Below are 115,343 nucleotides of genomic sequence, written 5' to 3' on the forward strand. Positions count from 1 at the left end.
TGAGCCAGGATCAAACTCTCCAAAGAATTTGATATAGCTCTTAAATTGACGAAGCTTGCGCTTCATTCAAAAATTGTAAAACTTTTTTTGCCTCATCGTTCAGTTTTCAAAGTTCGTCTGTCGCTCTTGGCGACTTCATTAATCTATCACGTTTCAACCATTTCCGTCAACAACTTTTTTCACAAATTGCTTTTCTGAAATAATCTTTTGCTGTGACAACGTTTATAACTATAAGCTCTATTTACCACTTCGTCAATACAAAAAACGATAAAATTTAAAAAAAGATCTACTTTCCGTTTATATGACGAAAAGTAGACCTCTATCACCTAATTTATTTGAGACGGACGTAACCGGTCTTTTCGACCAAAGTCTGCCCATCCTCGCTTCCTAGCCATTCTAGAAATTCAGCAAATTGTTCTGCTTTTTCTTTAGTCGTGACCGCGTAGAATTCAGAGGTCAATGGATATGATCCATCTTGAATCGTTTCAACGGTCGGTTCGATTCCTTCTATACGAAGTAACTTGATCTTATAATCATTGACCATTTCTGTCGCATAGTATCGGAATGAGAATCCAATTGCATTTTTATGGTTTCGATACGATGAAGTTTGTTTAATGATTCCGCCCATTCCTTCAGGGACATCTTCGACTGGCGCCTCCATCAGTTTTCGTTCACCCATCATCTTTTGCAATGCCGTTTGACTACCGCTATCTTCTGGTCGTTGAAAAGCACGAATGGTTTCAGAGTGACCACCGACCTCTTGCCAATTGCGAATGTCCCCCGCATAAATTCCACGGACTTGTTCCATCGTCAAAGACTCGATCGGATTATCTTCATGAACGAAGAAAACAAATGCTTCTCTACCAATCGGTGTCATATGTAGAGATACGTCCTTTTGCTTTGCGACTTGCAATTGACGATCGGACGGACCCGCTACAAAAATCAAGTCAGTTTGATCATTCATCAATCGACTGTACGCTTCTGGCGTTGTCGTCGAGACGACTTTACTCGCCTGATCATTATATGGGTCATATGTTCCGGAGTTCGGATATACCGCTTCTACAAATGAAGCATACATTGGATAGAGGGCTGTCGCGCCGTCCAATCGCGGCACACCATTTACGAACGAAACCGATGTTTGATGATTCAATTTTGCCAATCGCTCCGAATTTGTAAATGGCTGATAATCGATCAACTCTACACCACGCTCTTCAATTTTTAAGTAATCCTGATACATGTAGTACCCTTTGACAGAAGCGAATACCATCACGCCTGACAAAGCTCCCAAACCAAGTATCCGTTTCACTTTCCGATTTGAGAGAGGCGAAAAATCATAAAGCCCCATACATACAATCAACAAAGCCGCTATATACCAAATCGTCCAAAGAATGGGGCGTCCTTGCGTGATTGGTTCTCCCATCGTAAAGAGAGCGACAACGACGGAAATCACAAACGTGACAAATAAAATGAAAATCGTTCCGATGCTAAACTTCAAAAATTTCATGCGACGTATCGTCTCCTCATCATGCTTACATACGGGCAATTAGGCAATCTCATAAAGTACTGCTTCTACTCCAACTCCCTTTGTCGGTCTCGTAACCGTACGAACATATCCTTTTTTCACTAAAAATCCGATGATACTTCCGAGGTCGACGCGAAGTTCATTTAAGTTTGGATGATCCATCAACTCCGAGAATGTCCAAGCCCCATCTTTCTCCTGCATCGTCTGAAGTAACAAAAGTGTTCCCGGCAATACTTTTGATTGAATCAAGTGTTCCATTCCAATCACAACAAGGTGGATCCGTTGTTCGAGCGTCTCCTGTCCTCCAACCAGTTCTTCATGCAACTTATAAATCTCAAGGTCGATTGCCCGAACTTGTTCCCACATCACGATTTCAGGATGAATCCCCGCTTCAAGAATCGATAGCCGCGCCAAGTGTGTAAGCGCATGGTGAATCTGGGTAAAGGCGTCTTGGAATTCCCCTTCTAAAAATAAATACCGACCATCTTCAAAACGGCGCAATAGTTTCGCAAATGAAAGTGATAATTGCAGGCGTTGCTCTCTATTCGTCAAATTACGATTCCGTTGTCGTAATTCTAAGATGTATTCATTCCGCTCAAATAGAACAATCCCATCCTCAATCCAATGAATGGCGCGTCGGTTCTCATTTAAAACAATCCATCTGTCCATCATCGAATCACTCACGACGTGCAAGACGATTCTTTCTTGACCAACCTGATAATGCTTCACCGTCCAAAACGGTTCCTGTCTCGCTTCAATTACAATGAGCAGACGGTCTGATTGATCCGTCAACGGATCACGTGCTCGTTTCTTCTTCACTTCAATAATACCGAGTGTCGTTTTTAGTGCAGCATATTCTGAATAAATAGTGCGAGTCGCATATTCCATCGTCATCTGGACCCCTTCTCTCCCAATCGTAAGTTGACTATATATGACGATTGTCATTTTCGATACGAACAAGATTCGCCCTCTTTTCAAAAAACTCCTGCCGAAAAAGTGCAGGAACTTCTCACTCGTTTGAAGATGAGCTATGATAGAGACAGACTATTGGAGGGATTCACTCATGAAAAAACGGGGGAACAAAATCAACCGCGCACGTAATATAGCATTACTCTTAATCTTCGGCGGGATCGGCGTCATGTATCTCGGACTTCTCGCAAAATCCATCACGTGGCTGATGATCATCTTCATGCTTCTAGGATTTGTTATGGTACTCGCAAGCTCTGCCCTTTACTTCATTGTAGGTATGGCATCTACGAAAGCGATTATCGTGACCTGCCCGAACTGCGAAAAAGAAACGAAGATGCTCGGGCGCGTCGACTTATGTATGCATTGTGACGAACCACTAACGATTGACCGCTCACTCGAAGGTAAAGAGTTCGATGAAAAATACAACAAACATCAGTCACAACAAACCGACTGACACATTAAAAACCACATCCGAGAGCTCGGATGTGGTTTTTAATGTGTCTGCGATTGTTCAGATTGGCAAGATGGGCACGTTCCATACACTTCAAGACGGTGACGATCAACTTTGAATCCAGTCAATTGAGATGCAACCGATTCGATTTCATCTAATACCGGGTAGTTGAAGTCGACAACTTTTCCACACGTGTCACAAATGATGTGATAGTGCTTCGACGTCACAAAGTCAAAGCGACTTGAGGCGTCTCCGTAATTCATCTCTTGAACAAGCCCTACTTCTTTAAAGACGCGCAAGTTGTTGTATACAGTAGCCACACTCATGTTTGGAAACCGTGCGGCAAGTGCCTTATAAATGTCATCCGCTGTTGGGTGACTATGCTCCGTGACGAGGTACTCCAAAATGGCCTGGCGCTGAGGCGTCATTCTGACTCCATGTTCCCGGAGCGACTGAACAGCATGGTCAAGCATTTCGCTTCCCACGTCAATCCCTCATTTCTTCTATAAAATTCATGCGAAATAGTTTTGAACATTAACTTATTTCTTACATAGTAATCTTTATAAATAGTGTACTGATTTCTCAACTACTCGTCAAACACTGAGCTTATGCGGTTGACGGCTATGATACAATAAGTGCGAATTTGAATAAGGAGGCAATACATATGACTACTTCATCAAATCGTCAGTCATCCGATGCATTATATCAAGATGCAATCACTCACATCGTCGGAGGTGTCAACAGCCCATCTCGCTCATTCAAAGCGGTCGGCGGCGGCGCTCCTGTTTATATGGAACGTGGCGAAGGTGCCTATTTCTATGATGTAGACGGCAATCGCTACATCGATTATTTGGCGGCATACGGCCCAATCATTACCGGCCATGCCCACCCTCACATTCATGAAGCACTCATGAACGCTTCTTCTAAAGGCTTACTTTACGGGACACCCCACCGCCTTGAAGTCGAGTTTGCGAAGAAATTAAAACAAGCTATTCCTTCTATGGATAAAGTACGCTTCACCAACTCCGGAACGGAAGCTGTTATGACGACAGTCCGAGTCGCCCGTGCTTACACCGGTCGTGAACTCGTCGTGAAATTCAGTGGCTGTTACCATGGACATTCGGATCTCATGCTGATTGCAGCAGGTAGTGGTCCGGCAACACTCGGTTCTCCTGACTCGGCAGGTGTGACAAAAGCCACAGCTAAAGAAGTCATCACCGTCCCGTTCAACGACGTCGAAGCGTACCGTGAGATGATGAAAGAATGGGGAGACCAGGTCGCATGCGTCCTCGTCGAACCGATTGTCGGGAACTTCGGGATTGTAGAACCGAAGCCAGGCTTCCTTCAGGCCGTCAATGACATCACGCATGAACATGGCGCTCTCGTCATCTATGATGAAGTCATCACTGCATTCCGCTTCACATACGGAAGTGCACAGCAAGTGTATGGCATCGAACCGGATATGACGGCACTCGGAAAGATTATCGGTGGTGGTCTACCAATCGGCGCTTATGGCGGAAAAGCTGAAATCATGGAGACGGTCGCACCACTCGGACCTGCGTATCAAGCAGGCACAATGGCTGGAAACCCTGCCTCGATGGCGACAGGAATCGCTTGTCTCGAAGTACTCGAGCAACCTGGCGTTTATGAAAAATTAGATACGCTCGGTGCACGACTTGAGGCAGGAATTCGTGAAGCGGCAGAGAAACATGACGTGACGATCACAATCAACCGCTTGAAGGGTGCACTCACCGTTTACTTCACGGATGAAATCGTCACTGATTACGATGGTGCAGAAAAATCGGATGGTGAGACATTCGGACGATTCTTCAAGTTGATGCTTGAAAACGGTGTGAACCTGGCTCCATCGAAATATGAGGCTTGGTTCCTGACAACAGAGCATACCGAACAAGATATCGACGAGACAATCGAAGCGGTCAATCGCTCGTTTGCCCAACTGTGAGAATGAGATGCGCGAGCATCTCTTTTTTATTGTCTAAAAGGGGACATCTTCATCAAAAGTGTCTCTTTTTATCTTGCACCGTCCCCCATTACAGTAGAACCAAGGAGGTGCTCACATTATGAAATTTAAGGATTTTCCATTAAACGTCCGCTTAAGGCTTATTTGCGGATTTTGCATTCGGATCGTCGGCTCCGCCATCTTCCCATTCATGGCGCTCTATTTTTCAGAAGAACTTGGGAAAGTGCCCGCTGGAATCATCATGACCTCATTCGTGATCGTCGGTTACTTGACCGGTCTATTTGGTGGGTACTTTTCCGATCGGTTCAATCGGAAGGTTGTCTTACAAATTGGTCAGGTGATTCAAATCATCTGCTTCCTTGGCATGACTGTTGCCATTCACCCATCGAACAACTGGGCACTCGTCGTTGCCATCCTTTACTTCGGCCACGCTGTGTCGAACGGTTTGAACTATCCGGCACTCGAAGCCATCGTCATCGATTCGATGGAAGAGTCGAATCGAAAAGCCATCTATGTGTATGACTATTGGCTCGTCAATTTGGCGATTGCCGGAGGTGTCATGCTTGGGGGTGCCTTTTATCGAGATCATCGGTTCGGCCTCTTTATCGGTATGACAATCGTGCTCACGATTACAACTATCGTACTTCAACGCTATTTGGTCGATACGTATAAGGGTAACCGCTCAACTCCATCAAACCCGATTCACGGAGTCATCGAAAACTATAAAATTGCGTTGCGCGATCGTCGTTGGATCACGTTCGTCCTCGGAAGTATGCTCGTCTTTTCGACCGAGTTCCATATGGCGAATTACATCGGTGTCCATTTAGCCGAGTCATTTGAAAGTCGACAAATTCTCAGAATACCATTTGATGGTGTTCGCATGATGGCGTTTATGCAACTTGAAAACACATTGCTCGTCGTTGCCATCACGTTCGCCGTCACCGCATTCGTCAAGCGGTTTAAAGAGAAGGCCGTCTTTTTCGTCGGATTATCGTTATACGTGACGGCTTATGCCGCCATCACATCGATGAACTCATTTATCGTTCTCGCCGCGCTCGCGATTGTCTTTACGATTGGTGAACTTCTCTACTCTCCGATTCGACAAGTGAAACAAGTCGATTTGCTCGATCCTGAGCGGCGTGCTTCGTATCTCGCGTTCGGTGGACTGACGTTCCATGGAGCCAAACTCGTGGCAGCAGCCGGTATTGTCGTCGGTGCTTTCATCGGTCCTGTCTTGATGAGTGGGTATATCTTTATCTTCGGGGCACTTGGTGCATATTTGTATTATGTTTCTCTCTACAAGATGCAAGCAGCTCGCCAACTTGCGGCTTGAGGTTTACCATGAAGACAAAACGGTAAAACAGTACGATGAAGGAGGCGAAGCACTTGCCTGCGATTGTGTTATTCGATGGAGACTGTAACTTCTGCGACGCCAGTGTCCAGTTCATTATTCGTCATGACCGACATGCCTCGATCCACTTCGCATCACTTCAAAGCGAGGTCGGGCAGTTGTATAGAACACGACACCGGATTCCAGAATCAGTCGACAGTATCGTCTACATTGAAGAAGGTGTTCCTTACTTGAAATCAGATGCAGCGATTCGGATTGCCGAGCACCTTGATGGCCGTTGGCGCCTGCTCCGGTTCATTCGATTCGTACCTAAACTGATTCGTGATCGCGGCTATGATCTCTTCGCCAAACATCGGACGCGTCTATTCGGGAAAAAGGAAGTGTGCACGCTCCCTTCCCCGGATGTTCGTAGACGATTTTTAGACCGCTAAAAAAGTCGAGCCCACAAGGACTCGACTTTTTCGTTATTCCACTACAGCTAAATCTTGAATCATATACAGGTCGTAATACGCTCCACGACGACGCATCAGTTCTTCGTGCGTCCCCGTCTCCATGATTTGACCGTTATCGACGACAACGATTTGATCGGCGTCGGTGATGGTCGACAAGCGATGGGCAACGATTAACGTCGTCCGCCCCTTCGTCAGACGAGCAAGCGAGTCTTGAATCATCGCTTCACTCTCTAAATCAAGCGCACTCGTCGCTTCATCTAAAATCAGAATCGGAGGATTTTTTAAGAACACACGCGCAATCGCGAGTCGTTGCTTTTGTCCTCCAGATAGTTTGACACCCTTCTCCCCGACCGGCGTCGCATATCCGTCTTGCAGTTTTGAAATAAATTCATGGGCGTTTGCCGCTTTCGCCGCTGCAATGACTTCTTCGTCCGTCGCATCCGGTTTCCCCATGCGGATGTTCATCGCGACCGATTCACTGAAGAGGACCGAGTCCTGCATCACCATTCCGATTTGATCACGAAGTGCACGTAATTTGAAATCGCGCACATCGACCCCGTCGATTTTGATGCTTCCATCCGTCACGTCATAGAAACGTGGAATCAAGCTGACGAGTGTCGACTTTCCACCACCGGACATCCCGACGAACGCCACGCGTTCCCCGGAGCGGATTTGAAGGTTCACGTCGTTCAACGCTCGTGTCCCATCCTGTTCATAAGAAAAACTCACATGCTCAAGGTCGATTTTACCCGCTGTCGATAATGGAACGAATCCGTTCGGTTTCTCCTCGATATCATACGTCTCATCCAAAAACTCAAAGACACGGTCCATCGAAGCGACCGACTGCGTGAGTGTCGTCGCTGAGTTGACGAGACGACCGAGCGGTGCGTAAAGACGATCGATATAAGCGATGAACGCAACGAGCGTACCGATCGTTACAGGTCCTTGAAGGACGAGCCATGATGCCGTCGTGAAGATCAGAATCGGTGCGATATCGGTGATCGTCGATACGACGACATACGTCTTGGCGTTCCAACTCGTATGTTTAAGTGCCGCATTTAAGAATCCACCGTTCTGTTGTTCGAACGCCTTGTTTTCGTACGGTTCTAACGCAAAACTCCGAATGACCGCCATGCCGTTCACGCGCTCTGTCAAATGACCTTGAAGGTCAGCAAGCGCCGCTGACCGCTCGCGCGTCAAACGACGCAACCGTCCATAGAAATAACGGACTGCGATCGCATAAAACGGAAGTGGTAAAACGGCAATCAGCGTAAGTTGTGGGTCAATCGTATACATGATCCCGATGGCGATGAAAATGGTAATCATATCGAGCCAAATATTCATCAATCCGGTGATGACGAAGTCTTTCGTCTGTTCCACGTCGTTGATGATCCGAGAAATGATTTGCCCCGTCTTATTATTTGAATAATAGCGAAGTGACAACTTCTGGACGTGGTCGAACAATCGGTTCCGCACATCGAACAAGACACGCGTTGCGGCCCACTGTGCCAAATATTGACGCAAGTATTCAATCGGCGGCTTGAAGACCAGGAAAATGAAGAAGACGATGCTGAACAGCCAGACGAGCGTCGTGTAGTCCTGTTTCGGCGCGTCTTCTACCAAATAATTATCGATGACATATCTATACAGTAACGGTAATCCGAGCGGGATTGAAAACTTTAAAATCCCGACGAAAATCGTTAGGGCAATTTGTTTTTTATACGGCTTAACAAATTGCATATAACGTTTAATACTACCCATAGTGCCTCCTTCTTTAAGAAAAAAAAGCGGAGATGAGGAATCATCTCCGATAACGTGCTTCGTATTCGCGATACCATTCATCGACGAATGTTGGGTTGAACGGCCCTTTCCGTCCTCGAATCCAGTTGATCAGCTCTTGCACGTTCTGCTTCAAGATTCGATCAATCGCTTTCGGATAATTCATCTCGCGACGATGCCGCTCATATTCATCTTCATCTAAAATCGTATACGACATATCCGGGAACACCTTGATGTCCAAATCGTAATCGATGTATTTGATGGCACGTTCATCCCCATCAAATGTAGTCGGCGAACCTAGATTACAGTAGTAGTAAATCCCGTCTTCGCGAATCATACAGATGACATTGAACCAATACTCAGATGAAAAGTAGCAAATTGCCGGCTCTCGCGTTCTCCATTGCCGACCGTCTGACTCGCTGACCATGATGCGGTCATTGAATCCGATCATATCCGTTTTTGACGACTGAAGGACGAGCGTTTCTTCCCAAACGCGATGCAAAGTTCCGTTGTGCTTGTAGCTCTGTATCTCGATTTTGCTACCTGCTTTGGGAAATAAGCTCATAAGCTCCTCCTTTCCGCTATGATGCTATACAATTCTCATATTTAATTATAGCGACTTTCAGAACCAATGAAAAAGGAAATCTCTTATTTTCATGAATTTAGTGTTTTTTGGAAGGCTCGTGCCCGTTCCTGAAACATTGGACGAAGCACGAAATATTCGACGAGTATGTTCGGAACATAGCTATCAAACGTCACTTCGTCAATCATCACCGCTTTTCCGTCACGTGACTCGACCCGGTGCACGTGCGTAAACCGTTTAAACGGAAACGGCAGCCTCTTCCCTTGATCGCAGAATGCCTGTCTTCCTGAAATCGTAATGGCACTATTCCAAGGCAGCTCGATAGGACCGACTCCGACGAACAACTTCACTTCATTGCCTTCGACCGAGGCACCATCCCCTACTAGACGTACTTTAGGAAACTTCGTCAGTTTCGTCAAAAGCGAAGCATCCTGTAATAAATCCCATAGCGTATCGACCGTCGTATCGTATGTCGACTCTACATCAAATCGTCTCACTTTCACCACCTGCCAATCGCTCTAGTTTTTGTTGGGCCACAGAAACCGTCTTCACTTCTCGCTCCGAAGCATCTAACCAGATGACATCATCGTTCGGGAGCGTATCGACTCGATATAAATCGATATACCAGACGATATGGGAGAAGACGTGTTTCACTTGCCCGAGATAAGTTCCGTTTACCTGTTCCCCCGTTCCTCGTTCGGTAAGCGGGTATTGCCACATCCCAGCAAGTAATCCTTTGTCCGGTCGCTGTTCATAGGCGACTTTCCCGTCTTTCTCGATGCATAACGCATCATACATTTCGACACGTGCTGCCCCTTTTTTCGTTTTGACCGGCAGCTCATCTTGAACGTGATGGGCATATGCGTAACAGGTGTCTTGAACCGGGCAGAGCGAGCACATCGGATTTTTAGGTGTACAGACCGTTGCCCCTAACTCCATGACGCCTTCATTAAAATCGGACGCATGGCACGGGTCCATCAAGCGCCGAACAACCTGTTCAAACAGTTTACGCGTCTTCGGTACAGCGATGTCGTCATAGATCCCAAATTGACGTGACATCACGCGCATGACGTTTCCATCGACTGCTGGCTCCGGTTGATTGTACGCGATCGACAGCACCGCTCCCGTCGTATAAGGACCGACTCCTTTTAATTTTTCAAATCGTTCTTTTTCTTCTGGGACAATCCCATCGTACACGGAAGCGACTTCTTTGACCGCTTCATGTAAGTTTCGGATGCGTGAATAATAACCGAGCCCTTCCCAATATTTGACGACTTCGTCTGTTTCAGCAGAAGCGAGCGCCTCAAGCGTCGGGAATCGTTCCATAAAGCGATTGTAATAAGGGATGACGGTATCGACTCGCGTCTGTTGTAACATGACCTCACTCACCCAAACGCGATATGGATTTTTCGCATGACGCCAAGGCAAATCACGTTTTTCACGATTGAACCATGTAACCAATTCCTCATTGAATTGATGAATATTATAATTTGTGAACAATTTATCAAGATTAAGCATTGTGTTTCCCCTCGTTTTAAAAATATTGTATGATAAATAAGAATAGATGACGTTATATTGTGTTTATTGATGGAGGTGCTGAAGCACATTGGATACTGCGACACACATTGGTATGGGACTTGGTTTAAGTGCCATCGCGACGCTCAGCCCGGAGGTGTCAGGTGATGCACAGATGTTTCTGGCCATGACAGCCACGGCTCTCGTCGGCTCGCATGCACCAGACTTCGACACCGTCTTTAAGTTAAAAGGAAATAGTACGTATTTACGCCAGCATCGCGGTCGTTCACACGGAATCACCGCGCTTCTTGCTTGGCCGATTATCGTCAGCGCCGTCATCGGTACGGTTCTTGGCGTCAATCCCGCCTCCCTATGGGTAATGGCTCAAATCGCCGTCTTGTTACATGTCACGGTCGACTTGTTCAATGCTTACGGGACGCAAGCGCTACAGCCGTTTTCGAAGAAATGGATTGGCTGGGGTGTCATCGGAACGTTTGATCCGTACTTGTTCTCCGCTTATTACGGTGCATATGCATTATGGATGATTACCGGTGCGACTGTCCCTATTTTTGCATTGCTTATTGCGCTTGTCATTAGTTACTATGCAATTCAGTTTAAATTGCGTAACCGTGCGCTCGCCACTGTGGCACGACACTTTGCTGGTGCACACGAATTATTCATCTCACCAGGAATCGGTTGGGATGACTGGCACGTCGCTGTTCGTTTCCGCGATGGGCTGGGAGCGGTGAAAGTGAAGAAAGGGAAAGTCATCGAGTGTGGTCGCTTCCGCGATAAACCGATGCCAGGGGAAGAAGACCTTCATTTCGTCGAAGCTCGAAAAAATGCAGATTTACAGGCGTTCCTCGAGTTTTCCAAAATTCACACGTATACCGTGACACGCCATAACGGAATGATTGAATACCGTTTCACGAACTTACGGTATTTCTCGAAAAATATGTATCCGTTCGTCGCTGTCGTCATCGTAGACGAGCAGTCGAATGAAGTCTTGTCTTCATTCACTGGATGGGTATTCAGCGAAGACAGCCTTCAGAAAAAATTAGTGTATGAACAATAAAAAGTCGCTCTCACGAGCGACTTTTCTTATGCCTCGGATTCAGTGAATTGAAGCTCGAACTCGAATTTGACTTTCTTGTCGACGAGGACGCCCCCTGCTTCGAGCGCTTGGTTCCACGTCAATCCGTAATCTTCCCGGTTGAGAGAGCCTTCTCCAGAGAAAGCATGCTTCATGTTTCCCCACGGATCTTTTGCGCTTCCCTCATACTCCACTTCGAACGTTTCTTCCCGAGTCGTTCCTCGAATCGTTAAATCTCCTGTCAATTCGAACTCTCCGCCCCCTTTGGAGTGGAATGATGTCGATTGAAACACGATATGTGGATATTCTTCCGCATTGAAGAAGTCTCCTGAGCGGAGATGGTTGTCTCGATCTGAATTATTCGTATCCACGGACGCCGCCTGAATCGTCACTTTTACGCTCGCATTTGCCAAGTCGTTCGGATCACCGTTTGCTTCGATATCGAATTCTTTAAATTCACCTTTCACTTTTGAAATCATCATATGCTTGACAGTAAATGTGATGGAACTATGCGCTGGGTCAACTTGATATGTCTTTGCCATCTTGATTCACTCCTTATGCGTAATTGAATGATGTACACAATGTACTGATTACCACAAATCTTGACTTCAAAACGTTTTTACAAAAGATTGACAAATTATTGTCAAAAAATTTTGACTTTTATCACAACATACCGTTACGATGAAAAAAGGGAGTCGTTCGCTTACCGAAAAATGTAAGCGCATACATAACTCCTCTATCTCGTATGAAAAGGGAGGAACGAACATGATTTATGAAGTACCGAACTCAGCAGGAACGAAAGTACAGTTTAAGGACCGTTACGAGAATTTCATTAACGGAAAGTGGACCGCACCGGCTGGTGGGGAATACTTTGAAAACACATCTCCTGTAAATGGGAAAGTATTATGTGAAGTCGCCCGCTCAACGAAAGAGGATATTGAACTCGCATTGGATGCTGCACATGCAGCAAAAGACGATTGGGGCAAAACGTCCGTCGCGGAACGTTCTGTCATCTTGAATAAAATTGCAGATCGCATGGAAGAAAATTTAGAGATGCTTGCGTACGCAGAAACGTGGGAAAACGGTAAGGCAGTTCGAGAAACACTGAATGCTGACCTTCCGCTCGCAATTGATCACTTCCGGTACTTCGCCGGTGTGATCCGTTCACAAGAAGGCGGTATCAGTGAACTCGACAACGATACGGTCGCCTATCATTTCCATGAACCACTCGGCGTTGTCGCTCAAATCATCCCGTGGAACTTCCCGATCTTGATGGCGGTATGGAAACTCGCTCCGGCACTCGCAGCAGGTAACTGTGTCGTTTTAAAACCAGCTGAACAAACACCTTCTTCAATCATGGTCCTCATGGAACTCATTGAAGACTTATTGCCACCAGGTGTCGTCAACATCGTAAACGGTTTCGGTCTTGAAGCGGGTAAACCTCTTGCATCGAGCGACCGTGTCGATAAAGTCGCTTTCACGGGAGAGACGACGACGGGCCGATTAATCATGCAGTACGCGTCACAAAACATCATCCCGGTCACGCTCGAGCTCGGTGGAAAATCACCGAACATCTTCTTCGCGGACATTATGGAAGCCGATGATGACTTCTTCGACAAAGCAATCGAAGGCCTCGTGATGTTTGCCTTGAACCAAGGGGAAGTATGTACGTGCCCGTCTCGTGCATTGATTCAAGAATCCATCTACGACAAATTTATGGAGCGTGTGCTCGAGCGCGTCAAAGCGATCAAGCTTGGAAACCCGCTCGATGCTGACGTCATGATGGGGGCACAAGCTTCGAACGAACAAATGGAAAAAATCCTCTCTTATCTTGAAATCGGGAAAGAAGAAGGCGCAGAATGCTTAATCGGTGGCGAACGCAACATGTTAGACGGAGACCTAGCGGATGGTTATTACATTCAACCAACTATCTTTAAAGGTCACAACAAGATGCGCATCTTCCAAGAAGAGATTTTTGGACCGGTCTTATCGGTGACAACGTTCAAAGACGATGCGGAAGCACTTGCCATCGCGAACGACACACTTTACGGACTTGGTGCAGGCGTGTGGACGCGAGACATGAACCGCGCGTATCGTTTCGGACGTGAAATCCAAGCGGGTCGCGTCTGGATTAACTGTTACCACTCTTATCCGGCACACGCTGCATTCGGTGGTTACAAAATGTCCGGGATTGGTCGGGAGAACCATAAAATGATGCTCGGTCATTATCAACGGACGAAAAATATGCTCGTCAGCTACAGCGAACAGAAGCTCGGGTTCTTCTAAGATGGTGAAACGAGTCGAGGCCACCCCCGCCGCGCTCGAACTGATCGAACGTCTAAAATCGAAGCACGGTCCGCTTCTATTTCATCAATCTGGAGGTTGCTGTGACGGGAGTTCACCGATGTGCTTTCCTCGAGACGAGTTCATGGTGGGCGATCACGATTTACTCCTTGGTGAAATCGGAGACACGCCGTTCTATATCCACGAGAAACAATATGATTATTGGAAACATACACAGCTGATTATCGATGTGGTCGATGGTCGGGGTGGTATGTTTTCCCTCGAAGGTGTTGAAGGGAAACGATTTTTAGGACGTTCTCGAGTCTTTACAGAAGAAGAGCGTGAAGCGCTAAAGCATGAAATATGATTACGAGGATCCATTTCGGTGGGTCCTTTCTCATTTCAAAAAAAACGATTATCCTCAATTGTAAAAAATATACATATTTGATTGTTTTCTTATGTATAGTGAATACAAAAGGAGGAATTCGATGACTACACTACTCACTGAATTTTTAGAGAGCGTTCTCGTGACCTTGATCAGTGTATTTGCGCCAATTTTCGTCCTACTTGCAGCCATACTCGTCTATAAAATCAAACGCTATAAAAGAAGTCAATATTATGAACAGACACGTCATCCATATATCAAAGTCGTTCAAGATACAGGGCTTTATGGCGAATACTTGTGTGTGGCAGATATCGAGTCAACATTCTTTCAACCGCTCATTTTGACGAATTTATATTTGCCTCATCCGTCTAAGAAAGATCGAACAACAGAAATTGATGTCGTCTTCATCAATCAAGCCGGAATCCACGTCATCGAATCCAAAAATTATAGTGGCTGGATTTTCGGACGTGCGCGCGACCAATATTGGACGCAAACACTTCCCCGTCGGAGAAAACATCGCTTCTTCAACCCAATCAAACAAAATGAATTGCACCTCAAAGCCATCGAGCAAGTTCTTGGACTGGACCGAACACATCTCCATTCATGGATTGTGTTTAGCAATCGCTCGACGCTCAAACAAATTGAGTCCCCAGACGTTCCCGTTTTGAATCGGCAACAATGGGCTAAACAGCTGACCACTTATCAAGATTTCGTCTTCGATCAAGATACACAAGTGAAGCTATATGAAACGCTATTATCCTTCACACAGGTCGATCCGGCTGTCACGATGAAACATATCGAAGACATCGAATCGGCTTACAAGCAATAAAAATATCCCGCGCCCATCATGAGCGCGGGATATTTCATCATTTACTTTGCATTTTAAAGCGTAAATACAATTCGTTATAGTAAGCGTTCATCCGCTTGCCTAAGTTTTCATACACCTCGAGCTCTTGCGTCACTTCGCGAGATGGGTAGAAACGTTCATCTGACGTCACTTCCTCATCTAAAAACTCGAGTGCCGCTTCGTTCGGTGTCGAATAGCCGACATAATCCGTATTACGGGCCGCGATTTCAGCATCTAGCATGAAGTCGATGAACTGATGTGCACCGTCCACATTTTGTGCGGTACTCGGAATGACAAGGTTATCGAACCAAAGATTCGTCCCTTCTTCCGGAATGACATACGTCAGCTCTTCATTTTCATACATGATTTCCGATGCGTCCCCAGACCAGACGACCGCTGCCGCCGCTTCACGGTTTGCCATCAACATTTTAATCTCGTCTCCGACGATGGCTTTAATGTTCGGCCAAAGTGTTTCTAGCTTTTGTTCCGCTTCAATCAACTCATCTTTGTTCGTCGTATTGAGCGAATAGCCAAGCGAGTTCAAACCAAAGCCCATCACTTCTCGTGTTCCGTCCGCAAGGAGGATATCATTTTCAAGCGGCATCTCCCATAAGTCGTTCCACGATGTAATCTCACCATCTACTAGTTCAGGATTATAAACAATCCCGACCGTTCCCCAGAAGTAAGGGACCGAGTATTTGTTACCCGGATCGAACGATTTATCGAGGAAGCGTGGGTCGATATTATCAAAATTCTCAAGTTTGTCGTAATCGATTGGTAGCAATAAGTCGTCTTCAATCATCTTACTAATCGCATAGTCTGATGGGACGGCAACATCGAACGCCGTACCCCCCTGCTCGATTTTCGTGAGCATCGCTTCGTTCGAATCGAATGTTTGATAAACGACCTTCAATCCACTCTGTTCTTCGAACTCACCAATCAAGTCCTCATCGATATAATCTCCCCAGTTATAGACGACAAGCGTATTGTCGCCACCAAATCCTTGCGCAGCATTTAGCTGCTGAATCCAAAGAAGGAGACCGAAGCTGACAATCAATGGGACAGCCAGCATGATGATTAATTTTTTCATCGTCTAACCTCCTTTGTCCCTCGTTGCGCCAACACATAATATCCGATGACAAGGATGAGAGTGAAGACGAACAAAATCGCAGACAACGCATTGATTTCAAGCGAGATTCCTTGTCGTGCCCGCGAGTAAACTTCTACTGCAAGCGTTGTAAATCCGTTCCCTGTCACGAAGAACGTGACGGCAAAATCATCTAACGAATACGTGAGTGCCGTGAAGAACCCGGCAAACACACCTGGTGTGATATATGGAAGAATGACTTTCGTCAATACATCCCACGTACTTGCCCCTAAGTCACGCGACGCATCAATCAACGTCGGGCTCATCTCTTGAAGTTTCGGCAACACCAAGATGACAACAATCGGAACCGAGAAGGCGATATGTGACAAGAGAACCGAATAGAAGCCTAACTGAATCCCGAGCATCGTAAAGAGAATCAAAAACGATGCCCCGATGATGACGTCTGGGCTGACAATCAAGACGTTGTTCAACGACAAGAGGGATGTCTTTGTATATTTTTGTTTTGCCGTGTAAATCGCGAGCGCCCCGATGACACCGAGCACGGTCGAAATCGTCGCTGATAAAAGCGCGATGACAATCGTGTTCAAGACGATGACGAGGAGTCTTGTATCGGTGAAGAGGGATTTGTACCATTCAAGTGTAAAGCCTTCGAAGTTACTCATCGTCCCGCCACTATTGAACGAATAGAAGACGAGATATAAGATTGGCGCGTAAAGAATAAAGAATACGGCCGCCAAGTACAGGTTTGATAATTTGAATCGTTTACGTTTCATCGACGGACCGCTCCTTTCGCACCCCAGTCACGCGTAATGACCATGACGAGAACCATCGCCAAGATCAAGAAGACGGCAATCGTTGATCCCATCCCCCAGTTTTGCGTGACAAGGAATTGTTGTTCAATCGCTGTACCGAGCGTGATGACACGGTTCCCTGCGATCAGGCGTGTGATCATGAAGAGTGACAACGCCGGAATAAAGACAATTTGAATCCCTGATTTGACGCCGTCAAGCGTCAACGGGAAGACGACACGTCGGAACGTCGTCCAGTTCGATGCACCTAAGTCTCGTGATGCATAGACGAGAGATGGTGGTAATTTTTCAATCGCGTTGTAGATCGGCAAAATCATGAACGGGATGAAAATGTAGACGGATACGAAGACGAAACTGAAGTCTGTAAAGAGAATCTGTTTCGTTCCAATCCCGATTGCTTCTAAGAACTGATTCGTGATGCCGTACGTTCCGAAAATTCCAAGGAACGCGTACGCTTTTAATAACAAGTTAATCCATGACGGAAGTAAGATGAGTAAAAGCCAAAGCTGTTTATGCTTCGTCTTCGTCAACAAGTACGCTGTCGGGTATCCGACGAGTAGCGAGAAGAACGTAATGAGGAACGCGTACCAAAACGACGAGAGCGTCATCGACAAGTATGTCGAAGAGAAGAACGTCTGATAGTTCTCTAAGCTCAAGTTCCCATCGATATCAAAAAACGAGTAATAGACGACAAGGACAAGTGGTGCGACGACGAATAAGGCAATCCAAATCCAATATGTCGTCAAATATACCGTCTTTGCGGTCTGGTTAGTTTGATTCATGAGAGACCTCCTCATAGGATTCGAGACGACGGTCAAACTCTTCTTCCGTCTCCCCTAATCGCATGACATGAATCGCTTCTTCGTCAAACGTCAATCCGATTTTTGATCCGACTGTCGACTTCTTCGTCGAGTGAACGAGCCATTCGTTCCCTTCCTCGTCATAACAACAAATCTCATAGTGAACGCCTCGGAACAATTGTGAATCGACATCCACGACAAGTTTTGCCGCGTCGACCGATGTCATCTCCAAGTCTTCTGGACGAATGATGACCTCGACTTTTTCATTACGATCGAATCCTTGGTCGACACATTCGAACGTTTTATTAGCGAACGTGACGACGTTGTCTTCCGGCATGACGCCAGGTACGATATTTGACTCTCCGATGAAGTCTGCGACGAAACGGTTGATCGGTTCATCGTAAATATCAGTCGGTGTCCCACTCTGAACAATTTTCCCGTTGTTCATAACGAAAATCTCATCAGACATCGCGAGCGCCTCTTCTTGGTCGTGTGTGACGAAGATGAAGGTGATGCCGAGACGTTGTTGCAATTCACGAAGTTCGTATTGCATCTCCGTCCGAAGTTTTAAATCTAGGGCAGACAATGGTTCATCAAGGAGGATGACCTCTGGCTCGTTCACGATTGCGCGAGCGATGGCGACACGTTGACGTTGTCCACCTGACATCTCATCGATTTCGCGCGAACCGTATCCTTCTAAGTTAACGAACTTGAGAGCTTGCTCTACTTTTGATTTTATCTCTGCTTCTTTTAACTTTTTAATCCGAAGACCGAACGCGACATTTTCAAATACGTTCAAATGAGGAAACAGCGCATAATCTTGAAACACGGTGTTCACTTGTCGTTTGTTGGCCGGTACATCGTTGATTCGCTTCCCACTGAAGTGGATATCACCTTCAGTCGCGTCTGTAAATCCTGCGATAAGACGTAAGATTGTCGTCTTCCCACATCCCGATGGACCGAGAAGCGTATAAAACTTCCCACGCTCAATCTCAAAACTGATATCTTCTAAGACGACTGTGTCGTCATAACGCTTTGAGACGTGGTCAAAGCGAATAATGGTTTCTGTATTCATGCTGTTTCCTCCTCTATTGACTTATAAATATGAATGAGTCGCAACGATAAGACATTCACTCTCGTCATCATGATCATTGACAAGTTGGTGCGAATCCGAGGCGACATAATACATCGTTTCTCCTGCTTTAGCGAAATACGTATGATGACCCAACTTCAGTGCCACTTTTCCAGATAGGACATACACCAAGGTCTCCGCACGTGAAGGTTCATATTGTTTGAATTCTCCATTCTTGCAAAACGTGACAAGAATTGGCTCCATCTCTTTCTCATTCGATTCCGGAATGAGCCATTCTGTGCGATATTTTCGTTCCTCATCCGTATACGTGGTGCGGTCATCGACGGTGTATACGACCTTTTGATTCAAGTCTTCATCGAAGAACTCTTTTGGTGAACTTCCAAGAACGCTCAACAAATCAAATAACGTCTCTAATGAAGGAGAGCTTAAATCACGTTCAATTTGAGAGATATATCCTTTACTCAAATCCGTACGCTCTGCCAACTCCTCTTGGGTCAATCCTTTTTTAATCCGGAGTCGCTTAATGTTTTGACCTACTTCCAACGACTGAACGCCTCCTTCTAGTTTAGTAAAACATGAGTTCAACTAAAGAAAGTTTATCTATACTATACTTACAAGCAAACTATTAGCGACCTTCATTATAACGAACTGAATGAGAATTGCAATAAAAAAAATCACGCCCTATGGACGTGATTCAATGTAAGTTTCGTTTAGACATCAAATGTTGAAATTTTTCATTCTTCGTTTGGAACAAATGAAGCTGCGCACCATATGCATCGATCTGTTGAATCACATACTGAAAGGCTTTCGCCTCACCAGGGTAAGGTTCCCCGGCTTTTGCGAGCGACGTCTCAAAATCTTCCCATAATACCTCGACCCACGTGATGGCTTCCGAATCGTTTAACACATCATTCTTCTCTTTTAGAATGGCGGCTAGCCGTTCATACTGATCATTCCGATTCATGACTTCACCTCCGTTAGTTCAGAGAGCGGAATGGCCCGTTCTGTCAGATCCCCTTCAAACGTCCCCCATCCCATCACGCCGTTGACGAATTTCAAGCGGAACGGTTGATTGTTGTAGTTGACGACATATGTTTCACCTGGACGAAACGATGTCGGGTCGACCAAATAGCTTTCAGCAATCGCGATCCGTCGAAGGACAACTTCGATTTCGCTGACCATGCCCATCTGTTCAGCCTTTCGCTTTCTCTCATGTAACGCTTGAATCTCTTGCTCTAACTCATATTTTGATAAGTCACTTAACCGCTTCTCCATTTCGTTCACCTCGATGTAAGCGTATCAGATTTTGTGAAAAAAAGAAAAAGGCGAGACTGAGTGAAACTCCACTCAGTTCGCCTTAAAGTTGTACAACGGTTTGATGACTTGGTCGATTCTGACCGCCGGTTCGATATAACGGACGATTTCTTTCATCGACTTATACACGAATGGGGATTCGTCAATCGTCGACGGTCGAACCGATGTCGACCAAACACCTTCCATCGTACGTTTGAATTCCTTGAAATCGACACGTTTCCGTGCGGCTGAGCGTGACATCATTCGACCCGCTCCGTGAGGCCCGGAGAAGTTCCAATCCGGATTCCCTTTCCCCGTACAGATGAGCGAACCATCACGCATGTTCATCGGAATGATGACACGTTCGCCTTGTTGAGCCGAGATGGCTCCTTTTCGAAGAATCATCGCATCATGGTCGATATAGTTATGAACAGTGTCAAATTGATCGATGACGTTCCACTTCATCGCTTCCACAATCACATCTGTCATCGCACGGCGGTTCGCCGCTGCATACTGTTGGGCGATTCGCACGTCATGCATATAATCATCCATGTCCTCCCCTTCGACATAAGCCAAATCCCGGAAAGGTTTCCGTGCTTCTCGTTCCGTCTCGAGATAAGTCGAAATCTCCTGCTGTCGTCCAACTGCTTTCAACCGCTCGATTTCTTCTGTTACATCTTTTGTTTCCATCATGTGTTGGATTGCTCGCTCTTGATAATGATCGGCAATCTGTACCCCGAGATGGCGTGAACCCGAATGGATGACGAGAAACGTTCGCCCCTCTTCATCCCGGTTCACTTCAATAAAGTGGTTCCCAGAGCCAAGCGACCCGACCGAACGTAAGGCACGGTCGAGTTTATATGGCGCTCGAACTGCTTCAAGCGGAAGTTCATTTGCGTACGGATGGACCGCCTCGCGAATGTTCATCCCGCTCGGTACGAGTTCGCGGATCATGTCATCGAGTCGCTGAAAGTCGATTCGTTTTGTTTTGATTTCAGTACAAAGCATCCCACATCCTAAGTCGACGCCGACTAAGTTCGGTACGACTTTATCGTGAATCGTCATCGTCGTTCCAACGACTGACCCTTTCCCAGCGTGCATATCCGGCATAATCCGAATCGATGCCCCTTGTGTGAACGGTTGGTCAAGTAGCGTTTGAATCTGATTCCGCGTCATGTCATCGATGCGTTCATTGAATACTTTAGCGCGGTTATATTCCCCCGTGATTTCCATGGTTCCTCCTTAACTAATCGCTTGTTGCTTGCTTTGTAGTTCATGCATTCGGGCATAGACGCCACCGAATTCGATGAGCGATTGATGGTTCCCGCGCTCGATGATTCGACCGTGGTCGAGGACGAGAATCTGGTCTGCTTCTCGAATCGTAGAGAGACGGTGAGCGATGACAAACGTCGTTCGACCGTACGTGAGTGTTTTAAGCGCTTCTTGAATGAGCGCCTCTGTCTCCGAATCAACACTTGCTGTCGCTTCATCGAGAACAAGAATGGCCGGATCAAAGACAAGTGCGCGGGCGAAGCTGATCAGTTGTCGTTCCCCACTCGAAAGGGATGCCCCTCGCTCAATTACCGGTTCGTCGATTCCTTGCGGTAGTTGTTTCACGAAACGGTCTGCACCAACAGCCGTGAGTGCTTTCCATACCTGTTCGTCCGTGATGGTCTCGTCACCTAGCGTGACGTTCGTTCGAATCGTTCCGGTGAATAGGAACGGGTCTTGCAAGACGATCCCGAGATGGTCTCGAACCGCCTGCGTCGGAAGTGTCGTCACGTCCATTCCATCGATACGAAGAACACCTTTAGATGGGTCATAAAAACGCATGAGCAAATTCATGATCGAGCTCTTACCACTTCCGGTGTGTCCGACAAGGGCAATCGTCTCGCCTGGAGCTGCATGTAACTCAATCTGTTGTAACACCGGTTTCCCCGCCTCATAACTGAATGTCACATCATCAAAGACAACTTCCCCTTTAAAGCGTGGAATACGTTCCGATGAGACCGGCTCTCCTTTTTCATCGAGCAACTGGAACATCCGATCAGCCGAGACGAGTGCCTGTTGTAGTGGAGACAACTGGTTCATGATTTGTGTTACCGGCTCAAAAATCCGCGAGACGTAATCGATATAGGCATACAAAATCCCGAGTGTCAGGATGCTTCCCCCACCGAGTGTTTGCGCCCCGACGAACCAGATGAGTAATGCGAGCGCCATGTTTCGGAAGAAGTTGACCAAGTTATGACTCATCAATGCATCTAATTTCAACAGTTTTCGTCTCGTTTGGAAGTTGTCACTGTTCTTCTCATTAAACTCGTCATAAACGAGATCTTCGCGAACGTACGATTGAATGATTGGCATCGTCTGAATGCTTTCATTCAACTGTGCGTTCATATCCGCGACGAGTGCGCGGACACGGAAGTTATTTTTTGTCGAGAAGCGCTGGAACAGCTTGATCCAGACGATGACGACCGGGATGATGATGAGTGAGACGAATCCAAGACGTACGTCTAGGAAGAACATCGCAATGAGTACTCCAATCATCATGACGACACTTTGGAAGACACGGGCAAGTACTCCTAAATAAAGGTCCCGAATCGTTTCCGTGTCGTTTGTGACACGGCTGACAATCTTCCCGATCGGCGTCTGGTCAAAATAACGTACCGGAATCGTTTGCAGATGCCTCATCACGTCGAGACGCATTGTCTTGACGATACTATGAGCCGAACGCTGCAAGAGCATCTGTTGTCCCCAGTTCAATCCGGCTGCGAGTAGCAACAGGACGACATAAAGACCAGACAGCATGAGCACTGCTCGTAAATCTGTCTGATAAAACTGGAACACATCAGTCGATGAGAGTGAGACGATATTGTCATATGTCGCCGTCTCATCACCTCGTGTAATCGTCAGCACGTCTCCTTCGACATCTCGGATCCCCCCGCTCATCACTGCCTCAGGTACGAGATAGTATCCGTCCGTCGTTTGCACGATAGAGACGGGCTGAACCACGTCTTGCCCGTCAAGCCTCGTTTCTTTCTCGTACGAGTTTCCATCAAAGGAAACGCTACCGCCAGACTCGACTTGAACCCAATCACGTTCGATGGCAACGATATGCTCATCGATAATGATTTTGGCGATATACGGCCCGGCAAGTTCTGCGCCGACCGCTAAAAAGAGTAATGTCAATCCGAGGAAGATCGAGCGTTTCACTTGTTTGGCATACCCAACAAGTGAACGGATCGTTTTCTTCCGACGGACTGGATCTAATTCATATTGATCGATCATGAGAGATTCCCCCTTTCCCGGATTACTCCGACTCTCCTTGTCGAATAAATTGTTCATAATACCAACCGTGACGTTCCATCAGTTGGTCATGTGTGCCACGTTCTGTGACACGCCCGTCTTGAAGGACGAGAATTTGGTCAGCGTGTGCCACCGCAGAAAGACGGTGCGCGACGATAAACGTCGTTTTCGCCTCACGGCTCGTGCGAACCGAATCGATGATGCGTGATTCAGTCTTCGCATCGACCGCCGAGAGCGAATCATCAAGGAGTAAAATCTCAGGATTTTTTAATAATGCTCGTGCAATCGATAAACGTTGTTTCTGTCCACCCGATAGCATGACACCTTGTTCTCCGACAACCGTATCTAAACCATTCTCTAAATGCTCGATATCCGTATCAAACGCCGCGAGATGGATTGCCATCTCAAGCGCTTCATCCGATACATCATCTACGCCGAAGCGAATGTTATCGCGGACCGTCTTCGAGAACAGGAGATGTTCTTGTGATACATATCCGCTCCAACCCCGTACGGTTTCGAGTTTGATGTCCGAAATCGGTACGCCGTTCACGAGAAGTGAATCGTCGATTGGATACTCTCGAAGCAACTGGCGCAATAACGTCGTCTTCCCGGCCCCGGTCGGTCCGACGACCCCAATCGTCTCACCACGCGAGACGTGTAGCACGATGTCTTCTAACGCATCACGATTCGCGTTCGGGTAACGGAACGAGAGCGATTTGAATGTGATTTTCTCTGGAACGTCGATCTGGATCGTACCCGTAGAGGCAACGTCCGGCACCTCGTTCATCGTCGATTCGATCCGCTCCAAACTTGCCGTCCCCCGTTGTACGACGTTGATGAGTTCACCAAACGCATACATCGGCCAAATGAGCATCCCTAAATAAATGTTGAACGAGACGAGTTGACCGAGCGTAATATCGTTCGTAAAGACGAGATACGTTCCAAATGAGAGCCCAATCAAATAACTGAGTCCGACGAGTAGTTTGATGACCGGCTCAAACAATACATCGATTTTTGCGACGTGCATGTTTTTCGCCATGACATCGTCTGTGATGTCATCAAACTTTTTCGTGTCCGCTTCTTCTTGAACGAATGAACGGACGACGCGAAGACCTGAGATTGACTCGACGACTTGGTCGTTCATCACCCCGAACGAGTCTTGGGCTGCCGTGAAGCGTGTATGGATTTGACTTCCCAGTTTATTCATCGACCAGGCGAGAATCGGCATCGGCAAGAGTGCCGCGAGCGTCAACTTCCAATCGATGAACACACCCATGATTGTTAACGCAATGAGTGTCATGTTGAACGAATCAACCAATGTCATGACCCCAAACCCGGCTGTCCGTTCAACCGCTTTCAAATCATTCGTCGCGAGTGCCATCAAGTCACCCGTACGATGTTGTTGATAAAAGCGCGGCGTCTGTTTGAGGAGGTGACCGAAAAAGCGACCTCTCAATTTCTTTTCAAGTAAAAAGGCTGTCCCGAATAGTCGGGCAATCCACAAATACGACATCACATAAGATAACACCATGATGCCTAGAAGCGATGATACGATGAGAATCAATCGTTCTGTCGTCAAGCTTCCTTCACGAATCGCATCGATTGCCTGTCCGATGATCCACGGCGGTAGCATATCCACGACCCCCGTGATGATGAGTAAGATGATGGCAATCAAATACGTCCGTTTCTGTCTTTTAATAAACCAATCCAATTGTTTAATCAGTTTCATGACTGATTTCCCCCTTTCGTCCAATCCATCTAAGCACGCAAAAAAGCGCACTCCACCTGATTGTGCAACCAATCAAATGAAGCGCGCTTGAAGTAGTCTTCAATCTTTTGCATGGTCAGGGAAAGGACACTACCCCTATCCAGCTGCCAAAGTCACGCAGTTAAATACGAGTAGCCATATGATGTTTTGAGTGTGTTTGTGAGTGCAATGTTGTTCATCATTCTGGCTCCTCTCGTTTCATAGTTTTAAAATCTACTCAAACCTTAGCAGACTGTTCTGAAAATTGTCAATATTATTTTGTAAAAAAATTGTAACTTGATTTAGTTTAAGAAAAACATGCCCAAAATGAGACCAATGACCCCTGTTGCCGTGACGTAATAAATCATCGGCATGAGCGTGTAACGAATGATGGTCCCTTCTTTACCGAGCAGTCCGGCAACTGATGCGACCGCTACGACGTTTAACACACAGATCATATTCCCCGCATTCGCCCCGGCCATCTGCATCGATAAGGCGAGCGTATTATCGAGTCCGACAGACTCCGCTACGTTCGTCGTCAAACTCGAGAACATCATGTTCGAGAAGGTTGCTGAGCCTGAGACGAAGGCGCCGAGGGCCCCAATCCACGGTGCAACGAGTGGCCATACTCCCCCGAACGTGTCGGCAGCTGCCGTCGCGAGTTCGACCGGCATAGACGCAAGTCCAGCACCTCCATTTTCGGAGTGAATGAAAATACGAACCATCGGAACAGAAGCCGCTAATGTGATGACTGTACCGACGATTCCAAACGTCGTCGCTTTAAAGACCGACGTCACTTGCGACCAACTCATATTGTGCAGGAAGAATGTTGCGATGATCGTCAAGATGAACATGAATCCTGGTGAATAGAACGGTTCCCAAGACGTTGAAATCCCTTCTACCCCTAAAATATTCGGTAGATTGATTCGTACACTGCGAGATAGTTCATTCAAGAACGGTACCGTACGAGTGAGAACTAAGAAAATCGTCAAGATGAGATAAGGTGCCCACGCTTTCCATTGCGGTAGTTCACGCGTGTTCGATTTTATCGTTACTTTTTCAGTAGATGGTTCAAGTTCATCCGCATACCCATCGAACGTCCATACGCGCTTCGGCATGAGAATCCCTTTACGAGCCATTGCGACGAGTATGACGAGACCCGTTAGTCCACCGAGCATCCCACCGAATTCAAATCCAAGGATGAGTGTCCAAATGTAGGCCGGTACACTGTATAACAGTGCTGCAACAATCGCAATTGGAAATACTTCGAGTGCCGGCTTGATCGATTTTTCCTTACTGAAGAAGCGCGTTAACATCAAAATCAGAATGAACGGGATGAATAGACCGACGACCATATCAATCAATACGGTCTGTAAAACAACCTCTGTCAAAAAGGCAATCGACTCAGGTTGGTTCACGTCTAGCGAAAGACCATTCCCAATCCCGATGAGTGCCGGTGTCCCGACTGCACCGAACGTGACGGCGGATACGTCCGCAGACAGTGCGATGACGACAGCGGCAATCGGTGGAAAGCCGAGCGCAATCAAGAGTGGTGCCGCAACCGTTGCCGGTGTCCCAAATCCTGATGCCCCTTCAATGAATGAAACGAACAACCAACCGACAATCAAGACTTGAATACGCGGATCGGGTGTGATGTTGACGAATCCAGAGCGGATCGCGTTCATGCCGCCCCCCTCTTTCATCGTATTCATCATTCCAATCGCACCATAGACAATCCAAACTGTCGTCACAGCAATGACTAGTCCTTGTAGTGTCGCTGCCATGATTCGAGTCGCATCCAATTGCCAAACGAAGAACGCTAAAATTGCCGTCGTCACGAGTGACAAGGGCATGGCTACCGATGCAGGTAAACGCATAATTACCAATAAGATGAGCACGGCCACAATCGGTGTCAGTGCTGTAATCCATTCTAAAATCGTCAATGTAGACCCACCTTTTCGTGTTTTCCCCTACCGTAAACAGATGTCCCATCACGATTCTTGTTCAGCGATTCGATCTAACGTACGTTCAATCACATCATACGGAAATCCTTTACGCCGAAGCTGCATCTTCATGCGCTGTTTGCGTTCGAATGCATCATACCCGCTGAACTTCCGATTCAACTTTTCAGCCTGCTTTAGACACGCCGCAATTTCGACATCTTCGTCCTCTTCTTCCCAAAAAGTTTGAATCGCCTCTGAAATAATATCAAAGGTAAACCCCCTTTGCATCAGGGTTTGTTGAATTCTTTGTTGCACTTCTGTGGCAGAACGACGATTTGTTTCCATTTGTTTCCGTTTTACGAACTTTCCGGCCTTTTCCACGAGTTCTTCGTGTGTGATGGACGTCAATACCGACTCAACGACGTCGGGTGGAATGCGGAGCTGTTCGAGCTCACGTTTGATTTTGATTGGCCCACTTGGACTAGTGTTGAATTTGGTTTGGACATAAGCTTTCGCAAATTCCGCATCATTCAAATAACGTTGCTCTTTCAATCGTGTGATGGCATGTTTGATGGCAGTCTCGCTTAACTCCTTCTTCATCAGATAGTCTTGTACCTCTGAAATCGCACGCATTCGATACGATAAATAATTGACGGCTAACTTATAAGCCTTCTGTGACTCTTCCGCCTCGAGCACGTCTTGTACAAAATCGTCTTCGAGTTCCATCCCTTTTGTGAGTCCATACTTAATGAACACGTCGACATCGATGGCGAACGCAAACTCTTCTTTCCCCTCTCGTTCGATGAATACGTTCAATCGGTCTTTATTTTTTTGTTGGGTCGTGAACTTCGCAATTTTCATAACGACTCCCCTCCATTCTATGTTTCTAACATATCACGTTCAGGAAACGTAAAGGATTTTTGATAAGTTAGAAGAAAGGGTATTCATCTGGATATACTGACTTATACCCATTTTAGAAACAACACATGATATCGGAGGGAATTTCATGAAAATCGCAATCACTGGCGGAACCGGACTGATCGGTCAACCGCTCGTCCGTGCATTGGCTGATGCCGGTCATCAAGTCGTCGTGTTGACACGTCATCCACGCCCCCGCCATCGCGGGGTATCATTCATCGAATGGTTGACACCGAACAGCAAGCCCGAAGAAGAGCTCGAAGGAACGGACGCGTTCATCCATTTAGCCGGGGCGTCAATCAATGACGGACGCTGGACCCATAAACAGAAACAAGCGATCCTTCAAAGCCGAATCGAAGGGACAAAAGAAGTCGTCCGCATCATTCAACAGTTAAAACAAAAGCCACAAGTCGTCGTGAGCGGCTCGGCGATCGGCATATACGGTGAAGATCGCTCGATCACCTATTCAGAAGAAACCCCATTACCGACACGAACCAATTTCCTAGGGAATGTTTGCGTCCTGTGGGAACAGGAGGCTGAACCGATTCGCGATTTAGGAGTTCGTCTTGTGACAATGCGCACCGGAGTCGTTTTATCAAATGACGGTGGTGCCTTTCCGTTAATGAAACTCCCCTATCAATTCGGAGTCGGTGGTAAAATCGGATCAGGAGAGCAGTGGGTCCCATGGATTCATCTAGACGATCTTGTGCGGTTGTTCGTGCATATCATCGAAACGGACACAATCGAAGGTCCTGTAAACGGGACCGCCCCTACGCCGGTGACGATGAATGAGTTTGGGAAGACGATTGCGAAAGTGATGCATCGTCCTCACTGGATTCCGGCACCTGCCCCAATGATGAAACTCGCACTCGGTGAAAAGAGCGTCATCGTCCTAGAAGGTGCGAAAGTCATTCCGACAAAAGCGCTACAACATGGCTTCGATTTCCGATATGACACGTTAGAACCCGCACTAAAAAACCTATTACAAGATGCTTAAGGAGAATGAAACGTGAGTCACTTACTTATTCGAAACGCCCATATTTATCCGATTACCGCCCCCCACTTTTACGGAGACCTCCGTGTTCGTGATGGCAAGATTGTCGAAATGGCCGAATTACTCGATCCAATGGACAATGAGAACGTCATCGAGGCGGAAGGAAACTTTTTATTCCCTGGTTTTATTGATGCCCATACCCATCTCGGCTTATATGATGAAGGAACCGGCTCTGTCGGAAACGACGCAAACGAAACGGTCGAAGCAATGACACCTCACGCTCGTGCAATTGACGGCGTCTATCCGCTCGACGAAGGGTTTCAAGAAGCACTGATGGCTGGCGTGACGGCTGTTCAGGTCATGCCTGGAAGCATGAACGTCATCGGTGGTGTGACAAGTGTCATCAAAACGCACGGTCGCTACATTGACGATATGATTGTCCGCCGTCACGCAGGACTGAAGATGGCGCTCGGTGAAAACCCGAAACGCATTCACAGTATGGGGAAAACGGGTGACTTGACGCGGATGGGAATCATGGGCTTGCTCCGCGAGGCGTTTCGCACGGTTGGGTCGACGAAGACGATTGGTACGTTCGGGAGTCAGATGATTCAACTCGCCCTCGACCGCGAAATGCCAATTCGTGTGCACGCGCACCGCGCTGATGACATCCTATCTGTCGTACGCTTTGCAAAAGAGTTCAACCTCGACTATCGAATCGAGCATTGTACGGAAGGTCACCTCGTCGCGGAAAAATTACAGGAACTCGGTGTGAAACACGTCACCGTCGGCCCGACGTTCACGCGAAAGTCGAAGATTGAACTTCAAAATAAGACGTGGGAGACGTATCGCATCCTCCATGAGCACGACATGATCGTCTCGATTACGACTGACCATCCGTACACGCCGGTCCAATATTTGAACTTGTGCGCTGGACTTGCCGCGCGTGAAGGGCTACCCGTCGACATCGCGTTACGCGGGATCACCATCAATCCCGCCGAATCGTTGGGTGTCGCCGACCGAATCGGCTCCCTCGAAGTCGGAAAAGATGCTGATCTCGTGTTGTGGAATCACTTCCCACTCGACTACTTAGCGAAGCCGATTATGACGATCGTGAACGGTGAAGTTGTCTATAAAACAGACCGTGCCGAAACGCATCATGAGGTCGAATAATTTTCATTATTTTTCATAAGCGTTTTTACGCATAATTTACTTGCTTTTTTAAAAATACTATATAAAATTATCTTGTAACTTCATAAAGCAGCCAAGGCGGTTCGAACAGCGAAGCCAGAAGTATGCTTTCGTTACGACTATTCTTCAGCGGTCTGAAATAGGAGGAGGAATGTAAAGGTGCTCAAATTTCGTGAGCTTACCGACTGCGCGGAGTTGTTCGAACTGATGCAACACCCAGATGTCTTTCCGTATGTCCGTCAAAAGACGGTCCACTTTGACGAGTTTTTATTTAGCACGAAGCAAATCATCGAGCTAGAGGAGCAAGGAAATATCATCTCACGTACCATCACGAACGAGTATGGCACCCCGATTGGGACGATCAGCTTGTTCGATGTCGAATCCGGTTATGGATTCCTTGGCACGTGGCTTGGCAAGCCGTATCACGGCAAAGGTTATAATCAAGTTGTGAAAGAGGCGTTCTTCTCAGAACTGTTCTTCGAGCTTGACATTGAAAGTGTGTTCTTAAAGATTCGTAAATCAAATGAACGTTCGATTGCTGCTGCAGAGAAACTCCCGTACGCGTTTTGCGCGAACGAGATTCGTTCTGAACTGCTCGCCGAAATCAACCAAGGTGATGTGGAATATGTTTTATATGAAGTATCCAAGTCGAGCTTCCAGCTTTACTTGCATGCCCTTCACATCCCAGAATACGAAGTCCCTTACGAGGCACAACTCGAAGCATGAGCCAATTCTGTCAAAGAATTGGCTTTTTTGTGGCGTTTTTGTGTGGATTTGATGGAGGTAACTTGTCTGAGCTGAATAAATCTGTTCTAATTCGAAGAGATAGGTATGATAAAGGTATGAGGGATTCATCACAACTCTCGTTAACCGTTTCGTAAAGGAGAATGGCATATGTCAGAATCAATGTTTCGTATCCTCGTAACTGATGACGAAGAACAAATGCGAGATTTACTTGTATCAAATTTAGAAAAAGAAGGGTATGAGACGGTCACCGCCTCAAACGGTCTTGAAGCGATCGCACGCTTAAAAGAAGAGACGTTCCATCTCGTCTTACTCGACGTCATGATGCCCGAACTTGATGGATTGACGGCCTGCATGCGCATCCGGGAGTTTTCGAACGTTCCCATCATTCTATTGACAGCACGCTCGGAAGAACTCGACCGCATCCACGGTTTAAAAATCGGGGCAGACGACTATATCACAAAACCGTTTAGCCCACGCGAGCTACTCGCTCGCATCGAAGCGACGTTACGTCGTACACACAGCTTTTCAAAAGAACAAGATGCGACGTTTGACGTCGGGATTCTCTCCATCGATATCGAAGGTCGCGCCGTCAGCGTGAAAGGGAAAACGATCAACTTGACTCGAAAAGAGTTTGATTTACTCTACCTGTTTATCACAAACGACGAAAAAGTGTTCTCCCGTGAACAGCTACTCGATCAAATTTGGGGAACCGAATACCACGGCAATCTCCGCACAGTCGATACGCATATCAAGACGCTACGCCTAAAACTCGGTGAGGCTGGAGGTTACATTCAAACAGTATGGGGCATCGGATATAAATTCGAGGCAAACGTATGAAGCGATACACGATCCGGAAGCGGATTTGGATTACCATCTGGACAGCCAGCCTCTTCTCAGCGTTCGTGTTTCTGATCATGACGTTCTATTTGTACGACAAATTTTATATTCAAACGCAAGAAGAACTGCTCATCAATCGCGGAGAGAAACTCGTCACGATTTATAAGGCCGACGGTTTCTCTGACGCGTTCGCCGACAGCATGACATATACGAACGAACTGACCGAAACGAAAGTGTTTCTCTCCTCGGTTCGAGAGGATACACTCGGCTCCGGTAAGACGTTTCTACGGCAACAAGATCTCGAACGCCTCCAGGACGGGTATGCGATTTCTGTCACGCGAAAGCACCCGACCGAGGACGTCGACATTTTGATGACCGCTTTCCCACTCATACGAGACGGGGAGCTCGATAATGCGCTGATCCTCTACATGGAACTCAGTAAAATCAGTGAGCCATTCCAACCGATTCGGCTCATGATCACGTTTTTACTCGTCCTCATGATTGTGAACTTGCTCATTTTCGGTAAACAGATTATCGATACGATCATCCAACCGCTCATTCAGATGAAACGCGCCTCTCAAGTGTATGCACAAGGTGATTTTTCACACCGCATCCCGATTGTGTACGATGATGAGATCGGTGAGTTGGCAGATACGCTCAACTCGATGGCGGAATCGCTCGGACTCGTCGAAGAACAGCGAAAAGAATTTCTCGCTAACGTCAGTCACGAACTCCGTACCCCACTCTCCTACATTCGCGGGTACACCGAGATGCTTCAAGATGATACCTTGGATGAAAAAACACGGGCCCAATATTATGACATTATCGAAAACGAGACGAACCGACTTCAGCGCCTTGTCACGGACTTACTCGACCTCGCACAGTTAGAGCGCGATTCCTATCCGATGACAAAAGAACCTGTCGTTTATTCACAAGTGCTCGAAGACGTCCTCTATCGTCTCGAACCGATTGCTCGGGCAAAAGGTGTGACAATCGAATCCGATTTAGACTTTGATTTGATTATTCTGGGTGACCATGACCGACTCGAACAAGTCATCGGTAACCTTCTCGATAATGCCCTCCGCTACACAGAGGCGGGCAAGACGATTTATGTGAAGACGTTTGCCGAAACGGACTATGCGATCACGGAAATACGCGATGAAGGTCGGGGCATTCCGAAAGAAGATCTAGACAAATTGACGGAGCGTTTCTATCGCGTCAATAAATCACGAACACGACAAGATGGTGGGACCGGTCTCGGTTTGGCCATTGCGAAGCATATCATCGAACGACATGAAGGATCGCTTCACTTTAGTTCAGAAGTAGGTAAAGGGACGACTGTCACGGTCGGCTTGCCACTTCTGCCTGAAGATGATTTCGATATGTAAAAAAGGCAGCCTCGATGGGCTGCCTTTAAATGTCTTTCCCTTTATATTGATTGACCGACTCTTGTTCGAGCCGCTCTCGTTCGGCATGAGTCTGCGGGTAACCGTTCGCCTGCCATTCGGCTCGATGACTCGAATCGAGTTGCGTGAGACCTTGCTCCGCTTCATCCTGATTCGCATCTACGCTCTCCCGCTCGTCCATCTTCTGCCACGTGTCTTCTTCATCACGTTGCGAAAGCAGTGCCACCACTTTTGGTGCAACGAGCGCAGCACCAGCAACACCAAGTACAATCCCCATCAATACTTTACGATCCATCCTGTCCCCTCCTTCACTATGAAGTCTTCATTCCACCATTTCATCATCTTAAAACCCAAACCGAAAACGTTTACAACATTTCAAGGAGTGGAATCCTTAGGGGGAAGGAGGCGATTGGATGGAAAAGAAACGACCTACCTCGAAGCGTCCGTTCGATAATCCGGACGCTGTCGATACGGACAAAGAGAGTATTTTCGATGAGGACGGCATGCAAACCGTCGACCCGATTCCCGTCGAAGAGTTGAATGAACGGATGAAGGACGAGAAGAACAAACGTCACTCCAAAGATGATTCGGTGAGTGAAAAGAAATATAAAGACAAATAAACAAGCTGCGGACGAATCGTCCGCAGCTTGTTTACGTTAAGTCCTTCGGTGAAAATCCGTAAGGTAGCATTTCTTCTTTTGTCATCACTTTTGTGTCACCGTTCAAGTTTGCGAGAATTAAGGTGAAATCCTCTCCCGCGAATTCGGCGATGACTTGACGGCAAGCCCCGCATGGTGAAATCGGACCTTCCGTGTCTCCGACAACCACAACTGTTTCAATCGAGTCGCTACCTTCCGAGACTGCTTTGAAAATGGCTGTTCGTTCAGCACACATCGATAGTCCGTACGAAGCATTCTCTACGTTACAGCCTGTGATTTCTTTACCCGATGCATCGATGACAACGGCACCGACGTTAAATTTAGAATACGGTGTATAGGCGCGTTTGCGCGCTTCAATGGCTTTATGCACGAGTTCTTGTACGCGTTCTTGTGAAATCATTGGATGTTCCTCCACTTCTATATTTGAGAAGAAGTCTGACATCTGAACTATAACGTGAAAACGCTTACTTGACAAGCCTTTTCACGGACTCGTCAATATTTTTTCTTTTTCTTTTTCTCGAACACGACGACCGATTCGACGTGAGACGTCTGTGGGAACATATCATACGGTTGAACATAATTGACCTTGTATCCCGCTTTCATCAACTGATCGGCATCTCGCGCGAGCGTCTGTGGGTTACATGACACGTAAACGATTCGTTTCGTCTTCGACGAGATAATCGAGTTGATCAATTGATGATCCATACCCGTACGCGGCGGATCGACGACAACGACGTCAGGAATCCAGCCATCTTTCACCCAACGTGGGATCCAATGCTCGGCACGTCCTTCGACGTATGTGACATGGTTATAGCCATTTTCACGCATATGATCATTCGCATCTTCAACCGCTTCTGGGACGACTTCCATTCCGCGAATTTCTTTCGCGTATGGCGCCAACCAAAGACCAATTGAACCGACACCTGCATAGGCGTCGATGACACGTTCTTCACCCGTAAGCCCTGCAGCTTCAACGACTTCACGATACATCTTTTCTGTTTGTGCCGGATTTAACTGGAAGAATGCGCGTGGTGACAGATGGTAATGAACGTCATCGAGTTGTTCATCCATTTTCTCTTGACCTGCGATATGGACCGTCCGATATCCGAAAATCACACCTGAGCGATTTGCGTTGATGTTGATATGGAATGAGACGACGTTTGGCAATGCCATGATCCGATCACTTAATTCATCTAAATCCGGCACATCCTCGTGTCCGACGACCAACACGACTTGTACGTCATTCGTTTTGTAACCTGAACGCACGACGACCGTCCGAGCATAACCCGTGTCACGGCGTGCATCGTAGACGGGGATGTCGAGTTCGTTTAAAATACGGACAATCGCATTGTTGATGTTCGTCGTGTCACGTTGTTGGACCATACAGTGCTCGATTGGCACGAGATGGTTCGAGTTCGGTTTGTAAAGTCCAGATACGATCTCCCCACGGCGTGTGCCGAGCGGGAATTGTGATTTATTGCGATAGTACCACGGGTCATCCATGCCGATTGTCGGACGGATATCCGATTTCTCCACGTTCAGTTTTGTCTTTTGACGGAAGGCGTTTCGAACAATTTCTTCCTTATACTCCATCTGTAGACGTGAACTCATATGTTGGATTTGACACCCACCACACTCGTCGTAAATCGGACAAGGTGCTTTGACGCGGTCCTTTGAGTCGTTATCACGCTTGACGACGCGTGCCTCCGCATAGTTTTTCTCGACACGTGTGATTTCGACTTTTGCTCGTTCTCCCGGCAATAAGTTTGGAATGAAGATGACCATGCGATTGATCGTCGCGATGCCCTCTCCATTTATGCCAAGTCGTTCGACTGTGACATCTTTAAAATCTCCTGTAATTAATTTCAATCTGATTCATCCTTTCGAGACGATTGTTCTAGGTCTTTGGCGTAACGCACAACTTTGGCGCGCAACGAATCAATGTCGGCTAACAGGCGATGTAAATCTTCAGGTGTCGTATGCTCGTCTAGCGTATTGACTGATAGACATAGCAATTCCGTTCTCGATTTTAGGACGTTCATCTTTCCGGCGGTATCTGTACGTGATTTACCCATCTTGTAATCGCTCCTTTGGTTCGTGACAAAGAGTTGCTATTATAGCATACTATTTCGTGTAACTTGATGAAAAGGTGGAATCCACATGCAAAACATCTCCCCAACCTTCGACCCTTGGGAAGCCTATCTCGACCAAGTCGAACATGGTCGACTCGTCTTATCCAACGTCGAAGTGACAACAACAAAACTGTGTAATATGCGCTGCGAGCATTGTGCGGTCGGATATATGCTCGATCAAACAGAAGAACCGGAAGTCCCGCTCGAACTGTTGATTCAACGATTAGATGAAATCGAACATTTACGCGCCTTCTCCATCACAGGTGGTGAACCGATGTTATCGATGAAATCGGTCCGCAACTATGTCGTTCCGTTATTACGCTATGCGAAAGAACGTGGGGCACGTACGCAAATCAACTCGAACTTGACGCTACCGTTATCTCGCTATCATCTTATTACCCCTTACTTGGACGTTTTGCACATTTCGCATAACTGGGGCACCGATGCCGATTTCCTCGAAGGTGGGTTCGCGATGATGGACCGGAAACCGAGTGAAGAGGCGCGGTTAAAAATGCTTCAAACGATGAAAGATAACGCCCGTGCCTTAACGGCTGAAGGAATCATCGTGTCAGCAGAGACGATGATCAACAAACGGACGATTCCTCACCTAAAAGAAATTCACGAAGAAATCGTCTCACTCGGTTGCCAACGTCATGAAGTTCACCCAATGTACCCAGCAGACTTCGCTAGCGCCCTTGAATCGGCGTCACTCGCTGATACGCGACAAGCGATTCACGATTTACTCGATGTCCGAGACGAAAACGTCTGGATGTTGTTCGGCACATTACCGTTCTATGCTTGTTCTGACCTACCGGAAGATCGCGCCTTATTGAAACGACTTCATGAATCGAAAAATGTGACGGTCCGCAACGACCCGGATGGCCGTTCACGCCTCAACACAAACATCTTCGACGGTCAGATTATCGTGACTGATTTCGGTGACGAGCTCGGTACGCTTGGTACCGTCTACGATACGTCATTCCAAGAAGCGTACGATACGTGGTCGAACAGTCAATTGAACGCCACTCTTTCTTGCCATTGCCCAGCCGTCAAATGTCTCGGACCGAATGCACTCGTCAAACAAGCGTATTATCCGACGGTTGATTTCCAATCTCGCAAAGCTACCTCGTTTTAATTATTTCGATTCGGGAAATGTTCTGTATATTAACTGAATCGAGGTGTGTGCAGATGACAGCGATTTATGTATTCATGATTACTGTAATGGCCATCATCATTTTCGGTGGTACACTCAGTATTTTATTGACAGCCGCATTCGTTTCTGAAAAAGTAGAGCATGATGAAATGTTCAGTCAAGGCAGTTGGGATGATGAGTTGCTACACTTAAATCACTCTCCACAACCGATTGACGACACGAAAAGCTGAGAACCTTCTCAGCTTTTTACTTTGACTTCATGAGGTGAATCCATGCTCCGCTTTCGTTTTATGATTTTATTATTGATCGTCTTTATTTCCGGCTTGATTCAAGGCGCGCTCATTCCACTTTTATCCACGCTCATTGAGCGTGACGGGGCTCCGGCCTGGGTGAACGGCTTGAATGCGACGATGCTCTATGTTGGAGTCATCGTCTCTGCTCCACTCCTTGAGCGGTTCGTCCGAAAATACGGATTCCGACCGACGATCGTCCTCGGAATTTTATTAACCGCCTTTGCGACCTTCGCTTTGCCGATTTGGCCATCACTACTCGTTTGGGCGATGATGCGTTTCTTTATCGGGTTTGGGGACTCCGCCCTCCACTACGGTTCACAAGTGTGGGTAACCTCCTCTACCGACAAACGCAGTCTCGGTCGAGCGATGGCGTATTACGGGATGTCGTTCAGTCTTGGTTTCGCCGTCGGTCCGTTACTCGCACCACTTGTTGATGTATGGTTCTGGTTACCGTTTCTGATCATCGTCTTTTTCTGCCTCGCTTCACTGATGCTCGTCTTTAAAGTCGAGAATGAGTTCCCCGAAGTCGAGAGAGTGAAGACGGACTCGAAGGGACGCATTCGGTTGATCCTAGTCGGCGCAGGATACACGCTTCTCCCCGCATTTACATACGGCTTTCTTGAAGCGAGCTTAAATGCCAACTTTCCGATCTTCACGTCACGGAACGGAATGAGTCTAACAGAGACGAGTACACTGATTACGACATTTATCGTCATGTCAATCGTCGTTCAACTCCCCCTTGGTCGACTCGCTGACTTGTATGGGAAGAAACGAATTTTGCAAATCGTCCTGACATTCGGAACACTCGTGTTCGCCTTGGCAAATGTTGTCGTCGATCACTATGTCGGACTACTCCTTCTATTCGCGCTAGCCGGCGCGGGGCTAGGGTCGACGTATTCACTCGGATTAGCGCACATGACAGAGGTACTCCCTCGATCCTTGCTCCCGACCGGAAATATGCTGTATAGCATCTCTTTCAGTATCGGTTCGATTTCTGGACCGATGATCGGCGCTTACTGGTTATCGCTTCCGAAAGAGATTTACTTCCTCATGTACACGTTAATCTTAGGCATTCTTGCATTACGACTCTTTACATCAACGTCGAAGCCAATTGATATATAAAGAGGCAGATGGTTCCCATGAACCATCTGCCCTTTTTACTCTACAACTCGATCCATTTCATCATCGTTCAACTGCAAAGCTTGGATGAACACCTCATCTAGTGCGAACGGCTCCGTGTCTAGTGAAGCGAGCACTTCTGATTTCAACGTCACCTCTACGACACGATCTTCGAACTGCCATCTCGTCTGAATGTCGTCCCCTTGTCTCGTTGCGCGGGTCGCCACCGGACCGTGACGTTCTTTTAAACTTTGACTCACGCACTTCATCACGTACTTGACGTACTCATCTTTCGGTTGACGCGAGATGAGTATATTACGGACGATTCGATTTCTAGTCATTGTTTTTCCTCCTTCCTTTGAATGATTGCGTACGCAAGTCTTTGCAAACGAAGACCGATTTTTCGAACTTTAATATTCAGAATTTTTAATATATTTTGTCATGGGATTTCAATTCCGTCAACCGCGTCTCTTTTTCAATGACTTATGCGTTGTTTTTTAGCACGCTTTCCTTGAAAGTAAGTCGATAAATAAATCCCTACGATAACGAACATGAGTCCGACGATCGCGTTCCACGGAATCGTTTCGCCGAGTAAAATACCTGACAACATGACACCAAATAAGGGAACTAAGAAAATATAGAGTGAAATCCGACTGACGGGATTGTATTTCATCAACGTGTTCCACAGTGTAAACCCAATCGCCGACAGCATTGCCAAATAGAAGAGGAACGCAATCGTTTGGCCGGTGTACGGCATCGAGACTCCACTTGGGTCCAACAAGTAACCGATGACGAGTAATCCAATCGAACCTGTAACCATTGCCCAAGCTGTCATTGGAGCAACGTCATATTCTTTCGAATAATCCTTCGCAATCAAGTTCCCGAACGCACCCGACACCATCGCTAAGATTAGTAAAATCTCACCTAACCCAAAACCAAACTCCGAACCGGTTGCTGGCCAGTTTGCGATGACAATTCCAGAAAACCCAAACGTTAAGGCAAGCCCCTTCAAACGATTCAACTTATCATCTTCATAACGGATGTGGGCGAGTGCCATTTGGAAGAACGATGTCGATCCGGCGATAATCGATCCTTGTACGCCAGTCGAAATCGAGAGCCCGATATAAAAGAACAAGTATTGAAGGAACGTTAAAAAAGAACCGAGATGCGCATACGCCTTAAACTTCTTAGGCGTCAACCGAATCGATCGCTTCAACACTGTCTGACTGATAATCAGCAGAAGAACTCCGGCGAGTAAGAAACGTTCGCCTGCGAACAGCAGCTGTTGACCATATTCGTTCGACTGGATGTCCAACTTTTCATAGCTCAGTTTGATGAACGGGAACGCACTCCCCCATAACAACGTATTAAAAATCGCCAAAAACGCCACTGTCCATGGGCGCTGGAATATATTTTGCATGACACAAAAACTCCTTAATCTTTTTATTTGTGAGTCGAAGATGAGCGTGTTAAAATAAACCTAGATAATAATTATTATAAATAAACAAAACGCATCATCTAAAGGTTAAATCCATATTTTAAGCCAATTGAAGATGATAATCATCATCAATCATTATCATTTAATCGAGACTTATTCTCAATTAGAAAGAAGGGATTCTATGAACGTCCAATCGGTTACACACGAAAAAAGCCACGTATTCAAACGGGCTAGCTGGTACGAACATATCGAATTGATTATGGCGCTCATTAGCGGTGTATTGATTGTACTCGCTTATATCGCCGAAACACAAGGCGGAACTCCTTGGATTCACGTCACGCTTTACTTAACCGCCTTTCTCATCGGCGGATACGCAAAAGCGAAAGAAGGAATCACGGACACGTTTGAAACAAAATCTCTGAACGTGGAACTACTCATGATTATTGCCGCCATCGGTGCCGCATCGATTGGCTATTGGATGGAAGGCGCCATTTTAATTTTCATCTTCGCCTTATCCGGTGCACTCGAGACGTATACGATGAATAAAAATGAGCGTGCACTCGAATCTTTGATGGAACTACAACCTGAACAGGCAACTCGCCTCACTGCTTCTGACGAACTTGAAGTTGTCCACATTGACGACTTGAAAGTCGGGGATCGTATCTACGTCCGCCCTGGCGAACGCATCCCGGTTGACGGACGCATTTTGAAAGGTAGCGCATCTGTGGAAGAGGCTGCAATCACAGGAGAATCTGTGCCGGTCGACCGACAAATTGGAGATGACGTGTTCGGCTCAAGCGTCAACTTAAACGGTGTGTTGACGCTTGAAGTGACAAAACTCGCAACCGAGACGTTGTTCCAAAAAATTATTCAAATGGTTCAGCAAGCGCAAGAAGAAAAATCACCTTCTGCACAATTTATCGATCGTTATGAAGGACGATACGTTCAAATTGTACTCCTATCCGTCACGGCCATCATCTTACTGGGACCGTTTTTCACGTCATGGTCTCTTGAAACGAGCATCTATCGAGGAATGATCCTTCTTGTCGTCGCATCTCCTTGTGCCCTCGTTGCCGCGATCACCCCTGCCGCACTAGCAGCAATTGCCTCATCCGCAAAACACGGAATCCTTTTTAAAGGCGGTGCGCACATCGAGAACATGGGGCGCCTGAAAGCAATCGCCTTTGATAAAACAGGAACGCTCACCATCGGGAAGCCGATCGTTCAAGAAGCGCTCATCACCCCTGATTTACAAGAAGTCGACGTCAATCGAATCGTCAGTTTGATTGAAGAACATTCAATGCACCCTCTCGCAGAGGCCCTCGTCTCTTATACAGGAAAACATACCGGAGAGATGACGCACTTTAAAGACATCACTGGTTCCGGTATCGAGGCAACGATTGACGGAACGACGTATCGCGTCGGTAAGCAGAAGTTCGCTGACCGAAGTGGTGACTTCTTTAAAGAAGATGTGGAACGATTGAAAGAAGCCGGCCACACGCTCGTCTTTATTAGTGATGACTCTCGTACAATCGGGGCATATGCCCTCCGTGACACGTTGCGCTCCGAGGCAAAAGGTGCAATCCAACGTCTAAATGACCTTGGGATCGCGACAATCATGATTACCGGAGACAATGAGGCGACTGCCCGTGCCATCGCAAATGAGGCTGGATTGACGCGCTATATTGCCGAATGTTTACCAGAAGAGAAAGTCTCACAAATCAAGGCATTACGTGAAGAGTACGGTTCAATCGGGATGATTGGTGACGGTATTAACGACGCCCCAGCACTCGCGACCGCTGACGTTGGAATCGCCATGGGCGAAGGAACCGATGCGGCTCTTGAAACAGCCGATGTCGTCTTGATGAAAAACGACCTCATGCGCTTGAGCGACGCCATTCGCCAATCACGCAAGCTGAACCGAATCGTTCTACAAAACGTCGTCTTTGCGCTCGGTGTCATTCTCGTCCTCATCGCCACAAACATTTTCGAGTTGCTGATCATGCCGTTCGCAGTTGTCGGGCACGAAGGTTCTACTATCCTGGTCATTTTGAATGGACTTCGCCTTCTCACCTCTTCATGGGAATGACTCATTCGACAAAATGGAATCGATGATTGAAACGATATGTCGATTTCGTTATAATTGAAACAATGTGTCTAATTGACTGAAACAAATCGAAAGATTGGCTAAAGGTGGTACAAGATATGAATACGATTGCAGTCATCGGCAAAGTGTTTGTCGATATTAAAGGAACGTCTTTCGCACCGCTTCATAAAGATGCGAAAAATGTTGGCGACATCACTTTTTCCAATGGCGGAACAGGTCGAAACGTTGCTCAAAACTTAGGTGTACTCGGTAATGACGTTCGCTTCGTCTCAACTGTTACGAACGACCAGATCGGTGTCGGTGTTCTCGAAGAGTTACGTGGTTTACAAGTCAACGTCGATGGTGTCGATATGCTAGAAGACAACGGGATGGGCATGTGGCTCGCCGTCATGGATAACAATGGCGATCTACAGACTTCGATTTCAAAACAACCTGACGAAGCACGAATGGAAGAAGCCATTCTACGTCAAATCGACACGGTCTTTAAAGAGAGCGACGCTGTCGCAATCGACTTAGACTTATCGGTGAACGTCTTGAATGAAACGATTGAACTGTGCCGTGAGATGGACTTACCACTATACGGCGTGTGCGGCCACCTTTCAGTCATTGAACGGAACCGTCATCTCCTCCAAGGCTTCACCGGATTCATCTGTAGCCGGGAAGAAGCGGAGATCTTGTCCGATATGTCAATCGTCACGGTAGACGACGCGCTACGTGTCGCCGAAGTACTCGCCATGAAAGGTGCTCCGCTCACCATCGTCACGATGAGCGAGCTCGGTGCGGTTTATGTCGACCTTCGTACGAATGAACAAGGTCATGTCCCGACAACGAAAGTGAAAGTAGCCGACTCCACTGGAGCCGGTGACTCATTCTTCTCCGCTGTCATCTCGGAACTGATGAAGCAGCATCCAATCGAGGATGCACTCCGTCTTGGAATGCGTGTCGCAGGAAAAGTCATCGCGTCACACGAAAATGGGTTGACGCAAGACATGTATGATTCTTTAGAACAACCTACGCAAAAATGAGTTGGAACGCATCGGCGAATCGTCGATGCGTTTTGTGCAAAATTATAGGAGTGAAAGGAACGATTTCAGTGGTTCGAACGAAATTAAGAAGTGCGATCATTCTAATGAATGACAAAGACGAAATCGCTTTGATTCGTCGCGAAAAAAAAGACGTCTTGTATTATGTATTCCCCGGGGGCGGAGTCGAATACGGGCATACGACTGAAGAAACAGCCGTCCGTGAAGCGTATGAAGAACTCGGCGTTCACGTCGAGTTAGAAGGAGTTGCTGCCTACGTCGCCTTTAATAATGAGTTGAACCCTTACTATTGGGCGAAGATGACAGGTGGCAAATTCGGTACCGGAACGGGCGAAGAGTTTCAAGAAGAACAGACAAACGGATCGTATACCCCGATGTGGATCAAGCGATCGGCGTTACCTCATCTTCCGGTCCGCCCCCCATCACTCGCTGAAAAACTTGCCTCAAACGACACTCGCTTTTACGATTTGACGCTAGCCGAGGATTAATCATGTGTATCCTCGACCGAATTCGGGAAATGATTTTCTAACGATCGAGTCAGGAGGGTTTCATGATGGCAATGACAGAAGTAAAGGAAAAAAAGAATTGGTTCGGGTTTGGAAAAGAGTTATTCCGTCGTTTTAAAGAGCATGACGTACAAGACTACGGGGCCACACTCGCATTTTTTTGGTTTTTATCGATTTTCCCCGGCATCATCTTCATTTTGGCACTCTTATCATTTTTTGATATCTCACAAGATTCATTCCAAAATCAATTAAATGATTTGGCACCAGGATCCGCCGCTTCCGAATTTTTGACAAGTATTTTTGACGCAATCGGGGAGCCACGGGGCGGTCTCTTATCACTCGGTGCGATTTTAGCCATTTGGTCCGCCGCAAAAGGGGTCGACCGCCTCATCACGACTTCCCTACACGCGTATGGCGAGGACAATGAACGTAATTTCTTTGTCAAAAAAGGATTGGCGCTTGGAATGACGATTTTACTCGGAATCGGGATGTTACTCCTCATTATCTCAAACGTGTTCGGGGCGCAAATCATCTCATTCGTCACCGAATATTTACCCGTCAATATTACCGGGGCCGAGGAGATGATGATCAACGTCTTCCGTTACGTTCTGACAACAGTCGTGCTGATTTTGACGCTTTCGATTTTTTATAAAGTATCACCACAACAACATGTATTCTGGAAAAGTACGATTCCCGGAGCCATCTTCGGTGTGATTGGATGGCAGCTTGTTTCCTTCGGGTTCAGTCTATACGTCTCGAACTTCGGAAGTTACGATTCTACTTATGGATCGCTCGGTGGGATCATCGTCACGTTGCTCTGGTTACAACTGACTGGAATGATCATTTTAATCGGATCTGAAATTAACGCGACGTGGATGCGTTTCTTTAAAACGCCAAGCGAACAAGAATATGAACGTGATTTTAAGAAGAACAAAAAGAAAGCGAAACAAAAACAAGAAGAGGATGACTATAAAGACATCCCGACGAATACGTATGGGTAATGTTAAAAGGAGCGCGTTCAAGTTGAACGCGCTCCTTTCTTATGCTTCTACCGGGTCAAGACGCCCCGTCGCCGGGTCAATCACGAATCCATGCACGTTCGTGCCTGGTGGTAACAATGGATGATTGTTAATCAGGTTAATCGAATGAACGACGTTCTCTTCGACCGAATCAAAACCATGAAGCCATTGCTCCAAATCCATCCCTGACGACTTCAACGTCTTCAATGTCTGAGGATCAATCCCCCGTCTTTCCATCTCTTCAATCACGACGGACGGTTCAATCGCCGCCATCCCACAATCGTAATGACCGACCACGACGACTTCTTCCGCGCCTAATGCATAAAGCGCCACTAAAATTGAACGCATGGCTGAACCGAATGGATGCGACAAGACGGCACCCGCATTTTTGATGATTTTAGCGTCTCCGTTTTTAAGTCCTAGCGCTTGAGGTAACAGTTCCGTCAAACGTGTGTCCATACACGTTAAAATCACAATTTTCTTATCTGGAAATTTATCAGATACGAACGGTTCGTACTGTTTTTCCTCTACGAAACGTTTATTGAATTCAAGCATTTCTTTTACGACTGACACGTTAACGCCTCCCCTTTTCTCACATCACAAATCTTGAAACAATTAGTCCGACGACCATCCATGCCCCGAACAACGTATTCACTTTTGCCGTCATCGCCATCGCAGGCATCAATGCGGCCGGTTCTGCTTTTTGCCAAAACCGTTGAATCGCCTGAACCATCACTGGCACGGTGAGGAGCGATAACAAGACCCATGGTGTGACTTCATAATACATCACGGCGACGATGATGCCGACTAATGCGGCGACAAAGAATGCTGCGAGTACATATACCGCACGTCGATGTCCGACTAGGCAAGCAATCGTTTTTCGGCCGTTCTCTTTATCGTTATCAAGGTCACGAATATTGTTCGCAAGTAAAATCGCTCCAATTAGCAACGCCATTGGGAACGATACGAGCAATAGCTCCGTCGTCACCGTATTGATTTGGATGTAGCCAGCGATTCCAATGATGACATACCCCATGAATAGACCGGCGACAATTTCACCAAACGGCGTATACGCAATCGGTAACGGTCCTCCGGTATACAAGTATCCAACGAGCATAGATAGTGCACCGACCCAAAGCAAATGCCAACTCGTAGACGCTGCGATGTAAAGTCCAAGCATTGCTGAGACAGCATACATGCCTAGGGCGATTGAAAGGATCTGTTTCGGCGTAAATCCGTCACGCACGATTGACCCACCAATCCCAATCGACCCTTCATGGTCTAGCCCACGCTTATAATCATAATACTCGTTAAATAAGTTCGTCGCGATTTGAATGAGGACTGACGCGACCAGCATCGCAAGAAAGAGCCCCCATTTCAGTTCGGTTTGATCGAGGACGATAAACGTCCCGAGCAAGACCGGAATAAAGCTTGCTGTCAGGGTATGCGGGCGAATCATTCGCCAATATGCCCCTTTTGATTTCTGTTTCATTTCGTTCCCTCCCTTCGTTAGTTTACGTCTCGATGAAAAAATCTGTCAACGCCAGCCGTCCATCTCACATCCCTTACAATTTCTCGAGCATTTCATAGGCAGGTGGATTGCGAACTCGTGATACACTAAAGAGTGAGAATTCTATCGGATTGAGGAGGCTTTTCTTTTATGCCAGATACTCAAACACATATAAAACAACGAATCGAGCAAGCCCATAAACGGGCGCGAGCTTGGCAACGACCTGTCCTCGCATCATATACATGGGAAATTTCTGCGTTCGATGCGTTTCAAATCATTCAAAACACGGATACGTCCCACTATTATTTCATGACACCAGACCGTACGCTTGAAATGCTCGGTTGCGGAGATGCGCTCGTTTTGAGTGCTTCTGGAACAGAACGATTTCAGCGACTCCAGTATGACTGGAGTCTCCACCGACGAGATGTCGATGCAACTATTCATGCGTTTGCCGGCTTTTCGTTCGATACTTTCATGCGACCACAAAAGAGTATGTGGGATGCCTTTGGGGAGGCATCACTCGTCGTCCCAAAATTTTTATACCGTCGTTATAAAGACCGACATACACTGACAGTCGCGACGCTCGTCTCTTCAAAACAATCGGTGGAACAGTATTTGATTCAATTGGCTGACCAATTGGCTCAATTCAGCTCACTTCATCCTACAGAAGAATCGACACCGACCTATTCGAAAGTAAAAGATGGCGTGGACCACTTTAAATCGAGTTTCCAACAGGCGAAGCAGTTAATTGAGGAAGAGCGCGTCGAAAAAATCGTCATCGCACGAGAAGAAATTTATCAACGCTCCGACGACGCATTTCCTTTCGCGAAAAGCTTAAAGCATTTGGCGGACCATCAAGAGTCGAGTTATATCTACTTATATCAACCAAAGCGTGACGTCGGGTTCTTTGGAGCGACGCCTGAGCGACTGATTCAAAAAGAAGGCATGCAACTGAACACGGCTGCCATCGCTGGGACGACCAAACGTCCTAAAACTGAGATTGAAGCAGAACTCGCGAAAGAACAGCTACTGAATGATACGAAAAATCGTGAAGAGCATCAGATTGTTGTAAAAGACATTAAGCAAGCTTTGACACCATATACTGCACCGATTCATACGAGCGAGACACCGCAAATTTTAGCGAATCGGTCGGTATTCCATCTGCATACGCCTATCCAAGCGACACTCGAAACAAACGCTTCCTTGATGTCGTTAGCGGAGTCCTTACACCCAACACCAGCACTCGGCGGCTCACCGAAGCGGACATCGGTCCGATTGCTTCGTGAAATCGAGCGTTTCGACCGCGGATGGTACGGTTCCCCATTTGGTTGGGTCGACAACGAAGGTGATGGCGAGTTTGTCGTCGCCATTCGCTCGGCACTCGTTCAACATCAATTCGTCGCACTCTATGCAGGATGTGGCATCGTCAAAGACTCTGCACTCGAGCAAGAACTCGAAGAGACCGAAATGAAAATGAGTCCAATCAAACAAGCTTTGCAGTTTGATTCGCACGATTAAGGAGGCACCCCACATGAATAAGATGTTGACCGACTGGGTAGCATCCATGGTGAATCGACTTGTTGAATCTGGCGTGACAGACGTGGTCATCAGTCCAGGTTCTCGTTCGACCCCACTCGCGATGGCGGCTTATTTGCATCCGCAAATTCGTCACCACATCATTGTCGACGAGCGCTCCGCCGCATTTTATGCCCTCGGTTTGACGCGTTCGACGGACACCATTCGTCCTGTCGCACTCATCTGCACGAGCGGGACGGCTGCGACAAACTATTATTCTGCCGTGACAGAAGCATTCATTTCGCAGTTGCCACTCATCGTCTTAACGACCGATCGCCCATATGAACTCCGGAATGTCGGGGCACCTCAAGCGATTAATCAAGTCCGGTTATACGGTGAACAAGTAAAGATGAGTCTCGACTTGCCCGTACCCGAAGAAGCAACGCTTTCATTCATGCAACAGACGGTGACTCGGTTCACGAACCTTGCCATGCAGGCCCCGATTGGACCGGTTCACTTGAATGTTCCATTCCGAGAACCGTTACTTCCAGACCTCGAACAGTTAAAGCGACTTCTGAAAGGTGAACCGACTAAACCGGAAAGACAGAGCATTCGCCCAACAAGTGCCGACCGAGAACTCTTTTCGGAACGAACGAATCACAAACAACTCGCTTTCGTTGTCGGACCTTACACTCCGGTTATATGGCATGACACCATTTACGAATTTGCGATCGAACGCAATATTCCGATATTTGCCGATCCACTCAGTGGGATGCGTCGCTTCGATGGTGTGTTAACGAACTATGACACGTGGCTCGCAAGCGAGTACCGCACTGACTGGTTACCTGAGGTGTTCATCCGCTTCGGTGCCGCACCCGTCTCAAAACGGTTCAATCAATGGATATCGACGACGGAACAACTCGTGATTGAAGAGCCAGGCTCTTATCGCGATCCGAGTAGCCGCGCGACCATCTGTTACGGAGACGCACTCGACTTTTTACCACTCATTGAATCGATCAATGAACCGCGCTACGTCGAACGACTACGCTTCTTCGAAGATGTCGCAGAGTCGGCAAAACCTTCACTTCAAGGCGAAGCCGAATTGACGAAACGACTACTCGATACGTCAATCGAACGTCTTTTCGTCAGCAACAGTATGCCGATTCGTGATGTCGATACGTCATTATCAGCCGGAACAGCCGTACAAGTTCTCGCCAATCGAGGCGCAAACGGGATTGACGGCGTCCTATCGAGCGCACTCGGCAGCTGTTACGATACGTCTCACGCCGCTCTATTGATTGGCGATTTGGCATTCTACCACGATAGCAACGCCTTACAACTGTTGAAGGGACACCCTGGAAAGTTTTCAGTCGTGATTTCGAATAATAACGGCGGAGGGATTTTCTCTTTCTTACCTCAAGCTTCCATCGATGCCCAACTATTCGAAGACTTGTTCGGAACACCGCTCGATTTAAACATTCGTGGATTTGCTGAGACATACGGGTTGTCCTATCGTTTGATTGAACGACCGGATGAGATTCAAAAAGCGATTGAAGATGGCATTCACTTGATTGAGTTCCCATCGAATCGTGAGCAAAACGTGGCGATCCACCGAGAGTGGACGCAGTCTGTCTGCGCTCGCCTCATCACGGAGAATGAAGCATGAACATCAGCTTGCGAGGGATCCAGTATGAGGTGAGCGTTCGTGGGGCAGGAAGACCGGTGTTGTTCTTACACGGGTTCACGGGAAATGCCCATTGGATTGATTCGCTACCCGCGATGCCAGTCCGACACGTGTCACCTTCCCTTCTTCAACACGCCGCAACTGAACATCCTACCGTCAATCGGTCGACGATGAGTCAACAAATCAAAGATTTGTCATGCTTACTCGATTTGGACGAACGCCCTTGGACGGTCGTCGGTTATTCACTCGGCGGGCGAATTGGATTGACACTCGCCGCATGTGACAAGCGCGTCGAACATGTCATCGGAATCAGCACGACACCTGGTCTTCGCTTTTCAAGAGAGCGGGCAACTCGTCGACGTCAAGACGAAGAACTTGCCCGATTCATCGAAACCGAAGGACTCGCCACATTCGTCAAGAGATGGGAGAACCTTCCGCTTTGGCGACAGACGGAGGACATGAAGCGTTCACTCAGGGAGGATCGACTTGCACAACACCCCACTGCGCTTGCGAACAGTTTGCGGGCGATTGGAACAGGTCACATGCCTTCGCTATGGGGCGCACTGCACCACCTCCCTCGCATCGACTTGATTGTCGGAGCAGAAGATTCTAAGTTCAAAGCGATTGCAAAAGACATGCAGCAAGAACGGTCCGATATTAAAATCTATGAAATTTCAGATGCTGGGCATGCTCCTCATATCGAGAATGCACCAGAGTTTGGTACAATAATAAAGAAATTGATTTTAGGGGGTATTTAAAATGGAATCAGTAGCGAACTGGACATCGGTCCGTACGTATGAAGACATTAAATATGAAACATGGAATGGGATTGCTAAAATCACCATCAACCGTCCAGAGGTACGCAACGCGTTCCGTCCGTTGACGGTTAATGAATTGATCGATGCATTCGCTCGTGCACGCGATGATAAGGAAGTCGGCGTCATCATCTTGACGGGTGAAGGCGAAAAGGCATTCTGTTCAGGCGGAGACCAAAAAGTTCGTGGTCATGGCGGATACGTTGGAGAAGATGAAATCCCACGCTTGAACGTCCTCGACCTTCAACGCCTCATTCGCGTCATTCCAAAACCGGTCATCGCAATGGTAGCAGGATTTGCAATCGGCGGTGGACATGTCCTTCACGTCGTATGTGACTTGACAATCGCAGCGGACAACGCTCGCTTTGGACAAACAGGTCCTAAAGTCGGTTCGTTCGATGCAGGATACGGTTCTGGTTACTTAGCTCGCATCATCGGTCATAAGAAAGCTCGTGAAATCTGGTACCTTTGCCGTCAGTACGATGCACAAGAAGCACTCGAGATGGGACTCGTCAACACGGTCGTACCACTCGAACAACTCGAAGCAGAAACAGTCAAGTGGTGCCAAGAAATCTTACAACATTCACCGACTGCGCTTCGTTTCTTGAAAGCCGCGATGAACGCGGATACAGACGGTCTTGCTGGACTTCAGCAACTCGCTGGAGACGCAACGCTTCTCTACTACACGACAGATGAAGCGAAAGAAGGACGCGACGCGTTCAAAGAAAAACGTGACCCTGACTTCGGTCAATTCCCACGTTTCCCTTAATTTTTTGAGAGAGTAGCGAATCCGCTACTCTTTTTTTGGAGGTTGATGACATGCTTGAATGGATTACTAAACACCCGGCATCACAAATCGCACTCGTGACAAACGAGGCAAAACTAACATGGGGAGTATTGCGTACAGAGAGTCTGAAACTTGCCCAATATATTCACGAACAGGATTCTACTGCCGAACGGATTGGCATATTCGCTAAAAACAGTAAAGACTATGTCATCGCCGTCCATGCAGTGCATCTACTCGGCAAAGTGCTCGTTCCGTTCAACACACGCTTGACCGAAGAAGAAGTACGCATTCAGTTGAAGACAGCAAAAGTCGACTTGCTTCTCATCGATCACAAGATCGATTTGCCCGTCACACAACTTCTGATGACATGTCGGGCTAGTTCATGTTTTACCGGGACACATGAGTGGAAAGAAAATGAAACCATGTCCCTCATGTTCACATCTGGTACGACGGGGCGGGCCAAAGCCGTACAACAAACATATGGAAATCATCTCGCAAGCGCACGTGCCGCTGAAGCACATTTGGACTATCGCTCATCCGACCGCATGCTCACGGTGACGCCCCTCTTCCACATGAGCGGGCTATCTCAAGTGTATCGGAGTGCAATCATCGGTTCGACGCTTTACGTCGAGCCCCGTTTCGATGTCGAACGAACTCTTCACTTAATTGAAACAGAAGGCATTACACAGCTGTCACTCGTCTCCATCATGCTTCAGCGACTGCTTGATGCCGGACTTGAAAAACACCACCTTCGTACGTTACTCGTCGGAGGCGGACCGGTCCCCCGCCCTTTATTAGAAGAAGCAGAGCGACGACAGTTACCGATTGCTCAAACATACGGGATGACCGAGACGTGCTCTCAAGTCGCCACATTGCTTCCGAGCGAGGCGCTCTCGCATATCGGTTCGAGTGGTCGAGCCATCGCTCCGACCATGATCCGAATCAGTCAGGACGGGGAAATTGAGGTAAAAGGACCGACTGTGACGAGTGGATATTTCGAACAACCTGAATCAGACAACTGGACACCCGACGGTTACTGGAAAACAGGTGATCTCGGAACGATGCGGGACGGGTATTTGTATGTACACGACCGCAGAAGCGACCTCATTATTTCCGGTGGCGAAAATGTATACCCCGCTGAAATTGAGGCGGCCATGTTTCGATGTGCAGGTGTCCAAGATGTCGGTGTCACGAAACAAGCACACCCGACTTGGGGAGAAGTCCCGCTCGCCTTTGTCGTCGGTTCATATGATCCAACTGAGATGCAGGGGATTCTCGATTCTCAGCTAGCAAAATACAAACATCCGATTGCAATTTATCACGTTCCTGACCTCCCCCGAAATGCGAACGGAAAACTAATGCGCCATCGCTTAAAGGAGCTACTGCCATGATCAAACGTGCTGACCTTTCCATCGTCCCTTTGACATTTAAACACCCAATCGTAACGGCACATGCCGTGTTATCCGTAAGAAGAACACTCATCCTTCGCCTAGAGACCATAGACGGTGTTATCGGTTACGGTGAAGGGGTCGCTTTTGAGACGCCTTGGTATACGGAAGAAACAACCCAATCTATGATCGATACGTCAAAACTGATTCTCAATTTATTAAAAGGGATGACGGTCACGACGGACGTATTCCCAACACTCGTCTCCTCGATTATCGGTCATCGAATGGCAAAAGCGATGTGGGAAAGTGCCTTATGGGAGATTGAAGCAGCCCGCGCGAACATGTCACTTAAAGACTATATAAAAGCGGGAGACACCGTTTCCTGCGGTAGAACGATTGGGATTGGATTACTCCATCAGACGATGAACTCGATTGAAGCAGCGCTAGCCGATGGTTTCGAACGAATCAAATTGAAATCTTCCCCTCATGAACTGTTACCGGCACTGCGCGAGATTCGGGCCGTCTTCCCGGACGCACCGCTCATGATTGACTTAAACGGAAGTGCAACCAATCAATCCACAGAATGGTTCGAACAAATCGATGCCCATCGGTTATTGATGATTGAACAGCCATACCCGAGCGGTCAGTTCGTCAAATCAGCAGCTCTCCAACGAAATCTAACGACACCGATTTGTCTCGACGAGTCGATTACGTCTCACGACGATGTGGAGACGATGACGCAACTCGGTGCGGGTAAAATCATCAACATTAAACCTGCTCGCGTCGGTGGCTTAAGTGAAGCGTTAACGATTCGAGAACACGGGACCCCATACTGGGTCGGTGGGATGTATGAGTCAGGGATTGGAAGATATCATACGCTCTTATTCGCCTCGCTCAGCGGCGCGAGCTTCCCGGCGGATATGTCGGGCACGAGCGCTTATTTTGAGCAAGATTTGCTCGATACACCGCTCGAAGTCGAGAACGGGAAATTGATTCTCCCAGATTCGGTACAGCCGGACTGGCATGTGATTGAACAACTGAGAGAAACAAACATCTCGCTAACTTAGGCGATATGTAAAGGAGTTATTATGAAAAAAATCGGGATGTTGGGCGGTATGAGTTGGGAGTCTTCACTCGAGTATTACCGCATCATGAACGAAGAAGTAAAATCCATATTAGGTGGGACTCACTCTGCAAATTGTCTACTGCACTCCTTTGATTTTCACAGGATTGAACGATTACAGCATGAAGGAAATTGGGATGAATTGACGCGTGTCATGATTCATGAAGCCCTCAACCTGAAAAAGGCAGGCGCTGAACTCATTGTGATTTGCACGAACACGATGCACCTTATGGCGGATGCCATCGAAGTCGCCACATCCCTTCCCGTCCTGCATATCGCAGACGTTACGGGACAAGCCATTCGACAAGAAAATCTAAAAAAAGTGGCGCTTCTCGGTACACGATTCACGATGGAAAGTTCATTCTATCGCGATTTGTTGAAAGAACGGTATGAGATCGAGTTAATGATTCCAAATGAAGAAGATCGACAACGCATACACGACATCATTTATGATGAGCTGATTTTTGGAATCACAACAGATGAAAGCCGCCTAATCTACACACGTATCATTGAATCGTTGCAGGTTGCTGGCGCAGAAGGTGTCATTCTCGGATGTACAGAAATCCCGCTGTTGATCCAGCAACAACATGTTTCCATCCCACTCTTTGATACAACGTATATTCACGCGACAGCAGCCGTGCGCAAAGCTCTCGAACAACAATGAATACAGAAAAGGTGCGGTTCACGAGAACCACACCTTTTTCTTAACGGAATGACCCCGTTAACACTTCATATCCATCTTCTGTGACGATGACCGTATGCTCGAACTGTGAGACGAGGCTCTTGTTCGGCGTAAAGAGTGTCCAGCCATCCTCTTCTGACTGATAGACGATTTCGTCTTTCGTCGAGATGAATGTTTCGACCGCAATGACTTGCCCAGCTTTTAAAAGCTGATTCTCTTCGCGGCTGTAGTAGTTTGAAATCGTCTCCGGCTCACCGTGTAACGTCCGACCGAGTCCGTGTCCGGCCAAGTTACGGATGACCGTGAATCCATTCTTCCTCGCGTCCGAATAAATGGCTTTCCCGATCTGGTTGACTTTCACACCCGCCTTCACTTTGCTGAGTCCAGCTTCTAGTGATGTCAATGATACCTCCACCAAACGTTCATGCTGAGGTGATTTCGCTGTCCCAGCAATGACCGTACGACCCGTGTCCGCATAGTAGCCATCCTTCACAGCAGAGACGTCGACGTTTACGATATCTCCCTCTTGAATGACCTCGTCCCCAGGAATCCCGTGGGCAGCGACGTCATTGAGCGAAATACATGTGTATCCTGGAAATTCGTACATCGTGATGGGTGCAGAAGCCGCACCTTCCTCTTCTAAAATACGTTGCCCAATCGCATCTAATTCCTTTGTCGTCATGCCCGGTTTGACGGCTTTCGCCATCTCGTCTCGTGCAAGTGCGACGATTCGACCGATTTCGCGTAGCGCATCGTAATCATAATCTAACATCATCATTCTTCCTTTCAGTCTAGTAATCGATTCTGGTATAAATATTCTTCGGATATGTCGGCGAATAAGAACATGCCGTCGGGTAGTGGATAACTGAACGTCCGCGTCACTTCGTTTGAACTGAAATCACGGTAGTCACCCGATAAATAGCCACGTCCCCGAACATCCATCGCCGCCATCGTCTGAATGAAATAAGGTCGGAAACTCCAGTTATAGCCTCGATACGTGTTATCGACACGCCATTCTCCGTTCACACAGTAGACGTTCGCACTCGTCTGAAAACCTGTCTTATCCGTCAAATAATAACGGACAAACACTTCCTCGAGCTTTGGCGCGATGTATTGAATCCATTCATCTTTCTTATCTTTCGACCATTTCCCAGATTGAACGAGTTCTCCGATTCGACGATGTAACTCAAATTCAAGTTCATACAGACGGTTCAATCGCTTCTGGTCATGCAAAAAGAATGAAGGCACTTCTTGCGCTAAAACACCCATCCCTTTGATCTCTCGTTGTGGAAGCTCGTCTTCCAACCCAAGTAGACCACCCATATAATAACGACCGCCGTGTTGCCAAGCGTACCGAAGCTGTCCGATGTGGTTAATTGATTTATAAAGAAGCGGCGCGCCAAGCTTCGACGCAATATATTCCATCGTCTGAAGCATGTTCGGATATGTGACCGACAACGTCTTCTTCTCGACCATCGTTCCAAGATCGACGAGCAACAATTCTGGCGCGAGCGTCATAATGTCCTCGATACTTGTCGATTCCGCAAAGTCTAGCGCGATTTTCAGCCCATACGATCGATAGTACTGAATGACACGCGATAGGCGAGGAACATCCACTAGGTCCGTCCCTTGAAGAGTCACATAAATGCGATGTAACGGGAAGTTCAATTCGCGAAGCGGGGTCAAAAAAGCCTCTCCCCCTTCTTCGAGAATCCATTCGGATCGACATCTGAACGTGACGAATGATTTAACATCCCGAAGTTGTTCTGCTGCCAATTGCTCCATTCGTTGGGCGATGTCTAACTGATACTCGAGTGGAACGTCTTCATCATAAAAAAACGGTGTCAACGATTCGCCTCGGAATCGCCCATGTACCATATATCCTTCTACTTGAAACGTCGCCGCTCCAAGGATTGGTTCATACGTCACCATCACTTCCTCGGGATGGACCATCACTTCTACCGCATCCATAACTCATCACCTCTTCGTTAAATGCGAAAACGAGCTACAATCAGCTCGTTCGCGTGTGTACATACATATAGGCACCGAAACAAGCAATAAAATAGGCGATACTCATTACGCCATATGCAATGCCCATCTTTCCGCCTACTCCAATGGCTAACACTAAAAAAATCATCGCTCCAAATAACAATGTCGCCACGGGGATATAACGAAAGTTAGGACGGTCTGTCTTCGACACGATTGGTTTAAGTGCAAGCACACAACCAAGCAGCACAAGGAGACCGAAACTTAATTCCACCATCCGTTGACACCTCATCCTTCTATCTCTACTCAACTAGTGTAGCACGACACAATAAAAAAAGCCGCAAATCCACTTAAGGAAATGCGGCATTTCACGATGATTAGTCACGTGGACGGCGTGGACCACGGTCATCCGAGCGACGACGATCGTCACCACGGAATGATCCTTTACGGTCTCCGCTACGTCCATCACGACGTTCGCCACCGCGTCCACCACGACGATCGCCTCCACGGCCACCACCACCACCGCGACGGTCGTTACGACCACGGTATCCACCGCGATCACCACCACGACCACCTTGGCGTTTCACACGAACTGGTTCAGCGTATGAGATTTCAACTGGTGTTGAATCTGGCTCTTTCGTCAATCCGCGAAGGGCAGCAGCGAGAATTTCAACTGCTTCGTACTCTTCAAGAAGTTCTGTCGCAAGTTGCGTGTAAGCTTTGAAGTCGCCCGCTTGAACGCGTTCGATCAACTCTTCAGCTGCTTGCTTTTGGTTTCCTTCAAGTACTTCTGCGATTGTCGGTACGTGACGACGGTTCATCTTTTTGTTCGTTACGCGTTCGATCGCCTTCACTTGTCCGAATTCACGTGGCGTGATGAACGTGAGGGCTGTACCTGTCTTACCAGCACGACCTGTACGACCGATACGGTGTACGTAGCTCTCTGGGTCTTGTGGTACATCGAAGTTGTAAACGTGCGTAACACCTGAAATATCAAGTCCACGTGCAGCAACGTCAGTCGCTACCAAGATATCGATCGTTCCGTTTTTGAAACGACGAATGACTTGGTCACGTTTTGATTGCGTCAAGTCTCCGTGAAGACCGTCTGCAGTGTATCCACGTTTGATGAGTGCTTCTGTCACTTCATCAACACGTTTCTTCGTACGAGCGAAGATGATGCTGAGTTCAGGTGAATCGATGTCGATCAAACGGCAAAGCGTATCGAATTTTTGACCTTCACGCAATTCGAGGAATTGCTGGTTGATGTTTTCAACAGTCATCTCTTTCGCTTTTACTTTGATGATTGTCGGCGATTTCATGAAACGCTCTGCAATCTTTTTGATTTGTGGTGGCATCGTTGCCGAGAAAAGAAGCGTTTGGCGTGCTTCAGGAAGACCTGCCAAGATCGTTTCGATATCTTCAACGAAGCCCATGTTGAGCATTTCGTCTGCTTCATCCAAGATGACTGTTTGAATGTCATCAAGTTTGATTGTTTTACGCTTCATGTGGTCCATGAGACGTCCTGGTGTTGCAACAACGATTTGTGGGTTCTTTTTCAAACCACGGATTTGACGGTCGATTTGCTGACCACCATAAACAGGAAGTGCGTAAACGCGCTTTGTTTCTCCGATTTTGTTTAATTCTTCTGCAACTTGAATCGCAAGTTCACGTGTCGGTGCAAGAACGAGTGCTTGGACTTGACGCGCCTTTGAATCGATTCGCTCAATTGTCGGAATACCGAAAGCTGCTGTTTTCCCTGTACCTGTTTGTGCTTGTCCTAATACGTCCACTCCTGTGAGTGCGACAGGAATTGTCTCAGCTTGGATCGGTGTAGCTTCCTCGAAGCCCATTTTGTGTACACCTTTTACTAACGCTTCACTTAATTGTAAGTCTTGAAATTTTGTCAAATTATATTCTCCTTTGTTCATACAAAAAACGTCTGAGTTCAGTTTGACAGATCTACAGACGTTTTCTCAATGTTTCCTCATAGTCAACTTTATTAACTATAACGTATTTATTCCTAAAATGAAAGAAATACATTTTCAAACTTTTTCATGTCACCCGAACATGAGTTATCTTATTTCAATTTGTAGCCGTTGTCGAGCTTTTCAACTTGCTTTTCTTTTAGTAGTTTTCCGAGCGCCCGTTTAAACGCGGCTTTGCTCATCCCGAACTCACGGTCGATCACGTCAGGGGCTGTTTTGTCACCGTACGGCATTTGCCCTCCACGTTCCTCGATATAAGAGAGGACGCTCGCCGCATCGCCGTCAATCGCCTCATAGGCACGAGGTTTCATCGAAACAAGAACCGTTCCGTCTTGTTTCACTTGTGTCACACGGACCGTCAATTGTTCACCAAGTCGCGGCCAACGTGTCATTTCTGCTTCATGTAAGAAGCCGAGTGATTCTCCTTCGACCCATACGTTGACGCCGACTTCACGTTTATTGACGACAGTCGCTTGAACATCTTGATTGTTCCACTCTTCCTTTGACGGACGTGCCAACAAGTTCAAATACGCGTAAGGCGCCGGGTCTCCGAGTAAGCGCCCTTTTTGGTCATACTTCAAACGAATGCACAATTGATCTCCCGTTTGTGGCCAATACGACCGATTCTCTGGTAAATCGTCCATTGAGACGAGCACATCTTTTTGAATCCCGATATTGACGAAAACACCTGTGTTGTATCGAACGCCTGTTACTTCACACCATTCATACTCATCGAAAGAGACCGTTGGAATCGTCATCGTTGATGCGAGACGCCCTTCTGAGTCATGATATAAAAAGACACGAACCGTTTGACCGACTGTCACTTCTTCCGTTTGTTCCTTTCGATGAAGGAGCACCTCTTCGCGACCGTTACTAATGAATACTCCAAAATCAGCAGAACGTTCCGCGACCAAGTCTACTACTTCTCCTGCGCGCAATGCCATTACACCCACATCCTTTTCTAAGCTATTACTGTCAGTATACCTATCTACACACGTTCCTAATCATATCATGTTCTCTTTCAACATTTTGCATAAATGTGACGAAAATGTGAACGCACGGCATAAAGGGAAAAACGTCACAACAAATGGAAACGAGTTGATTTATTAAAATTTTGTGACAATTTTGTGAACGTCTTTTTTTCTTCTAGTATCCTATTTTTGAAAACGTTATTATATAGGAAGTGTCCAGTAGAAATAAGGTTTCATTTAGGATTGATCGGGGGATAATAAATGTTTGATATACAGTCTCGTTCGTTTGCAAAACGATTTACAAAAGGGCTACTCGTCGCCTTTTTCGCATTACTTGCCTCACTCAGCTTCATTTTCTCAAACGGTGTGGATACGAACGTATCGTCATCATCGACTTATATGACTCAAGAGTAAACGTCTTCCGTCCAACTGGAGGCGTTTTTTTCTTTGCCAAACACAAACAGGAATTTCCTACAAAAGGTCGAATACGATTAAAAGACCTTGCCTTTTTCTTTCCTAACCACTTAAGAAAAGGAGACTCCGCTATGATTTTCTATTTTCTTACGACCATCTTATCAACTGCAGGCCTCGCCTTTTTGTTCCAGTCTGAACTGTACAAAGATCCAATCGGAACATTTCTATTTGCTGTCTTGATTGCGATGGGCCTGTCTTCCTTTAAGCAACTCTTCATGCAAGCGAGCGAGTTCTTTGTGGAAAGACGGAACCAGAAACGAATCAAACGTGTCGTGGCCAGAATGCATTCGACAACACGGAAACGCTCTACATAACGCTCGTCTTCCCTCTCCACATTTGGTATCCTATGAAGGAACAGACAACGTACATTGGATTTATAATCGCAGGAGGCACACAATCGTATGAATGAAATTCCGTTATCGAATGAATGGCTACTTCGTTATTCACCCGTCATGGAGCTTTGGTTGAAGGAAGATGGGATCTTGCTCGTCGATGATGACAATCGCATCCGTCTCACCCTTGAAATCGGGAACGATCAAGCCATGCAAATTAAGAGTATTGAACAAGACGGCGCTTATTTCGTCGTCGATCCTGTGAATAAACGCATTACGTTCGAACTTGAGGAAGAGGAAGAAGAGAGCGATTCTCGCTTTTGGGAATAAGGATTCATGCCGAAGGGTCGGATTCTCGTCAAGAGAAGAAGACTCTTTCTTGTTGTCATTATGAGAGGAGAAAATAAAATGATTCGAACAGCAGTATGGTTTTTCTCGTTTTTTGCGGTGCTACCGATTACCGTCCCATTTTTACAGAAGGCGAAAAAAATTGAGACGCCACAGCGTTATCGCTATGTACAAGACATCGCCTATAAATGGGCTCAATTTTTATTGAAGGTTGCCGGTGCTGACATTCGTGTCCATGGACAAGAGCAGATTCCGGATGAACCGGTCGTCTACGTATCGAACCACCAAGGGAACTTCGATGTTCCTATCATGTTGACGGCTACGAAACGACCGAAAGCATTCATCTCAAAAATTGAGGTACAAAAATTCCCGATCATCCCGCGTTGGATGGAAATGATGGGCTGTATCTTCATCGATCGTAGCGATCGTCGTCAATCAATCAAAGCGATTCGCTCTGGTGTCGAGACGATTCAGTCTGGTCAGTCGATGATTGTATTCCCGGAAGGAACACGTTCAAAAGGTGGTCCTATGAAAGAGTTTAAAGCTGGGAGTTTGACGCTCGCGACGTCAAGCGGTGCGAAGATTGTTCCCGTTGCCATTCAAGGAAGCTATAAACTGTTAGAAGCTAAAAACCGAATTACCCCGGCAACGGTTGACGTCACTTTCTTACCAGCAATCGACCCGGCTGACTTACCGAATAAGGAAATCGCTGCAACAGTCGAAGCGGCCATTCGTCAACAGATTGAAGGAGATAACGCATGAGTTTATTAATGATTGAAGGCATTCATAAAGAGTTTGCCGACAAAGTATTATTTGATGACGTGACGATGACGATCCATCCAGGAGACCGCATCGGGATCATCGGTGTGAACGGTTCTGGAAAATCGACATTCATGAAAATCATCGCCGGCGCCGAGACGGCAGACCGGGGAACGATGCAACATCCAAACGATTACCGCATTCGTTATTTGACCCAAACGGTCCAGTTCGACGAAGGGCAAACAATTCTTGATGCCTTGTTCACGAGTGATACACCATCCGTTCAAGCCCTTAAACAATTCGAACGTGCCCGCCAAGCGCTCGAAGCGGATCCAACGAGTGAGCAATTACTCGAACGTTTCATGAAAGCTCAACAGGCTGTCGATGCCGCAGATGCTTGGGAAACGGAAGCCAAACTGAAGTCGATTTTGAACCGTCTCGGTCTACCTGATGTGTCCGTCGATGTGAACGCCTTATCCGGAGGGCAACAAAAACGGGTCGCTCTCGCTGCAGCGTTACTCGACGAAGCAGACTTATTGCTCTTAGATGAGCCGACGAACGAACTGGATGCCGACACGATCGCATGGCTCGAGACGATGCTTGCCGATTATCGTGGAGCTATCCTTCTCATCACCCACGACCGTTATTTCTTAAATCGTGTCACAAACCACATCTTAGAGATTGCGGACGGGACGAGTTATTTCTATAACGGAAACTATGAGTTATTCCTTGAGAAGCGTGCCGAACGAAAAGCACGGGCACAATCGATGGAACAAAAGCGGCAAAATATTTTACGACGCGAACTCGCCTGGTTGCGTCGAGGTGCAAAAGCACGAACAACGAAACAAAAAGCACGCATTCAACGCGTTGAAGACTTAAAGCACCAAGAGAGTTTAGCCGAAGAGGAATCACTCGACGTCTCTGTTGGGTCTCGACGTCTCGGTAAAAAAGTCATTGAGGTCGAGGATTTATCTTTCGGATACGACGACTCGCTTCTGATTCAGCAGTTCAATTGGATTTTCGGTCGCCGTGAACGCTACGGCATTGTTGGACCGAACGGGAGTGGGAAATCAACGCTCATGAACTTGCTTGCCAAACGTTTGGAACCGACGAGCGGCACGATTGTTCACGGAGAAACAGTCCATCTAGGCTATTACGGCCAGCAGGTTGAGTTTGAAGACGAATCCCGACGCGTCATTGACGAAATCGAGCGGATTGCGAAAGTGATTTATACGCCGGACGGCGAGACGATCACGGCCGGTCAAATGCTCGAACGTTTCCTTTTCTCGCCGGATGCGCAATACAAACCGATTACGAAGCTATCTGGTGGAGAAAAACGGCGTCTTGTCCTTCTGCGCATTCTTATGGACGAGCCGAACGTCTTGTTCCTAGATGAGCCGACAAACGATTTGGATACGGAAACGTTGTCCGTATTAGAGGATTATCTTGAATCGTTCCCAGGTACGGTCATCGCTGTCAGCCACGATCGTTATTTCTTAGACCGTATCGCCGGGCAGTTGATTGCATTTGAAGACGGGACGATCCAGGTGTATCACGCAGAATACAGCGACTACTTGACGATGCGTCAAGAAGAGGCTCGTCAAGTGAAGAAAGAGAAAGAACCGAAAGAAAAGAAAGAACGCGCGAAGTCAGAAGTCGTCAAATTCACCTTCAAAGAACAGAAGGAGTGGGACACAATCGAGGAAGACATCGCCGCGCTTGAAGAACAGATTGAAGCGCAAGAAGCAACGCTTGCGACAGCAGGCAGCGACCTCGGTAAAGTCAATGAATTGTATGCAACGATTGCATCACTGAAAGAGACACTCGATGCGAAGATGGAACGCTGGACGTACCTATCTGAAATCGACGAACAAATTCAAGCACAGAAAAAAGGTTAACCTAAGCCTTTCAAATAAAATAAAACAGAGGTGGATTCCCGATGTATGTTCCGGAAATCCACCTCTTTTTGATCACTTCACTTTGATGATGATTTTCCCTTTCGCGTGCCCTTCTTCTCCGTAGTCATGCGCTTGTTTCGTGTCTTCCAAATCAAAGACACGGTCGATGACTGGTTTCAGTTCATTTTTTTCAACCGCTTCCGCAATTTTTTTCAAGCGTTCCCCTGTCGGTTGCATGAAGACGTACTCGGCGCGAGCCTTCGCCTGTTCGGCTTCCTCTTCATTCGGTGGTGTTGAGATCGAGACGAGCATCCCGTTTTCTTTGAGCATTTGGTAGAGTTTGCTCTGCCCGTCGCCCCCCATCGTATCAAACACGAAGTCAAAATCGCGGACGATTTCTGCCGGATTTTGCTGTTTATAGTCGATGACCTCGTCAGCTCCAAGTTTTTTGATCCAATCCACGTTCGGCGTACTTGTCGATGTGACGACATACAAACCGTGTGCTTTCGCGAGCTGGATGGCTACCGTTCCGACACCACCTGAACCGGCTCCGATGAAAATCCGATCACCCGGTTTGGCATCCATCACTTCGAACATGACTTGCCATGCCGTATGCGCGACGAGCGGCAGTGAAGCGGCCTCCTCAAAACTAAGCGAAGCTGGTTTTTTGACGACAAGATGGGCATCGACTGCGACGTACTCGGCATATGTGCCTTGGCGCGCAATATCGGGACGGCTGAACACTTCATCTCCAACTTTCAATTCGATCACATTCGCCCCAACTTCTTGAATGACACCCGATACATCCCACCCGATGACGAGCGGCATCTCGTAATGGAGCATCTCTTTTAAGTATCCTTCTCGAAGTTTCCAGTCGACCGGATTGACGCTTGCGGCATGAACCTCAATCAATACGTCATCTGCACCGATTGTCGGTTGCTGCAGTTCACCTACTTTGAATTGATCCGATCCACCATACTGTTCGATATATGCAGCTTTCATTTCATCGCCCTCCTTTGAGTGAATGACTCACCTTTACTCGGTTCCCATTTTGTTTATCTCACAAACGAAAAAGCACACCACGCGTAATGCGGGTGTGCTCAAATCGACGGATGAGTCAGTTCGGTTGTCATATAGCTATATACATAGACGTCATGGGCTTGTCCCCGCTGCCGCATGTAATTATGTAGTCGACCTTCTTGAATAAATCCATTCTTCTCCAACATGCGTTGTGATGCGACATTCTCGACATAGACAATCGCACCGACACGTTCAATCTCACGCGTCTTGGCAAATTGGAGGGCTGCATAAAGGGCCTCGGTCGCATAACCCGAACGCCAATATTCTGGTCTGAGTTCATAGCCGACTTCGGCACGCCGGTGTGACGGCGCCCGATTGTGAAACCCAATCGTTCCGATCAACGCTTTTGATTCACGATGCTCAATTGCAAATCGGATGATTGCTCCGGTTTCGATTTGATCGAGCATATGCGTAAGCATCTGTTCCGTTTCTTCTAATATTTGATGCGGCTCCATTCCATAGTGATGGAGCACCTGTTCATTTGAGAAAATGGCGAATACGTGTGGACTGTCCTCCATTTGGAGAGGACGCAGTCGAAGGCGGTCTGTCTCAATTACCGGGAGCCCGTTCATCCTTTACTGACCAAGTTGTGTTGGAATGCATAGACGACCGCCTGTGTCCGGTCGTAGACGTCAAGTTTCGTCAAGATGTTTGAAACGTGTGTCTTCACCGTTTTCAGTGAGATGAACAGTTCATCCGCGATGACCTGATTTGACTTCCCTTCTGCCATCAGTTGCAAAATTTCTCGTTCCCGCGCAGTCAAGCTTTCGTGGAGGGTCATCTCCGGATGACGCAACCGCTCGAGCATCTTCCCAGTCACTTGGGCAGCCATGACAGGGTTGCCGGCAGCCGTCTGACGAATCGCGTCCGCAATTTCATTAGCGTTTGCCGTCTTGAGGACATAACTCATCGCACCGGCTTCAATGACGGGATATACTTTCTCATCATCCAAGAAACTCGTCACGACTAAAATCTTAGCCTCTTTCCAGCTTGCTTTGATTCGTTTCGTCGATTCAACACCGTCAACAGGCTCCATCACTAAGTCCATGAGGACAACGTCTGGTTTTTCTGCGATCGCGAGCTCCGCTCCCGTTGCGCCATCCGATGCCTCACCGACGACTTCGATGTCCGGTTGTGTCGATAAAAAGGCAGACACGCCCGCTCGGACCATTTCATGATCATCAATTAATACAACTCGAATCATCATTACCCCTCCACTTGTTGTTTCACACGTACTTCAATTTGTGTTCCGACATTCGGCACACTGACCAATCGTAACGTTCCACCGACTTCCGCCGTGCGCTCTCTTATCGATTGTAATCCATATGAGGCGACTTGTGTATCGTCCACGTTAAATCCGATTCCATCATCATTAATCTTTAAAATGACCGTCTGCTGCACCGTTCGCATCTCGATTTCTAGACGAGTCGCCTTGGCATGTCGCAACGTATTACTGATGGCCTCCTGGACGATACGGAACAGCTCATTTTCGGTATGGCGTGACAGCTTCACTTCTTCTAAACGCCAGACGAGCTCGGTCGACTGTTTACGCGATAATTCTTCTAATAGACGCTCGATCCCAGTCTTTAACGTCATACCTTCTAATTCCACTGGTCTGAGTTGTAAGAGCAACGAACGCATCTCTGCCTGTGCCGTTTGAGCCATCAACTCGACTTGCTCCATTTGTTTACTCGCTAATTCCGGTTTCGTCTGCATCGTCTGCTTGACCGCAGTCGTCATCATCGAAATGGCGTAAAGCTGTTGACTTACCGAGTCATGAAGTTCCCGCGCGACACGGCGTCTTTCTTCGACAACGGCTTCACTACGCGCCTCTTCGACACTGACCGGACGCTCCCCTACCCGCTTCGCCATCTCAATCATCTCTTGGCGCTGTTTCGACACGCGAACGATTCGTTCGAGTGTATCTCGGTAAGGAGACAACGGTCTGAACGTGATTTCCTTTTGGTTCTCTAGTTTCCATAGGGCGTTCGCGACCTCTCGAAAGTCTCGACGCAAATAAAAATAGGAAGCGACTCCGAAGATACTACCGATTAAGACGGCAATCACTAAAATGGACACACCGAAAGGCAACCCTTCTTCACGCGAAAATAAGTCGCTCAGTGAAGTCGAGTCACCTATGAGAAACGCTACTGTAATCAAGAAAGCCGTCAAGAGGCTACTGAACAATTGATGCCAGACGACCGTTCGTGGATATGAATCTTTTTTCATACCGTCATCACCTCGACACTTCCGCTCATGAGCACGATATGAATCCGCACTTTCCGCGTAGCCTGGACATAATCATCGGACGCCGTATAGAAGCGACGGTTGAACACCGGTGAATAGTTCGAATCATCGACTTGAACTTTCCCAAACCCGATGGATGCATCAATCGAATAATCATAACCTGCCGGAATGAGGATACGAATGTCTCCCGCAAGTCCGTTTAGGAGTAAGAATGTCTCTCCTTCCGGAATGATGGCTTGCGATAAATCCATCTCGACATCACGCAGTAAAAAGAATTCATTCGTATCACGTAACACATAGTGACCCGCTTCTTTCATGCCGAACGAGAAAGCTTGCTCCTGGCGAAGGGGTGTTCGAATTTTTGCTTCGACTGGTCGATTTTTATAGAGTCGGTATCCGAATAACAATAACAGTCCAGAGAGCACAAATCCGAACGCGGCCGATGAGAAAATCAAACCAATCAAGAGATTGCCCCCGATTGCGTAAAAAATGTAGCTAGCCGACTGCTTGCCTCGACGACTGAAACGACGTCCAATATAAAGAAGAAGCAATGGGAGGATCATGCTGAATAAGACGCTATTCCCACCCGTCACGATATCGATAAAGAGTCCCACCGAAAATAAGATAATCATGAATCCAATAATTTGACGTGTGTTCCAACGTTCCATGTCCATTCCCCCTTTCTAATCATATGTATGAAGCAAAGAAAGCGATGACCTTATGCAGGTCATCGCCGAACCGTCACCTCACTCTTGTTTAAAGCGACGCTCCAGTTCTTTTAGTTTTGCTTCAAAATCATCTTCGTCTTCTTGCGTATCTTGCTTCTCTTCAGCAGGTTGTTCTTTCTTTTCTTCCTCTGTAAACGGATGAGACTGCGACGTGTTTTGACCAAAGATTTGGTCAAGTGCTCCTTTTAAGAGATCAAGATTTTCACGCATCGCAAATTCATATCGTTTATTTTGCATCTCATCGAGTTTAAGTTTCATCTCGAGCGCACGACGCTCCAACTCATCTAATTCACGCTCTCCCTCATCGATCAACCCTTCGAAGTAACGATATTGTTCTCCGTAGTGTTTCGATTCAAGCGCTGCACGTTCTGCTAGCTTCTCTTCACCGGCTTGTTTCGCCAGTTCTGTCTGTTCATATCGTTTATCTGCCATCTTCTTGGCCTCATCACGTTTCCCAGCCAATTCTGCAAGCAGTGTACGTTGACGTTCAACGAGACGCTCAATCGATAACGCTTCCTTCTCTGCTCCGCGGATATGACGGTTCAATTCCGCTTCTCCACTTGAACGCGGCATTTCTTTATCTTGATACTTCTTCACTTCTTTCGAAATCTCTTTCGTCAATTCATTCGCTAATTCACGAAACTGATCAAACGGTGTCTTCATGGTGAATCCTCCTTATGAAATCTTAACGACGATTAACAAATTTTTGCCACACTTGATCGAACTGTTGGAAGCTGCTACGGCTAGCACGCGTTCCGTCGGCATTCAAAATTTCGACTTCTGGGTCGCGTTTTTCACCTGTATACATCATATACCCTTTAAACAACAACCACGCGACAATGATTCCGACGAGTGCCCAAATGTTTGAGAGCATCGTCCCAATCCCGATGACGGCAAGGATCCCGAAACCAACTTTAGCACCGATGTGTGTCACAGCCTGAAAACGGACTCCAGCCCAAAGCGTCAAGAGCGCTCCTAATCCGAATAAAATCATATTCGGTAAAGAACCGATCAACACGAGCACTAGAGCGATCGCGGCTACGATGAACAACACCTTTTTCACTTGGTGATTCATCTGTCATCCCTCCTTGTTAAGTACACTCTTATCATAATACGTTATTTTGTATAGGTCGACGAGCGGAAGGCTTGTTTTGCCTCGGTCTATAGACTGAGATGTTATCGTTTTCAATTCCTGTGGTACACTTATGCTATCGAACAATGAAAGGATGATGTTTTATGAGCAACATGATGAATGCACGCCAACTAGTATCAGCGAATCGGAGGGCTGACGTCCTCCATCATTAAAAGGAGGATTCTATTTTGTTTCAACAAACTGAAACGGGACGTGTCACGGCACAGTTCCAACATCTTTATACGGTATCTGTCGGAGAAAATGCGTATATGTGCGGGGTTTCCGGAAAATTCCGACATGAGGCGACGAGCGAACGGGATTACCCGGTCATCGGCGACTATGTCACGATTCAAGTTCGCGAGCATGGTCAAGGTACGATTCACCATCTCCTTGAGCGTCGGACCGTTCTTTCACGAGCGGCCGCCGGCAACGAGACACGTGAACAACTGATCTGTGCGAACGTCGACTACGTCTTGATCACAATGGCGTGTGGACACGATTTCAACATCCGTCGTTTAGAGCGCTATACGCTAGCCGCCTGGGACACCGGGGCAATCCCTATCATCGTTTTGACGAAGACCGATCAAGTCGATTCTGTCGACACATTGCTTGAAGACATTCAGCTGAATGCACCAGGTATTGACGTATTCGCGGTCAGTGCCGTGACAGGAGAAGGTATGGCTGAACTTCGTCATGCGTTACCGAGTGAGAGCACAATCGCTTTCGTCGGTTCGTCCGGAGTCGGAAAATCTACACTGACGAACGCTCTCGCCCACGAGACACTTGCCGTCAGACAAGCCGTCCGGGCACAGGACGAACGCGGAAAGCATACGACGACACACCGCGAATTGTTCCGAATCGATGACTTATATGTCATCGACACACCGGGTATGCGCGAGTTTGGCCTATGGGAAGGAAGCGAGCACCTCGATGAGACGTTCCGCGATATCGAAGCGCTTGCCGAGACATGCCGTTTCCGCGACTGTTCTCATAAGAAAGAACCTGGATGTGCCGTCCAAGAGGCGCTCACGAGCGGTACGCTAGATGCGAAACGCTATGCGAGTTACGTCAAACTTGAGCGGGAACTTCTCTATATGGAGAAGAAACAGGCAGAACATGCCCGTGTGTTAGAAAAGAAAAAACGACGAATATAAATTCGTTGGCCTGTGAGCGAAACTGCTCGCAGTCCTTTTTATTGTAATTTGACAGTTTCTCTAGGCAGGCGTAAACTTGCCATATACTTAAAATGTTTACCTAGGTAAACAAATTAACCGTTAGGCAAGAAAGAAGGATCTGTCATGTTGAATGAAGTCGAATCAATTCGGACACATCGCTCGATGACTCAAAAACTTAAAACACTTCTCCCTTTTCTAGGTCCAGCTTTTGTCGCTTCGGTCGCATACATCGACCCCGGAAACTATGCAACTAACATTGCAGCAGGTTCTCAATTTGGTTATTTACTCTTATGGGTCATTTTAATCGCAAACTTGATGGCCGGATTAATTCAAACGCTGTCTGCCAAAATTGGAATCGCGACCGGGAAAAACTTACCTGAAATTTGTCGTGACCGTTTCTCTAAGAAGACCGCTATCTTTTTATGGATTCAAGCCGAATTGATGATTATGGCCACTGATTTGGCAGAATTTGTTGGTGCGGCACTCGGGATCTACCTCGTGTTTGATGTGACGCTCATTCAAGCAGCACTTCTTGCCGCTGCCGGTTCTTTTGCCATTTTAGAAGTACAAAGACGTGGCTATCGACCACTTGAAACGCTTGTGACCGGGATGCTACTCGTCGTTGCTCTCGCGTTTGCCATTCAAACGTTTAGTGCCCAACCCGAAGTGAAGCCTCTTTTATCAGGTCTCCTCATTCCTCGTTTTGACGGGACAGAGAGTATTTTACTAGCTGCCGGGATCTTAGGTGCAACGGTCATGCCGCACGCTATTTATTTGCACTCCGCTTTGACACAACGACGAATCAAGGGAAAAGATGTGGTAGCACGAAAGCGTATCATGAAATTTGAACGAATTGATGTGACAATCGCAATGGTCCTCGCTGGCGCAATCAATGCCAGTATGTTGATTATCGCAGCCGCCGTCTTTTATAAGAATGGGATGATCGTAAACGATTTAGAAATCGCTCACCAGCAGTTTGACTCTTTTTTAGGCTCACCAATTGCCATGCTATTTGGCATCGGCTTAATGGTTGCCGGATTATCAAGTGCATCCGTGGGGACATTGGCCGGAGATGTCGTCATGCAAGGGTATATTCAAAAGCATATTCCGATTTATGTACGTCGTGTAATTACGATGGCCCCGCCACTCTTACTCATCCTGTCCGGTGTCAACTTGTCAAACGCTCTCGTTTGGAGTCAAGTTGTTCTTTCTTTCGGTATTTCATTCGCCCTCATTCCTCTGCTTCTCTTTACGAGCAATAAAGAGTTAATGGGTGGGCTCGTGAATCATCGCTTTACGACATGGATTGGATGGGGCATCACAGCGATTGTCATCGCATTAAATCTATTTTTGATTGTCCAAACCTTTATCTAATCTCTGAATCTATAAAACAAGCGCAGGCCACATCGGCCTGCGCTTGTTTTATACGGTTCCCTGCAAAATCCCTTCCGCCCATTCGACTTCATCGGATGTCGGAGGCTTCGTACCTTTGAGCGGATAATCCAGTCCGAGCGCCTCCCATTTATAGACGCCCATCTCATGGTACGGCAAAATCTCGACTTTCTCGACATGGTCTAGCTTTTGAATGAACGCCGCAGTACGACGAAGCGCACCTTCTTCAAGCGTCCATCCAGGTACAAGGACGTGGCGAATCCACATTTTCGTTCCGCGCTCGGAAAGGTGTTCGGCAAGCGCGAGCGTGTTGGCATTGCTACGTCCCGTCAATTTTTTACACATGTCATCGTCGATATGTTTGATATCGAGTAAGACGAGATCAGTGTGATCTAAAATGGCATCTAAATTAGGAGGACGGAGTGCACCGGACGTATCAAGCGTCGTGTGAAGCCCATGCTTTTTCGCTTCGCGTAATAGCGCCTCTAGAAATTCTGGCTGGGCAAGTGGGTCACCACCTGAAATGGTGATACCGCCATTGGATGCTTCCATGAACGGACGGTAGCTGAGCGCCTCTTGAATAACGTCTTCAGCCGAACGGTGATTATTCTTTTTGAAATCCCACGTGTCCGCGTTATGGCAATAGAGGCAACGTAACGCACAACCTTGTAAAAAGACGATGAAGCGAATACCAGGGCCGTCAACTGTTCCGAATGATTCGACCGAATGTACATATCCCATTGTCATCGAAATGACCTCCTAACGAATGAGCGGCCCTCCGTGGAAGGCCGCTAAGCCTTTACTTACAACGAACCGTGGAACGTACGGTTGATGACGTCGATCTGTTGCTCACGTGTCAACTTGATGAAGTTGACCGCATATCCTGATACGCGGATTGTGAGTTGTGGATACTCTTCTGGATGTTCCATTGCGTCTAGAAGCGTCTCGCGGTTAAAGACGTTGACGTTCAAGTGATGTCCTTTGTGTTCTCCGCTCATATACCCATCGAGAAGTGCCGCCAAGTTAAGTTCGCGTGCGATTTCTTCTTTTCCGAGTGCTTTCGGTACGATTGAGAACGTGTATGAGATTCCATCTTGCGCGTGTTCAAATGGAAGTTTCGCAACAGATGAGAGCGATGCAGCCGCACCTTTCGTATCCCGTCCATGCATCGGGTTTGCACCTGGAGCGAACGGTTCACCGGCACGGCGACCGTCTGGCGTGTTCCCTGTTTTCTTCCCGTAAACGACGTTTGATGTGATGGTGAGGACCGATTGTGTGTGAAGCGCGTCACGGTATGTTTTATGCTTCCGTACTTTTTCCATAAACGATTCGACGAGTTCGACGGCGATTGAGTCGACGCGATCATCATTGTTTCCGAATTTCGGGAAGTCGCCTTCCGTTTCGAAGTCGACAATGATGCCTTCTTCGTTTCGGATCGGTTTGACGTTTGCGTATTTGATTGCTGAGAGACTATCAGCCGTTACCGAGAGACCCGCAATCCCACAAGCCATCGTCCGCAAGATTTCTGGATCGTGAAGCGCCATTTCGATTCGTTCGTACGCATATTTGTCATGCATGAAGTGAATGACGTTGAGTGTGTTGACGTATAGCTCTGCCAACCAGTCGAGTGTACGGTCAAAGTCGGCATATACTTTTTCGTACGTGAGCACATCCTCTGTGTTCATTTCCCAAGACGGAGCGATTTGAGCGCCACTCTTCTCATCTCGTCCACCGTTCATGCTATAAAGAAGGGCTTTTGCCATGTTTGCGCGCGCACCGAAGAACTGCATCTGTTTCCCGATCTTCATCGGTGACACACAACATGCGATCCCGTAGTCGTCACCGAATTGCGGCATCATCAAGTCATCGTTCTCATATTGAATCGCTGAAGTTTCAATCGACATTTTCGCACAGTATTGTTTGAAGCCTTCTGGAAGCTTCGTCGACCAGAGAACCGTCAAGTTCGGCTCTGGAGCAGGACCGAGGTTCGTGAGTGAATGCAAGAATCGGAACGAGCTCTTCGTGACGTTCGAGCGACCATCTTCACTCATCCCACCGATTGACTCCGTTACCCAAGTCGGGTCACCTGAGAACAATTCGTTATAGTCCGGTGTCCGTAAGAATTTGACGATTCGAAGCTTCATGATGAAGTGATCGACGATTTCCTGAACGTCTGACTCTGTTAAACGACCAGCTTCAAGGTCACGTTCAGCGTACACATCAAGGAATGTTGAGACGCGTCCAAGTGACATCGCAGCACCGTTTTGTTCTTTAATCGCAGCAAGGTATGCCAAGTACACCCATTGATACGCTTCTTGCGTGTTTTCCGCAGGACGACCGAGGTCAAATCCATAAGCGTCCCCGAGTTGTTTAAGTTCTTGGAGGGCACGAAGTTGTTCATTCAGTTCTTCGCGATCGCGAATATCCGACTCGGATAAGAACCCACCGCGTTTCGCCAAATCTTTTTTGCGTTCTGCCATCAAGAAGTCAATTCCGTAGAGGGCGACGCGACGATAGTCACCGATGATGCGTCCACGACCGTAAGCATCGGGAAGACCTGTGATGATTCCTGATTTACGAGCTGCTCGCATTTCCGGCGTATAGGCATCAAAGACACCTTGGTTATGTGTTTTGCGAATCTCTGAGTAAATTTTTGTAATTTCTTCATCTGGTTCGAAACCATATGATTCGAGTGCGGCATCGACCATGCGAATACCGCCATTCGGGTGAATCGAACGTTTGAACGGCTCATCCGTCTGAACGCCAACGACTTTTTCTAACTCTTTGTTTAAGTAACCTGGTCCATGCGACACGATTGTCGACGGTGTGTGTTGATCGACGTCCCAAACGCCGCCGCGCTCACGCTCTTCTTTTGTCAGTTCCATCACACGGTTCCAAAGAACGTTTGTCGCTTCTGTCGGACCTGCCAAGAACGTATCGTTCCCTGTGTATTCATGACGGTTCAAACGGATAAACTCACTGACATTTACTTCATTCGTCCACTGACCAGGCACAAAACCTGACCATGCGGATTTGATTTCAGTTGCCATGTTGATTCACTCCTCATTCTCGAAAGTAACTGCGTGTTATCTATACTGTGAGTGTACGTGAAAACGTGAACAATATGTTTTACATTCTTGTGAAACTTGTAACAATCTTATGAACGTGATGAAACAGCCGTTTTTGAAAGCGTTTTACGAACTGTTACATCTACTAGTTTATCTATTTTGAAACAGCTGATTCCCATTTGAATAGGGTTGAACGATCATCTGTACTAATTTGATTGTTCTGTGACGAACTATACAGTTTTTAGGGTGATAAATCTCACATCATTCGGTTAGAACTTGAATTTTTGTGTCGTATCAGACACAATGAAGGCAGAACATTGCATAAGAGGAAGGGGTTCTACTCATGACGTATGAACCATTAACAACAAGCCACGCCTTTCAAGTCGGCGATCGCATCTCACTGAAAGTTGACGAAGCTGGTGAAAAGCGTGACGGATTTATCACAGAATTTGAAGACGGAGGGTTTTGGATTCGCTTTGACGATGACATCGAGAATGAAGATTTTATCGATTACCGCGACCAGTTACTTGCCGTACTTTTGTCGCGTCCAATCCATGTCATCACGGTACATCCGGAACTGAAACCGTTCGAGCAAATGACGTCCGAGTTACAGTATCGCGTCTACCAAGGATTCACGATTGAGAAAGTTGAATTGACAGCAGAAGGTGCAGACGCCCACATCAAACTCATCGAAGACGGTCAGACGTTCACACAGACGTTACGTTCTTCAATGGAAGATGGTCAGGAGCATGTTCGCTATATTTGACGAGGGAGCGCTTTCGCTTCCTTTGTTTTTGCCTAAAGATAAGGAGACCTATTATGAATTTTACAAAACCTTTTATTAACGAAACGTGGGAACGGATGGGCTTTAACGAGCCGATGCCGGTCCAAAAAGAAGCGTTCCCCCTACTATTAGATGGAAAAGATGTGACAATCGAAGCACCTACCGGGACGGGTAAAACGCTCGCCTACCTGCTTCCAGCGATTGAAAAGATTGACCCATCGAACGAACGGATCCAAGTCGTCATCGTCGCCCCGACTCGTGAACTTGTCATGCAGATTCAACAAGTCGCACAGCGCTTCACTGAAAAAGGTGATGTCCGTATCGGTTCATTCATCGGTGGCGTCGAATTGAAACGCCAAATCGACCGAATCAAGAAAAAGCCTCATTTGATTGTCGGGACACCGGGACGTCTCGTTGAATTGATCGACAAGAAAAAACTGAAACTCCATGAGACGCATACCGTCATTTTAGACGAAGCCGATCAAATCATCGACAGCGGTTTAACAGAGGCAGCGGAACGTATCATCAAGCATACTTCGCACGAACGTCAGCTTGCGCTCGTCTCGGCAACACTCACCGATTCACTTAAAGAATGGTCGGCACCATTCATGGACGAACCAGCACACATCAAAATCGAGCGTGCTGTCAGCGATCAAGTGACATACGGCTATATGTTGACGACGCGTCGGTACAAACCAGAACTCTTACGCCGTCTTTCGCACGTCGATGGCGTGAAAGCACTCGCGTTCATCAATAACCGCTCGTTCTTACCACCACTTCGTGGAGAGCTTCAGAAGTTGAAAGTGAACTATCGCATGCTTGACAGCTTGAAAGGAAAACGCGAACGCGTCGAGACACTCCGTGAATTCCGTAAAGGCGAATACCCGCTCCTCATCACGACAGGTCTCGCGGCGCGCGGTCTCGATATCGAAGATGTGACACATGTCGTCCATTTCGACTTACCGGAATCCATCGATGACTTCATCCACCGTTCAGGCCGTACGGCTCGCGGTAATGCAGGCGGAACGGTCCTCTCCCTCGTGACGACAGACGATTTGCCACACTTGAAATCATTCGCACGTCAACTCGGTGTCGAGTTGAAAGAACTCGAGATTTATCGTGGCGATGTGATTGAGAAACGAATCGAGGAGAAGCCTCCTGTCGTCAAACGTCCTGCGAACAAGCGAGGACCGCGCCGATGAAAAAAGACCGGAAAGTAATTCCCTTCCCTTTGCTCGTCGAAGAGTCCGAATTGCTTGCCGAACTGAAAAAGTTGTATGAGCAAGCGGCTCTCGCGCGAAGCACGCAATGGACAAATTATATTCAAGAGATTGCATCGGAAGGGACATGGCATTTAAAAGATGCCGAGCTCTTCCGCGACCTCTTCATCGATTGGGCCGTCTTCTTTGAGACGGACGAGGAGGGGATGACGCCACATGGTCGCTACTTGGCCGACCATAAAAGCGATATGTCACCTGCCCTATATCACGCACTTCGTGGACTTGCCGTCCCGCGTTGCAGCATCTTTGAAGTGACGGAAGACGGTCAGTTGAAAGACTGGGAGTCGAAAGAGACGTACGCTGTCCAGTTACCGGAAGAACGTGAGACTGGTGACCTCGTCCTCGGGAAGTTACTCGATATCCGAGGCAGTTGGCGCTTCGGCTCGGCGTTTCTCGCCTTACCTGCGAAAATGTCTGGAAACGTGTCCGATCTTTATATCGACTTTACGGATGAAGTCGGTCCCGGTGCCTTTTTGGAGCAGTTCCCGGAGTTTTGTGCGGAACTGATCGACTTGTTGCTGGATTTAGAAGAAGGCGTCATCATACCGAAACCATCAAAATAAGCAAAGGGCCGCGGCCCTTTGCTTATTTTTGTCTAACGTATACATCAACCTGATCGAGCATCGCTTGCGCTTCCTCGTTTTCAGGCGTGACCGATGCACTCGAGATTTGTTTCCCATCCTCGTATACATCAATGACGACACCGTCTTTCGCTTGACGCGTTTGGTACAGACGACCGTTTGCATAGAAGGCGTGATCCACCGAGTCGAGAACGTTCCGCGTCATCTGCTCACCTGTTTTTAAATCAATGACAGTTTCTTCGCCATCCGTATTTAGTGTGAACAGTTTATTTTCGAACACTGTATAGTCCCAAAAGTCTTGATTTCCTGCCAACTGAACAACTTGTCCTGTTTCCGTATCATAAGCGAATTGGCCCGGCATCGTAATTCCACTATAATAGGTTTCTTCCCCTTCTCTAATTGTCTCATAGGCACTGACACCGACTGGGACATAGCGTGTTTCGGACATTGATGGTGATTCACTTGTTCCATAAAAACGACTTGTTCCACTTACGTGCGTGATAAATCCATTATCCAACTTTATTTCTTTGACAGTGACGTCATCCATCGTTTGATTGAATGTCGCAAGCATCGTCGTTTCATCACCATCATAGCCTTCTCGATAAATCAAATTTAGTTGACCATCATTTATGAACAAACCTGCCCACACACCTGTCAAGATCTCGTAAATTTGACGATCTTTTGCATCGAACTCATAAGTGGTTATCTCTTTTCCGTCTAACTGGTTAAAGATTATGAGCTCTTCATTTCTATTTTGGCCAATTCCTATGAATCCATTTTCCGTTTGAATTGATTGTGCAAACGTCAATCCGTTCATTTGTCGGTGCATCGAGCGCTCTTCTTTGTTTAAACGTTCTCGATAACGAATTCCTTCAGCGATATAATTCAAATTCGAGGTGACTCGACTCTCCTCAGAAGTGACTTCAAACCTTTGAGCAACATCATTCTCTGCGTTATAACCAAATTCAACGACCGCGTCTTTCCAAACAGATGGATTCGAACTGATGTTTAACGACCACTTCGCTTTTGGTTCCATTGCGTCAACGGCAAATGTTCCAAGCCCTATCACAATGACCGCACCAAGTGCGACCACATTCCACATTCGCTTCATCTTTTCACCTCACACATTCAATTTGCTTTGTAAAAATCTTCGACTGAGCCAAATTGTCACACTTGCCCATACGATTAACACAACACCCACATATACGATTGTCTCATCATAAATCAATCGATTCGACAAAAGGGCATAGCCCAATATCGGAATAGTCAGTATGACCATCAAGGTAGATAAGCTAAGTACGGGTGACCACATCGTCCGTTGCCAGAAACTCCGTTCAATCAACACAAATGTGAAAACAAATAATACGACGATGACAATAAACAATTGATGGATGACAAAGTTGACGACTGAAGTAGGATACATCATGGCCAATATTCCGTTAATAGATAGAGCTTGATCAAATGATCCGTTTATCGGTATCATCTTCCCATCAAACCAACTTGTGAACGCTATGTATTGTAATTTGAGGGCAATCCATTCGATGGCCAATAACCCCAACGTCATCATCAAAATTGTAGCAAACTTGGCGAAAAACAAAGTCATCCGTTTTTGCGGCATCGTGAGTAGTCGCAATATGAACGTCCCTCGTCCTTGAAAATCGCGATACCAGATCCAGGCGCTATATAACAACATCGCTGCGACCGCAATCCCGAGTGACAAGAGATATGGTGTACCTCCAAGATAGTCTGAAAAGGACATTTGATAGTCTGCATCTCCTGTACGTCTCAACTGTTCATAAAAGTTCTTCTCATCCCATAAAAAGTACCCGAGCCACCCAAACTGAACGACAATGAGACCTGCGACCAACATCAAATATGGTTTCGTGACACGCTCGACTTCCCAACTCAATAGTTTCAATAGATTCATGCCCCGTACTCCTCTCTCATCACATCGACGATGGACTTCCCATGAATGAAACGGACATCCTCGACATCAAACTCACGGACGATGCGTCCGTTATTCAACATGACCGCCTTGTCGATCAAGTACTCGATATCTTCAATCTCGTGTGTCGTAATGAGCACGCCACGATTCTCCATGACCTCACTCGAAAACAGTTCGACAATCTGTTCTTTCGAAAAGACATCGATTCCTGAGAACGGTTCATCGAGTAATAAATAATCTGGGTCTTGGGCAATCCCGAGTGCGAGGTTCGCTTTGGCGAGCGTCCCTTTCGATAACTCGCTCAACTTGTCTTCCGGGAACAATTTAAAGTCTTCAACAAGGCGGGCGAATAATGTCGAATCAAATGTCGGGTAAAAGTCTTTCATGAACGCCTCACATTGCTCGATTGTGAAGTGAATCGGGAACATCGCATGGTCGGCGACGAAAGCGACACGATTCAAATCGATTGGTTTCCCATCAATCAATACCGAACCTTTATCAAAAGGCGTCAACCCCATGATGCCTTTCAATAACGTCGATTTCCCTGTACCGTTCAGTCCGATGAGACATGTGATTTCCCCTTTATTCGCTGTGAACGAAACGTCTTCAATGACTTGTTTTCGGCGATAGCGCTTCTTAACTCCCAACACTTCGATCATCGTACATTCCCTCCTTGTACTGTCGTTTGATTTTCTCGACAAGTTCGTCTACCGAGACGTCAAGCTCTTGAATTGATTCCACAAATACCGCGACCGCGTCATCTACAATCTCGGAGCGGATTTGTGCCAATATCGTTACATCTGTCGTCACGCGACTCGGTCGATTTCGTTCGGTCGTAATCAATTGTTGATCCTCCATTTCCTTAAACGCTTTTTGAACCGTGTTCGGATTAATCTTCAAATCATTCGCAAGCTCTCGCCGAGATGGCATCTCATCTCCAGCTTTTAATTCACCGAGCGCCATCTTCTTTTTAAAGTAGTCGACGACCTGTAGATACACCGGTGCCCTCGTATTGAATTGCATGTTCATCACCTTTCTAAGTGTATGACATGGTTAATACACTTTCTAACTGTATTATTAGTGTAATACACTTCTACGTCAATCATTTTTTCAATTTTTCTCCAAATAAAAAACATCTGACGAACGTGTCAGATGCTGAGACATTCAGTTATAGCACGATGTGTGCAGTGTTTTTCGGGTCTATTCGTTCAAGATAAAGGTCTTCGCCCGGCCAATAGCGACGCTTGTATTTCGCAAGCCGTTCCGCCGGATTGCCGAGATATGTATCACGATTCAATACCCGTTCGTACCGAACCTCGCGTGGACAATCGAGATAAATCACATAGTCAAAATAAGGCTGCCATTCCGGGCGTTGTAGAAAGATTCCTTCCACGACAACCGTATGAGCAGATGATACGTCCACGACCTGTTCTGTAATGACGTCTCGTTCCTGATCATATCGCGGTAATACTAACTTCGTAACCCCTTCAGTTAAGGGACGAAACAGTTCACGCTCAAGACGCGACACGTCCCATTGGAGTGCATAATACTCGGTCGGTTCAGATTGTCCGGTCTCATAGCGTTTTGCACGTTCGACGATATAATCATCGATATGAAGCACAAGTAAATCGGACTCCCCATTCAAATTTGAGACGAGCGTCGTCTTGCCCGCTCCGCTCAACCCATCAATTGCTACGACAAACGGACGATTCCCCGCGTGCGTCGCTCGTGCAGAACGAATCACATCCAATACGTTCATGTCGTTCCTCCCCACACAAAAAGTCAGCTCACGAATGAGCTGACTTTAGTTTACCAGAGTACCCAACCACGCGCTCCTGGAGGCGCGCTTTCAATCAAGTGCCAGATTGGAACCGTATATGCAAATGCGATCAAAACAAACGTCACGGTGATCCACAGTTTCCAATTCTCGAAATAGCGCGGTGTGTCCATCGCTGCTTCTTCCGTCTCGGCGAGCGGGAATTCCTCTTCGCCTTTCGGTGCGAGGAACGACAGGTTGAACATCGAATACACGAAGATGAGAACCGAGATGAACAAGATTGTTCCCCCAATCGCCATCATGACGTGGTATGGGATCCATTCCCGTGTCAATGCATCCGAGAAGTAAGTCGCTGGACCTGTACGACGCGGGTTCCCGTTCAATCCTGAAATATGCATCGCATACGACATGATGGCCATACCGAACGCCCAAGTCCCTGCTTGAATCAATCCAAGTTTGTTCATTGCCTTCGTCAACGTACGACCACGAAGTACCGGCACAAGCCAGTAGGCCGTTCCGAAGAACGTCAAGGCGACAGCCGTCCCGACTGTAATGTGGAAGTGCCCCGTGACCCAAAGCGTATTGTGGACCATCGCGTTCAATTGGTGCGAAGCGTTGATGATTCCACCTGCACCGGCTGGAATGAAGAATAACATCCCGACGAATGGTGCAAGGAAACGAACATCGCCATACGGCATTTTCTTCACCCATCCGAACAACCCTTTCGCGCCGAGCGCACGTCCACGAAGTTCGAACGTCGCAAAGAGCGAGAATGCTGTCATGAATGACGGGATAACGACCAAGAACGTCAAGATGACCTGTACGAACTTCCAGAACGGTTCAATGCCCGGTTCTGTCAATTGATGGTGGAAGCCGACCGGGAATGAGAAGAGTAGGAATAACAAGAATGCCATCCGTGCCAACGCATCTGAGAAGATCTTCCCACCGATGACTTTCGGTACGACCGTATACCATACAATGTATGCTGGCATGAGCCAGAAATAAACGAGCGGGTGACCGAAGTACCAGAACAATGTACGTGACAACTCGATTCCGACTGTATCCGTCCATCCTAATGAGAGCGGAAGGAGTTGGAATAAAATCGTTGCTGCTACACCGAGTGTCGCAATGTCCCATAGAAGCATTGTCATAATACTCATATAAGCCGGGAGCGGTGGATGAACGCCTGGATTGTCACGTTTATAATCCGCATACATACGGAACATCGCGAACGACGACAACCACGTTCCGACTACGAACAAGACGAGTCCGACATAGAAGAGCGGATCTGCCATGAGCGGTGCATAAAACGTATACAAGACCGTCCCTTTGTTGGCCAAAATCATGACCGTTACCATGACGGCACCGATAATCATCGTCCAAAAGCCGAGCCACGCGACACGTGTCGGGAATGATTCAAAGCGACCGAACGACTTCGCCAGTAACGCATATAAGAGACCAATGATGAACATCGTCGTGAAGACGATCCCGAGCATGATACCGTGAGCCGTTAGCAATTGATAATATCCAAAGATTTCAGGGATGACCCCGGTCCGAATCAACGTCTGTGTCAAACCAGCCAACGCACCGATCAAGACGGCGAGAATCGATACGAGAACGTGACCGTAAGCAAGACGCGCCTCTTTCGCTCCGATACTCGGAACAGGAACCCCTCGTTCCATCTCCCATTGTTTCAGTTTAGATGATACGTCGTTCATTTATTCCACCACCTTGATTTTAGTCGACATCATGTGATGCCCTGTTCCACAATACTCGTTACAAAGAATCAAAAATTCGCCAGCTTCCTCGAACGTGTACGTCAATGAGTTGATATGTCCTGGGACAACCATCATGTTGACCGGTGTACCCGTTAACTGGAATCCGTGGACGACGTCTGGTGACGTCACAAGGAACGTCACTTTTGCACCTTTTGGAATCTCAACATTCCCTGGCGTGAACGTAAATGCTTGCGCGATCATGACGAGTTCGTATTCATTGTCGCCAATTTGATGTAGCCCAGGTTTGTCGAACGGAGCCGTCTGATTCACTTTTGCTGGATCAATCAAGTCCGCATCTGATGCTGGCTGATTCCCTGCTGCGAATGCCGATACCCCGAGGACCGTCAAGAAGACCGCGAGTAGGATAATACCAAATGTAAGCCAATATTTTTCTAGTTTATGAATATGCACGATGAGACTCTCCTCCCTACATGTTTATCGAGTGACGAATAAGTAAAAGACTGATGACCACATGGCAATGATGACACCCGCAACGATCATGACCGATGTAAACGTTCCTTTTAGGTTCGGTTCTTGCCCATCTTTATGTTCCACGTGTAAGACCCCTTTCGCTTGTTTTTCCATCTTCATTGTATGCAATCGTCTAGGTGATAATATGTGATATTTATCACTCCAAAAGTGACAATCACATCGATTTTGCGTAGTTTCAACACACAAAATTCACATTTCGATAAAAGAAGCCCACAAAAAAACCGTCTCCTGATGAGACGGTTTATAAACGACATATACCTGCAGGGCAACCTTCGCAGTGACAAAGCTCTTTCAAAAAATCAACATCATGAATGACAATCGATTTGGCCGTCGTGCTAATGACCCCTTCTTTTCGCCACTGACTAATCAATCGGTTCACCGTCTCGCGTGGCGCTCCGATCAATTGCCCGAGTTCACCGTCTGAAGGATGACGTGGAATGACGATTGTCCCCTCTTCCTCGACACCGTGCATAGCTGCCATACGGAGCAACGTTGAAGCCAACGCCCCTGGCTTTCCGTACAATAATAAGTCACGTACCTTCATTTCTGAATGCTTGCGCATCATCGACGTCCATCGTAAAATTTCTCCGGCAAATCGAATATCGCGTTGCATGAGCGATTCCAATTCTCGTTTTGAAATGGTACCAATCGTACTTTCTTCAGTCGTTTCGATGCTGTATGAACTAGGGAAAGTTTCCACGATATCAAACTCACCAAAGAAATCATCCGAACCATACATGAACATGACGAGTGGATTTCCCTTTTTCGTGATTTTCGTGAATTTGACAGAACCACTCTTCAAGTAAAAGAACTTATCACACTTCTCACCTTCCCAACACACGATACTCGCTTTCGGATGATGTTGAATCGTCATCATTTCTAGTAGCAATTGTTTCGTTTCATCTGAGAATACAAAACTGTTCGGTTGGGTCGTTCCACATTGCATTGACATAGGTCGGTGCTCCCTCCACGTTTCATTCGTACGTTCCAATTATGACTTTATTATACAGGAGTGTGACAGGGAGTATCGAAAAAGTATGTGACATTTCAAACAATCTTTTTCAAAAAAAGAGATTCGGCGTTCATACCGAATCTCTCTACAGTATTTATCGTTGAATCAATCGAATCAATTGTTCGGCCGGCTTAAAGTTCGGATACCGGACCGGTAAATCGAATTTCGTCGTGTTCTTTAAAATTGATTTGGCGTGACTAAACGTCTCAAAGCTCGTCCGCCCATGATAGGCCCCCATGCCGCTTTCGCCCACTCCACCAAACGGGAGATTTGGATTCGTCAAATGCATGATGACATCGTTCACACATCCTCCCCCAAAGGAAAGATGTTTCATGACCGTTTGTTCCACGTCTTTCGATTCCGTAAATAGATACAGAGCAAGTGGATGCGGTCGGTCAGAGATGAACTCGATCACTTCATCTAGCTGACGATATGGAATGACCGGTAAAATCGGACCAAAAATTTCATCTTTCATCACATCGGCATCTTCGTGGAGATTCGTCATAACGGTCGGTGCAATTTTTAGTTCATCCCGGTTCGTCTCACCGCCGAAAGCAAGCTCACCTTCTGTCAAATAGTGAGATAAACGGTCGAAATGCGATTCGTTGACGATGCGCGTGTATCGTTTCGTACCGACACCGTTCCCAAACATCGCAAACGCCTCCTGTTTGATCGCTTCTAAAAGTGCTTCTTGTTGAGATTCATGTACGAGCACATAGTCTGGCGCGACGCATGTTTGACCGGCGTTCATCCATTTCCCCCAGGCGATACGTTTTGCCGCAATCGAAACGTTCGCATCTCCGTGAACGATCACAGGTGATTTACCACCGAGTTCGAGTGTGACCGGTGTCAAATGTTCTGCTGCCGCCTTATTGACGATCCGTCCGACTTGCGTCGAGCCTGTGAAGAAAATATAATCCCATTTTTGATTCAATAGTTCTTGCGCCGTGTCTTTATCTCCTTCGACACTGGCCACATATCGATCGGTAAAGGCACGCTCTAACACCTGCGTCAGGACACGTGCGACATTCGGGGTCAGTTCTGAAGGTTTGACGACCGCTGTATTCCCCGCTGCGATGGCACCGATGAGTGGCGCGACCGCAAGTTGGAACGGATAATTCCACGGAGCGATGATCAATACCGTACCGTACGGCTCATATTGAACCTCACTCTTCATTCCTAAATGGATGGCGGTTCCACGAACACGTTTCGGACGCATCCATCGCTTCAGTTCACGTGTCGTACGTGAAATCTCATCGTAAATGAATCCGATTTCTGTCGTATACGCATCCATCTCCGACTTATTCAAGTCTTCGCGAAGGGCTTCTAGCAAGTCCGCTTCATGATGCTTAATCGATTCCTTCAAAAATGTCAGCATACTCAAACGGAATGCCATCGATTTTGTCGCCTGCGTTTTAAAGAAGCGACGTTGTTTCTGGACAAGCTCGTCAATCGTCAACTGTTCAATCGGTGCCAGCATGAACTTTCCTCCTTGTGATTCATCACATTGATTTCATTTTATCATCGTGAGAAAAGCGAATCAAAAAAACGCTTTCATCGATGTGGGTTATATCATACGTTTAAATGTTTAAACATTTAATCATAGATTAATCGATTATTTTCATCGTGTCAAAACATACGCCCGCTCTTCATTCCACTGATAAGAAAGAGGAGGCTTGCCCCCCATAAAATCAGGCCGGTCAGCATGAACTGCTGAACGATGGAAAGCGGAAGAGCGCTTAAAAACGATGACCCCGCTACCGTTCCGAGAGAGAAAAATGCATAGAACGCCCCGTATGCTTTCCCTCGGTTTTGCGGAGATGTCGATTGAATCAATTGCGTATTGATGGCCGGGAATAAAATCGCAAATCCCACTCCATATAAGGCAAGTACCCCATAAAGACTGGTTTGTACACTTGCTTGTCCAATCAATATCTGACACGTCCCAATGATTGCGACTCCAAGTGCGGTCAATTTAGTCGGTGAAAACCGATCGAACACTCGGTTCGTCGGTAATACAAAGAACAAGACGGCGACCACGCCGAACATGCTGAGTAACGTACCGCTCAATCGTGAATCAAATCCAAGTTCCTGCACGTGAAGCGGTAATAAAAAGGCGAGTGCTCCTTGGGAAAACATGAGGAAGAATGCCCCCCAATAGGCCCGAATCACTTTCGGATCCGGTTTTGTCAGTTCCAGATCGGACTCTTTCTTTTCCTCGATCTTTTGAGTTCGTCGCATCGTCACGACTGTCACGGACAACATCACCCATCCGAACAAAGAAACGAATAAAAAGACCGTCGATGGGGACGTGACACTGGCGATGATTCCACTAAAGGCAGGACCAATGATGGCCGCCAATCCGACGAAACTTCCGGTAATCGCGACTTTCTTCCCTTGACGGTTCGTTGCGGTGACATTCGCTGATAACGTAAATGCAGCCGGTACGATAAGCCCAGCCACAAATCCGTGGACACATCGGACAAACAGCAACATGGAGGGCGAGTCAACAAATTGATAAGCGAGTAAACTTAAGCTCGTCAAGAATAAGCCGAGCACCAAAACGCGATAGGGACCATTTCGATCGGTCCATATACCAGAAAGCACATTTCCAAACGTGTTCGTCAACGAATAGACAGCGATGGAAAAACCAGCGATGAACGAAGATGCGCCAACAGATACCGCAAACGTACTCATGATCGGGAGTTGAGCGAACAAATCAAAAAAAGCAAAAAATACGATGCCATATAATATAAAACGTGATGGAGTTTTCATTTGGACAAATCCTCTTTCTCGTGATCTTATCCTTAGTCTAGCTGGAGCTCCATACGTTTCATAGGGATGAATCGGTTTGGACACAAAAAATCCCTACAGCCATGGACTGTAGGGAAAATCGTTTAGTTCGTTACTTCAACGGCTGTATCGAGTGCGACACGAATCATTTCATCAAATGTCGTTTGGCGCTCTTCTGATGTCGTCTCTTCACCTGTCAACAAGTGGTCAGAGATTGTGAGGATCGTCAACGCATTCACTTTGTGCTTCGCTGCAAGCGTGTATAGACCCGCTGCTTCCATCTCAATAGCGAGGCAACCGAAGTCAGCCCATTTTTTGAAATGGTGGAAATCATCTTGATAGAATTGGTCCGCTGTGAAGATTTGTCCGACTTTCACCGGGATGCCCGCTTTCTCTGCATTCATATATGCACGATGTAGGAGGTCGAACGTCGCTGTTGGCGTATAGTCCATTCCGTTGAAGCGGACACGGTTTTGACCCATCTCACTTGACGCGCTCATGGCGATGACAACATCACGCACTTTGACATCTTCTTGAATCCCGCCAGCTGTTCCGACACGAATCAAGTTTTTTGCGCCGTACGACATAATGAGTTCATTCACATAGATCGACATCGAAGGCACACCCATCCCTGTTCCTTGAACTGAGATGCGCTTACCTTTATACGTACCCGTGAAGCCGTACATCCCACGAACTTCATTATATAATTCGACGTCTTCTAAAAACGTCTCCGCAATGTATTTGGCGCGAAGCGGGTCCCCTGGAAGTAATACCGTTTCTGCAATTTGTCCTTCTTGAGCTCCAATGTGTACACTCATGTTTGAATTCCTCCTTTAAGCTTGTCGTTGAACCTTTTCCCGAAATTCGTTCGGAGTAACACCGACTTGTTTTTTAAAGACCTTCCGGAAATACTTATCGTCCGAAAAGCCCACTGCTTGGGCGACTTCATAGATACGCTGTCTACTCGTCTCTAACAGGCGCTTCGCTTCGTTCATCCGAATCGTCAACACGTATTCAGACAAGTTCACGCCATATTGTTGTTTAAAACGTCGCGAGATGTACTCTCGACTTAAGTAAAATCGTTCACTCATACCTTGCAAACTCAGCTCTTCCGAAAAATGTTGTTCAATGAACATTCCAATCTGAGAAATCGGGTCACCACTCGATTCATTGACCACGTCCCCTAATGCGCGTGCCAACGTATCATTCAATACATCGGGGTCAATCGGTTTCAACAAATAATCAAAGCTTCCATATTGGATGGCCCGTCGCATATACGAATATTCATCGTATCCTGTCAGTACGACAAGCTTAGCAAATGAAGCATGGTCGTGTACCCACTCCATCAGTTCGATGCCATCACAATGGGGCATTTGAATATCGGATAAAATGAGCGCTGGACGTTCCTGCTCGATGAGCGTCTGTGCTTCACGCCCATCCCTTGCTTCAAGTACGATCGTCACACCGAATCGTTCCCATTCACCGAGTAATTTCACCGCTTCCCTTACCGGAGATTCATCATCTACAATCAACACTTTCGTCATGACGCCACCCCCTCAGAAGAAGCGGGGAAACGCATCACAATTCGAAAACCGCCTGTTTCAGGTGTAGCCAACATAAATTTTGCCTCCCGATTATAGTTTAACATGAGTCGATCACGAATGTTTCGTAATCCTGTGCCTTCTGTGTCATAAAATGTCGAATCGCTTTGCTCGATTCGTGACATGACCCGTTCCCATTCCTCGGCCGTCAGCGAACGACCACTGTTCTCACAGCGAATCACAAGTGACGTATGATCCATACAGGCCGTCACCTCAAATCGATTTGCTAATGCAGACCCGTCCCGTTCGAAACCGTGTTTAAAGAAGTTCTCTGCCAACGGCTGTAAAATCATCTTTGGGACAATCAGTTCATGTAGTTCCTCAGGGATTGAGACAATCACTTGAAACTGATTTGGAAACCGTACGTCTTGAAGACGAATGTATGAGTTCAAATGCTCGATTTCTCGCTTTAGCGTAACCATCGACTCTTCTGGATGCATCGTATAGCGCATCATCGAAGAGAGTTGCGTAATCAATCGATAAACCGTTTTGCCCTCTCCTTTTAACGCCAACGTTCCAATCGACTGCAACGCATTGAATAAGAAATGCGGGTTGGTTTGCGCCTGAAGTGTGCGCAGCTCGTTCGTTCGATTCTCTAAGGCGAGCTTATACTCTCGTTGAATCAAATCATCGATCCGTTCAATCATTCGCTTGAACTGTCTCCCAAGTACGCCAAACTCATCATTTCCGAGGGAATCAAATGAGACGGTCATGTCTCCTTGCTCGATTCGCCAAATGTTCGAGGTCAATGTCTTGATTGGAGTCGTCAATTTCATCGAGGCATACGTCGCTCCGATCAATGCCAAGATGAGCGAGACAATCCCGACAAGCAAGATGATGAACGACGTTCGTGAGGCCGGTTCGGTCAAGAGTTCATCCGGGATCGATTTACCGACATAAAACTGTTGATGGTCGAACTCGAAGGTTTTCGTGATCTGATGGTGTTTTCCGTCTGTCGAAATCGACCGCGGTTGAAACGAAGTCGGGATCTCCCCTTCACCGAGGTGGGCGAACACGCGGTTATCCTCACCGACAAACCATAAACTTTCTTCCGGATTATTCTGCAGAGAGGCCAACTGTCCGATAAATAAATTTTCAGGGATATCAAGCGATAGAATAGCAAGCGGTTCATCCGTTTCAATTTTATCGAGTCTAAAATGAAGCGTCACGACGTCCTCTTGCGTCATAATCGGTCCAAAATCATGATAAGGAATGAGTGGATGGGAAGCTTCCAATAGAACACGACTTTTTGGATTCTCTAAAAGCTGTTGCTGGACGACACTTGGTTCTTTTTTCGAGCGCGGGGATACTTTCATCTTGTACGCTGCGAACGAATCCATATCTTCGAGCATCAACAGCTGAATTTGCGCCACGTCTTCACGGGACAAATACATCGCAAGTAGAGCACGTCGCACTTCAATCTCCGTTTCTCTTAATGAAAGACCCGGTCCGTACTCTAAAATATCCAATACATCGCGGTCGGCATATAGACTCGTGGGAAGCCGACTCAAATCAGAGATGTAGCGCTCCATCTGACGTGTGCCTCGTTCGAGCGACCATTCGGTCATCTCGAGACCACGTTCACGCTCCCGATCTTTTACATACCAAAATGAAACAATCGTCGCTAAAATGACTGGCACGATAATCGTCAACGCAATCATTCCCGTTAACTTTGTCCGAATGCTATTCACCGATCTCCCTCCTACTCCAACAGTATATCACGCGTTATGCAAACGTTTGCAAAAAAACCTAAAAAAAAACCCTCGTCTCTTTTGAGACAAGGAGATTTCCGTTATTCATAGGATTCCATTAACTCAATGAGTTCAGGACCATGACCCCAATCACGTGCCGTGTCAATCGGTGTCATCCCGCTGTCGTTTTCGAGTGTGACGTCAGCTCCGTTATCTAGCAAGAGTTGAACCGTTTCTTCATCAACCTCATCATTGTAGAACAAGTTGTGAAGGGGTGTTTCGCCGTACTCGTCTTGGACGTTCACGTCAGCACCGTTTAATAGTTCCGCTTCAATCTCTTCATAGCTCGCATTGTTATACGTCAATTCTTGAATCGGTTCTTCCCATTCAAGTGCCCAGTCATCTCCAAAGTCTTCGGTCATGCCTGCTGATACGATTTCGGTCAAATCATCACTCATCACGAGTAAGGCGATGATGGCTCCGTTCCCGATCACCGTCAACAACACCATCGAAATGATTGAAGCTTTCACATATCCAGCCGTCTTGAATACCGGAACGTTTTCTTCACCGGCAGATGTTGCAATCGATGCGATTCGCTTCGGCAACGTTGGATGTGTCGACAACAATTCACTATACTTCGCAATAAATCCGTTTTCCCGACTTGCTTCATATAAATAGTCAAACTCATTCACTTCTTTCGCGAGCGGCCCCCCGATCGCGAGAACCGTTAATGCACGTTTCGCCGCCCCGAAATCTTGAATGTAATGGGCAGCCATCCGGTCACACGTATATTCACAAGCGCGTGAATAGGCAGAACCTAAGAAAGGAATGATACTTCCTAGCAAGATGACCCACTGTTTTTGGACATGGTTTCGGCGAATGTGCGCCAGCTCGTGCGCGATGACGAACTCCACTTCTTTCGTCTGACCCGTCCGTGTCAATTCCACAACATCCGAATACAAAATGACCATATTCTTTTGGAAGAAACGAGTGGCAAAAGCGTTTAGCACACCGCCCGCTTGTAAAATATACACATCCGGTAACAAGCGGATGCCCATATCTGCCCCGACACGTTGGACCATGTCATGGAGTTCTGTGAACTGACGAGCCGTCACTTTGACACCGTTCGTCCGAATGTACCCGATTTGAATCCAGTGCGTAAAGAGCGAGAGCGATACGATTGTACCGATGATCCATAAAAATAGACCAAATGAGGCTACCGTCAACACGACCCCGAGGATCAACACGAGTACGCTTGCTGCAACTAAAAGTGAGAAGTATAATTTTTCTCGTTTATGTACCAAGTTTGAATGATTCATCTAAATTCTCCTTCTTTTTCCAAAATACATGTTTAATTATACCGTTACTTCCAGAAGAAACAACGAAAAAAATAGAAACTGACAAAGTCGTCAGTTTCTAGCGAATCGTTACTTGATAGAGTTGATCATCTTGCGGCTGCGGGGTGCCTCGTCCGTCCGTATTATTCGAAATAAAGTACAATGTGTCGTCTTCTAACCACACATCACGAATCCGACCCACATCTTCGACAATCGTCGTCACTTGTTTCGTTTCTCGGTCGATGGCGACGAGACGCTTGTTCCGAAGGGTAGCCATATAGACGTATTGCTCATCTGTCGCAATACCAGAAGGTGCCCACGACGTGTCACCTACTTCAAACCATGGTGTGACAAGGCCCTCTTGTTCTTGATTTGCCTCAATGATCGGCCATCCGTAATTATTTCCTTCTTCAATCATATTGACCTCGTCATGCCCGCTCGCCCCATGCTCACTCGCATAAAGCATGTCGTCAATCCGACTCAGACCTTGGGGATTCCGATGACCTAGGGAATAAATCCAGTCGGTCGGTTCACCTTCACCCGATAATGGGATTCGTATAATCTTTCCGGCTAACGATGATTCGTCTTGTGCGAGTTCAGGCACGAGCGCATCTCCCGTCGTCACCCAAAGGTTCTCACCGTCCAGCAATAGGCGACCCCCGTTGTGGAAACGCGCACCAGGAATCTCATCAAGTAAGACATTCGTCTCTTCAAAGCGTTCTCCATCCCACGTCAACTCGACGACACGATTTTGAACATTTCTTCCTGACGATCCGTACGTGTGATACGCGTAAAGTTTACCGCTCGATTCAAAATCTTCGCTTAACGCAAGACCAAGGAGTCCTCCTTCACCAATCTCGAACACGCTTTCCTCGAAGTTCACGTCTTGTCGGGTTACGCCACCCGAACCGTCAATGACGGTGATGGTACCACCACGTTCTGATACGAGCCATCCGTCCTCTGTCCGAACGAGTGACCACGGGATGGCCAAGTTCTCGGCAACTGTCGTCACCTCACCAATTTCGAGTCCCGATTCTTTCGTCGTGCCCGTCTCACGATCAGTCTCTGACTCATTACGTGTCGACTCTTCTGAAACTCGTGGTTCTGTTCCTTCGTTCGTTTGTTCTGGCGTACATCCCATCAGAAACAACAATGTCACAATCCCGATTTGACGTTTCATGTCGGTTCGCCTCCCTTTTCCTCATCATACCCTTGTTTCACGAGCGTTGTGAAGGTTCCGGTGGGCGGGCTGGCAAGCGAGACGAGATGACGAACGCGATGATGGCCGCGACCATCGCCCCGATAAAGATGCTGTTCAATCCGGTCGCGATGATTTGTTCTCCTTGCAGTCGAACAGATGCGTTCAACGTCTCCGTGACGCTCTGATTGAAGAAATCTTCTAATGAAACTTGAGATAACGCCTCGCCGTTCTTAAAGTCATTGAGTACGACAAAGTTAAAGACGGCCCCAAACACGGCAACGCCGAGCGTTTGACCAACCGTACTCAAAAATGAGTTGGTCGCCGTCGCTGTTCCACGCTGTTGATACGAGACGACAGTTTGCAGGACAACGATAAACATCGGTTGAGACAATCCGAATCCGACGCCAATCAGCGCCACTGCACCGTATACCCACACATCCGCACTCGATTGCGATAACAGTGTCAACGTGAGTGTCCCGATGATCAGTAAACCCATTCCAATCAAGGCGCGCCGTCTCGGAGAAGCCACACCAAGTGTACGTCCACCGATAATCGATGTGAACGTCCACGCGACCGATAATGGCATCAACATAAATCCAGCCTCTGTCGCTGATTTCCCTAACACAGCCTGTGCCCAAATCGGGATGTATGCGGACATCGAGACGAGCACCCATGCTGCAAAAAAGACTGACCCGTTGATGGCAGCAATCGTCGGTTGCTTCAATAATTCAAACGGTAACAACGGAGATGTCGCTTTTCGTTCGGATACGAAGAAACCAACTAATAAAACGATACTGAATAGTCCACTGGCAACAATGGTCGTCGTCCATTCATTCGTCTCACTGAATGTAATGAGCGCATATAGAAATGCGGTCGTCCCACCCGCGAACAAAAGAGCGCCTTTCAAGTCAATCCGTTCAGTCGTCTCAGCGACTTTCTCTTTATAGAAGATGACGATCATGATGAACGAAAGTAACGCGAATGGCACGTTCAACAAGAAGACGTAGCGCCATGACAACGTTTCGACCAAAAAGCCGCCGATGACCGGACCGAGTACACCCGATACGCCCCATACGGCACTTAAAATCCCTTGAATCTTTCCACGTTCCTCATATTTGTATAGATCACCGATAATCGTCATCGAAATCGGAAGCACCGCACCAGCCCCTAGACCTTGCAACGCCCGAAAGACAATCAACTGTTCCATCGACGTGGCTAACCCACATAAGAGTGAGGATAACGTGAACAACCCGATTCCAAACAAGAGGACACGTTTTCGTCCGAATAAATCCGCAACTTTCCCATAAATCGGAGTCGATACGGCCGTAAATAGTAAGAAGGCCGCAAACACCCAGCTGACGAGCGTTGCCCCGTTCAACTCACTGGCGATTACAGGAGTCGCAACCGATACGACGGTCCCTTCAATCGCGGCTAAGAAGGTCGCCAACAAGAGGGCAACCGTCACATTTTTTCTCATACATTCCATCTCCCCAAAAAAATAGTGGCGTCGGAAGGTTCCGAACACCACTTCAACTGTCTATTATTTTGTGCGAGCCACGTGCATTTGACAAGTGTCATCTTGCGATTCGAAAAAGAATTCTCTTAGCCGTTCGTAAGCGGCTTGTTGTTCATGAACGTTTACCTTCCCACAAATGGTACCCGCTCTCATCATCCAGACTTCATCTGACAACATAGCCGCCACATCTAATTGGTGAGTTGAAAACACAATCGTCGCCCCTCGTTTCGCCTCTTCGCGTAGTAAGTCTTGAAGCATTCGCATCCAGATGGGGTCCAATCCGTTCGTCGGTTCATCTAATAGTAGGATATCTGCCGCATTGACGAGTGCTTGTGCCAAAAGGAGGCGTTGTCGCATTCCTTTAGATAGTTCGGTGACGCGCTTCTGCTTATGCTCGTACAACCCGACCCGCTTTAGAGTCTCGGGAGTCGGTCGTGCCTCTTGTAGGATCGCATAATAGGCGAACGTCTCTTCAACCGTCCATGTGTCATCAAACGAAAAGTCGTCAGGCATATACCCAAAGCTTTGATTGTATTTCCTTCGTTCTGTTGTCGTGTAGCCGTTCAACTGAATGACCCCGGTGCTTGGTTCGATTGTACCGTTCATCAGATTCAAAAGCGTCGACTTCCCAGCTCCGTTGCTCCCGCATAAAGCAACGATTCGCCCCGATGCAATCTCTTCACGAATCGGATAGAGCGACCACGTATCGCCATATTTTTTACCTACGTCTATACAATGAATCATGATGTTTTCCTCCAAGCCATTTTCGAAGCAAGCCATAACAAGAGACCACTCGTCGCTAATAAGGTAGCCCAGACTACGACAGATCCAACCGGTTGATTCATCCAAGTTAATAACTGAAGGTAGACACTTCCGAAAATATCGGGAGACGACACTGATGTACTTGCCCAAATTCGCATCAAATCAAATCCATTCACGAACAGCGAGGCAATCATCCCATTCACTTGTATGCCGTAAGGAAGCCAGGAAATGATTGTCACGAGAATCGTCGGCCACAATAACACGAAGACGACCCACGTTAAAAAGGCGAGCAACATCGCCCGGATTCTCTTACGACCAAGCAATCCAAGCAACGTACCGAGTGCCGTCGCATAAATTGTTAATCCGGTCGCGTATGCGAACAGAATGATCCATGTTGTAAACGATTGCCCGACAACGAGCGACGCGATGAGGAATGCTAGTAATAGAACGAGCACTTGTGTGACCAAAAACGAACTGAAGCGAATGAAAATGAACTTCCATTTCGGATACGTGAATGTCGAAAGCAAGTTCAATCGCTTCGACTCCCGCTCTTGTCCCCAATGAAGCGCAGTCGTCAATAAGATAAAGAGCGGAAGTAATAGTCCGAGCACTGTGATGAGCGTCGCACTGATATTCGTATAGTCCGCAGCAATCGGCAGAGCTTGTCCGATTCCCCCGAGTAGAACGAGCGTGATGACCCATGTCAGGAGAAAGGCATAGTTCTCTCGCTTTCGAAGGCTACGTGCCCATTCCATTCTCCATAAAGACATCAGTTACTGCCCTTCTTCTTCCGTATCCATCTCCATGTCCATCTCACTATCTTGGTCCATTCCGTCCATCGAACCTTCGCCGTCCATCATCATATTCATCTCGCCGCGTTCCCATGTATGATCTTTCAATTGATCAAAGTCCATCATTTCGCCACCGTTTTCTTCCATATACGCTTCTGCGTCTGCTTCTTTTGCGAATGAAAGAATATTGTAAGCCATCGGTGTTTTCGACTCTTTGTCATAAACGAACATCGCCTCGTCTAATTCGACCCAATCTTTCGTATTGAAGTCTTTTACATACATGGCAGCAATATCTTCTTCTTTTTGTTCAGGATACCAATCACGCATCAAACATCCGATATCATCGAACGCATATCCTTTTTCATTCTCCATAATCGCTTCCGCCGCAAACTGTTCATCCATGATCTTCATCTTACACACTTCGCACTCTGTTTCTCCCCATTTGATGTCAAACGGTTCTGCCGATGCACTTGAACATGCCCCAAGCGCTAAAGATAATCCTGCTACTGATAATAGTCCTGCTACTTGTTTATACGATTTCATGTCGTTTCCTCCCAAATATCCAAATGATGATGAGTAAAAAGATACTCCCTACGCTCCAGATTGACCCGTTCCAATGCCAGATCGCCGAATCAGTTTGTGGTGATCCGTCCGTCAACGATACGTCTTCCGGGCTTCGTAATATGTTTTCTAATAGAAGAAGCCCCGGTGACCCGTACAACAACTCGAATGCTTCATATGAATCCGTCAATAAGAACAAATATGGATCGGTCCGGAATGGAATCTCACTATAGCCGTCACGATTCAGATCAAGTGTCGTACCACCCCAAACATTTCCTTGCACCACGTTTTCCGATGACTTGAACATCGTCACGGGTTCTCGATTCCCCAATAGATTGTTTCGAAGAATCATCATCCCGCTTGCTTGCTTCAATTGAAAGCCAATATCGTTGCCGTTGATTGCATTCCGTTCAAGGATTGTCCCTTCTGACTGTTCTGCATATAAACCGATATGATTTCCGTAAATATGCGTCATCTCGATGATTGTGTCGACAGCTTCATATAACATCAGCCCCGTCGCCGTTCCGCCAAATTGGTCGTGTACATTCCCATTTTGAAAAGTGACTCGATCGGTCCCCATAATCATCGCACCTGTCAGGTTATGATGTAGTTCAGGTACCGAAATCACAACATCGGTCGGAAACATCAAGTGAATGCCGTAACGGGAATGCGAAATGATTGGTCGAACAATCTTGTGCCTAGACCCGTTTTCTATGTATATCCCATCTCGCACTTCTTTCGCGACGACTCCTTTGAGTTCTGATGCTTCGCTGTTAAGAAGTACGATTCCATCCGCCTGTCCGTTCCCTTGAATCAATGTTCGAATGACCCGCACGCCGTAACTATTCTCAATCAATAGTCCAGTTCCCGAGGACTCAATGGATACATCGATTAGTTGATGTCCGAGACCTGATACTTGAACGGCTGGGACATCGTCGCCCTCACACTGTTGAACCGATACATGTTCAAGAACAGCACCCGTCCCCCGAAGAATGAACGCAGGATGTCCACAACTCGTATACATTTCTCCATCCCCATCGAACAATTCGTTTGATTCGATGACGATTGGTTCAGTCAATGGAGTCCGTGTTTCTTCCGCATTCACATAAGGCATCCAACACATAAACAGAATACTGACTAATAATCGTTTCATGCCCCCTCCTTCTCTCAACCGCTTACACCCCCCATTTTACTGAAACCCCCATAGGTATGTGTGTGGTTTATATGGGATTCTTGTGACAGTTTCTTCATAAAAAAAACACAGACGGCGAAGGGGTCGTTTCACCGTCTGTGTCTCGCTTATTTCACTTTGTCTTGCCATACTTTCGTGAAGTCTTGAAGCATCTCTTCACCTGTTTTTTGTCCACCCACGTATGCCTGCATAAGCGCACCGTATTCATTCACCGCACCATCTGGATACTTGAACCAGTTCCATGAGATGGTCTTCCCTTCATTCGAATACGCCAAGATATCATCTGCGAGCGGTCCGAGGTCGTTCGCTTCAATCGACTTGAATGCAGGGATAAATTTAAACTTGTTGACCATATAGTCTTTTCCAGTATCAGACGTCGCCATCCACTCTAAGAAGTCTTTTGCTTCTTCCTTATACTTCGAGTTCTTGTTGACGACCCAGTTGTTCGGCACGCCAACCGGAAGGCGATCCATCTTCTCGGCATCGTCGTTGATCGGGATTGGAACGAAGCCCATCTCCATATCCGGATTCACATCGAGAATCATCTGTTGCGCCCAGTTCCCTTGTTGGAGCATCGCTGTCTCTCCTTGGGCGAACTGTGTGACTTGTGTATTGTAGTCTGTCGTCAACGGGTTCTTATTCCCGTATTTAATTGTTAAATCAAATAGCTTCAAAAATTCTTGGAACTGTTCGTTGTCTTCAAATTTCGCTTTATTTTCATTAAGTGCTTGAATGAACGCGTCCGGATCGTCTTGTTGCGCCATCGGAATGTTCAACAAGTGGATTCCTAAAATCCAGAACTCTGCATAACCGACAGAGAATGGTGTGATGCCTGCCTTCTCAAGTTTTTCAGCAGCATCTGTCAGTTCAGAGAGCGTTTTCGGCAACTCTTTGATACCCGCTTTTTCAAATAGTTCTTTATTATAGATGAATCCGTACCCTTCGAGGTTCATCGGCATTCCGTATAATTTACCATCCATCGTCATCGGTTCTTTAGCAACTTCCGTCAAATCACCGACCCACTTCTCGCTCGATAAGTCTTCGAGTTTGTCTTTCCACGTCTGCGCTTCTGTGAAGCCACCGTTGTTGAAAATGTCTGGTTCGTTGCCTGAAGCGAATTGCGATTTGAGGGCCGCACCATAGTCCGCACCGCCACCGACTGTTTGGACGGTGACTTTCACACCTGTTTCTTCTTCATACTCTTTTGCCATCGCTTCAAGATCTTTCGCAATCTCCGCTTTGAATTGGAAGACGTTCAACGTGACGTCTTTCTTGTCGCCATTATCCGCATTTCCTTCAGAAGAACCTTCATCCGTGAGTGATCCTCCGCCACAAGCCGTAAGTGTTAGGACCATTCCAGCCGTCATGACCGCTGTTGACAATTTCCACTTCCGTTTCATCTCATTTCCTCCCTTAAACTCATCCATTCTTTACAAAATCAACTTTAAATGAAAACGCTTCCACTATGTAGGTGTCAAAATTGACGGATAGGGTGGAAAATGTTGCACAGAAAAACAGGACTCATATTCTCGAGTCCTGTTCCGTGTTTCTTCTTATTATATTACAACAAGCTGATGCCAGCTTCTTTGCACGACTGCATCACTTCTTCTGGCCAGACCGACGTTTGCACCTCTCCGATGTGACGCGCACGCAAGAGGTACATCGCCATGCGGGATTGTCCGATGCCTCCACCGATTGTCAGCGGGAGTGTCCCTTCGAGAACACCTTGGTGGAACGGGTATGCCCGTTTCTCATCAGCGTCTGCTTTTTTCAACTGCGCATCAAGAGCCGTTTCATCTACCCGGATTCCCATCGACGATAATTCAAATGCCGATTCGAGTTCCGGATGCCAGACGAGGATATCACCGTTGAGCGACCAGTCATCATAGTCTGCTGCACGGCCATCGTGTTTCATGCCAGAAGCGAGAAGATCTCCAATTTGCGAGATAAAGACAGCGCCATATTCTTTACAGATTGCACTCTCACGCTCTTTCGGTGTCATCGTCGGATATGTGTCCTCCAACTCTTGACTCGTGATGAAATGGATTGCTTCGGGAAGAATCGCTTCAATGCCATACGTTGTTTCCACTGCCGACTCTGTTTCACGGAGTGCCGCATAAATCGACTCGACCGTTGCTTTTAAATACCCCATCGTTCGCTCTTCCCGAGCGATGACTCGTTCCCAGTCCCACTGGTCGACGAAGAGCGAATGTGTCGCATCAAGTTCTTCATCACGGCGAATGGCTCGCATTTGAGTATACAAACCTTCCCCGACACCGAACCCATAACGTCCGAGTGCCTCACGTTTCCATTTCGCAAGCGATTGTACAATCTCGAGCTCATGGCCCGGATACATCGTATCGAACTGAATGATTCGCTCCACTCCGTTTAGATGATCGTTGACCCCACTTGCCGATTCAACGAATAGCGGTGCCTGTACTTGAGTGAGTCCGAGTTCACGTGAGACTTTCTCCTCGAAGAGTGCCTTTACTGCTGCGATTGTCTGCTGTCTTTCCTTCATCGTGCTTGTTGCTGTTGTCATTTTCCGTTTCCTCCAATTGTGGAATATTTGAAAATGAAGCCATGAAAAAAAAGCCCTCCATTCCCATCGAACATGGGACGGAAGACTTCGGTTCCGCGGTGCCACCCAAATTAGTAGACAAATCTACTCACTTTTTCGAGACAATCATCTCGTAACTCCGATAACGGGGAGCGGTCCGGCTACGTCTACTGGCAAAGCGTTCGGGTAGCGACTCCAGGAAGTTTTTCGACGAAGGGTTAAGACCGGGCTCACACCACCCCCGGATCGCTTGACTCACTACCTTCGTGTACTCGTCCTTTCGACGTCGTTCACAATTGAATTGAGTTCATTATTATAAATATTCAGACTAATGTCAACGACTTTTTTCAAAAAAATTAATCCTCCGTGTAGCGAACGGAGGATTCCCTTGGGAGGGTTATTTAATCGAGCCACTTGTGATCCCCTTGATGATATGTTTTTGCATACCAAAGAAAAAGACCAGAAGCGGAACGATTCCTAGCACTAAACCAGCTAACGCAAGATCCCATTGCTTCGTGTACTGTCCAAAGAAATAGAACGTCGCGAGCGGAATCGTCCGTAATTCGACGTCACGGAGAACAAGCGATGGCAATAAGAAGTCGTTCCAAATCCATAGACTATTCAAGATGACAATCGTCACCGTGATTGGCTTAAGTAATGGGAAGACGATGCGCCAAAATACACCCCATGTCGAACAGCCATCAATGATTGCCGCCTCTTCAATCTCTTCAGGGATCGATTTCATGAACCCGTGATACAGGAACACAGAGATTCCGGAACCAAATCCGAGATACATGACCATCAGTCCCCAGTGACTGTTGAGTAACCCGAGAATGCTCGAGACTTTCACGAGTGGAATCATGATGGATTGAAATGGAATGACCATCGCTGCCACGAATAAGAAGAAAATCATCGTGGAAATCCAATGCTTCGTCCGAACAAGTTTCCACGCTGCCATCGATGTGAAGATGACGATGATGGCATTCGCACCGACCGTAATGAGAAGTGAGTTCAGAAACACACGCCCATAATTCATCGCTTCCCACGCTTCTGTATAGTTCGACGTCAACCATTCATTCGGTAACGCCGATGTATTCGTAAAGATTTCAGCCATCGATTTGAACGAGTTGGCGACGACGTAATAGAACGGGACCAAATAGAGAAGTCCGAGTAAGATGGCGACAAGTTCAATGACTCCAAGATTCCAAGAATACATTCCTGAGCGCAGTGGACGCTGCGGGGCGCGCTTCGGTGTCTTCTCTACGCCTCTCTCGACATGTTCCAATTTCTCAGTGGTCATGCTTCCACCTCCCGTTTCTTAGTCACATACACTTGCGTCACCGTAATCGCAGCTACGACCAAGAAGAAGATGACCGCTTTCGCCGACCCGAGACCATAGTTGTTATTGACGAAGGATTCCGTGTAAATATTTAACGCCAACATTTCCGTTGATTTGAACGGTCCGCCGTTCGTGAGTGACAAGTTCGTATCAAACACTTTGAATGACCAGGAAATCGTCAAGAACAAACAAATCGTGATCGATGGCATGATCATTGGCAACGTGATGTGACGTAGCATTTTGAAGCGATTTGCCCCGTCAATCCGCGCCGCCTCCATCAAGTCGGTCGGCACATTTTGTAACGCTGCGATGTAGATGACCATGACATACCCGCCACCTTGCCAGATCGCGACAATGACGATTCCCCAGAATGCTGTTTGCGCATCTCCGAGCCATGGTAATTCAAACAGACTCCAACCCGTCAACGCCCCGATTGAGGCGAAACCTTTCACATAAATGAACTGCCAAATAAACCCGAGGATTAATCCACCAATCAAGTTTGGCATGAAGAATATCGTCCGTAAGAAATTTCGTGTCTTAATATTCATCGTTAATAACAAGGCCAATGAGAATCCGACGATGTTTGTCAGTAAGACCGATACAATTGTGTATTTGGTCGTAATCCAAAATGAAGCTCGGAACTGCTCATCTTCAAGGAATAAACGTTGATAGTTGTCAAATCCGACAAAATTCAATTCTCCTGTCACACCGTTCCAATCTGTGAAACTATAGTAGATTCCGTTAAAAAACGGGATGAGAACGATAGCGACGAACGCTAGAAAAGCTGGTCCGACAAATGCTATGAAACTCGCTGGCTTCTTCCAATTTCGTCTTCGTTTCATCCGTTTCGAAGTTTCTGTCATGTGTATCGCCTCCACTATCAATGTATCGTGAAGAACCTTTTATGAAAACGGATACATTTGACGGAAAGGGTGGAAAATATTGAACGGAATGAATGAATTTCACGCTCTGATGAGTTATGATAAAATCAATGACAATACGAACGGATTGTATGTCAATCGATTCGTCTCGTCCTTTAAAACGCCAAATCCGAATATTAATTGATATATAAAACACATCGTTCGAAAATGGAGGTACTTTCTCATGACAACAACGAAACCATTATCTGATCTAACGATCGCGCAACAAGCTAAAACATTGCCAATAAAAGAGATCGCAGCAAAAATCGGACTACAAGAAGACGATCTTGACCTTTACGGAAAATACAAAGCCAAACTTTCTTACGATGTCCTTGATCGTGTGAAGACAAAACAAGATGGAAAACTTGTACTCGTCACAGCCATCAATCCGACGCCAGCTGGAGAAGGCAAATCAACGGTTACGGTCGGACTCGGCCAAGCCTTGAACCAGTTGAATAAGCAGGCAATCGTCTGTCTTCGCGAACCGTCACTCGGACCGACGATGGGCTTGAAAGGTGGAGCTGCTGGCGGTGGTTTCAGCCAAGTCCTCCCGATGGAAGACATCAACCTCCATTTCACGGGAGACATGCATGCTATTACGTCAGCCCATAATACAATCAGTGCTATGATTGACAATCATCTTCACCAAGGAAATGACCTTGGCATCGATGTCCGCCGTATCGTCTGGAAGCGCGTCCTTGATTTGAACGACCGTGCTCTCCGTCACGTCACCGTCGGTCTCGGAGGTGCTGCTCACGGCGTACCGCGCGAAGAAGGTTTCGACATTACCGTTGCATCTGAAATTATGGCAATTCTTTGCCTCGCTGACTCCTTAAAGGATCTTGAAGATCGGATTAAAAGAATTGTCGTTGCCTACGACCACCAACAGGAACCAATTACTGCTGAGCAAATCGGTGCGGCCGGAGCGGCAACATTGCTTTTGAAAGAAGCGTTCAAGCCGAACTTAGTCCAAACAATCGAACAAACTCCTGCCCTCGTCCATGGTGGACCGTTTGCGAATATCGCCCACGGCTGTAACTCGCTCATTGCGACAAAAACAGCTTTGAAACTTGGTGAATATGTCGTGACGGAAGCAGGCTTCGGCGCCGACCTCGGAGCTGAAAAGTTCTGTCACATCAAGTCTCGAGTGGGAGAGTTAAATCCAGATGCGGTTGTGCTTGTTGCGACCGTTCGTGCTCTGAAGATGCATGGCGGCGTATCAAAAGATCAACTTCACATCGAGAATGTCGGTGCAGTTGGTAAGGGAATGAAATTGCTCGCGAAACATATCGATACGATGAAAAAGCTAGGTCTCCCAACCGTCGTGGCCTTAAATCGATTCAATTCAGATACTGAAGAAGAGATTGCGACAGTACTTGACTGGTGCAAAGCGCACGATATTCGCGCTTCGTTAAGTGAAGTGTGGGCAAATGGTGGAATGGGCGGCCAACAGCTCGCTGAAGCCGTCATTGATGCGGTTGAATCAAACGAAAGTAAGTTATCGCCACTTTACGAGTTAACCGATTCGATTGAACAAAAAATTAAAACGATTGCCCGGGAAGTATATGGAGCGGCTGATGTCACGTTCACCGCAAAAGCCAAAAAACAAATGCTTGAGATTCAACAGAAAGGCTGGGCAGACTTACCAATCTGTATGGCGAAGACACCGTTTTCTCTATCAGACGATCCTTCCAAGTTCGGTTATCAACAAGGATTCACCATCACGGTCCGCGAATTAAAACCATCAGTAGGAGCAGGTTTCCTCGTTGCTCTCACAGGAAACGTTTTAACGATGCCAGGCTTACCGAAACATCCAGCCGCTCTCAATATGGGCATTGATGAATCTGGAAAAGCAATCGGACTTTTCTAATAGGAGGATGACACATGGTTCTTTCGGAGTTGACGTATCCAGACGGATATCAAACAGAAGTGATGGAAATTCGGGCAGAGCAGTCCATTGGAAAAATATTCATCTTTCACGGGATGCTTGAACACCATGAAAGATATATTGAATTCGCTCACTTTCTAACAGAAAATGGATATGATGTATTCATATGTGACTTACGAGGAGCGGGATCAAGCGCCCACGACCAACAGACATACGGGCACCTCGCTCCTGGCGATGGGTTTCAGCAACTCGTCGATGATGCTCAGTACTTGATCAACCGTTATGAGGATGATCGCCCTACGTATGTATTAGGTCATAGTTTCGGTTCTCTTCTTGTTCGTCGACTCGGTCAAACTATGGGACACGCCTTGGCTGGTGTGATTGTCGTCGCCCCGCCCCCACATCCAGGGGTCGCGGGTGAAGTTGGACATCGTTTGATCGCTACTGCCATGAAACGAAAAGGCGCTACACATCAATCCCGTTTCTTTGAACGTCTTTTGTTCGGGCGCTACAACCTTAAATTTTTACCTGCTCGAACGGATAGTGACTGGCTTTCAAGCGTTCCCGAAGAAGTCGACTCGTATTTAGATGATTCGAATTGCGGCGGCCTCCCCTCACTCGGCTTTTTACACGAAGTAACCCGGGCCTCCCTTGATGTCACAACCTCTGCGCGCATTCATGAACATCCGAAGTCTCTCCCGGTGTTGTTTGTCGCTGGGATGGACGATCCTGTCATACATGATGGGGAAGGGTTGAACGGGATCATCGAAAAATATCGTAAGGCGGACGTCGAACTTTCCGTCGCAACTTATGACGATGCTCGACATGAAATTCTGCGTGAAGCGGACCGGGAACAAGTATGGTCAGACATACTGATGTGGATGAAGCAAAACAAAATCCAGTAATCAGTAAAAAAATGAGACACGCGCCTATGACTTGGCGTCGTGTCTCATTTTATGTCCATTCGACTGAGTCGATGATAGATTCGATCTCCATCTTTTCATTCGTCACTTGATCGGCGACATACGTCAAGAACAAAAGACGTTTTCCGTCCGTCAACGACCATACATCTAGATGCATCCCGTCTTCGATCCCGCTTGCGTAAGCTGTCGTCATGTTACCCGTCTCATCCGTCACGCTCGGCGCCACTTTTACATCGATCGGGAACTCTCCTAAGAACGTATTGAGTTCGCGTAAGACGGCTTCTTTTGGTTCTTGTGAATCTTCAGATTCGTAGATGGAAATTTGAAGCGTTCCTTGCGCATCCTCTTCTGTTGAATAGAAGCTCACGTAGTCTTCTTCTTCATTGTATTCGTAATGTTCCGGATACGTCAGGCGGAACCACCCATCGATTTCATACTCTTTCATGCTGTTTTCTCCTTTACTTGCTTAAATGCCAGTCCTGTGACCATTTTTGCTTGTAATGCGTACTTTAGTCGTTCGGTCACGTAAAGACGTTGGCTATTTACATCTTGGGCAATCATATGTCCGAATAAATTCATTCGAACCGTTTGATTGGATAGGAAATAGAATCGATCCGTACTTAACGGACGATACTCATTCGAGTGTTCGAGGTATTCGATTTCAAAGCGTCGAAGTACATTAAGCGCGCAATATCGATCGGTCTTCCCTGTGCTTGTATGAAGCTCGACACGGACGAGCTGAACGTCATATGGACAGACATTCATAAAGATTGGACTTACCCGCTCATGGATCAAGAGGATGCCCATATCCGTTTCAATTAGATCAGGTAAGGATCCTTCATCTTGCGAGATACTCAATACGACATACGGTCGGTTCGATGGTGCGAGCAATTCCCCTTTGTAAAATCGAAATCGCTGAATCCCTGTCAGAACTCGTGCACGCCAAGCACTCCCTCGTGCTTCCGCTTCCATTCGATACAACCTCTCTCCACTCACGCTTACTCCCCCTTCACTTGTTTGAGCGCATCGACGAATGTTTCCCATTCTAGGTTGTCACAAACAACCTTATTTTCCAATCCCCATTCTTCATCGATTGTCAAACGTACTTCGTTCGATTCAGGGTGACGTATCATTCGAAGATCTCCAATTTGAATCGTATCAGGTGAAATGGCAAATGTACGACTCGGCAATCCGACCCACTTGACCCGATTCGAGCGTAATACAACATACCATTCTTCATCGCGATGAATGGAAAACGTCCAGTTTCGGAGAGACACTGCCGTGTCTGTTTGTTTGGACTGCTTCAACATTCGAAATCCTTCGCCCATCAGTCGTAAATATGATTTTCGTTCATTCATATTTGATTTCTCCCCTTTTTTCTATTATCTTCGTTGTGGATAGGATTCTGCAACCTAAAAAGTTTTTTAAAAAAGGGTTTGCAAATAGAATCTGATATGCTATTATATCAAAGTAACGTTAAGACGTTTCGCGGGTGTAGTTTAATGGTAAAACCTCAGCCTTCCAAGCTGATGACGAGGGTTCGATTCCCTTCACCCGCTCCATATTCTTTTTCATGCGGGTGTAGTTTAATGGTAAAACCTCAGCCTTCCAAGCTGATGACGAGAGTTCGATTCTCTTCACCCGCTCCAATATCGACATATACGCGAGAGCCTCTCGCACACATACAATGCACGGTTGAGACCTTGCAAAAGCAGAAAGTCATCTGACTTTCTGCTTTTTTGTTGTTCCTTCGATTGTTTTGGGGAAAAGAGTGAATGAACCTAATCAGATGAGGAGGAACTCTTTTGATTCAAGCGAAACTGCAATCATTCACGATTTACGAAAGTGCATTAATGCGAACCACATCGACTTTGATTGATACACCAGACGCCATTCTCTTGATTGACCCGACGTGGCTTCCTGAAGAGATCGCCACGATTCGTCGGGATATCGAGCTAAACCGTAATGATCGCCCACTTTACGTCATCTTCACTCACCATCATTTTGATCACATTATCGGGGCTTACGGCTTTAAAGATGCGACGACGATCGCTTCACAGGCGTTTGTTGATGCCGATTCATCTGATCAGTTAGATGAGATTCGAGAGTTCTATGAGCAGCACTATATCGATCGCCCGATTCAAAAACCCGAAATTGATATCGTGGTTCAACCGAACCAGACACTTCAACTCGGTGCTGTTCCTGTTACATTTATTTCGACACCCGGTCATGATGCGACACACTTGTCCATTCTGATTGAATCGATGAATCTACTTGTTTGTGGAGATTACGGTTCGAATATCGAGCCCCCCTTTATCGAGCATGACCCGAGCGCTTATCTCGAGACACTCCAAACGTTACAAACTATCATTTATGAACATGAAATTCAATGGTTCGTGCCGGGACATGGTGACCTGTGCGACAATCGTAGTAAGATGATTGAACGATTGAGCGCAGGTGAAGAATACATTTTGGCACTTCCCGAAAACCGTCATTGGTCTCCTATGTGGCCAGAGCATTCCTTTTTCGACCGTGTTCATGAACGCAATCGAAAAATGGTGGAACAAAAAGAGACCGATCGCCGGTCTCGTCAACAAGATTACTAAAAAAATCGCAACGTCTCCCCAAGACGTTGCGATTTCCCCCTATGTAGACCTATTTCTTTGTGACGCGTTCTGAGCGGACCGTGAACATACGGTCAACCCCATAGATCGTTACTCCCGTCAGAGCGAGTAACCCAATCATTGCAGAAGAAAACATGACCATCCCCCCATTGTTCACAGTTTCGTCATAATCACCCCGTGTTTTCATTATAGAAGACCATTTTAAAAAAAGAAAGCGTTTTCTTCAAACTTCCTTCACATTTATCAAACTTAATCTCTTTCGCTTCTTGAAACAACTTCCTCTTTCTGATTAGACAGACACTCGTAAAGATGTGTAGCTTTTGTGGAATATGGGAATACATGATGTAAGGATAAAAAGAGACAGAAGATGCTCGTCGAGGAGGAAGAGGCATGATTAAGTACGGTACATTGGTGCGAATCGAGGGAAAATATGCCGTATTGAGATGGAATAACGGCTCAAGTTTCATTCCTAGACGATTCCTACCTTCCGAAGCACGTGTTGGTGATACAATCATTCGAGACAATCATCATTATTATCTTGAAGAAGATATGACCCCAAATTTTGATGCATTGATCAAGCAACACTATAAAAGCTGAACGATCTGCCCTCCCATAAAGGGCAGATCGTTCAGCTTTTTTGAAATATTACATTGACGTCTTTTCGATTTGTTGCTGAATCCAGGCTTCATCAACGGGACCGGTCTTCTTCGCCACAATTACACCGTGTTCATCTAACACATACGTTGTCGGTAACGCGACGACGCGATATTGTTGCTCTACGACAGCCTCTTCATCTAACAAAATTGGAAAATCAACCGGGTACTCCTTCAAAAAAGCCTCGACGTCTGCTTTTCCACGTCGTTCATTTTTCGTGACGTTCACCCCAAGGACAGGGATTCCTGTCGCTTTTTCAAATGACACAAGTTCAGGAAACTCATCTCGACAAGGCGGGCACCATGAAGCCCAAAAATTAATGACTACCGGCGTTCCTTGGAACTGCGAAAGGGTGAGACCCTCCTCGTCCAACGTATTCAAGGCGAAGTCTGGAGCTTGTTGCCCCACTTCGAGTCCTCCTAAGGCTGATTCATTTTGGACGATAGGAACCGCTTCTTCTTGCTTTTGCGACATCATATATTCTTCGTATCCTTTGTAAACGAGCCCAGCAATCAATAGAAGGATGAGCGTTCCGATTACGATTCTTTGTAAGCGCATCATTTACCCCTTGTTTGTTTTACTTAAGATTTCTACACTTAACTTATCACAAACCGCAAAGGAGCGTATGTATCGTGCAACTTCAAAACGAAAAAATTCAGATTACATTAAAAGCACAGGGTGCGGAAATGACCAGTTGGAAAGTATCCGAGAAGGAATATTTATGGCAAGGTGATCCGACATATTGGGGACGACAAGCCCCAATCCTTTTCCCGATTGTCGGGCGCTTATTAGATGACCAGTATATATACGAAGGCAATACGTATACGATGAGTCAGCACGGCTTTGCTCGTGACGCAATTTTCGACATTGAATCGTCGACTACTACTTCCGTCCGTTTCACCTTGAAAGATACACCAGAATTACGTCAACATTACCCCTTCCCGTTCGTGCTGAACGTATCGTATCAACTCGTAGGCGAAGAAGTGATTGTCACATATCGTGTCCATAATCCGGGTGAAACCGTTTTACCATTCAGTATCGGTGGTCACCCCGCTTTTAACATCCCTTTCATGGGTGGCGCGTTCGAAGACTATACACTCGACTTCGGAGAGGTGCGTACACTTGACCGTTACTTATTAGAGGGTCCTTACCTGACAGGAGCCTATCAACCATTAGGTGAACGCCAATATATCCCGCTCACCCGATCGCTATTTGACGACGATGCATTGATTTTCGAAAATGTCGAGTACGCTGCACTACGTCATCAGCCCTCAGGCACTGCGATTGTGATGGAGAGCCCCTCGTTTACTCATTTTGGCATTTGGTCCCCACCCCATAAAGATGCTCCATTCGTTTGCCTTGAGCCGTGGTTCGGTCACGCAGATTATAAAGGACATCGGAAAGATTTTCTGCACAAAGAAGGAATACAACTCCTTGCCCCAAACGAAACGTTCGAAGCGAGCTATACTCTATATATTGAACACTAAAAAACAATCCGACGATCATCGTCGGATTGTTTTTTTCGTTAGAAACGATCTTCTTGTTCCGCCTCATATTCTGATGGCGGTTTTTTCATAATGATTGCCAAGACAATATAAATGAGAAGTCCTGGCCCACCGAGAAGTGCCATCGCCACAAATAGAACACGCATGATGGTGACGTCCACCCCTAGATAATTCCCGAGCCCTGAACAGACTCCAGCAATCATTTTATTATTTTCATCTTTATACAACTTGCGTTCCATATCATCTTCTCCTCAACTCGTTATGATCGTTGTGGTCGGCGTAACGTGGTTCTACCTCCGTTTGCCACTTCTCCACGGCCTTCAAAATCAAGCGCTTCATTAATCGGTGTACTACCCGACTTAATTTCGATTCGGCGACCGTATAATCCACGGTTGTCAAGAGATGCAGCGATGACAGTCGCGACATCCGTCTCGGAAATCGTCGCACCATCCGCATCGTTCAAATCTTCAGATGCTTCGATGGAGCCTTTACTCGGTTCATCAACAATGGTCACTGGGCAAATGATCGTATAGTTCAAACCGCTATGTTCGATATATTCGTCGGCGGCATTGTTGGCTGACAGAAAATTAAAGAGTTCCTTTGGTGCGGCATTCGGTTGGTCCGCGCCATATGCGCTGAGTAAGACGACGTGACGTACTCTTTCCTTTTTAGCAGCGTCGATCGCGTTCATTGCGACGTTTCGGTCGAGCAGTTCAATTTCGGTACTCGATCCGTCTGCGCCAGCAGTCGCCGCAATGATGACTGCATCTTGTCCACTTGTCGCCTCATGAACTTTTTTCTCAAGTTCTTTCTCGACATCAACCGTCAACACATGCGCACCCATTTTCTCGTACTCTGCTTGTAGTTCAGGATAACGAATTAAAGCGGTCACTTGATGGGTCTTCGCTAGACTTTTCAATACACGTTTCCCGATCTTTCCTGTTGCTCCAATGACTAATACTTTCATTCAAATTTCCCTCCTCAAAAGAGTAGTTCATTTGTTTAAAATTCCTCTTTCAAGTCAGAATCAAACCCTTTTCTTAAAATTATCTCACCGTGCCCCACATCGACAAATCGAGAGCCTCGCGAATGGATTGCACACTTTCTTCTAACGGTTCGTAGTAGTACACATTGTTAATATAGGCATCTTGTCCCTCGACCTGCATCTTATTCACGTCCGGGTTCGAGATCATCGTGAGTCCGACAGAGGCCATTTGCAAGATGTTCATCTCAAGACCCATTTCCTCTTTCATGAAACGATACATTGCCGGAATTTTCGTCCATCCCGATGGACTAGCCAACTTCTCCGCAACAGCCGTCATGACTTCGGTTTGACGATTCGAACGAGCACCGTCCGTATCCGTCTTGCGGTGTCGCGCATAGGCAAGCGCCATGTCTCCATCCATTGCGTAAGAAACACCTTCCGTATACTCATATGTTTGGTTGAACCCCTTCTCACTGAACGAATGCGTTGCCGTCACATTGACACCACCAATCAAATCAATCAATTCCATAAACGATTCGAACGTAATCACGACTTGTCCATCGACCGACGCATCGGTCAACCCTTCAACAGCACCGACCGTACAGTCTGCTCCCCCATAAGCGAAGGCATGGGTGATTTTATCACCCTCTCGGTCTGGCTCACACGGAATGGCCGTGTACGTATCGCGCGGAATCGACACGTTTTGCACCGTGCGCGAGCGAGGGACAAACTCCATCAATTGTAAAGAATCTGTACGAGAACCTGATAATGATTCTCCAACCCTTGCATCACTTCCCATGATGAGGAACGTGAACGGCGAGGTCGCCACATACCCCGCGACAAGCAACATCAAAATGAGAAGAAGGGCAACTTTCCCTTTCCACTTACGCTTTCGTTTACTTGATGGTTTTGGTGATTGATCGACTTCTCGTCTTGACGGCTTTGACGATTTCGGTTGTTGCGTCGCATGATTCGACTTCGGTCGAGAGGTCTTGCGTTTCGGTTTTGAGAATGACGGCATTCGAAGCATCCGCTTTCTCCGTTTTTTTGACGCTTCTTGGTTTGGTTTCGAGGTCTCTGGCGATCTCTCGTTTAAGAAAGGATGCTCCGCCCCTTCATCCGGCTCTTTGAGTCGTGATGCTTCATTTATATCTGTTCTCTCGTTTGATGATTGCTCATCATTCAAACGAGACGCCTCAAGCTCTTGTTGTTCGAGTTCGCGCTTTCTACGTTCTATACGCGATAAACGTTGATCATCTTTCATATTTTCAATCCTCAACTTTATCAATTTTTCTCTATTATCCCGAACCCTCATTGATCTGACAACGTTTCTACTGAAAATCCGTCTTAAGCATGAGACCGTATGATTGTTTCAGATGAAATCCGGGAAAGGAATAATAATTGGTGTCTGCCCAAATCAAGGATGCATGCAACAAGTATGAATGAAAGGAGGAGAGCTGATGCGCATCGGAAAATTACGCATGTTGTTGGAGCAGTATGGTGAGGCGACGTTACGTGATTTATTGGTTGAAATGTACCGTCATACTCCTAAAGATGTGATTGACGATCAAGACTTTGATTTTATGATCAGCCAGTTCACGCGTTATAAAGAAAAAAAGCATTCAGAAGAGCGTCATTCGCTCTCACAAACGATTACGTTAGCTGAACGCTTTGTCGATTCGGCATATGAACATTTATATATCCGCCCCAATCAAGTTATGTCAGATCGTGACCAGAAAAATTGGTATATCCACGCAAAAAAAATCATCCGTGATTTAGCCCACTATGCCGAAGAATACACAGAAGCGCGTACGATGTATGAAGAAATGTTCTATCTTCTGTCGACGTCGGCTGGAGAAGAACCGCTTTTTTCAACGAGCGACCCGTTTCGTCTTTTAAAAATCTCACAAGTCACCATGCTTCAAAAACTCATCCACTACTATCAACTAGACGCACCGATTGATACCGTCTGGATTGACCGCGCCCTATACACTGCCCTTCACGTGCCAAAAGATGTTGATTCTACGCGAATCGACTTGCTGTCTACCTTGCCGATCGAACACAGTCAAACCAACACGAGAAAAATTCTTCACGCACGCATCCTCAAACTTTGCGAGCGCATGTTAGAGAAATCCCAAACAGAAGATACCGCACTCGAAAACTATCAAGCCCTTAAAATGTTAGAACTTCGCCTCCTTGTCGCAGAAGGGAATTTACAAGAAGCTGAACAAAAACTGTTTTCGGAGTATATTCCATTCTTTTCACATCGTTCCGAACCATTTCGTTTCTATGTTGATTTCTTAGAAAGTCATGGGCATACGGATGAGACAAAGCGATTAAAACGATTAGCAAAAGAAAAACGAATTCGATTTTAGACAAAAAAAGGGAGTCAATCGATGACATCGGTTGACTCCAATACATGATATGAACGAGGGGTGTTCATTTGAAAAGGAGGACAGAAAGTTGGTGCAGAACTTTCTTCCTACACATATAAGTATAAAGTAACGATTGTAACCGTTACCAAACGACTTATTGCATTTTTGTGAACGTTTTCACGTTATTCGATCGTATTCATGATTCCTAAACCGACGACTGATAATAATACGATTAATACGAAGACATACACCATCTCATTGGGTGATTGAAATCCTTCGTGAATCTCTAACTCTTCTTCGACAATGATGTTCTCATGAATAACTACTGGTTCTGTTTCGGCCATAACCGTCGTGGGCGCACCGATCATGAACAACATAGATACGAGAATCAGTTGATAAATATATTTCATCATAAACTCCTAATTGATTGGTTTCATTGTGATTAAGTATATCATTTCTTCGACGCACGTCACGTCTGACATTTGACGAAACTCACAGATCCATCAGCGTAACTAATCAGTTTTTCTGAATCAGGTGCTTACACTCTATTTTATTTCATGTTTTTATAAAAGTTGTTGATTATTTTCATCAATCAGGTGTCATGAGAATGCCATACAACTTTAAGTAAGATAACGCTTACAATTTAAATGTACTTATTATCTCATTCAGAAAGAAGGATTCTCCTTGAAACGAGCGCTACGCTTTGTAGAATGTAGGCAATTAGTTATGCAGGAACGCATCTCCATTCAATCGTTATACCCCTTATCAAAGACACCCCCGCTCCTTTCCTTACCTCCTCATCAGCACGTGTACATCGCTTTAAACAAAAATATTCCGTTGGCTGCTTTCGTTGCAAATGACGAGCATTTAGAAGCGTTTCAAATCATTCAACTCTCAAAAGCGACATATACCGATCGCCATGTATTTAGAGGATTGCTCGACCGTATCATGTATGAACGAAGTCGAGAAACCACATATCCGATTACGTACTATCTTCACGAAGAGGATTTCCATAATCAAGATAAGCTTCGAATGTACGGAGCATCCGGGTTTCAAGTGTTCCATCAAACAAATACGTATCACCTACCATTCATTCCGTGCGAGAAAGCATCGCATACGTATTGGACACTCGAATTGATGGATTATTCAAGAAGATCGGAGTGGCTTACATTTCGAAATGCACATTGCCATGTCTTACCGGGAGCCATTCCGATGACAGATGAACAATTTTCGCAAGAAATTCGTCAACAAACATTGTTTTACACGATAAGCTGGTGTCACCGTCCAATTGGAATCATGAAAGTTCGATTACATATGTATCACGCTTGCGTCCAAGAAATTCAGTTGGATTGTGACGAGTCGCTGATACGAGAAGCTCTTTCCTTCCTCCAACAGAAGTTTTTCGATTCGTTCAGATATATCGACGAGGCTCATATTTCTACGACTAACCTGCAATCCGACTTGAATTTCGCACTTCGAAAGCAAGGGGCTCAAGTATCGTCCGGTGGTACATATACACTTACGCAACAAGTACTACCAACCCCACTCTATTCATAAATGAAAAAGACGTCGATTGCATCAACTCATTCTCGCAGGAAAAAGTTGTTCATTCGACGTCTTTTATTCTGCAGCAGTTGTCGATTCCATCGCCAAAGGCGGCATTTCCTTAAACAGTTCTGTCCGCAGTCCCGTGTCTCTCAAATCGAGCGATTCAATCCGATCAAATTTGATTTGACGATCGACGACATTGAACCAATACGTGATGTTCGGCTCATCCTTGAAACGAATCGCATAATTCGATCCATTCAAATGAAAATCGACCTCAGTAGACAGCAACTCCGTCGGACCAATCTGTTTATGGGTGGTTAACCGTTCGAGCACAACTTGCTCTTCATTGATGCGATAATCGACAAACGTCGCAAGCGAGAGTCCAAACACAAATGATACTAGGGCGAACGTGCCCACCAATCCCATCGTGATTTTTCCGTTCATTTCGCTGTCCCTCCCTCTCTTATTATATCGGATGTGGTTGAAACGTTGTGAAGTGACATTTTGTTCAACTTTAGGCAAACTGAAGGTTGAGGAGGAATGTTCATGCAAATCGATCATACTGGGATCGCCGTCCGCGATTTAGACGAAGCGATCACATTTTATACAACGGTGCTTGGCGGAAAACTGATTGACCGTTACACAAATACTGCCATCGGGGTTGAAACCGAGCTGGCCGTCATTCATATCGGAGAGGATGTCATTGAGTTATTACGACCGACGAGTAACACGAGTCCAATCGCTCGTTTCATGAAAGCTCGAGGGAAAGGCGTCCATCATATCGCATACCGTGTCGACGATCTGGACAAAGCAATTGCCGCTCACAAACAGAACGGCATTACATTTTTAGAAGATACCTTGCGTACTACCGCAAAAGGTCGACGATTGATCTATATGGATCCACGTCATTCAGGCGGTGTCATCACTGAGCTCTGTGATTATCCTATGCAAAAACAGTAAGAGAGGTCCCCTTACTGCTT

123 protein-coding genes, 2 tRNA genes and 1 other annotated feature (1 of these 126 running past the window's edge) are annotated in these 115,343 nt (G+C 46.8%); of the genes, 48 read left to right on the plus strand and 77 right to left on the minus strand.

The window, feature by feature from the left end; translation table 11 throughout:
• Nucleotides 1–331: 331 nt before the first annotated feature.
• Nucleotides 332–1,504 (minus strand): substrate-binding domain-containing protein, encoded by a 1,173-nt coding sequence (locus KNO85_RS12255; RefSeq protein ID WP_214790472.1) that lies wholly within the window; start codon nucleotides 1,502–1,504, stop codon nucleotides 332–334.
• Between the two features lie 39 nt (nucleotides 1,505–1,543).
• Nucleotides 1,544–2,482, minus strand: coding sequence for a nucleotidyltransferase-like protein (locus KNO85_RS12260; RefSeq protein WP_251130698.1), 939 nt, complete (start codon nucleotides 2,480–2,482; stop codon nucleotides 1,544–1,546).
• Nucleotides 2,483–2,585: 103 nt separating this feature from the next.
• On the opposite strand from KNO85_RS12260, the gene KNO85_RS12265 reads away from it, so the two are divergent.
• On the plus strand, nucleotides 2,586–2,945 hold the full coding sequence (locus KNO85_RS12265; RefSeq protein WP_251130699.1) for a YgzB family protein: 360 nt from the start codon (nucleotides 2,586–2,588) through the stop codon (nucleotides 2,943–2,945).
• Nucleotides 2,946–2,983: 38 nt separating this feature from the next.
• Here KNO85_RS12265 and perR read toward each other — a convergent pair whose 3' ends face one another.
• Entirely contained in the window at nucleotides 2,984–3,415 is a 432-nt protein-coding gene (gene perR / locus KNO85_RS12270; RefSeq protein ID WP_031421138.1) for a peroxide-responsive transcriptional repressor PerR, read from the minus strand.
• 191 nt (nucleotides 3,416–3,606) lie between these two features.
• Between perR and KNO85_RS12275 the strand changes: the two genes are divergently transcribed.
• The 3 genes from KNO85_RS12275 to KNO85_RS12285 all read left to right on the plus strand — a co-directional run bounded on the left by KNO85_RS12275 (nucleotide 3,607) and on the right by KNO85_RS12285 (nucleotide 6,705).
• Entirely contained in the window at nucleotides 3,607–4,905 is a 1,299-nt protein-coding gene (locus KNO85_RS12275) for a glutamate-1-semialdehyde 2,1-aminomutase (RefSeq protein WP_214790476.1), read from the plus strand.
• 118 nt (nucleotides 4,906–5,023) lie between these two features.
• Nucleotides 5,024–6,256 carry an MFS transporter gene (locus KNO85_RS12280; RefSeq protein ID WP_214790478.1) on the plus strand — a complete coding sequence of 411 codons (1,233 nt, stop codon included), beginning with the start codon at nucleotides 5,024–5,026 and terminating at the stop codon, nucleotides 6,254–6,256.
• Between the two features lie 53 nt (nucleotides 6,257–6,309).
• Complete coding sequence (locus KNO85_RS12285) at nucleotides 6,310–6,705, plus strand: thiol-disulfide oxidoreductase DCC family protein (RefSeq protein ID WP_214790480.1); 396 nt, start codon at nucleotides 6,310–6,312, stop codon at nucleotides 6,703–6,705.
• A gap of 33 nt (nucleotides 6,706–6,738) precedes the next feature.
• On the opposite strand, the gene KNO85_RS12290 is transcribed toward KNO85_RS12285, so the two are convergent.
• The 4 genes from KNO85_RS12290 to mutY all read right to left on the minus strand — a co-directional run bounded on the left by KNO85_RS12290 (nucleotide 6,739) and on the right by mutY (nucleotide 10,606).
• A complete protein-coding gene (locus tag KNO85_RS12290; RefSeq protein ID WP_214790482.1) occupies nucleotides 6,739–8,487 on the minus strand; it encodes an ABC transporter ATP-binding protein in 1,749 nt (582 codons plus the stop codon).
• 40 nt (nucleotides 8,488–8,527) lie between these two features.
• On the minus strand, nucleotides 8,528–9,070 hold the full coding sequence (ntdP, locus tag KNO85_RS12295; RefSeq protein ID WP_015880896.1) for a nucleoside tri-diphosphate phosphatase: 543 nt from the start codon (nucleotides 9,068–9,070) through the stop codon (nucleotides 8,528–8,530).
• Between the two features lie 89 nt (nucleotides 9,071–9,159).
• Nucleotides 9,160–9,585, minus strand: a complete 426-nt coding sequence (locus KNO85_RS12300) for a hypothetical protein (RefSeq protein ID WP_214790484.1) — start codon at nucleotides 9,583–9,585, stop codon at nucleotides 9,160–9,162.
• Nucleotides 9,572–10,606, minus strand: coding sequence for an A/G-specific adenine glycosylase (mutY, locus tag KNO85_RS12305; RefSeq protein WP_214790485.1), 1,035 nt, complete (start codon nucleotides 10,604–10,606; stop codon nucleotides 9,572–9,574). Before mutY ends, KNO85_RS12300 begins: the two co-directional genes overlap by 14 nt.
• Nucleotides 10,607–10,694: 88 nt before the next feature.
• Here mutY and KNO85_RS12310 point away from each other — a divergent pair, with 88 nt between their 5' ends.
• Nucleotides 10,695–11,678 carry a metal-dependent hydrolase gene (locus KNO85_RS12310; RefSeq protein ID WP_026826711.1) on the plus strand — a complete coding sequence of 328 codons (984 nt, stop codon included), beginning with the start codon at nucleotides 10,695–10,697 and terminating at the stop codon, nucleotides 11,676–11,678.
• Nucleotides 11,679–11,704: 26 nt separating this feature from the next.
• Here the strand turns inward: KNO85_RS12310 and KNO85_RS12315 are convergent, their stop codons facing one another.
• Entirely contained in the window at nucleotides 11,705–12,238 is a 534-nt protein-coding gene (locus tag KNO85_RS12315; protein WP_214790487.1) for a YceI family protein, read from the minus strand.
• Nucleotides 12,239–12,461: 223 nt separating this feature from the next.
• Here KNO85_RS12315 and adh point away from each other — a divergent pair, with 223 nt between their 5' ends.
• The 3 genes from adh (at nucleotide 12,462) to KNO85_RS12330 (ending at nucleotide 15,193) form a co-directional block, all read left to right on the plus strand.
• Complete coding sequence (gene adh / locus KNO85_RS12320; protein ID WP_214790489.1) at nucleotides 12,462–13,982, plus strand: aldehyde dehydrogenase; 1,521 nt, start codon at nucleotides 12,462–12,464, stop codon at nucleotides 13,980–13,982.
• A 1-nt stretch (nucleotide 13,983) separates the two neighbouring features.
• Entirely contained in the window at nucleotides 13,984–14,346 is a 363-nt protein-coding gene (locus KNO85_RS12325; RefSeq protein ID WP_214790491.1) for a DUF779 domain-containing protein, read from the plus strand.
• Nucleotides 14,347–14,467: 121 nt separating this feature from the next.
• Entirely contained in the window at nucleotides 14,468–15,193 is a 726-nt protein-coding gene (locus KNO85_RS12330) for a nuclease-related domain-containing protein (RefSeq protein WP_214790493.1), read from the plus strand.
• Nucleotides 15,194–15,230: 37 nt separating this feature from the next.
• Here KNO85_RS12330 and KNO85_RS12335 read toward each other — a convergent pair whose 3' ends face one another.
• From KNO85_RS12335 to recX, 12 genes are all read right to left on the minus strand, one after another.
• Complete coding sequence (locus tag KNO85_RS12335; RefSeq protein ID WP_214790495.1) at nucleotides 15,231–16,301, minus strand: ABC transporter substrate-binding protein; 1,071 nt, start codon at nucleotides 16,299–16,301, stop codon at nucleotides 15,231–15,233.
• A complete protein-coding gene (locus KNO85_RS12340; RefSeq protein ID WP_214790497.1) occupies nucleotides 16,298–17,092 on the minus strand; it encodes an ABC transporter permease in 795 nt (264 codons plus the stop codon). Before KNO85_RS12340 ends, KNO85_RS12335 begins: the two co-directional genes overlap by 4 nt.
• On the minus strand, nucleotides 17,089–17,910 hold the full coding sequence (locus KNO85_RS12345) for an ABC transporter permease (RefSeq protein ID WP_214790499.1): 822 nt from the start codon (nucleotides 17,908–17,910) through the stop codon (nucleotides 17,089–17,091). Before KNO85_RS12345 ends, KNO85_RS12340 begins: the two co-directional genes overlap by 4 nt.
• Entirely contained in the window at nucleotides 17,897–19,003 is a 1,107-nt protein-coding gene (locus KNO85_RS12350) for an ABC transporter ATP-binding protein (RefSeq protein ID WP_214790501.1), read from the minus strand. The genes KNO85_RS12345 and KNO85_RS12350 overlap by 14 nt, the downstream gene beginning before the upstream one ends.
• A gap of 21 nt (nucleotides 19,004–19,024) precedes the next feature.
• Nucleotides 19,025–19,564, minus strand: coding sequence for a helix-turn-helix domain-containing protein (locus KNO85_RS12355; RefSeq protein ID WP_214790503.1), 540 nt, complete (start codon nucleotides 19,562–19,564; stop codon nucleotides 19,025–19,027).
• A 151-nt stretch (nucleotides 19,565–19,715) separates the two neighbouring features.
• Nucleotides 19,716–19,985 carry a YfhJ family protein gene (locus KNO85_RS12360; protein ID WP_214790505.1) on the minus strand — a complete coding sequence of 90 codons (270 nt, stop codon included), beginning with the start codon at nucleotides 19,983–19,985 and terminating at the stop codon, nucleotides 19,716–19,718.
• Nucleotides 19,982–20,296: a YfhH family protein gene (locus tag KNO85_RS12365; protein ID WP_214790507.1), complete on the minus strand. Its 315-nt coding sequence runs from the start codon at nucleotides 20,294–20,296 to the stop codon at nucleotides 19,982–19,984. Before KNO85_RS12365 ends, KNO85_RS12360 begins: the two co-directional genes overlap by 4 nt.
• A gap of 72 nt (nucleotides 20,297–20,368) precedes the next feature.
• Nucleotides 20,369–21,547, minus strand: a complete 1,179-nt coding sequence (locus KNO85_RS12370) for an RtcB family protein (RefSeq protein ID WP_214790509.1) — start codon at nucleotides 21,545–21,547, stop codon at nucleotides 20,369–20,371.
• 9 nt (nucleotides 21,548–21,556) lie between these two features.
• The gene (locus KNO85_RS12375) at nucleotides 21,557–23,602 is read right to left on the minus strand and encodes an ABC transporter ATP-binding protein (protein WP_214790511.1); all 2,046 of its coding nucleotides are present in this window, start codon (nucleotides 23,600–23,602) and stop codon (nucleotides 21,557–21,559) included.
• A 22-nt stretch (nucleotides 23,603–23,624) separates the two neighbouring features.
• Nucleotides 23,625–25,349, minus strand: coding sequence for an ABC transporter ATP-binding protein (locus KNO85_RS12380; RefSeq protein ID WP_214790512.1), 1,725 nt, complete (start codon nucleotides 25,347–25,349; stop codon nucleotides 23,625–23,627).
• 320 nt (nucleotides 25,350–25,669) lie between these two features.
• Nucleotides 25,670–27,310 carry an L-lactate permease gene (locus KNO85_RS12385; protein ID WP_214790514.1) on the minus strand — a complete coding sequence of 547 codons (1,641 nt, stop codon included), beginning with the start codon at nucleotides 27,308–27,310 and terminating at the stop codon, nucleotides 25,670–25,672.
• A gap of 48 nt (nucleotides 27,311–27,358) precedes the next feature.
• Nucleotides 27,359–28,171: a recombination regulator RecX gene (recX, locus tag KNO85_RS12390; RefSeq protein WP_214790516.1), complete on the minus strand. Its 813-nt coding sequence runs from the start codon at nucleotides 28,169–28,171 to the stop codon at nucleotides 27,359–27,361.
• Nucleotides 28,172–28,316: 145 nt separating this feature from the next.
• Here recX and KNO85_RS12395 point away from each other — a divergent pair, with 145 nt between their 5' ends.
• The 5 genes from KNO85_RS12395 to KNO85_RS12415 all read left to right on the plus strand — a co-directional run bounded on the left by KNO85_RS12395 (nucleotide 28,317) and on the right by KNO85_RS12415 (nucleotide 33,382).
• Entirely contained in the window at nucleotides 28,317–29,225 is a 909-nt protein-coding gene (locus KNO85_RS12395) for a TIGR01777 family oxidoreductase (RefSeq protein WP_214790518.1), read from the plus strand.
• 12 nt (nucleotides 29,226–29,237) lie between these two features.
• On the plus strand, nucleotides 29,238–30,392 hold the full coding sequence (locus KNO85_RS12400) for an amidohydrolase (RefSeq protein ID WP_214790520.1): 1,155 nt from the start codon (nucleotides 29,238–29,240) through the stop codon (nucleotides 30,390–30,392).
• 177 nt (nucleotides 30,393–30,569) lie between these two features.
• Nucleotides 30,570–31,136: a GNAT family N-acetyltransferase gene (locus KNO85_RS12405; protein ID WP_214790521.1), complete on the plus strand. Its 567-nt coding sequence runs from the start codon at nucleotides 30,570–30,572 to the stop codon at nucleotides 31,134–31,136.
• Between the two features lie 168 nt (nucleotides 31,137–31,304).
• Entirely contained in the window at nucleotides 31,305–31,994 is a 690-nt protein-coding gene (locus tag KNO85_RS12410; RefSeq protein WP_214790523.1) for a response regulator transcription factor, read from the plus strand.
• Complete coding sequence (locus KNO85_RS12415; RefSeq protein WP_214790525.1) at nucleotides 31,991–33,382, plus strand: sensor histidine kinase; 1,392 nt, start codon at nucleotides 31,991–31,993, stop codon at nucleotides 33,380–33,382. The genes KNO85_RS12410 and KNO85_RS12415 overlap by 4 nt, the downstream gene beginning before the upstream one ends.
• A gap of 25 nt (nucleotides 33,383–33,407) precedes the next feature.
• Here KNO85_RS12415 and KNO85_RS12420 read toward each other — a convergent pair whose 3' ends face one another.
• A complete protein-coding gene (locus KNO85_RS12420; RefSeq protein WP_214790527.1) occupies nucleotides 33,408–33,695 on the minus strand; it encodes a hypothetical protein in 288 nt (95 codons plus the stop codon).
• A 118-nt stretch (nucleotides 33,696–33,813) separates the two neighbouring features.
• Here KNO85_RS12420 and KNO85_RS12425 point away from each other — a divergent pair, with 118 nt between their 5' ends.
• Entirely contained in the window at nucleotides 33,814–34,020 is a 207-nt protein-coding gene (locus KNO85_RS12425; RefSeq protein ID WP_214790529.1) for a hypothetical protein, read from the plus strand.
• A 31-nt stretch (nucleotides 34,021–34,051) separates the two neighbouring features.
• Here the strand turns inward: KNO85_RS12425 and KNO85_RS12430 are convergent, their stop codons facing one another.
• From KNO85_RS12430 to KNO85_RS12440, 3 genes are all read right to left on the minus strand, one after another.
• The gene (locus tag KNO85_RS12430) at nucleotides 34,052–34,459 is read right to left on the minus strand and encodes a cytidine deaminase (RefSeq protein WP_251125702.1); all 408 of its coding nucleotides are present in this window, start codon (nucleotides 34,457–34,459) and stop codon (nucleotides 34,052–34,054) included.
• Nucleotides 34,460–34,551: 92 nt separating this feature from the next.
• Nucleotides 34,552–35,928, minus strand: a complete 1,377-nt coding sequence (gene rlmD, locus KNO85_RS12435; RefSeq protein WP_214790532.1) for a 23S rRNA (uracil(1939)-C(5))-methyltransferase RlmD — start codon at nucleotides 35,926–35,928, stop codon at nucleotides 34,552–34,554.
• On the minus strand, nucleotides 35,925–36,134 hold the full coding sequence (locus KNO85_RS12440) for a hypothetical protein (RefSeq protein ID WP_015880867.1): 210 nt from the start codon (nucleotides 36,132–36,134) through the stop codon (nucleotides 35,925–35,927). The genes rlmD and KNO85_RS12440 overlap by 4 nt, the downstream gene beginning before the upstream one ends.
• An 85-nt stretch (nucleotides 36,135–36,219) precedes the next feature.
• On the opposite strand from KNO85_RS12440, the gene yfkAB reads away from it, so the two are divergent.
• The 3 genes from yfkAB to KNO85_RS12455 are packed head-to-tail and all read left to right on the plus strand — an operon-like array spanning nucleotide 36,220 to nucleotide 38,759.
• Entirely contained in the window at nucleotides 36,220–37,326 is a 1,107-nt protein-coding gene (yfkAB, locus tag KNO85_RS12445; RefSeq protein WP_214790534.1) for a radical SAM/CxCxxxxC motif protein YfkAB, read from the plus strand.
• Between the two features lie 53 nt (nucleotides 37,327–37,379).
• Entirely contained in the window at nucleotides 37,380–37,574 is a 195-nt protein-coding gene (locus tag KNO85_RS12450) for a hypothetical protein (RefSeq protein ID WP_214790536.1), read from the plus strand.
• Nucleotides 37,575–37,616: 42 nt separating this feature from the next.
• Nucleotides 37,617–38,759 carry an MFS transporter gene (locus KNO85_RS12455; RefSeq protein ID WP_214790538.1) on the plus strand — a complete coding sequence of 381 codons (1,143 nt, stop codon included), beginning with the start codon at nucleotides 37,617–37,619 and terminating at the stop codon, nucleotides 38,757–38,759.
• A 35-nt stretch (nucleotides 38,760–38,794) separates the two neighbouring features.
• On the opposite strand, the gene KNO85_RS12460 is transcribed toward KNO85_RS12455, so the two are convergent.
• On the minus strand, nucleotides 38,795–39,097 hold the full coding sequence (locus tag KNO85_RS12460) for a hypothetical protein (RefSeq protein ID WP_214790540.1): 303 nt from the start codon (nucleotides 39,095–39,097) through the stop codon (nucleotides 38,795–38,797).
• Between the two features lie 134 nt (nucleotides 39,098–39,231).
• Nucleotides 39,232–40,176, minus strand: coding sequence for a DMT family transporter (locus KNO85_RS12465; protein WP_214790542.1), 945 nt, complete (start codon nucleotides 40,174–40,176; stop codon nucleotides 39,232–39,234).
• A 199-nt stretch (nucleotides 40,177–40,375) separates the two neighbouring features.
• Between KNO85_RS12465 and KNO85_RS12470 the strand changes: the two genes are divergently transcribed.
• The 4 genes from KNO85_RS12470 (at nucleotide 40,376) to KNO85_RS12485 (ending at nucleotide 44,851) form a co-directional block, all read left to right on the plus strand.
• A complete protein-coding gene (locus tag KNO85_RS12470; protein WP_214790544.1) occupies nucleotides 40,376–42,283 on the plus strand; it encodes a heavy metal translocating P-type ATPase in 1,908 nt (635 codons plus the stop codon).
• 116 nt (nucleotides 42,284–42,399) lie between these two features.
• Nucleotides 42,400–43,326, plus strand: a complete 927-nt coding sequence (locus KNO85_RS12475; protein WP_214790546.1) for a carbohydrate kinase family protein — start codon at nucleotides 42,400–42,402, stop codon at nucleotides 43,324–43,326.
• Between the two features lie 68 nt (nucleotides 43,327–43,394).
• Nucleotides 43,395–43,832 carry an NUDIX hydrolase gene (locus KNO85_RS12480; RefSeq protein ID WP_214790548.1) on the plus strand — a complete coding sequence of 146 codons (438 nt, stop codon included), beginning with the start codon at nucleotides 43,395–43,397 and terminating at the stop codon, nucleotides 43,830–43,832.
• A 65-nt stretch (nucleotides 43,833–43,897) separates the two neighbouring features.
• On the plus strand, nucleotides 43,898–44,851 hold the full coding sequence (locus KNO85_RS12485) for a YihY/virulence factor BrkB family protein (RefSeq protein WP_214790550.1): 954 nt from the start codon (nucleotides 43,898–43,900) through the stop codon (nucleotides 44,849–44,851).
• Between the two features lie 39 nt (nucleotides 44,852–44,890).
• Here the strand turns inward: KNO85_RS12485 and KNO85_RS12490 are convergent, their stop codons facing one another.
• Both KNO85_RS12490 and KNO85_RS12495 read right to left on the minus strand, forming a co-directional pair.
• Entirely contained in the window at nucleotides 44,891–45,424 is a 534-nt protein-coding gene (locus KNO85_RS12490; protein WP_074033130.1) for a beta-class carbonic anhydrase, read from the minus strand.
• A 37-nt stretch (nucleotides 45,425–45,461) separates the two neighbouring features.
• Nucleotides 45,462–46,361, minus strand: coding sequence for a 1,4-dihydroxy-2-naphthoate polyprenyltransferase (locus tag KNO85_RS12495; RefSeq protein WP_214790552.1), 900 nt, complete (start codon nucleotides 46,359–46,361; stop codon nucleotides 45,462–45,464).
• 168 nt (nucleotides 46,362–46,529) lie between these two features.
• Here KNO85_RS12495 and KNO85_RS12500 point away from each other — a divergent pair, with 168 nt between their 5' ends.
• From KNO85_RS12500 to KNO85_RS12530, 7 genes are read left to right on the plus strand one after another with little or no spacing between them, the layout of a single operon-like run.
• Complete coding sequence (locus KNO85_RS12500) at nucleotides 46,530–47,897, plus strand: isochorismate synthase (protein ID WP_214790554.1); 1,368 nt, start codon at nucleotides 46,530–46,532, stop codon at nucleotides 47,895–47,897.
• Nucleotides 47,898–47,910: 13 nt separating this feature from the next.
• Nucleotides 47,911–49,560 (plus strand): 2-succinyl-5-enolpyruvyl-6-hydroxy-3-cyclohexene-1-carboxylic-acid synthase, encoded by a 1,650-nt coding sequence (gene menD / locus KNO85_RS12505; RefSeq protein ID WP_214790556.1) that lies wholly within the window; start codon nucleotides 47,911–47,913, stop codon nucleotides 49,558–49,560.
• Nucleotides 49,557–50,336, plus strand: coding sequence for an alpha/beta fold hydrolase (locus KNO85_RS12510; protein WP_214790558.1), 780 nt, complete (start codon nucleotides 49,557–49,559; stop codon nucleotides 50,334–50,336). Before menD ends, KNO85_RS12510 begins: the two co-directional genes overlap by 4 nt.
• Before the next feature lies 1 nt (nucleotide 50,337).
• The gene (gene menB, locus KNO85_RS12515; RefSeq protein ID WP_026826750.1) at nucleotides 50,338–51,162 is read left to right on the plus strand and encodes a 1,4-dihydroxy-2-naphthoyl-CoA synthase; all 825 of its coding nucleotides are present in this window, start codon (nucleotides 50,338–50,340) and stop codon (nucleotides 51,160–51,162) included.
• 50 nt (nucleotides 51,163–51,212) lie between these two features.
• Nucleotides 51,213–52,571: an o-succinylbenzoate--CoA ligase gene (gene menE / locus KNO85_RS12520; RefSeq protein WP_214790560.1), complete on the plus strand. Its 1,359-nt coding sequence runs from the start codon at nucleotides 51,213–51,215 to the stop codon at nucleotides 52,569–52,571.
• On the plus strand, nucleotides 52,568–53,635 hold the full coding sequence (gene menC, locus KNO85_RS12525; RefSeq protein ID WP_214790562.1) for an o-succinylbenzoate synthase: 1,068 nt from the start codon (nucleotides 52,568–52,570) through the stop codon (nucleotides 53,633–53,635). Before menE ends, menC begins: the two co-directional genes overlap by 4 nt.
• 21 nt (nucleotides 53,636–53,656) lie before the next feature.
• Entirely contained in the window at nucleotides 53,657–54,355 is a 699-nt protein-coding gene (locus tag KNO85_RS12530; protein ID WP_214790564.1) for an aspartate/glutamate racemase family protein, read from the plus strand.
• A 40-nt stretch (nucleotides 54,356–54,395) separates the two neighbouring features.
• On the opposite strand, the gene map is transcribed toward KNO85_RS12530, so the two are convergent.
• The 5 genes from map to KNO85_RS12555 form a co-directional block, all read right to left on the minus strand.
• Nucleotides 54,396–55,145: a type I methionyl aminopeptidase gene (map, locus tag KNO85_RS12535; protein ID WP_214790565.1), complete on the minus strand. Its 750-nt coding sequence runs from the start codon at nucleotides 55,143–55,145 to the stop codon at nucleotides 54,396–54,398.
• Nucleotides 55,146–55,159: 14 nt separating this feature from the next.
• Complete coding sequence (locus tag KNO85_RS12540) at nucleotides 55,160–56,344, minus strand: EAL-associated domain-containing protein (protein ID WP_214790567.1); 1,185 nt, start codon at nucleotides 56,342–56,344, stop codon at nucleotides 55,160–55,162.
• A gap of 40 nt (nucleotides 56,345–56,384) precedes the next feature.
• A complete protein-coding gene (locus tag KNO85_RS12545) occupies nucleotides 56,385–56,636 on the minus strand; it encodes a hypothetical protein (protein WP_214747211.1) in 252 nt (83 codons plus the stop codon).
• A 100-nt stretch (nucleotides 56,637–56,736) separates the two neighbouring features.
• Nucleotides 56,737–58,266 carry a degradosome RNA helicase CshA gene (gene cshA, locus KNO85_RS12550; protein ID WP_251126649.1) on the minus strand — a complete coding sequence of 510 codons (1,530 nt, stop codon included), beginning with the start codon at nucleotides 58,264–58,266 and terminating at the stop codon, nucleotides 56,737–56,739.
• Nucleotides 58,267–58,436: 170 nt separating this feature from the next.
• Nucleotides 58,437–59,288: a CvfB family protein gene (locus tag KNO85_RS12555; RefSeq protein WP_214696385.1), complete on the minus strand. Its 852-nt coding sequence runs from the start codon at nucleotides 59,286–59,288 to the stop codon at nucleotides 58,437–58,439.
• Between the two features lie 288 nt (nucleotides 59,289–59,576).
• On the opposite strand from KNO85_RS12555, the gene KNO85_RS12560 reads away from it, so the two are divergent.
• From KNO85_RS12560 to KNO85_RS12580, 5 genes are all read left to right on the plus strand, one after another.
• Entirely contained in the window at nucleotides 59,577–59,729 is a 153-nt protein-coding gene (locus tag KNO85_RS12560; RefSeq protein ID WP_015880844.1) for a hypothetical protein, read from the plus strand.
• A 131-nt stretch (nucleotides 59,730–59,860) separates the two neighbouring features.
• Nucleotides 59,861–60,103 (plus strand): hypothetical protein, encoded by a 243-nt coding sequence (locus KNO85_RS12565; protein WP_074033069.1) that lies wholly within the window; start codon nucleotides 59,861–59,863, stop codon nucleotides 60,101–60,103.
• Nucleotides 60,104–60,190: 87 nt separating this feature from the next.
• On the plus strand, nucleotides 60,191–60,451 hold the full coding sequence (locus tag KNO85_RS12570) for a hypothetical protein (protein WP_026826759.1): 261 nt from the start codon (nucleotides 60,191–60,193) through the stop codon (nucleotides 60,449–60,451).
• Nucleotides 60,452–60,529: 78 nt separating this feature from the next.
• Nucleotides 60,530–61,231 (plus strand): lysophospholipid acyltransferase family protein, encoded by a 702-nt coding sequence (locus KNO85_RS12575; RefSeq protein WP_214790571.1) that lies wholly within the window; start codon nucleotides 60,530–60,532, stop codon nucleotides 61,229–61,231.
• A complete protein-coding gene (locus tag KNO85_RS12580) occupies nucleotides 61,228–63,126 on the plus strand; it encodes an ABC-F family ATP-binding cassette domain-containing protein (protein WP_214790573.1) in 1,899 nt (632 codons plus the stop codon). Before KNO85_RS12575 ends, KNO85_RS12580 begins: the two co-directional genes overlap by 4 nt.
• A gap of 72 nt (nucleotides 63,127–63,198) precedes the next feature.
• Here KNO85_RS12580 and KNO85_RS12585 read toward each other — a convergent pair whose 3' ends face one another.
• The 7 genes from KNO85_RS12585 to KNO85_RS12615 all read right to left on the minus strand — a co-directional run bounded on the left by KNO85_RS12585 (nucleotide 63,199) and on the right by KNO85_RS12615 (nucleotide 68,256).
• Nucleotides 63,199–64,128 (minus strand): NADP-dependent oxidoreductase, encoded by a 930-nt coding sequence (locus tag KNO85_RS12585; RefSeq protein ID WP_214790575.1) that lies wholly within the window; start codon nucleotides 64,126–64,128, stop codon nucleotides 63,199–63,201.
• Nucleotides 64,129–64,226: 98 nt separating this feature from the next.
• Nucleotides 64,227–64,778 (minus strand): GNAT family N-acetyltransferase, encoded by a 552-nt coding sequence (locus tag KNO85_RS12590; protein ID WP_214790577.1) that lies wholly within the window; start codon nucleotides 64,776–64,778, stop codon nucleotides 64,227–64,229.
• Nucleotides 64,775–65,410, minus strand: coding sequence for a response regulator (locus tag KNO85_RS12595; RefSeq protein WP_015880838.1), 636 nt, complete (start codon nucleotides 65,408–65,410; stop codon nucleotides 64,775–64,777). The genes KNO85_RS12590 and KNO85_RS12595 overlap by 4 nt, the downstream gene beginning before the upstream one ends.
• 2 nt (nucleotides 65,411–65,412) lie before the next feature.
• Nucleotides 65,413–66,435: a sensor histidine kinase gene (locus tag KNO85_RS12600; RefSeq protein WP_074033063.1), complete on the minus strand. Its 1,023-nt coding sequence runs from the start codon at nucleotides 66,433–66,435 to the stop codon at nucleotides 65,413–65,415.
• Complete coding sequence (gene liaF / locus KNO85_RS12605; protein ID WP_214790579.1) at nucleotides 66,432–67,121, minus strand: cell wall-active antibiotics response protein LiaF; 690 nt, start codon at nucleotides 67,119–67,121, stop codon at nucleotides 66,432–66,434. Before liaF ends, KNO85_RS12600 begins: the two co-directional genes overlap by 4 nt.
• A gap of 78 nt (nucleotides 67,122–67,199) precedes the next feature.
• The gene (locus tag KNO85_RS12610) at nucleotides 67,200–67,844 is read right to left on the minus strand and encodes a PspA/IM30 family protein (RefSeq protein WP_214790581.1); all 645 of its coding nucleotides are present in this window, start codon (nucleotides 67,842–67,844) and stop codon (nucleotides 67,200–67,202) included.
• A gap of 22 nt (nucleotides 67,845–67,866) precedes the next feature.
• Nucleotides 67,867–68,256, minus strand: a complete 390-nt coding sequence (locus KNO85_RS12615) for a lmo0954 family membrane protein (protein ID WP_214696396.1) — start codon at nucleotides 68,254–68,256, stop codon at nucleotides 67,867–67,869.
• A gap of 245 nt (nucleotides 68,257–68,501) precedes the next feature.
• Between KNO85_RS12615 and rsgA the strand changes: the two genes are divergently transcribed.
• Both rsgA and KNO85_RS12625 read left to right on the plus strand, forming a co-directional pair.
• Nucleotides 68,502–69,467, plus strand: coding sequence for a ribosome small subunit-dependent GTPase A (gene rsgA / locus KNO85_RS12620; RefSeq protein WP_214790583.1), 966 nt, complete (start codon nucleotides 68,502–68,504; stop codon nucleotides 69,465–69,467).
• A gap of 144 nt (nucleotides 69,468–69,611) precedes the next feature.
• Complete coding sequence (locus KNO85_RS12625; RefSeq protein WP_214790585.1) at nucleotides 69,612–70,862, plus strand: Nramp family divalent metal transporter; 1,251 nt, start codon at nucleotides 69,612–69,614, stop codon at nucleotides 70,860–70,862.
• A gap of 48 nt (nucleotides 70,863–70,910) precedes the next feature.
• Here KNO85_RS12625 and pflA read toward each other — a convergent pair whose 3' ends face one another.
• Nucleotides 70,911–71,627: a pyruvate formate-lyase-activating protein gene (pflA, locus tag KNO85_RS12630; protein WP_026826768.1), complete on the minus strand. Its 717-nt coding sequence runs from the start codon at nucleotides 71,625–71,627 to the stop codon at nucleotides 70,911–70,913.
• 56 nt (nucleotides 71,628–71,683) lie between these two features.
• On the minus strand, nucleotides 71,684–73,930 hold the full coding sequence (gene pflB / locus KNO85_RS12635; RefSeq protein ID WP_214790587.1) for a formate C-acetyltransferase: 2,247 nt from the start codon (nucleotides 73,928–73,930) through the stop codon (nucleotides 71,684–71,686).
• A gap of 361 nt (nucleotides 73,931–74,291) precedes the next feature.
• Here pflB and KNO85_RS12640 point away from each other — a divergent pair, with 361 nt between their 5' ends.
• From KNO85_RS12640 to KNO85_RS12650, 3 genes are read left to right on the plus strand one after another with little or no spacing between them, the layout of a single operon-like run.
• Complete coding sequence (locus KNO85_RS12640; RefSeq protein ID WP_214790589.1) at nucleotides 74,292–74,714, plus strand: hypothetical protein; 423 nt, start codon at nucleotides 74,292–74,294, stop codon at nucleotides 74,712–74,714.
• 53 nt (nucleotides 74,715–74,767) lie between these two features.
• Nucleotides 74,768–75,934: a DEAD/DEAH box helicase gene (locus KNO85_RS12645; protein WP_214790591.1), complete on the plus strand. Its 1,167-nt coding sequence runs from the start codon at nucleotides 74,768–74,770 to the stop codon at nucleotides 75,932–75,934.
• On the plus strand, nucleotides 75,931–76,575 hold the full coding sequence (locus KNO85_RS12650) for a hypothetical protein (protein ID WP_214790593.1): 645 nt from the start codon (nucleotides 75,931–75,933) through the stop codon (nucleotides 76,573–76,575). The genes KNO85_RS12645 and KNO85_RS12650 overlap by 4 nt, the downstream gene beginning before the upstream one ends.
• 22 nt (nucleotides 76,576–76,597) lie before the next feature.
• Here the strand turns inward: KNO85_RS12650 and KNO85_RS12655 are convergent, their stop codons facing one another.
• From KNO85_RS12655 to KNO85_RS12775, 25 genes are all read right to left on the minus strand, one after another.
• Nucleotides 76,598–77,704 carry a hypothetical protein gene (locus tag KNO85_RS12655; RefSeq protein ID WP_214790595.1) on the minus strand — a complete coding sequence of 369 codons (1,107 nt, stop codon included), beginning with the start codon at nucleotides 77,702–77,704 and terminating at the stop codon, nucleotides 76,598–76,600.
• A gap of 9 nt (nucleotides 77,705–77,713) precedes the next feature.
• The gene (locus KNO85_RS12660) at nucleotides 77,714–78,520 is read right to left on the minus strand and encodes a hypothetical protein (protein WP_214790597.1); all 807 of its coding nucleotides are present in this window, start codon (nucleotides 78,518–78,520) and stop codon (nucleotides 77,714–77,716) included.
• The gene (locus KNO85_RS12665) at nucleotides 78,517–79,197 is read right to left on the minus strand and encodes an ABC transporter ATP-binding protein (RefSeq protein WP_214790599.1); all 681 of its coding nucleotides are present in this window, start codon (nucleotides 79,195–79,197) and stop codon (nucleotides 78,517–78,519) included. Before KNO85_RS12665 ends, KNO85_RS12660 begins: the two co-directional genes overlap by 4 nt.
• Complete coding sequence (locus KNO85_RS12670; protein ID WP_214790820.1) at nucleotides 79,175–79,567, minus strand: GntR family transcriptional regulator; 393 nt, start codon at nucleotides 79,565–79,567, stop codon at nucleotides 79,175–79,177. The genes KNO85_RS12665 and KNO85_RS12670 overlap by 23 nt, the downstream gene beginning before the upstream one ends.
• 139 nt (nucleotides 79,568–79,706) lie before the next feature.
• Complete coding sequence (locus KNO85_RS12675) at nucleotides 79,707–80,297, minus strand: kinase (protein ID WP_214790601.1); 591 nt, start codon at nucleotides 80,295–80,297, stop codon at nucleotides 79,707–79,709.
• A gap of 50 nt (nucleotides 80,298–80,347) precedes the next feature.
• The gene (locus tag KNO85_RS12680; RefSeq protein WP_214696425.1) at nucleotides 80,348–82,033 is read right to left on the minus strand and encodes a b(o/a)3-type cytochrome-c oxidase subunit 1; all 1,686 of its coding nucleotides are present in this window, start codon (nucleotides 82,031–82,033) and stop codon (nucleotides 80,348–80,350) included.
• Nucleotides 82,034–82,504, minus strand: a complete 471-nt coding sequence (locus KNO85_RS12685; RefSeq protein ID WP_214790603.1) for a cytochrome c oxidase subunit II — start codon at nucleotides 82,502–82,504, stop codon at nucleotides 82,034–82,036.
• Nucleotides 82,505–82,528: 24 nt separating this feature from the next.
• Nucleotides 82,529–82,648, minus strand: a complete 120-nt coding sequence (locus KNO85_RS12690; RefSeq protein ID WP_224863290.1) for a cytochrome c oxidase subunit 2A — start codon at nucleotides 82,646–82,648, stop codon at nucleotides 82,529–82,531.
• Nucleotides 82,649–82,826: 178 nt separating this feature from the next.
• Nucleotides 82,827–83,537 carry a Crp/Fnr family transcriptional regulator gene (locus KNO85_RS12695; RefSeq protein ID WP_214790605.1) on the minus strand — a complete coding sequence of 237 codons (711 nt, stop codon included), beginning with the start codon at nucleotides 83,535–83,537 and terminating at the stop codon, nucleotides 82,827–82,829.
• Nucleotides 83,538–83,691: 154 nt separating this feature from the next.
• Nucleotides 83,692–85,077, minus strand: coding sequence for an aldehyde dehydrogenase (locus tag KNO85_RS12700; RefSeq protein WP_214790607.1), 1,386 nt, complete (start codon nucleotides 85,075–85,077; stop codon nucleotides 83,692–83,694).
• A gap of 149 nt (nucleotides 85,078–85,226) precedes the next feature.
• A complete protein-coding gene (locus KNO85_RS12705; RefSeq protein ID WP_214790609.1) occupies nucleotides 85,227–86,372 on the minus strand; it encodes an MFS transporter in 1,146 nt (381 codons plus the stop codon).
• 122 nt (nucleotides 86,373–86,494) lie between these two features.
• On the minus strand, nucleotides 86,495–87,208 hold the full coding sequence (gene deoD / locus KNO85_RS12710) for a purine-nucleoside phosphorylase (protein ID WP_214790610.1): 714 nt from the start codon (nucleotides 87,206–87,208) through the stop codon (nucleotides 86,495–86,497).
• Nucleotides 87,209–87,223: 15 nt separating this feature from the next.
• On the minus strand, nucleotides 87,224–87,934 hold the full coding sequence (locus tag KNO85_RS12715) for a response regulator (protein WP_214790612.1): 711 nt from the start codon (nucleotides 87,932–87,934) through the stop codon (nucleotides 87,224–87,226).
• Nucleotides 87,931–89,682, minus strand: coding sequence for a sensor histidine kinase (locus tag KNO85_RS12720; protein WP_214790614.1), 1,752 nt, complete (start codon nucleotides 89,680–89,682; stop codon nucleotides 87,931–87,933). Before KNO85_RS12720 ends, KNO85_RS12715 begins: the two co-directional genes overlap by 4 nt.
• Nucleotides 89,683–89,783: 101 nt before the next feature.
• Nucleotides 89,784–91,001, minus strand: coding sequence for a M48 family metallopeptidase (locus tag KNO85_RS12725; RefSeq protein WP_214790616.1), 1,218 nt, complete (start codon nucleotides 90,999–91,001; stop codon nucleotides 89,784–89,786).
• Between the two features lie 97 nt (nucleotides 91,002–91,098).
• The gene (locus tag KNO85_RS12730; RefSeq protein WP_214790618.1) at nucleotides 91,099–92,199 is read right to left on the minus strand and encodes a PQQ-dependent sugar dehydrogenase; all 1,101 of its coding nucleotides are present in this window, start codon (nucleotides 92,197–92,199) and stop codon (nucleotides 91,099–91,101) included.
• 37 nt (nucleotides 92,200–92,236) lie between these two features.
• Entirely contained in the window at nucleotides 92,237–93,697 is a 1,461-nt protein-coding gene (locus KNO85_RS12735) for an MDR family MFS transporter (RefSeq protein WP_214790620.1), read from the minus strand.
• A gap of 63 nt (nucleotides 93,698–93,760) precedes the next feature.
• Complete coding sequence (locus KNO85_RS12740) at nucleotides 93,761–94,480, minus strand: ABC transporter ATP-binding protein (RefSeq protein WP_214790622.1); 720 nt, start codon at nucleotides 94,478–94,480, stop codon at nucleotides 93,761–93,763.
• On the minus strand, nucleotides 94,477–95,268 hold the full coding sequence (locus KNO85_RS12745; protein WP_214790624.1) for a hypothetical protein: 792 nt from the start codon (nucleotides 95,266–95,268) through the stop codon (nucleotides 94,477–94,479). The genes KNO85_RS12740 and KNO85_RS12745 overlap by 4 nt, the downstream gene beginning before the upstream one ends.
• A gap of 3 nt (nucleotides 95,269–95,271) precedes the next feature.
• Complete coding sequence (locus KNO85_RS12750; protein WP_214790626.1) at nucleotides 95,272–95,832, minus strand: nitrous oxide reductase accessory protein NosL; 561 nt, start codon at nucleotides 95,830–95,832, stop codon at nucleotides 95,272–95,274.
• Nucleotides 95,819–97,003 (minus strand): NosD domain-containing protein, encoded by a 1,185-nt coding sequence (locus tag KNO85_RS12755; protein WP_214790628.1) that lies wholly within the window; start codon nucleotides 97,001–97,003, stop codon nucleotides 95,819–95,821. Before KNO85_RS12755 ends, KNO85_RS12750 begins: the two co-directional genes overlap by 14 nt.
• 146 nt (nucleotides 97,004–97,149) lie before the next feature.
• Complete coding sequence (locus KNO85_RS12760; protein WP_214790630.1) at nucleotides 97,150–98,442, minus strand: ABC transporter substrate-binding protein; 1,293 nt, start codon at nucleotides 98,440–98,442, stop codon at nucleotides 97,150–97,152.
• A 161-nt stretch (nucleotides 98,443–98,603) separates the two neighbouring features.
• A complete protein-coding gene (gene asnA / locus KNO85_RS12765) occupies nucleotides 98,604–99,584 on the minus strand; it encodes an aspartate--ammonia ligase (protein ID WP_214790632.1) in 981 nt (326 codons plus the stop codon).
• 70 nt (nucleotides 99,585–99,654) lie between these two features.
• Nucleotides 99,655–99,895, minus strand: a binding site (T-box leader).
• Between the two features lie 104 nt (nucleotides 99,896–99,999).
• Complete coding sequence (locus KNO85_RS12770) at nucleotides 100,000–100,818, minus strand: carbohydrate ABC transporter permease (RefSeq protein ID WP_214790821.1); 819 nt, start codon at nucleotides 100,816–100,818, stop codon at nucleotides 100,000–100,002.
• An 80-nt stretch (nucleotides 100,819–100,898) separates the two neighbouring features.
• Nucleotides 100,899–101,804: a carbohydrate ABC transporter permease gene (locus KNO85_RS12775; protein ID WP_371816667.1), complete on the minus strand. Its 906-nt coding sequence runs from the start codon at nucleotides 101,802–101,804 to the stop codon at nucleotides 100,899–100,901.
• Nucleotides 101,805–102,045: 241 nt separating this feature from the next.
• Here KNO85_RS12775 and KNO85_RS12780 point away from each other — a divergent pair, with 241 nt between their 5' ends.
• Complete coding sequence (locus KNO85_RS12780; protein ID WP_214790634.1) at nucleotides 102,046–103,731, plus strand: formate--tetrahydrofolate ligase; 1,686 nt, start codon at nucleotides 102,046–102,048, stop codon at nucleotides 103,729–103,731.
• 14 nt (nucleotides 103,732–103,745) lie between these two features.
• Nucleotides 103,746–104,654, plus strand: a complete 909-nt coding sequence (locus KNO85_RS12785) for an alpha/beta fold hydrolase (RefSeq protein WP_214790636.1) — start codon at nucleotides 103,746–103,748, stop codon at nucleotides 104,652–104,654.
• 49 nt (nucleotides 104,655–104,703) lie between these two features.
• Here KNO85_RS12785 and KNO85_RS12790 read toward each other — a convergent pair whose 3' ends face one another.
• From KNO85_RS12790 to KNO85_RS12800, 3 genes are read right to left on the minus strand one after another with little or no spacing between them, the layout of a single operon-like run.
• Nucleotides 104,704–105,117 carry a DUF3805 domain-containing protein gene (locus tag KNO85_RS12790; RefSeq protein ID WP_214790638.1) on the minus strand — a complete coding sequence of 138 codons (414 nt, stop codon included), beginning with the start codon at nucleotides 105,115–105,117 and terminating at the stop codon, nucleotides 104,704–104,706.
• The gene (locus KNO85_RS12795; RefSeq protein WP_260569837.1) at nucleotides 105,114–105,668 is read right to left on the minus strand and encodes a hypothetical protein; all 555 of its coding nucleotides are present in this window, start codon (nucleotides 105,666–105,668) and stop codon (nucleotides 105,114–105,116) included. The genes KNO85_RS12790 and KNO85_RS12795 overlap by 4 nt, the downstream gene beginning before the upstream one ends.
• A gap of 2 nt (nucleotides 105,669–105,670) precedes the next feature.
• On the minus strand, nucleotides 105,671–106,030 hold the full coding sequence (locus KNO85_RS12800; RefSeq protein ID WP_214790640.1) for a hypothetical protein: 360 nt from the start codon (nucleotides 106,028–106,030) through the stop codon (nucleotides 105,671–105,673).
• A 130-nt stretch (nucleotides 106,031–106,160) separates the two neighbouring features.
• On the opposite strand from KNO85_RS12800, the gene KNO85_RS12805 reads away from it, so the two are divergent.
• The 4 genes from KNO85_RS12805 (at nucleotide 106,161) to KNO85_RS12820 (ending at nucleotide 107,893) form a co-directional block, all read left to right on the plus strand.
• Nucleotides 106,161–106,234: transfer RNA gene (locus tag KNO85_RS12805), tRNA-Gly, on the plus strand.
• A 13-nt stretch (nucleotides 106,235–106,247) separates the two neighbouring features.
• Nucleotides 106,248–106,321, plus strand: a tRNA-Gly gene (locus tag KNO85_RS12810).
• Between the two features lie 156 nt (nucleotides 106,322–106,477).
• Complete coding sequence (locus KNO85_RS12815) at nucleotides 106,478–107,278, plus strand: MBL fold metallo-hydrolase (RefSeq protein ID WP_214790642.1); 801 nt, start codon at nucleotides 106,478–106,480, stop codon at nucleotides 107,276–107,278.
• A 408-nt stretch (nucleotides 107,279–107,686) separates the two neighbouring features.
• The gene (locus tag KNO85_RS12820) at nucleotides 107,687–107,893 is read left to right on the plus strand and encodes a DUF3006 domain-containing protein (protein WP_015880796.1); all 207 of its coding nucleotides are present in this window, start codon (nucleotides 107,687–107,689) and stop codon (nucleotides 107,891–107,893) included.
• A gap of 48 nt (nucleotides 107,894–107,941) precedes the next feature.
• On the opposite strand, the gene KNO85_RS12825 is transcribed toward KNO85_RS12820, so the two are convergent.
• Entirely contained in the window at nucleotides 107,942–108,508 is a 567-nt protein-coding gene (locus tag KNO85_RS12825) for a TlpA family protein disulfide reductase (protein ID WP_251130700.1), read from the minus strand.
• Nucleotides 108,509–108,582: 74 nt separating this feature from the next.
• Here KNO85_RS12825 and KNO85_RS12830 point away from each other — a divergent pair, with 74 nt between their 5' ends.
• Nucleotides 108,583–109,437 carry an aldose 1-epimerase family protein gene (locus KNO85_RS12830; protein WP_214790646.1) on the plus strand — a complete coding sequence of 285 codons (855 nt, stop codon included), beginning with the start codon at nucleotides 108,583–108,585 and terminating at the stop codon, nucleotides 109,435–109,437.
• A gap of 38 nt (nucleotides 109,438–109,475) precedes the next feature.
• Here KNO85_RS12830 and KNO85_RS12835 read toward each other — a convergent pair whose 3' ends face one another.
• The 3 genes from KNO85_RS12835 to KNO85_RS12845 form a co-directional block, all read right to left on the minus strand.
• The gene (locus tag KNO85_RS12835; protein WP_214790648.1) at nucleotides 109,476–109,694 is read right to left on the minus strand and encodes a PspC domain-containing protein; all 219 of its coding nucleotides are present in this window, start codon (nucleotides 109,692–109,694) and stop codon (nucleotides 109,476–109,478) included.
• Between the two features lie 20 nt (nucleotides 109,695–109,714).
• Entirely contained in the window at nucleotides 109,715–110,422 is a 708-nt protein-coding gene (locus tag KNO85_RS12840; protein WP_214790650.1) for an SDR family oxidoreductase, read from the minus strand.
• A gap of 79 nt (nucleotides 110,423–110,501) precedes the next feature.
• Complete coding sequence (locus KNO85_RS12845; protein ID WP_214790652.1) at nucleotides 110,502–111,704, minus strand: LCP family protein; 1,203 nt, start codon at nucleotides 111,702–111,704, stop codon at nucleotides 110,502–110,504.
• A gap of 196 nt (nucleotides 111,705–111,900) precedes the next feature.
• Here KNO85_RS12845 and KNO85_RS12850 point away from each other — a divergent pair, with 196 nt between their 5' ends.
• Complete coding sequence (locus tag KNO85_RS12850; RefSeq protein ID WP_214790654.1) at nucleotides 111,901–112,815, plus strand: hypothetical protein; 915 nt, start codon at nucleotides 111,901–111,903, stop codon at nucleotides 112,813–112,815.
• Between the two features lie 182 nt (nucleotides 112,816–112,997).
• Here KNO85_RS12850 and KNO85_RS12855 read toward each other — a convergent pair whose 3' ends face one another.
• A complete protein-coding gene (locus tag KNO85_RS12855) occupies nucleotides 112,998–113,225 on the minus strand; it encodes a hypothetical protein (protein ID WP_214790656.1) in 228 nt (75 codons plus the stop codon).
• Nucleotides 113,226–113,541: 316 nt separating this feature from the next.
• On the opposite strand from KNO85_RS12855, the gene KNO85_RS12860 reads away from it, so the two are divergent.
• Nucleotides 113,542–114,372: a hypothetical protein gene (locus KNO85_RS12860; RefSeq protein WP_214790658.1), complete on the plus strand. Its 831-nt coding sequence runs from the start codon at nucleotides 113,542–113,544 to the stop codon at nucleotides 114,370–114,372.
• 63 nt (nucleotides 114,373–114,435) lie between these two features.
• On the opposite strand, the gene KNO85_RS12865 is transcribed toward KNO85_RS12860, so the two are convergent.
• The gene (locus tag KNO85_RS12865; RefSeq protein ID WP_214790660.1) at nucleotides 114,436–114,807 is read right to left on the minus strand and encodes a hypothetical protein; all 372 of its coding nucleotides are present in this window, start codon (nucleotides 114,805–114,807) and stop codon (nucleotides 114,436–114,438) included.
• Nucleotides 114,808–114,909: 102 nt separating this feature from the next.
• On the opposite strand from KNO85_RS12865, the gene KNO85_RS12870 reads away from it, so the two are divergent.
• On the plus strand, nucleotides 114,910–115,323 hold the full coding sequence (locus KNO85_RS12870; RefSeq protein ID WP_376778001.1) for a VOC family protein: 414 nt from the start codon (nucleotides 114,910–114,912) through the stop codon (nucleotides 115,321–115,323).
• A gap of 11 nt (nucleotides 115,324–115,334) precedes the next feature.
• Here the strand turns inward: KNO85_RS12870 and KNO85_RS12875 are convergent, their stop codons facing one another.
• A protein-coding gene (locus tag KNO85_RS12875; RefSeq protein WP_214790664.1) for an NAD(P)/FAD-dependent oxidoreductase crosses the window boundary here: on the minus strand, nucleotides 115,335–115,343 show its 3' portion. Its footprint extends 1,038 nt past the window's final position; 9 of the gene's 1,047 nt are visible here — the last part of the coding sequence; the start codon falls outside the window, past its right edge — the gene reads right to left on this strand; it ends in the stop codon at nucleotides 115,335–115,337.

It is taken from the genome of Exiguobacterium sp. s124 (assembly GCF_018617485.1).
Lineage (GTDB): Bacteria > Bacillota > Bacilli > Exiguobacteriales > Exiguobacteriaceae > Exiguobacterium > Exiguobacterium aestuarii.

Coding starts and splice junctions, on each gene's coding strand:
- KNO85_RS12255 (WP_214790472.1), bottom strand. CDS start 1,504: ATGAAATTTTTGAAGTTTAGCATCGGAACGATTTTCATTTTATTTGTC.
- KNO85_RS12265 (WP_251130699.1), top strand. CDS start 2,586: ATGAAAAAACGGGGGAACAAAATCAACCGCGCACGTAATATAGCATTA.
- perR (WP_031421138.1), bottom strand. CDS start 3,415: ATGCTTGACCATGCTGTTCAGTCGCTCCGGGAACATGGAGTCAGAATG.
- KNO85_RS12275 (WP_214790476.1), top strand. CDS start 3,607: ATGACTACTTCATCAAATCGTCAGTCATCCGATGCATTATATCAAGAT.
- KNO85_RS12280 (WP_214790478.1), top strand. CDS start 5,024: ATGAAATTTAAGGATTTTCCATTAAACGTCCGCTTAAGGCTTATTTGC.
- KNO85_RS12290 (WP_214790482.1), bottom strand. CDS start 8,487: ATGGGTAGTATTAAACGTTATATGCAATTTGTTAAGCCGTATAAAAAA.
- ntdP (WP_015880896.1), bottom strand. CDS start 9,070: ATGAGCTTATTTCCCAAAGCAGGTAGCAAAATCGAGATACAGAGCTAC.
- mutY (WP_214790485.1), bottom strand. CDS start 10,606: ATGCTTAATCTTGATAAATTGTTCACAAATTATAATATTCATCAATTC.
- KNO85_RS12315 (WP_214790487.1), bottom strand. CDS start 12,238: ATGGCAAAGACATATCAAGTTGACCCAGCGCATAGTTCCATCACATTT.
- adh (WP_214790489.1), top strand. CDS start 12,462: ATGATTTATGAAGTACCGAACTCAGCAGGAACGAAAGTACAGTTTAAG.
- KNO85_RS12325 (WP_214790491.1), top strand. CDS start 13,984: ATGGTGAAACGAGTCGAGGCCACCCCCGCCGCGCTCGAACTGATCGAA.
- KNO85_RS12330 (WP_214790493.1), top strand. CDS start 14,468: ATGACTACACTACTCACTGAATTTTTAGAGAGCGTTCTCGTGACCTTG.
- KNO85_RS12335 (WP_214790495.1), bottom strand. CDS start 16,301: ATGAAAAAATTAATCATCATGCTGGCTGTCCCATTGATTGTCAGCTTC.
- KNO85_RS12340 (WP_214790497.1), bottom strand. CDS start 17,092: ATGAAACGTAAACGATTCAAATTATCAAACCTGTACTTGGCGGCCGTA.
- KNO85_RS12345 (WP_214790499.1), bottom strand. CDS start 17,910: ATGAATCAAACTAACCAGACCGCAAAGACGGTATATTTGACGACATAT.
- KNO85_RS12350 (WP_214790501.1), bottom strand. CDS start 19,003: ATGAATACAGAAACCATTATTCGCTTTGACCACGTCTCAAAGCGTTAT.
- KNO85_RS12360 (WP_214790505.1), bottom strand. CDS start 19,985: ATGAATCGGAATGATCAGTATGAACGGCTAGCCGCCATTCTAAAAGAG.
- KNO85_RS12365 (WP_214790507.1), bottom strand. CDS start 20,296: ATGGAGAAGCGGTTAAGTGACTTATCAAAATATGAGTTAGAGCAAGAG.
- KNO85_RS12370 (WP_214790509.1), bottom strand. CDS start 21,547: ATGGAAATCACGGGGGAATATAACCGCGCTAAAGTATTCAATGAACGC.
- KNO85_RS12375 (WP_214790511.1), bottom strand. CDS start 23,602: ATGATCGATCAATATGAATTAGATCCAGTCCGTCGGAAGAAAACGATC.
- KNO85_RS12380 (WP_214790512.1), bottom strand. CDS start 25,349: ATGAAACTGATTAAACAATTGGATTGGTTTATTAAAAGACAGAAACGG.
- recX (WP_214790516.1), bottom strand. CDS start 28,171: ATGAAAATTGCGAAGTTCACGACCCAACAAAAAAATAAAGACCGATTG.
- KNO85_RS12395 (WP_214790518.1), top strand. CDS start 28,317: ATGAAAATCGCAATCACTGGCGGAACCGGACTGATCGGTCAACCGCTC.
- KNO85_RS12410 (WP_214790523.1), top strand. CDS start 31,305: ATGTCAGAATCAATGTTTCGTATCCTCGTAACTGATGACGAAGAACAA.
- KNO85_RS12415 (WP_214790525.1), top strand. CDS start 31,991: ATGAAGCGATACACGATCCGGAAGCGGATTTGGATTACCATCTGGACA.
- KNO85_RS12420 (WP_214790527.1), bottom strand. CDS start 33,695: ATGGATCGTAAAGTATTGATGGGGATTGTACTTGGTGTTGCTGGTGCT.
- KNO85_RS12425 (WP_214790529.1), top strand. CDS start 33,814: ATGGAAAAGAAACGACCTACCTCGAAGCGTCCGTTCGATAATCCGGAC.
- KNO85_RS12430 (WP_251125702.1), bottom strand. CDS start 34,459: ATGATTTCACAAGAACGCGTACAAGAACTCGTGCATAAAGCCATTGAA.
- KNO85_RS12440 (WP_015880867.1), bottom strand. CDS start 36,134: ATGGGTAAATCACGTACAGATACCGCCGGAAAGATGAACGTCCTAAAA.
- yfkAB (WP_214790534.1), top strand. CDS start 36,220: ATGCAAAACATCTCCCCAACCTTCGACCCTTGGGAAGCCTATCTCGAC.
- KNO85_RS12450 (WP_214790536.1), top strand. CDS start 37,380: ATGACAGCGATTTATGTATTCATGATTACTGTAATGGCCATCATCATT.
- KNO85_RS12455 (WP_214790538.1), top strand. CDS start 37,617: ATGCTCCGCTTTCGTTTTATGATTTTATTATTGATCGTCTTTATTTCC.
- KNO85_RS12460 (WP_214790540.1), bottom strand. CDS start 39,097: ATGACTAGAAATCGAATCGTCCGTAATATACTCATCTCGCGTCAACCG.
- KNO85_RS12465 (WP_214790542.1), bottom strand. CDS start 40,176: ATGCAAAATATATTCCAGCGCCCATGGACAGTGGCGTTTTTGGCGATT.
- KNO85_RS12470 (WP_214790544.1), top strand. CDS start 40,376: ATGAACGTCCAATCGGTTACACACGAAAAAAGCCACGTATTCAAACGG.
- KNO85_RS12475 (WP_214790546.1), top strand. CDS start 42,400: ATGAATACGATTGCAGTCATCGGCAAAGTGTTTGTCGATATTAAAGGA.
- KNO85_RS12485 (WP_214790550.1), top strand. CDS start 43,898: ATGGCAATGACAGAAGTAAAGGAAAAAAAGAATTGGTTCGGGTTTGGA.
- KNO85_RS12490 (WP_074033130.1), bottom strand. CDS start 45,424: ATGCTTGAATTCAATAAACGTTTCGTAGAGGAAAAACAGTACGAACCG.
- KNO85_RS12495 (WP_214790552.1), bottom strand. CDS start 46,361: ATGAAACAGAAATCAAAAGGGGCATATTGGCGAATGATTCGCCCGCAT.
- KNO85_RS12500 (WP_214790554.1), top strand. CDS start 46,530: ATGCCAGATACTCAAACACATATAAAACAACGAATCGAGCAAGCCCAT.
- menD (WP_214790556.1), top strand. CDS start 47,911: ATGAATAAGATGTTGACCGACTGGGTAGCATCCATGGTGAATCGACTT.
- KNO85_RS12510 (WP_214790558.1), top strand. CDS start 49,557: ATGAACATCAGCTTGCGAGGGATCCAGTATGAGGTGAGCGTTCGTGGG.
- menB (WP_026826750.1), top strand. CDS start 50,338: ATGGAATCAGTAGCGAACTGGACATCGGTCCGTACGTATGAAGACATT.
- menE (WP_214790560.1), top strand. CDS start 51,213: ATGCTTGAATGGATTACTAAACACCCGGCATCACAAATCGCACTCGTG.
- menC (WP_214790562.1), top strand. CDS start 52,568: ATGATCAAACGTGCTGACCTTTCCATCGTCCCTTTGACATTTAAACAC.
- KNO85_RS12530 (WP_214790564.1), top strand. CDS start 53,657: ATGAAAAAAATCGGGATGTTGGGCGGTATGAGTTGGGAGTCTTCACTC.
- map (WP_214790565.1), bottom strand. CDS start 55,145: ATGTTAGATTATGATTACGATGCGCTACGCGAAATCGGTCGAATCGTC.
- KNO85_RS12540 (WP_214790567.1), bottom strand. CDS start 56,344: ATGGATGCGGTAGAAGTGATGGTCCATCCCGAGGAAGTGATGGTGACG.
- KNO85_RS12545 (WP_214747211.1), bottom strand. CDS start 56,636: ATGGTGGAATTAAGTTTCGGTCTCCTTGTGCTGCTTGGTTGTGTGCTT.
- KNO85_RS12555 (WP_214696385.1), bottom strand. CDS start 59,288: ATGGCATTGCGCGCAGGAGAAGTAGTAGACTTGGTCGCGGAACGTTCT.
- KNO85_RS12560 (WP_015880844.1), top strand. CDS start 59,577: ATGTTTGATATACAGTCTCGTTCGTTTGCAAAACGATTTACAAAAGGG.
- KNO85_RS12565 (WP_074033069.1), top strand. CDS start 59,861: ATGATTTTCTATTTTCTTACGACCATCTTATCAACTGCAGGCCTCGCC.
- KNO85_RS12570 (WP_026826759.1), top strand. CDS start 60,191: ATGAATGAAATTCCGTTATCGAATGAATGGCTACTTCGTTATTCACCC.
- KNO85_RS12575 (WP_214790571.1), top strand. CDS start 60,530: ATGATTCGAACAGCAGTATGGTTTTTCTCGTTTTTTGCGGTGCTACCG.
- KNO85_RS12580 (WP_214790573.1), top strand. CDS start 61,228: ATGAGTTTATTAATGATTGAAGGCATTCATAAAGAGTTTGCCGACAAA.
- KNO85_RS12585 (WP_214790575.1), bottom strand. CDS start 64,128: ATGAAAGCTGCATATATCGAACAGTATGGTGGATCGGATCAATTCAAA.
- KNO85_RS12590 (WP_214790577.1), bottom strand. CDS start 64,778: ATGAACGGGCTCCCGGTAATTGAGACAGACCGCCTTCGACTGCGTCCT.
- KNO85_RS12595 (WP_015880838.1), bottom strand. CDS start 65,410: ATGATTCGAGTTGTATTAATTGATGATCATGAAATGGTCCGAGCGGGC.
- KNO85_RS12600 (WP_074033063.1), bottom strand. CDS start 66,435: ATGAAAAAAGATTCATATCCACGAACGGTCGTCTGGCATCAATTGTTC.
- liaF (WP_214790579.1), bottom strand. CDS start 67,121: ATGGAACGTTGGAACACACGTCAAATTATTGGATTCATGATTATCTTA.
- KNO85_RS12610 (WP_214790581.1), bottom strand. CDS start 67,844: ATGAAGACACCGTTTGATCAGTTTCGTGAATTAGCGAATGAATTGACG.
- KNO85_RS12615 (WP_214696396.1), bottom strand. CDS start 68,256: ATGAATCACCAAGTGAAAAAGGTGTTGTTCATCGTAGCCGCGATCGCT.
- KNO85_RS12625 (WP_214790585.1), top strand. CDS start 69,612: ATGTTGAATGAAGTCGAATCAATTCGGACACATCGCTCGATGACTCAA.
- pflA (WP_026826768.1), bottom strand. CDS start 71,627: ATGACAATGGGATATGTACATTCGGTCGAATCATTCGGAACAGTTGAC.
- pflB (WP_214790587.1), bottom strand. CDS start 73,930: ATGGCAACTGAAATCAAATCCGCATGGTCAGGTTTTGTGCCTGGTCAG.
- KNO85_RS12640 (WP_214790589.1), top strand. CDS start 74,292: ATGACGTATGAACCATTAACAACAAGCCACGCCTTTCAAGTCGGCGAT.
- KNO85_RS12645 (WP_214790591.1), top strand. CDS start 74,768: ATGAATTTTACAAAACCTTTTATTAACGAAACGTGGGAACGGATGGGC.
- KNO85_RS12650 (WP_214790593.1), top strand. CDS start 75,931: ATGAAAAAAGACCGGAAAGTAATTCCCTTCCCTTTGCTCGTCGAAGAG.
- KNO85_RS12655 (WP_214790595.1), bottom strand. CDS start 77,704: ATGAAGCGAATGTGGAATGTGGTCGCACTTGGTGCGGTCATTGTGATA.
- KNO85_RS12660 (WP_214790597.1), bottom strand. CDS start 78,520: ATGAATCTATTGAAACTATTGAGTTGGGAAGTCGAGCGTGTCACGAAA.
- KNO85_RS12665 (WP_214790599.1), bottom strand. CDS start 79,197: ATGATCGAAGTGTTGGGAGTTAAGAAGCGCTATCGCCGAAAACAAGTC.
- KNO85_RS12670 (WP_214790820.1), bottom strand. CDS start 79,567: ATGAACATGCAATTCAATACGAGGGCACCGGTGTATCTACAGGTCGTC.
- KNO85_RS12675 (WP_214790601.1), bottom strand. CDS start 80,297: ATGAACGTATTGGATGTGATTCGTTCTGCACGAGCGACGCACGCGGGG.
- KNO85_RS12680 (WP_214696425.1), bottom strand. CDS start 82,033: ATGAACGACGTATCATCTAAACTGAAACAATGGGAGATGGAACGAGGG.
- KNO85_RS12695 (WP_214790605.1), bottom strand. CDS start 83,537: ATGTCAATGCAATGTGGAACGACCCAACCGAACAGTTTTGTATTCTCA.
- KNO85_RS12700 (WP_214790607.1), bottom strand. CDS start 85,077: ATGCTGGCACCGATTGAACAGTTGACGATTGACGAGCTTGTCCAGAAA.
- KNO85_RS12705 (WP_214790609.1), bottom strand. CDS start 86,372: ATGAAAACTCCATCACGTTTTATATTATATGGCATCGTATTTTTTGCT.
- deoD (WP_214790610.1), bottom strand. CDS start 87,208: ATGAGTGTACACATTGGAGCTCAAGAAGGACAAATTGCAGAAACGGTA.
- KNO85_RS12715 (WP_214790612.1), bottom strand. CDS start 87,934: ATGACGAAAGTGTTGATTGTAGATGATGAATCTCCGGTAAGGGAAGCG.
- KNO85_RS12725 (WP_214790616.1), bottom strand. CDS start 91,001: ATGAATCATTCAAACTTGGTACATAAACGAGAAAAATTATACTTCTCA.
- KNO85_RS12730 (WP_214790618.1), bottom strand. CDS start 92,199: ATGAAACGTCAAATCGGGATTGTGACATTGTTGTTTCTGATGGGATGT.
- KNO85_RS12735 (WP_214790620.1), bottom strand. CDS start 93,697: ATGAGAAAAAATGTGACGGTTGCCCTCTTGTTGGCGACCTTCTTAGCC.
- KNO85_RS12740 (WP_214790622.1), bottom strand. CDS start 94,480: ATGATTCATTGTATAGACGTAGGTAAAAAATATGGCGATACGTGGTCG.
- KNO85_RS12745 (WP_214790624.1), bottom strand. CDS start 95,268: ATGTCTTTATGGAGAATGGAATGGGCACGTAGCCTTCGAAAGCGAGAG.
- KNO85_RS12750 (WP_214790626.1), bottom strand. CDS start 95,832: ATGAAATCGTATAAACAAGTAGCAGGACTATTATCAGTAGCAGGATTA.
- KNO85_RS12755 (WP_214790628.1), bottom strand. CDS start 97,003: ATGAAACGATTATTAGTCAGTATTCTGTTTATGTGTTGGATGCCTTAT.
- KNO85_RS12760 (WP_214790630.1), bottom strand. CDS start 98,442: ATGAAACGGAAGTGGAAATTGTCAACAGCGGTCATGACGGCTGGAATG.
- asnA (WP_214790632.1), bottom strand. CDS start 99,584: ATGACAACAGCAACAAGCACGATGAAGGAAAGACAGCAGACAATCGCA.
- KNO85_RS12770 (WP_214790821.1), bottom strand. CDS start 100,818: ATGTATTCTTGGAATCTTGGAGTCATTGAACTTGTCGCCATCTTACTC.
- KNO85_RS12775 (WP_371816667.1), bottom strand. CDS start 101,804: ATGACAGAAACTTCGAAACGGATGAAACGAAGACGAAATTGGAAGAAG.
- KNO85_RS12780 (WP_214790634.1), top strand. CDS start 102,046: ATGACAACAACGAAACCATTATCTGATCTAACGATCGCGCAACAAGCT.
- KNO85_RS12785 (WP_214790636.1), top strand. CDS start 103,746: ATGGTTCTTTCGGAGTTGACGTATCCAGACGGATATCAAACAGAAGTG.
- KNO85_RS12790 (WP_214790638.1), bottom strand. CDS start 105,117: ATGAAAGAGTATGAAATCGATGGGTGGTTCCGCCTGACGTATCCGGAA.
- KNO85_RS12800 (WP_214790640.1), bottom strand. CDS start 106,030: ATGAATGAACGAAAATCATATTTACGACTGATGGGCGAAGGATTTCGA.
- KNO85_RS12820 (WP_015880796.1), top strand. CDS start 107,687: ATGATTAAGTACGGTACATTGGTGCGAATCGAGGGAAAATATGCCGTA.
- KNO85_RS12825 (WP_251130700.1), bottom strand. CDS start 108,508: ATGCGCTTACAAAGAATCGTAATCGGAACGCTCATCCTTCTATTGATT.
- KNO85_RS12835 (WP_214790648.1), bottom strand. CDS start 109,694: ATGGAACGCAAGTTGTATAAAGATGAAAATAATAAAATGATTGCTGGA.
- KNO85_RS12840 (WP_214790650.1), bottom strand. CDS start 110,422: ATGAAAGTATTAGTCATTGGAGCAACAGGAAAGATCGGGAAACGTGTA.
- KNO85_RS12845 (WP_214790652.1), bottom strand. CDS start 111,704: ATGAAAGATGATCAACGTTTATCGCGTATAGAACGTAGAAAGCGCGAA.
- KNO85_RS12850 (WP_214790654.1), top strand. CDS start 111,901: ATGCGCATCGGAAAATTACGCATGTTGTTGGAGCAGTATGGTGAGGCG.
- KNO85_RS12855 (WP_214790656.1), bottom strand. CDS start 113,225: ATGAAATATATTTATCAACTGATTCTCGTATCTATGTTGTTCATGATC.
- KNO85_RS12860 (WP_214790658.1), top strand. CDS start 113,542: ATGCAGGAACGCATCTCCATTCAATCGTTATACCCCTTATCAAAGACA.
- KNO85_RS12865 (WP_214790660.1), bottom strand. CDS start 114,807: ATGAACGGAAAAATCACGATGGGATTGGTGGGCACGTTCGCCCTAGTA.
- KNO85_RS12870 (WP_376778001.1), top strand. CDS start 114,910: ATGCAAATCGATCATACTGGGATCGCCGTCCGCGATTTAGACGAAGCG.